Origin of the sequence: Streptosporangium sp. CA-115845 (assembly GCF_050943795.1) — a bacterium.
Lineage (GTDB): Bacteria > Actinomycetota > Actinomycetes > Streptosporangiales > Streptosporangiaceae > Streptosporangium.
This window is the reverse complement of sequence record NZ_CP191988.1, coordinates 8,321,980-8,437,322: the sequence shown is the minus strand read 5'-3', so window position 1 is coordinate 8,437,322 and position 115,343 is coordinate 8,321,980. Positions and strand designations below refer to the sequence as shown.

Below are 115,343 nucleotides of genomic sequence, written 5' to 3'. Positions count from 1 at the left end.
GATATCGGTAACGGTCGTACGGATTGATTCCCCGGTGCAGCACGTGAAGGTTGTGCAGTGAGACGCCGAGTTCTTCGCGGGTCTCCCGGTGTGCGGCCTCGTGAGGGGTTTCTCCGGAGACCACCGCACCGCAGACATGGTCGATGTCCCCCGGATTCACATCCTTGGTCAGAGAGCGTCGATGAATGAGTATCTGGCCGATTCCGTTGAATATGACCACGATGACAATCGACAGATAAAGACCTTCGTAACGACCGGCGTCCTGGCGCGGAACTGCTCGCTTGACCACGTGCCCTTCGCCATTTACAAGATCAACCGTTTCGGTCATCGGCCGATGATACATCATGGCCTCGTTGTGCGGAGTCAAACGCTGTCGCATTTATTGCTTGATAGGTACTTATGTGGCTATCGGTATTCGTACGCCTCTCCGCCCAGGCGTACGTGACCGCAATCGGCCCCAGCGGGCCGCGGCCGGGCGGGCTCGGGGCTGCGGTCTCAGCGGTTGCCGATGGAGAGACGCCAGCGGGCCCAGACGGTTTTGCCGGGGTGGTGGGGGAGGGGGGTTACGCCGGTGTCGTGGGCGAGGGCACTGACGATGGTCAGTCCGCGGCCATGCAGGGACTCGGGGTCGAGGGTGAGGTGGCGGGGTTGTCCGGGGCCCCGGTCGGTGACCTGGATCTGGAACTCGTCGGCGTCGGCCCACAGGGAGAGCCTGACCACGGGCTCGCCGTGGATGATCGCGTTGGCGAGCAGCTCTCCGGTCACCAGGACGGCGTCGTCGACGAGGTGGTGCAGCGCCCAGGCGACGAGGGTCTCGCGCACCATGGCGCGGGCCTTGCCGACGATCGGCAGGTCGTGCGGCAGGTCCCAGCAGACGGTGCGCGGGTCGTCCGGGAGTTGCTGATCGGCTGACGCCTGCGGTTCGTACGGGGCATGCGGGCGGTCCACAGCCTGGAGATGGTCCAAGGTCTGTGTGTGGTCCACGGTCTGCGGGGGGTTCGGGGGGTGTGGTGTGTCCGGGGTCTCGGGCATGGTCCCTCCTTGGGGTGGTGGTGTGCTGTGTTCGGCCTCGCGCATCAGGGTGCGTAGTTCGTCGGCGGTGCGGGCTCGCACGGTCAGGGGTTCGGGGGCGGTCCAGCCGGCGACGGCGTGGAAGTGCCGGGTGCCGGGGCCGTACCAGACGGTCCAGGCGGGCTCGATCTGGTCGAGTTGCTCGGCGGCGGCCCGTTCGGCCGGGTCCCAGGGCTGGGAGCCGACCTGCTCGGTGACGGTCCCGCGCCGATGCCTCCCGCTCTGCCGGGGGCGGGGCTGGGGCTCGCGTCCGTTCATACCGTCGCCCCCTGCCGGTATGGGGTGTGCTTGCCGGAGGGGGGACGGGGACCCGGCGGCCGTCCTCGCCGGTACGGCACGGCGGCCGTAACCACGGGCTGCTCCGGCCGCCGGTGTCGGCCGGGGGAGACCTCCGGGAGTCGCACCGGGGAAACGACGGGAGCTGTGGGACCGGGGATCGAACGGATGGGGGTCGCGACCGGCGGGTGGCCGGAGAGGTTGAGGCGGCGGCGGACGGTCATCCGGGCGTGGACCTGGGCGGGGGTGGGCTGCTCCCAGTGGTGGTGGGCGCGGTGCGGCAGGCTGGCGGCCTCGTGTGCGTACGGGGGATGACCGCACCAGCGACAGCCGAGCGGCATCGGCGGCTGGTCGGCATGCCAACGGACCCGAATCGGCCGGGGGATTCCTCTAGGGTGGTGCATCAGGTCGGACCTCCACTGTCCGGTCGAGGGGCTCGTCCCGGCCTGTGATGCCGTGACGGGTCCCGCTTTCGTTTCTGGGGCGAGGACTGTGTTTTCGGGGCCGGAGCGGTGTTGCCCCGGCGTTCATCCCTGCGTCAGGTGACTTCCGTCTGTCCGGCCAGGGCTTGCCGGGTGGTGACAGGTCTGTATCCGGTGGATGCGTGAACTACCTGTCGATGTCGCATGTTCCGGCACCTCGGCGTCATTTCCCTCCCTCTTTTCCGGACATAGCCAATTATTTTGGCGACAGGTTTGCCGAGGTCTTTTGTTGCATGTGGTAAGAGGGCTTATCCGATGGTTTTCTCGCGCCATCCGGTCTCTTCACAGGGTGCCCTCGACCGGCTACGTTGGGTATCGAAACTCCCCGCACACCACCAGGACACTTTGTAGTGGACTGTGTTTTTCTGTGTTGCCGGAGTAGCGCCCCCACAGGACGGAGCTGAAATGTCCGTTTTCCAGGAACCCGATCCTTCTGTGAAGCCTCTAGTCCTTTTGGGGGCCGAACTTCGCAAACATCGAAAAAGAACTGGTATCTCCATAGAGCGCCTGGCGGAGGTCATCCAGTTCAGCGCGAGCCTGATCGGCTTCATCGAGCGAGGGCAGCGCAGGGCCAGCCGGAACTTCATGGAGCGCTACGACGAGGCCATGGACGCGGGCGGGGAGCTCGTCCGGTTCTGGGAACACCTCACCCGCTCGGCAAGCCCCCGGTGGTTCCGTGGGTGGCTGGACATCGAGCAGGAAGCACACACGCTGCACACTTGGGAGCCGCTCGTCATACCCGGCCTTCTCCAGATAGAGGGATACGCGCGGGCGGTTATCCACGGAGAGCCCGGCATAGCCGACAGGCAGGCAGAAAAGGCTGTCGCTGCTCGGGTAGAGCGCCAGATGATTTTCGACCGTGCGAACCCGCCTCTATTCCGGGCGGTGATTGACGAAGGCGTTCTGTACCGTCCCATCGGCGGCAAGGAGATCATGCGTCAACAACTCGAACGTCTCGCGCAGGCGATAGAGTCCCCACGAATCGGTATCCAGATCATTCCCATGGAACTGGGAGTAACGACGGGAATTCTCGGCGGATTCATGATCGCACAGCTTCCAGGGAACTCGGATATGGTGTATATCGAATCCGCAACCAATGGATATGTGTCGAGTCGTTCGGAGGATGTGGAAGCCATCCACGCCAGATACGACGCCCTGCGCGCGGAGGCGCAGCCTCAGCGTGCATCCATCGAGTTGATCAGAAAGGCAGAGAAACTGTGGATCTGAGCGATGAGCTGAAGACTGCAGCCTGGCGCAAGGCCACCAAGAGCGGATCTAACCAGGGCAACTGCCTGGAGGTGGCTCCGCTGTCGGGTGGTCGGGTGGGCCTGCGGGACACCGAGGCTCCGGGGCAGGCGCCGTTCGTGGTGAGCGCGAGTGTGTGGGACGCCTTCGTGGACGGGGCCAAGAAGGGCGAGTTCGACTTCTAACTACACCTGCGAAACATGGGAGGACTCTCGGCCGTGGCCGGCGGCCGAGAGGCACCGATGTCTCATTTCCCGTGAGCCTGGTCAGGGCTGCTTGCGAGGGCGGGTCGTCTTCGGGGGGCGCCAGGTGGTGAGGTCGTCGTCGCCGAGGTGCAGGCGGTCGCGGGTCTGGGTGAGGAAGCCTTCGTAGATGTCGGCCGGGCCGGCGCCGTAGACGTAGTCGAACTCGTCGTGCCACTGGCGGACCCAGGGCAGGATCTCGCGGAGCCCGGCGAGCAGCGGGGTCAGCCGGTCGGCGTCCCAGCCGTGGTTCTGCTCCCGGTCGACGATGACGGTGGCCAGTGCCTGAGCCTGCTCCTTGTGGTCCCAGCCGGCCCAGCCGAGCAGCAGCGCCGGGTCACCGTCGCGGCCCGCATGCGGGTAGGAGATGAACCGCTCCTTCGGTACGTCGAGCTTGCCGCGGTTACGCCAGTACGACACCTTGAGGAAGTCACCCGAACCGTACTTCGGCGGCACCGGGATCGCGTCCCGGATCCTCTTCACCTCCGCCTCGGCCCTGGCCTGCTCAGCCTTGAGCCTGGCCCACTCGGCGGCGGCCTGCTCCCGCTCCGCCGTGTTGATGGCTTGCTCCTGCTCCGCCATGTTCGTGGCGGCGGCCCGCTCCCGCTCCGCCTCGCTCGCGGCCCCGCCCGCCTCGCGCTCCGCTAGCTCGCCCGCTCCCTCGTCCGCTGTCCGCTCACGCTCGGCTTTCTCGATCTCGTCGATGACCTTGCGCTGCTCCTCGGCAGCCTGCCTGGCCGCGTCCGCGACGGCCTGGGCCGCGTCCTCCCGGCGCTGCCGGTCCCAGACGTCCTCCCAGTCGGCGCGCTTACCCAGGCCGGAGTCCTTGTAACGGAGCTGCGAGAGGTAGGGAACGTGCTCGTCGGCGACCAGCTCGGCGACCACCTTCTCCAGGTCCTTGCCGGGGGCGTACAGCTCGGCGACCGAGACGAAGTCCTCATCGGGCCTGAGCAGATCGGCGAGCTGCGCGGTACTGAGCATCCGGGGCTGCTCCATCCCGTCCAGATAATGGAACCAGAGCTCTCGCGCCTCACACCGGTCCAGCAGCCAGTTGCGCAGGGCCTTCGCCTGGAGGGAGTCCCATCCCTCGGTGGCCCAGCGGCGCTTGCACTCGGGCCGCTCGATCAGCCCGATGTTCCGATCCGTCTCGATCAGCGCGATCCGCTTCTCCACCACGGCCTTGTACTCGGCCGACCAGTGCTCGGGCAACTCGGTGATCGGCGTCGAACCATGCCGCACGAACCACTGCGTCTCCGCTTCCCCCCGCGCCACCTTCCGAGCCAGCACGATCTCAAAGGCCCGCTCCCCAAGCTTCAACTCCGGCACGACCTCCGCCGGAGCGGTCATCTCATCATCCAGCAACCCGTAGAGCGAGTAGACCTCCCAGTCCAACTCCTCCTGGGAAGCGATCATCTGCGCTCGTGTTGAATGCCACGCGGCCTGGGCAAGTTTCAATCGTTCTCGACTTGGTGCATCTTCGGCTGCTGTACTGCTTGGTTTTACTGAAGAAAGTCGCTGTGCTAGCGCATCCAATTTTCGCCCAGACTCTAACGGAAGCTTGGTCGGAATTGGAAAATCATTTAGCTTCGTTCCTGTGAATTCGTATCGGTGTTCCCATGGCTCATCGGAGATGCCTCCTCCAATGCCTCCATTTCCCTTACTTTGGCTAACCTGCTTAAGCCAGAAGCACGCTGTTGAGCTGTTTAAGACTCCGAGTAGTTCGAAATGCTCTGCATCTGAAGCTTTTGTTGGTAACTTAATTACGGGCGCGGTCCGATTGAAAAGTCGACCTAATCGATCAAAGATGAAATGGTTATGGGTGGAAACAAAAGCGAAGGTGATCCCGTGGGGCGTTGTCAGCTTGCTGGAGTAGTTTTCCAGATGGCTTGTCCAGGGGCGTCCCTGGTCATGCATTGACTTACCGAAGATAACTCGCCTCGCCAAGAGCGTGCGAGCTGGCCAGAGGCTGCGTGTGCTAAGGGGGTGAGAGGCAGGGATGCTGATCCTGTTGGCCGAGTCGAGATAGGGGTTTCGGACCTTGACCACGTCGAAGATGACGAAGTCGCGGACGGTGTCTCCTACAACAAGGTCTCTGACATAGTCGCTCTCGCCAAGTCTTCGGGCAGTGGCTTCGTCACGGAGAAAATAAAGTTCGTCTTCGCCGGTTGCGGTTGAACGGCCTACGCTTGTCGCTACGTCGGAGATTTTTCGTCTACCGGCAGATTCGATCAATTCCTGAAGTTCGACTGCGCCGCCTCCCCCCAGATTCCAGGGGTATCGAGCGAGGTCTTTTCTGTTCGTATCTGTAGTGCTTAGCCACTTTGACTCTGATTTAGGGTTGCCGATTTGAGTGATGATGGCTTGCCACACTCTGCCTTCGGCAGGAATTGGAGGGGGGCCGGGTTCCCCGCTGATTCCCATGACCATATGGATGGTTTCAGAGCGCTTCCGCCTTCGGCTGCGGCCGAATAGAATTACGGTTGGGGTGCCATGGCCAGGGATGTACGCCCCTGACGTGTCGATGACATGGGTAAGTTCAACCTGGTGGGCAAAAAACTCTTCGATTAGTTTACGGCCAAATTCTCGCTTCATGAATGAGTTGGCTGTTATCTGGCCGGTGTAACCGGCACCTCTGCCGTCGTTTTCCGCAGACATCGCCAACTCGAAGAAGCGTTGAGCGAACGGCACCGAGAGTGCATACTGGCCTGCGCAGGCTTTATAGAGTTCGCGGTACAACTCGTTGAGCTTTTTGTCCTTGACCGTGATGTAAGGCGGATTGCCCACGACCACGTGGTAACTGCCCGGCCTCAAGATGCCCGGGAAATTCTGGACATCCTCGGTGGCATAGGCGAAGCCGGCCAGTTCGTCTCTCGGGAGGTCAGCGGCCTCTTCCTCGTAGGTCTGCGAGAAGAGGTCGCCCTGTTCGTTGGCGGCGGCGAAGAGCCTGCCCTGTTCGCTGACCCCGTGCAGGATCGCGGCGTCGGACTCCATGGTGGGCAGCGCGAGCTGGCGGGCCTTGATCAACGAGTCGCCGATGGCCAGGTTCAGCGGGAACTCGTAGTTTCTCGCCTCGGCCAAAGTGGTGAAGCCCGAGGCCCGCAGCGCCGCGATGAGGAGCCGGAAGCGGGCCACCGCGATGGCGAACGGGTTGAGGTCCACCCCGTGGACCGAGGTCAGCGCCAGCCGTACCAGCTCGCGCCGGTCCCGCATCGGCGCGCGCCGGGTCCACTCGTCCAGCAGCCGGTGGAAGGCACCCAGCACGAAGTGGCCGGACCCGCAGGTGGGGTCGATCATCCGGAGCCCGTCGTGGCCGAACTCGGCGATCGCGGGGGTGAGCGTGTAGTCGAGGATGAACTCCTCGACGAACTCCGGGGTCTGCAGCAGCGCGTACGTCTTGCGGGCTGCCTCGGACAGGTCCTGGTAGAGGTCGCCGAGGAAGCGGGTGTCCCAGTCCTCGGAGGCGAGGGAGTGGACGAGCACCCCGTCCTCACCGCGCCGCCGCCAGAAGCCGATCAGCTCCTTGGCCGCGTCGTGCGAGATCGGGATCTGGTAGAGCGGGTTGTGCCTGCGGTCGAAGAGCAGCGCGCCCGCCTGGGAGCCCGCGATCTCGGCGAACGCGGCGAGCAGCCAGCCCCGGTCGGTCTCGGCCGGGTTGACCCGGAAGAACTCCTCCTGCGCCTCCTCGGCGAGCACCATCCGCTCGGGTGCGGGACCGGCGAGGTAGGGGGCGGTCAGCAGCCCGTTGTCCTCACAGAACCGGACGAAGACCGTACCGAGCACCCAGGCCGCCGCGGCCTGGGTGACCCGCTCGTCCCGCCACGCGGCCCAGGTCGCCGCCGTACGACCCAGCCGGAACGCCAGCCGGTACTCGGCGTCCAGCCGGTCGCGGACCTTCCTCGCCGTGCGGCCCCCGTCCGAACCGCCGCCGACGTGCCGGGCGCCCCCGCCGACGGCACCTCCGTGGTCGGCCCCCCTGTGGTCGGCACCGCTGCCGGGATGCCCGGTGCCGTCGGTGCGGACGATCTCCGAGGCGGTCTCCACCTGGTCCCGCAGGTCCTTCTCCAGCGTCCTGACCTGCTTCTGGAGGTCGGCCAGCAGTGCCTTGCGGTCGATCACGACGCTCTCGCTCCACTTCGGTGCTGGTTGGCCACCCAGGCGTCGGGCAGCTTGATCCACTCGTTCGGCAGCTGGGCCGGGGTCAGCGCCCCGTCCAGGTTCGGCGAGCGGTTCGGGTCGGTCATCGGGCAGAGCAGCCAGACCGGCGGCCCGCCGGCCCGCGCCCGGTCGGCGAGGCGCCGGATCACCCCCAGCCCGTCGTACCGGGCGGCGGCCGCGGCGTCGTGCAGCAACAGCGGACCCGCGGCGCGCCCGGAGCCAGAGTGCCCAGGACCGGCGTGCCCGGTCTCCTGGCACCCGGAATCCGGATTCGGGGTCTGCGGATGTGGGGTGTCCAGTAACAGCGCGTCCAGGCGCGGGGCGACCAGTGCCCAGGCGTCGCGGGCGTACTCGGCGAGCTTGAGCGCGCCCCTGCTGCCCGGCTCGGCCAGGTCGGCACCGAGCACGGTCTGCCAGGTCGGCAGCGGCCGGGGATCGATCAGCTCGTGCAGCGCCGCGACGAAGAGGCCGGTCACGTTCACCGGCCGGGCCGCGAAGCGGCCGATCAGCTCACGGCGGCCCCGCTCGTACCCGGTCAGGCCCACGGTCAGCGCGCGGAAGCCGCCCTGCCCGGCCGAGATGAGCCGCTCCTCGGTACGGAGCGCCTCGGCCAGCTCGGGGGTGGCCGCCGTCCAGCGGGACGCCCCGCTGCGGGTGGACCGGCGCCGGATGACCGTGCCGGAGACCGAGTCCGGCGACTGCGGCGGGACGTACCGGCCGTCCCGCCAGCGGACGTCGAAACCGGCGTCGCGGAGCAGTGTGTCCAGGCGCGGATGGCCGGGAAGCGGGGCGAGTGCGGGGAAACGGGCCCGCACCCGTTCGCGTACCTGCTCGGGTCTGAGCCCCGTGGGATGCCCGTCGCCCCCGCCGAGCGGTACCACGCCCGCCTGGGTGAGCCGGAGCGCCCGCACCGGGTCGAGGTCGCGCGGATAGATCTCCAGCCGGGAGGTGGCCGCGGCCCGCAGCGAGGCCGCGGCGGCGAGCTGGACCAGGCGGCGGTCCTCCAGCACCGGGGCCTGCCCGGGAACGGGTATCGCCCGCAGCTCGCGAAGGACCACCGCCGAGGTCGGCAGCACCTCCTGGACGGCCAGCCGGTCGGCCGCCTCGCCCAGCGCGTCGGCGTAGTCGAGCAGTGCCGTGGCCGCCGGGGTGTCGGGGGAGTCGTCCGCCCCGACCTCCAGCGCCACCATCAGCCGGTCGCCCGCCCGTTCGCCGTGCCGGTCGTCGTGGCGGCGGAGCAGCAGCCGGGGCTCCTCGGGCTCCTCCACGACCGGGTCGATCTCCACCGCCGCCCGTACGGCGGCCAGGGCCAGCGCCCGGCGCAGCGCCGGGTCGGTGCGGCTGGAACCCCGGGCGGCGAGGACCGCCTCGGCCAGCTCGGCCACCGCCATCACCCGGCCACTCTGGGCGAGAAGCTCCAGCAGTTCGTCCCGGACGCTGCGGATCACCGGTTCCGTGTGCCACCGTCCGCGCTGCCGGGTGAGCATCTGGGCGACCCGGCCCCTGGTCACCGTGACCGCCGTGGCCACCGCCTCCTGACGCGGCCACGGCGGAAGGCCGGGCAGCGCACCGGCGGAGTCGGGAAGCCCCAGCAGCAGCCGGACGGCCTCCACCTCGCCTGCGTTGCGGCCGTTTTTGTGCCGTTCGGGGACCAGCAGCGCGGCGACGGTGTCCAGGCCGATCCGGCTGAGCAGCACCTCGTCGTCGCCGTCCAGCGCGGCGGCCTCCTCGCGGGCGGCGACCCGCTCGCCGGTGGTGATCGGCTCGCTCTCGTCGAGCCGAGTTCGCCAGTCACGGATCCGGCGCTGGAGCTCCTGGCGGGTCTTGGCACCGAGGCCGGGGAGGGTGAAGAGCGTCTTGGACGGGAGGTTCAGCAGGTCGCCGACCGTGGTGGCGCCCAGCCGGTGCGCCGTCGACACCGCGCGGGAGGTCAGCCCGGCGGCCTCCAGCACGGTCGCGCGGGTGGCGGCCAGCGCGGCGGCGTCCCGCGCCTCCTCGGCGGTGACCTCCTCGGCGGGCAGGTCGCCCGGGTGCCCGGAGGTCACCGGGGGCACCGCGTCCGAGCGCCGGAACACCTGGAACCAGGCGTTGCGCATGTCCTTCAGCGACTCGAACCGCTGCCGGGCCTCGCGGTGCAGTGCCCGCAGGAAGAACTCGACCAGCCCCTCCCGGACGGACGGGTCGAACGCCTCGGCGGCCAGGGTGGGCGGGCCCTCGGTGTAGCGGGGCTCGGTCGCGTTGTCGCCCCAGGCCGGTAGCTCGCCGGAGGCCATCTGGTGCAGGGTCACCGCGAGGGCGTACCGCTCGGCGTGCGCGTCGTAGACGGTCCGCTTCGCCGTACCGAGGAAGGGATCGAGGTAGTACGGGGTGCCCGCCTCGATCTCCCTGACCGAGATGCCGGCCAGCGAGAAGTCGAAGAGGACGAGCTGGCGGGTACGGTTCGGGCGGACCCTGATCGCGATGTTGTCCGGCTTGATGTCGCGGTGGGTGACGCCCTCGCCCTCCAGGAAGTCCAGCGCGCCGAACAGGTAGTCGCTGTAGGTCTCCAGTTCGTCGGGGGTCAGTGCGCCCTGCTCGCGGATCTTGCGGGCGACGGTGTGCTCGCCCGCGTGCTCCAGCACGATGCAGGTACGGTCGCCGATCCGGATCGGCTCGGGGCGGACCAGCTTGATGACGCGCGAGTCGTCGCGCAGGTCGCGCAGCACCGATGCCTCGTGGTCGAGCCTGGCCGCCTTCTCGTCCGACAGGGCGACCTTGAGCACCTCCGGCCTCTCGCTCCGCAGGTTCGTCACCAGCAGGGCGCGGGAGGTGGAGCCGGTGCCGAGCCGCTTCTCCACCCGCCACTCGCCGCCGATCACGTCGCCCTGCCTGGCCTCCAGCGGATCGAGGTCGTCTCCCGGCTGCTCGTCGGCGGGGTGGACCGACTCGGGGGCGGTCGCCTCGTCCTCGACGGCCTCCAGCATCTCCAGGAACTCGGCCACGCTGGTCAGCCGCTGTACGGGCACCGGCGCGGTGGCGGCCTGGACCAGCTCGTCCATGAACCCGGTCACCGAGTCGTCGACCGTCGAGGGACGCAGGCCGTTCTCCTTCGACAGGCGGGCGAGGAGGTCGGCCCGCCGGTCGCTCGGGGGCAGGCCGGTGAGCAGCAGGTAGGACAGGGTGCCCAGGCCGAACACGTCGAGCGCCACCGGGTCGGGGCTCGGCGTGTTCAGCTCAGGGGCCAGGTACGCCTGGGCGGACGCCTCCATGTGCTGGCCGACGTGGCTGCTGGAACTCATCCCCGGGGTCGTGCCGTCGGTGCCCTCGCCTCGGGTGGCGGTCTGCCAGTCGCTGATCTGGAGCTGCGGGTTGAGCCAGCCCTGCTCCCGCGCGTCCTTGGCAGCGCGGCCCGGCGTGACCAGCACGCTGCGCGCCGACAGCGCCCGGTGGTGCAGGTGCCGCCCGTGGGCGTACGACACCGCCTCGACGAGCTGGCGGATCAGGTTGAGCCGGGTGAGCAGGTCGAGACGCGGGCCGTACTCGCCGATGTAGTGGTCCAGGCGCATGGCGCGCGGGTCGTGCCGGAAGATGAGCGCCGGGCCCATCTCGTGCTGCTCCAGGGTGTCGACCCGCACGATGCCCGGGTGGCTGATGCCGTGCAGGGCCAGCACCTCGCGGCGGGCCGCCCGGCCCATGCTGGCCCGCATGTCCTCGTCGGCGTTGCGCTCGACCAGGTAGATGCGGATGCGGCGTTTCTCGGTGTCGATGTCGCGGTGCGTGGCCAGGTGGTCTTCCCAGGTGGGCCCGGCGTCGAACGGGCGCGGCTCCAGCTCCCAGGCACCCACCTGCAGGTGGGCGTGGCTCTTGGCGATCCCCACCTTGTGCAGCCAGCCGCCGAGTGGCCGGGAGATCTCCGGGGTGATGCGGCGGCGCTGGTCGCGGGGTGCCACCGTGAGCAGCTCCGACAGGATCTTCGGTAGCCGGCCGTTCTCCGGCCCGTAGACCCCGGTGAGGTGCCGGCCGGGCAGCTCCACCTGCAGCGAGGGCACGGAGAGGAAGACCGCGGCGTGGATGTAGGGGATCCGCACCCGGGGCCCGGCGGCCTGCTGCAGCAGCGACTTGAGCTGCTTGGCCTTGGAATCGGCCAGGTGCAGCGGGTTGTCGAAATAGCGGGTGCGGTTGCCGGTCGTCTGCACCCAGTTGGCGCCGCTCGCGCCGAGCCGCCCGTGCAGGCTCTTGATCTCGATGAGGAAGAGCCCGGCGGGCGCGGCCACGAACAGGTCGACCTCGCGGACGTGCCCGGTGTTGGCGGTGAAGGTGAAGTTCGACCAGGCACGGTACGGCTCCGCGTCGGGCAGTCCCGAGCGGACGTGTTCCAGGGCCTCGCGCTCGTGCTGGTACTGGGAAGGCGTGATCGTGGTCCAACGGCCTTCTAGCACGTTAAGGATCTCCAAGGCAGTGGGGGTCTGCGTGGCTGTGCATCAGGGTAGATCACGGACGTTCCGGTCTCAGGAACTCTTATAACGGGCTGCTCACAATGGGCAATTGCAAAACGGACCAACTAGCCCTGTGGGCTAGCCGAGAGCACAATTCGACCTGCCCAAATGCGATGGACAGACGATCCATGGTCCGGGAGGCTCGCCGGCCACCGCGGGCCGCCGTCGTCTTCGGGGGGTCGGTTGCCGAGGTGTTCGGCCCTGGGACGACGGTGTCATGTTCGGTGAATTTCGGGGAGTGGAAGCGTGACAATCGGCGCTTTAAGCTGAATTATCTACTCGTACGCGAAGCGGACAAAGTTCCGTCGCGGCGGGCTGGATTCTTCTCTGAATACCACTTGTTTGCTGACTCGAAAATGGCTGTCGCGTTTTTCTCTTTGGCGGATGGGTATTTCCGATTTGGATCATTGGCAATGATAAAAAATCGGATTCTCGCTACAAAGGGATATAAGTTGACTCCTTATAGGAACGGAATAATTGGGAGACTTGTCGGTCGTCGCTTCTTGACGTGTGCGGTGGTCCTGGCCACGGTGGGGGCGGTGCTGCCGGGCCAGGCATCGGCGAGTGCGGAGATCGGGTCCGCGCCGGGGACGTATGCCGGAGTGGTGGTGGAGGGGACCGCTTCCTTCGGGACCGCCCGGCGGGAGGAGTGCCGCCGCGGACCGTGCCGTCGCTGTGGCCGTTCGTGCCACCGGTGCCGCGGATTCTGCGAGCGCGGACGGAGGGGCCCCAGAGGGAGACAGGGTATTCCGGGACGCCGAGGCCCGGAAGGCCTGGAGGGGCCGGAGGGGGAGCAGGGCCCGATGGGTTTTCCGGGACCGCGTGGCAAACCTGGGCCTCAGGGCGAGAAGGGTGCTCAGGGTGGCCTGGGTCCGGCGGGTCCTCAGGGCGAGAAGGGTGCTCAGGGTGGCCTGGGTCCGGCGGGTCCTCAGGGCGAGAAGGGTGCTCAGGGTGGCCTGGGTCCCACGGGTCCTCAGGGCGAGAAGGGGGAGTCGGGTTCGGCGGGTCTGCAGGGTGCTCAGGGTGTTCCAGGTCCGGCGGGTCCCCAGGGTGAGAAGGGTGCTCAAGGCGGCCTGGGTCCCGTAGGTCCTCAGGGTGAGAAGGGCGATCCCGGTCTGCAGGGGCTGCCGGGTGAGAAGGGTGCCCACGGTGATTCAGGTCCGGCGGGTCCTCAAGGTGAGAAGGGTGATCTGGGACCGGCGGGTCCCCAGGGTGAGAGGGGTGTCCGGGGGCCGGCGGGTGCGGGGGGGCCGAGAGTCGGGGTCGCCTCGGTCTTCCGGGATAATACGCAATACATCGCGTATGTCCTCTGCGACGGCCGTACCTTCATCAGGGATCCGGCAACCACTCCGCGCTGGCACAATCTCTCGTCCGTGGCCGGTTATCCCGGCCGGGCGGTGAGTACCACCCTGTCGACGCTGGGAAGTCGCCTGTACATCACCGTGGTGAGCATCGCCGAGAGGGTGGCGCAGGCCTCGTGCAAGGTCAGCCCGACCCCCGGTAGCGGGGGTAACCCGGCGTGGCCCGGCAATTGCGATGACTTCGTCGATCTGACGCCGTCCTCCGGGCAGAGCGCCAGCTCGGGGATCATCTGGGACGTCAACGGTGAGAACGGGGCCGGGGTGCAGCCGAACGCGTGCGCGATACGGATTCCCTGACCTCGTGGGCGGATGATCACGAATGATCATCCGCCCTTCCGGTCAACGGGACGAGAGGTCCCAAGGCCACCGAGAACGGGCGGGGCCCACGTACTTCCAGGGCTCGTGGTCGGCGTCGGCCGCGGCGGGGGTTTACCACTTGGCCTTCCGGACCTCGCCGTTGTACTTCGCCGTGGTCGCCTCCACGGTCTGGCCGGGAGGGCCTCAGTCGTGCTCTCGGCGGTGTCGCAGCAGGTGCCGGACGAGAAGTGCGAGGGCCGACACGACCAGGGCGATGACCAGGTAGGTGAAGTAGCGGGCGATCTCGTCGTACACCTCGCCGATGTAGGTGCCCACGGTGTATCCCAGCACCGTCCACGCCGTGACCCACAGCGCCGCGCCGAGGGTGTTGAACGCCAGGAAACGGAGCCAGGGCATGCCGATGGTGCCTGCGACGATGCCGTTGACCTCGCGCAGTCCCGCGATGAAGCGGGCGACGACGACGACCTTGCCGCCGTGCTGTTCGAAGAACCGCTCCGCCTTCTGGAAGCGTTCCGGGGGCAGCAGGACGTAGTGGCCCCAGCGGCGGATGAAGGCGCGACCGCCGGTGCGGCCGATCAGATAGCCGAGGTTGTCCCCGGCCACCGCGGCCAGCACCGCGATCGGCACGATGGCGGCGAGGTGCAGTTGCCCGGCCCCGGCGTAGATCGCGGCGGTGAGCAGGATCGTCTCCCCGGGAACGGGAATGCCGAAATCCTCCATGAAGATCAGCGTGCCGACGGCCAGGTAGCCGTAGTGGTCCAGCAGTGGTGCCAGGTGGGCCAGCGGGCCGGGTAGCGGTGGAGCCATGTTGTCACTCTATGAGATTGTTTGATTACTCTGTGCCCCGATTCGGTGTGGGGGTGACCTGGGGTGCCGTCTTACTGGTGAACATTCTGATCTGTTTTAGGCATTTAATGGCTATATGTCCGATAGATGGCTATTTGGGGGGAAGGTGGTCAGTGAGCAGGCGGCATGAGCCGCCGGGACGTCCCGGCGGCTCATGCATCCGAATCAGGAGGTCCCATGAAGAAGGAACTTCTCGTCTCCGGGCTGAGCGTGCTGATGTTGAGCGCGCTCCCTGTCGCCGCGGGGGCGGCCACCCACTCCGCGCCCACTCCGACGCCGTCGGCGTCGGCCCCAGGCCACACGTCATCGCCTTCGGCCGGCGTGAGCGGCAAGCCGGTCGGCCCCGGCTGCTCGGCCCTGCCGGCCACCGGCAAGGGCAGCCTTGGTAACGCGGCCAGGGAGCGGGTCACCACCGCGGTGGCCGAGAACCCGGAGCTGTCCACCCTGAGCACCGCCATCAAGGACGCGGGTCTGACCAACAAGCTCTACACGGCCAAGGGCATCACGATCTTCGCCCCCAGCAACGCGGCCTTCGACCAGCTGCCGCCCGGCACGCTCAAGAAGCTGATGGCCGACAAGCCGCAACTGGCCAAGCTGCTGACCTACCACGTGGTCGAGGGCAAGAAGAGCCCGTCCCAGCTGGTCGGCGCCCCGCTGAAGACCATGCAGGGCGGCCAGATCACCGTCAGGGGCTCGGGCCAGAACTTCATCGTCTCCGGCAGGGCCAAGGTGGTCTGTGGCGACATCGCCACCAAGAACGCCACCGTCTACATCATCGACAAGGTGCTGATACCCCGCTCGAAGTGAACCCGTGGGCGCTCGCGGTGACCATGAATCCTCGCCGGGTCTCCGAGGTGGCATGCCGGTGAACGTGGCTCACCGCGTCGGCGCGGACACTCCGTGAGCCGGGGCCGAGTCTGGAAACCGTCCGGAGGATCCCGTGCGGGCGGGGTGCCGCCGGTCGGAGCGCCCGCCGACGCCCTGGGCGCGGAGATCCGCGTCCGGTGGCGGGCCGTGCTGCGGCCGGTCACCCGGCGAGAAGGCAGCGGCGGGGGCAGGATTGCCCTCAAATCGCCTTAAAGGCGACAAATTAGATTATATCCGGCAAAACTTGAGGTTGAGGGCTACGGCGACTACATCTCAAAGCATGTACCTTGTGTATAAATTTCATATAAATTTTACCCTAAAGTTGTTAGGTGCGTAGAATGCATTGATTTGAGGCCTTGACGAAGATCTATCCTCTGGTGAAGATTCTTGCCAATTGCGTACTTTCTGCCGTGGTGACCCACTACCCGGAGACGTGCGCCAACTGGAGGCATCTCTCATGAGGAGTTCCCTCAATGGCAGGAGGCTCGGCCGTGTCGCGGTCGTGCTCGCCCTTCCCATTGCCCTGAGCCTCAGCTCGTTCCCTGTTCTCGCCGAGCCGTCCCCGCCGGTCGGCGAGGTTGTTCCCGACCGTCAGCCCAGCACCGAACAGAACGGCGTGGCGCTGCTGCGCGTCATCGTCCCCGACGAGGCCGGCGTCGACCGGCTCAACTCCCTGGGCGTCGACCTCGCGGAGTACAAGAAGCCCGTCGAAGGCGGGTTCGAGATGCACGCGGTACTGAGCCCGGAGGAGGCTCAGAACCTCCGCGATCTCGGATTCAACATAGTCGGTAAGATCTCCGACCAGATGGACGTCGCCGATAACCTGGCCCAGCGGCGGGGCGCCGTCGCGGCCGAGGCCCAGGCGGCGTCGGAGGTCGACACGCTGACCCCGCTCCGTGCCGAGTGGTTCACCAGCCTCGACAACCAGAACTTCCTGTCGGTCGAGGTGAAGTCGAGCGCCACCGACGCGGAGACGGTGCTCACCGTCGCCTGGGACAGTGGGAAGAAGACGGCCCCCGGCTCGGGCGGCACCGCGACGATGTCGCGCTTCACCGACGCCGGTCAGTACATGTACCACCGGTTCAACACGCCGGTGCCCATCGACAAGGTCCCCACCAAGGCCACGATCACCAGCAGCCGCGGTGGTACGGTCACGGTCCCGGTGACCAAGTGGCTGGGGGAGAGGCGCAAGGCGCCGAGCAAGCACTATGTCGCGGACTTCGTCGACCGCTACATGGACCCGACCGAGGTGACCAGCCGGATCTCCGGCCTGGCCCAGGAGTTCCCGAAGATCTCGCAGATCGTCAATCTGCCGTACAAGACGAACGGCTACCGCCGGGCGGCGCAGGCGCAGTTCGGCACGGTCGCGGCGAGCACGTTCTACGTGACCTCCAAGGCGTACGGGCACCAGGGCGGCAACGACATCAGCGTCGCGCTGGTGAAGCCGGACGCCGCCTCGGCCGCGCCGAGCGTGTCGGTGAGCGGCAAGGACGTCGTGGTCAACCTCGGCACCGACGCGTCCGGTGCGATCAACAGCACCGCCGTCCAGGTGGTCACGGCGCTCAACGGCGACGCCGCGGCGTCGGCGCTGCTGACCGCCGCCACCTACCGGGGCAACGCCGGTGCCGGTCTCGTCGCCGCCGCGGCGGCGGTGAAGCTGACCGACAACCTCAAGGCGCCGGAGGCCGTCTCGCGTGACCCGTTCCAGGTGAAGGCGCTGCGCATCGGCAAGCAGCGGGACGGTTCGAAGGTCGGCGTGTTCCTCTACTGCCAGGAGCACGCCCGCGAGTGGGTGACCCCGCTGACCTGTGTGGAGACCGCCGAGCGGCTGCTGCGCAACTACGCCGGTGACGGGCAGACCAGGAAGCTGGTCGACGACCTCGACATCTTCATCATGCCCACGGTCAACCCCGACGGCGGGCACTACAGCGTGTACGACTACAACATGCAGCGCAAGAGCATGATCAACCACTGCCCGGCCAACGCGGCCGACCCCGCGAACCGCAACTCCTGGGGCGTGGACCTGAACCGCAACTTCTCGGTCGGTTCGGTGTTCGACGGCTACAGCGGCGCCTCGACGAGCTGCACCAGTGGCAGCTTCGCGGGTCCGGCCGAGCTGTCCGAGCCGGAGGCGCGCAACGAGGTCTGGATCACCGAGCACTACCCGAACATCAAGTTCGCGATGAACACGCACTCCTACGGCGGCTACTTCATGTGGGCTCCGGGCTCCTACAAGCTGGCCGGCCGTGAGACGCTGCCGAGGCCCGACTTCGGCACGGAGAACTTCTTCTGGAAGGCCTCCAGCCACATCCTCAACAGCGTCCAGTCCTGGCGCGGCAACGGTATCTGGCCGGGCCGTACCGGTCCGGTGCCGGACGTGCTGTACTCCGCGGGCGGTAACAGCGCCGACGAGCACTGGTACAACCGGGGCATCATCGGCTGGAGCTTCGAGGTCGGCGCGGACGTCTACAACCCGGAGACCAAGCAGTTCCAGGGCGTCGGCTTCCAGCCGCCGTTCACCGAGGGTCACGAGGAGGCGATGGAGTTCGCGTCCGGCCAGATCGGCATCCTGGAGGTGGCCCGTGAGTACGCCGAGGACAGGAAGAACCCCGACTCCAAGGTGCGGGTGACCGGCCTGACCGACACGGCGACCACGTTCACCTTCGAGGTCGACGAGCCCGCCAACGTCTACTACACCCTGGACGGCAGCCGGCCGACGCTGAACTCGCCCAAGCTCCTCGCCGCGGGAATGCGCGAGGGCTCCCAGCAGATCACGCTCGACAAGACCACCAAGGTCCACTGGTTCGCCGTGGACATCGCGGGCAACGTCGAGAGCAACTACAAGCCGAGCGGCAAGGGCAACAACTACCGCAAGGAGAAGGTGGAGGTCCGCAAGCTCCGCTGACCTCTTGAGATGTTCGTGCGGCCGCCGGTCCACCGACCGGCGGCCGTCCCGATGAGGGGCGACGCCGGCGATCTCCGCGCACCGCGGGCGGGCGCCTAACGGCCGGTTTCGAAGGCGGCCATCGGGATGTGCAGCCAGGCCGGGCGGTTGCGAGCCTCGTAGACGACCTCGTAGGCGGCCTTGTCGAGTTCCAGGGCGCGGAGCAGGACGGCGTCCTCGGCGCGCAGGTGGCCGCCTCCGGCGGAGTAGCCGGCCAGGAAGGAGGAGCGGTTGAGCTCGGCCCACTCGACCGCGCGGGGGCGCAGCTCGTCGGCGTCGACGTGGTCGGCCAGCAGGTGGCGGGCCGCGTAGTCGAAGGAGCGGAGCATCCCGGCCACGTCGCGCAGCGGTGAGGCCAGGGCCCGGCGCTGGGCGATGGGCTGTCCAGGCTCGCCCTCGAAGTCGAGGATGATCCAGTCTGTGGGGGTCCGCATCACCTGGCCGAGGTGGTAGTCGCCGTGGACGCGCTGGACCGGCATCTCCCTGGCCACCTCGGAGACCCGCTGGTACGCCTCCTCGGCGACATGGGCGTGCCGGCGGAGCTCGGGTGCCTCGGCGACCGCGACGGCCAGGCGGTGGCCGAACTCCTCGACCATCCGCTTGACCTCCTGCGACTCGATCACGTCGGCGGGGAAGGCGGCGGCCAGCTCGTGGTGGACCTGGGAGGTGGCCACGCCGAGCCGGAAGGACTCGGCGCTGAAGTCGCCGCCCGCCTCCGAGGCCGAGGATTCCAGGGCGCCGTAGAGGTCGCGGACGCTGGCCAGCGCCAGCGCCCAGCCGTCGTTGGAGTTCGACAGGAACTCCTGGGTCATCGCCAGCGTGGTGGGCTCGCCGTCGAGGTCGGTCTCGATCCAGCCGTACGGCCGCGCGATGTGGGTGCCGTCACGGAGGGCCAGGGCGGTGACGATCTCCAGTTCCGGGTTGACCCCGGGGGTCAGGCGGCGGAACAGCTTGCAGATGTAGGTGCCGCCGTACACCAGGGAGGTGTTGGACTGCTCGGCGTTGAGCACCAGGCTTCGCAGGGAGGTGTTGATCTCCACCCCGTCGAGGTGGCGGAAGCGGAGCGGGCCCAGATCGCGGTTCTCCGCCATGCCTGTCAGCAGGACGCAGGTGAGGTCGGCGTCATAGGCGGCGTCGTAGTAGTCCTCGCCGATGTGGGCGGGCTTGAAGCGGTACTCGTCGGGCGCGTCGGTGCCGAGCAGCAGCTGGTACCGGTCGCGTGCCCCGGCCTGGTGAACCGAGATGACCAGGTGGCGCAGGCGTGGTGCGAGTTGCACGTCCGAGTCGACGACGAGATTGTCGATCGGACGCCCCTTACCGGCGAACCATCGTTGATGGGTGATCCAACCGGTAAGGAGCTCCGTCAACACGGCTTTACGCCTCCTGGGATACGGGCGGCAGGGTGAACCAGTAGAACCCATGCCCAGGGAGCGTCAAAAGATACGGAAGTTCGCCAATCGGCGGGAAAGGAACTCCGCCCATCGTCTCCACCGGAATCGATCCCTCGAAGCGGCGGAGGTCCAGCTCCACCGGTTGAGGGAATCTGGAGAGGTTGTTGACGCACAGGATCCGGTCGTCGCCGAGCTCCCGCACGTAGGCCAGGACGCTCGGATTGGAGGAGTTCAGCTCGGTGAACGCGCCGAGGCCGAAGACCGGGTGGCGCTTGCGGATGTCGATCATCCGCTTGGTCCAGTGCAGCAGCGAGCCCGCGCTCCGCTGCTGGGCCTCGACGTTGAGCGCCTGGTAGCCGTAGATCGGATCCATGATGACCGGGAGATACAGGCGGCCGGGGTCGCAGTCGGAGAATCCCGCGTTGCGGTCGGGGCTCCACTGCATCGGGGTACGGACCCCGTCGCGGTCGCCCAGCCAGATGTTGTCCCCCATGCCGATCTCGTCGCCGTAGTACAGCACGGGAGAACCGGGCAGGGAGAGCAGCAACGCCGTGAACAGCTCGATCTGGTTGCGGTCGTTCTCCAGCAGCGGCGCCAGCCGCCGCCGGATGCCGACGTTGGCCCGCATCCGGGGATCCTTGGCGTACTCCGAGTACATGTAGTCGCGCTCGTCGTCCGTCACCATCTCAAGCGTGAGCTCATCGTGGTTGCGGAGGAAGATGCCCCACTGGCAGTTCTCCGGGATCTTCGGCGTCTGGGCCATGATCTCCGAGATCGGGTAACGCGACTCCCTCCTGACCGCCATGAAGATGCGCGGCATCAGCGGGAAGTGGAACGCCATGTGGCACTCGTCGCCACCGGTGGCGGGGTCGCCGAAGTACTCGACCACGTCGGCGGGCCACTGGTTGGCCTCGGCCAGCAGCACCCGGTCGGGGTAGAGCCGGTCGACCTCCGCCCTGACCCGCTTCAGGTACTCATGGGTCCTGGGCAGGTTCTCGCAGTTGGTGCCGTCCTGCTCGAACAGGTACGGGATGGCGTCCATCCGGAACCCGTCGATGCCGAGGTCCAGCCAGAAGCGGAGCACCTCCAGCATCGCGTCCTGCACGTCGGGGTTCTCGTAGTTGAGGTCCGGCTGGTGCGAGAAGAAGCGGTGCCAGTAGTACTGCCCCCGGACCGGGTCGTGCGACCAGTTGGACGTCTCGGTGTCCACGAAGATGATCCGGGCGTCCTGGTAGAGCTCGTCGTGGTCGTTCCAGACGTAGAAGTCGCCGAAAGGACCCTCGGGGTCGTGCCGGGAGGCCTGGAACCACGGGTGCTGGTCGCTGGTGTGGTTCATCACCAGGTCGGCGATGACCCGCATGCCGCGCTTGTGCGCCTCGTCGACCAGCTTCACGAAATCTCCGAGATCCCCGAAGTCGGGAAGGATCTTCATGAAGTCGGCGATGTCGTACCCGCCGTCGCGCAGCGGTGACTCGTACAGCGGCAGCAGCCAGAGGCAGTCGACGCCGAGCCACTGGAGGTAGTCCAGTTTCTGGATGAGACCGCGGATGTCTCCGGTGCCGTCGCCGTTGGAGTCGGCGAAGCCCCGGATGAGAACCTCGTAGAAGACGGCGCGCTTGAACCAGTAGGGGTCGCGCGGTTCTTCCTCGTCGAAGGTGTTCGGAATTGGCTCAGGTAGCTGACTCACCAGTGGACTCCCCGCTGTTCTGCCGGTATACGCGTACCCGGCCGGCTCACCGCTGGCTCGCCGCCGCTGCACGCAGAGTGAAGACGTGCGCTGGGTGGATGTGGGGATCGAGGCGCACGTAGTTGTCCTGCCGCCACCGATACGACTCGCCCGACAGTTCGTCGTCCACGACGAACTCGGCTTGCCAGTCGAGACCGAGGGCGGGCATGTCCAGCGACACCGTCGCCTCGTGGGTGTTGTGCGGATCCAGATTCACGACCACGAGGACCACGTCGCCCAGGCCGTGCCGTCGTGTGGCCGTGTCGTAGGCACCGGGCAGCCGCTTGGAGAAGCAGACCATGTCCGGATGGTTAACGCTGTGAAACCGTAGATTACGCAGTTCCTGGAGCGCCGGGTGTGCTCTTCGGAACAAATTGAGTTGCGTGATGAACGGAGCAAGGCTACGACCTTCCCGCTCAGCCCCTACCCAATCACGGGGTTTGTATTGATATTTCTCACTATCTAGGTATTCCTCGCTGCCTGGTCTAACCGGTACATTCTCCGCAAGTTCATAACCCGCATAGACACCCCAGGTCGGCATCGCCGTCGCCGCAAGTACCGCTCTGATAATGAATGCCGGGACTCCCCCATGTTGAAGGTACTCGTGGAGAATGTCCGGAGTGTTAACAAACACGTTCGGCCGCATGTACGACGACGTCTCGTGGGAGAGTTCGCTCAGGTACTCCTCGACGTCCGAGCGCGAGTTCTTCCAGGTGAAGTACGTGTACGACTGATGGAAACCGACCTTGGCCAGCGCCCGCATCATCGCCGGCCGGGTGAACGCCTCGGCCAGGAACAGCACGTCCGGGTCCGTGGCGTTGATGTCGGCCAGCAGCCTCTCCCAGAAGGCCACCGGCTTGGTGTGCGGGTTGTCCACCCGGAAGATCCGCACGCCGTGGTCCATCCAGAGCCGCACCACCCGCCTGATCTCCTCGTAGATCCCCTGGGGATCCTTGTCGAAGTTCAGCGGGTAGATGTCCTGGTACTTCTTCGGCGGGTTCTCCGCGTAGGCGATCGAGCCGTCGGCGCGGATGTTGAACCACTCCGGATGCTCGGTGACCCACGGGTGGTCGGGCGCGCACTGCAGGGCCAGGTCGATGGCGACCTCCATGCCCAGCTCGCGGGTCTTCGCCACGAAGGCGTCGAAGTCCTCGAAGGTGCCCAGGTCGGGGTGGATGGCGTCGTGACCGCCCTGCTGCGAGCCGATCGCCCAGGGCGATCCGGGGTCGTACGGTTCGGGGGTCAGGGTGTTGTTGCGCCCCTTGCGGAAGCTCTGCCCGATCGGGTGGATCGGCGGCAGGTAGACGACGTCGAAGCCCATCTTCGCGACGGCCGGCAGCCGCTTCGCGGCAGTCTGGAAATTTCCGGACTTGGGGGCTGCGTCCCGCTCGATGATCGCGCCCTCGGAGCGCGGGAAGAACTCGTACCACGACCCGAACAGCGCCCTGCGGCGGTGGACCACCACCGAGCGCGGGGACGACCTCGTGATCAGCGCGCGCAGGGGGTGCGCGTGCAGCAGCGCGGCCGTCTCCGGAAGCTGGGCGACGGTGAACCGGGCACGCGGGTCGATCCGGGTGTCACGGAGCCTGGCGGCCACCGCCTGGAGCGCGGCGCGGTGCCCGCACGCGTGTGCCTGCGTGACCTTGCCCCGCCTCGCGGTCCTCGCCGCGGGGGTCCTGCCGCTCACCGGCCTGCCGGTCGCGACACTGCCGGTCGCCGGTCCGCAGTCGGCGGCCCGTACGGCTCTCGCCGCGCGGTCGAAGAGCCGGGCGCCCTCCTCGCACATCAGGTCGGCGTCCAGGTCGCGCGGGATCTTGATGCTCGCGTCGTGCAGCCAGGTGGCCAGGGGGTCGCCCCAGGCCTCCACCCGGAAGCGCCACTCGCCCTCGGTGGGCAGCGTCACCTCCACGCCCCAGCGGTCGGTGCCGGGCCCGAGCTCGCCCATGGGCAGCAGCGGCCCGCGCACGCCGTCGGGGCCGGTGAACACGACCCCTGCGGCGACCGCGTCGTGTCCCTCGCGGAACACGGTCGCGGAGATCTCGAAGGTCTCACCCGCGGCGGCCTTCGCGGGATAACGCCCGCATTCGACCGTGGGGTGGATGTCCAGGATTGGGATTCGTCCGATCATCGCGTCTCAAGGTAGCGGCGGCACGCCCGGTACCGCCGGGGAAGTCGGCAAGGAAGGATCTTCGATTTTCAAGCGTCCCCGGTGGCCGCTCTCGGGGCAAGGCGGAGCCCTGCCCTGCCGGGATGGCCGGTTCCGAGGGCAGTGCGTTCTGGCTCGTATGTCCGGTGCCCTAATAGTCCATCTTCATGCGTGCCGGTGGATAGAGTGCGGGACCTCTTACTCTTCGGCGAGTTGTCCTAACAGTCGATCACCTGCCTTTGATGTGTTTGAGGGTGATTGATAACGGTGAGAGGGAGACGGGTGAGTGTTTGAGTCGCCCTCGTGGCGCTGAGTAACTAGGGTCTGGCACCGTGAGAGCTATTCGCAGATTTACCGTCCGCACCGTCCTGCCCCCCGAGCTGGCCTCCCTCGGGGAGCTCGTGCTGAATTTGCGCTGGTCGTGGCACCCGGAGACATTGGACCTGTTCGGCGAGGTCGATCCGGCGATCTGGGGGCGGGTCGGGTACGACCCCGTCGCCCTGCTGGGCGCGGTGGAGGCCGAAAGGCTCCGCGAGCTCGCCGCCGACCGCCGCTTCCTGCGGCGGCTGGCCGACGCGGCCGACGATCTCCGCGAATACATGACCGCTCCCCGCTGGTACCAGACCATCTCCGACGCTCCCCGGAGCATCGCCTACTTCTCGCCCGAGTACGGCATCGCCGCAGCACTGCCGCAGTACTCCGGCGGCCTCGGCATTCTCGCCGGCGACCACCTCAAGGCGGCCAGCGACCTCGGCGTGCCCATCCTGGCCGTCGGCCTGCTCTACCGGCACGGCTACTTCACCCAGTCCCTCTCACCCGAGGGCTGGCAGCTTGAGCACTACCCCTCCCTCGATCCGGGCGGCCTGCCGCTGACCCTGCTGAAGGAGCAGGACGGCACCCCGATACGGATCAAGCTCAGCCTTCCCGAGCAGCGCACCCTGCACGCCCAGGTCTGGGTGCTCCAGGTCGGCAGGGTGCCGCTGCTGCTGCTCGACTCCGACGTGGCCGAGAACGACACCGCGGCCCGCGACGTCACCGACCGCCTGTACGGCGGCGGCACCGACCACCGCCTGCTCCAGGAGTTGCTGCTCGGCGTCGGCGGCGTCCGCGCCATCCGGGCCTACTGCCGGGTCACCGGTCACGCCGAGCCCGAGGTGTTCCACACCAACGAGGGGCACGCCGGCTTCCTCGGCCTGGAGCGCATCCGCGAGCTCACCGAGGCCAGGCTCTCCTTCGACGAGGCGCTGGAGGCGGTGCGGGCCGGCACCGTCTTCACCACGCACACCCCGGTGCCCGCCGGGATCGACCGCTTCCCCGCGGAGATGATCGCCCGCCAGTTCGGCGGCGACAACGCGTGGCCCACGGTCCCGGTCGACCGCATCCTCGCGCTCGGCGCCGAGGACGAGCCGGGCAAGTTCAACATGGCCGCGATGGGCATGCGGCTGGCCCAGCGCGTCAACGGCGTCTCCGAGCTGCACGGCGCCGTGAGCCGGGAGATGTTCCAGTGGCTCTGGCCCGGCTTCGACGCCGACGAGGTCCCGATCGGGTTCATCACCAACGGCGTGCACGCGCCCACCTGGGTGGGCCGCGAGATCATGGAGCTGGCCGGCCAGGAGCTGCCCACGCTGGTCGAGCGGGCCCAGGGCTGGGAGAGCATCACCAAGATCTCCGACGGCGACGTCTGGGGCATCCGGGGGAGGCTGCGCGAGAAGCTGGTCAGGGCGGCTCGGGCCCGGCTCCGCCAGTCGTGGCTCAACCGGGGCGCCTCCCCGCCCGAGCTCGGCTGGATCGACGAAGCCCTCGACCCCGAGGTGCTGACCATCGGCTTCGCCCGCCGGGTGCCCTCGTACAAGCGGCTCACCCTGATGCTGTCCGACCCCGAAAGGCTCCGGGCGCTGCTGCTCGACCCGGTCAAGCCGGTCCAGATCGTGATCGCGGGCAAGGCGCACCCGGCCGACGAGGGCGGCAAGAAGCTCATCCAGCAGATCGTGAAGTTCGCCGACTCCGAGGACGTGCGGCACCGCATCGTCTTCCTGCCCGACTACGACATGGCCCTGGGCCAGCTGCTCGTCCAGGGCTGCGACGTGTGGATGAACAACCCGCTCCGCCCGCTGGAGGCGTGCGGCACGTCCGGCATGAAGGCGGCGCTCAACGGCGGGCTCAACCTGTCCATCCGCGACGGCTGGTGGGACGAGTGGTACGACGGCACCAACGGCTGGGCCATCCCCACCGCCGACGGCGTCGCCGACCCCGACCGCCGCGACGAGCTGGAGGCCACCGCCCTCTACGACCTGATCGAGCACGAGGTGGCCGACCGGTTCTACGACCGCGCGGACGGCCTGCCCCGGCGCTGGCTGGAAATGGTCAGGCACACCCTGACCTCGCTCGGCCCCAAGGTGCTCGCCGGGCGGATGCTCCGCGACTACGTGGTCGGTCTCTACGCCCCCGCGGCCTCCTCCGCGCGCGCCCTGTCCGGCGACGGGTACGAGCAGGCCAGGAGCTTCGCGGCGTGGAGGCTCAGGGTCGGCAGGGCCTGGCCGGGCGTGCGGGTCGAGCACGTGGAGGCCTCGGGTCTCGGCGACACCCCCGAGCTCGGATCGTCCCTGGGGCTGAAGGCCACCATCGCCCTCGGCGAGCTGGAGCCCGGTGACATCCGGGTCCAGGCGGCCTATGGGCGGGTCGGGGACCACGACGACCTGGTCGCCCCCGCCTACGCCGACCTGACGGTGGAGAACGTGGGTGACGACGGCAGGGCCGTCTTCGGCGGGACCATTCCGCTGGAGCGCACCGGCCCCTTCGGCTACACGGTCCGGGTCGTTCCCGACCACACCCTGGTGGCGTCGCCCGCGGAGCTCGGCCTGGTCACGGTGCCGGAGGAGCCGGTGGGCATGACCAACGGCACCCTCCGCTGAGCGCGCGTCCACCCGGCGCGCGCGCCGGGTGGACGGCGCCGTCAGGCGTTGGCCTCCAGAGCCGTACGGACGGCCGACTCCAGGGCACCCTCGATCCAGGAGTGCTTGAGCGAGGTGTGCTCGCCCGCGAAGTGCAGCCGCCCGACGGGTGCGGTGATGGCGGGGTGGATCTCGGTCATCTGGCCCGGGGTGAAGACCGCGGCCTCGCCGAAGGCGTAGCGGTTGCGCAGCCAGCTCTGGGTCTGGCCATGGCCGGTGTAGAAGTCGGCGATGCGCTCCCCGTGCACCTCCTGCAGTCCGCGCAGCGCGTGGCCGTAGCGCTCGGCGTCGTCCATGGAGTCCCACCGGGAGGCGTCGTCGGCCCATGCGTAGCAGGCCAGCACGACGCCGCCCTCGCTGCCGCGCACCGGATGTGAGGGGAAGTAGACGAACCTGTTGGCGTTGTCGGTGACCGAGCCGCCGCCCGTCACGTGGCTCGCGGGCCCAGGGCGGTAGCGGGGGCCCAGCTCGCGCTTCCAGTCTCGCTCGTCGAACTCCCACCAGCGCCTGCGGAACTCCAGCAGCACCTTGGTCGCGGAGTCGTAGTGCAGCTCGATCACCGCGCGCCGCTTCGGGTACGGCAGAGCCGGGGTGATCTCCACGTGGCGCAGCGCGGAGAACGGGATCGTGATGATCGCGAGATCTCCCTCGAAGGTCTCGCCCCTGCCCTGGGGCCGGGAGACGGACTCGGTGCTGCCCGTCTCGGTGACCGTCTCGACGCGCACCCCCCGGGCGGTGTGCTGGATCCGCACGGCCCGGCGGTCCATCCGGATGTCCCCGCGCAGCCCGGGCTCCAGCCGGTAGGGCAGCTCCCGGCTGCCTCCGGCCATCTCCCAGTAGGTCGCCGACGGGTTGACCAGGCTCCGGGTGAGGAAGGTGTGCATGAACGACAGCGGCAGCCGGGAGGTCAGGTTCTCGATGGTGCCGATGGCGTCGACGGCCGCGTCGCTCAGCCTGGCGTGCTCCCGGAGGAAGCGGTTCATGGAGTGGTCGTCGAAGTCGTACAGCACGCGGGCCCAGCCCTCGATCAGTTCGGGCAGCGGCTTGTCGACCCGCTCGGAGCCGCGGACGACGGAGAAGTAGTCCCTGACCGGATCCAGCGCCTCGTCCAGGATCCGTCCCGCGGTCCTGTCGTCCCTGAGCCCGAACGAGGCGTTGATCTTTCGCGGGTCCCTGGCGTACTCGTCGCGCCGTTGCGAGATGCCGTTGACCCGAATCAAGGTGTGGTTCGCCCGCCGCGGTGCGGTGAACTCCCCGCGGGACGGCCCGGAGCGCCAGACCTGCCCGCGGCGCGAGGTGTAGACGACCGGCGGGGTCGGTCCGCTCGCCGCGTCGCCGGGCCGCACGTCGACGTTGTAGAACAGGCGGCGGGAGATGCCGAGTTTGTCGATCAGCGCGAGGGTGAGCGGGTGGAAGTCGGGGATGCGCATCGCCCCCGCCTCGGCGTACTGCCGCCGGTCGGCGAAACCGGTCCGGAAGGTCTTGATCCGGCCACCGATCCGGTTGCCGTTGGCCTCGATGACGGTGACCCGGTGCCCGGCCCGCTTCAGCAGCGTGGCGGCCACCAGTCCGGAGATCCCGGCGCCGACGACCAGGATCCTCTTGGGGCTGCGGGTCCTGGGCAGGCCCTTGTCGATCAGCACCCTGAGGTATTCGAGTTTGAGGTCCGCGCCGTTCTCGTCGATCAGCAGCAGATCCCGTGCCACCTTCAGGCAGGTGTCCCAGCGCTCTCCGTCGCGCGGCTCCCGCCGGGTGCCGGTGGGGGGCGGATCGGTGAGCGAGACGGCGGCCGAGGCCGTGGGGGCCATGGGTGCCACGGCGGAGCCCACGGCCCCCACCGCGCCCAGCCCTGCCAGCCTGGCGAATCCTCGCCGGTCGATACCTGTCACGGCATCCTCCTGTCGTTGGTCACTCTAAGTAATGAGATGACTACTATCGGTTTGCCGTCCGGTGTGCCAGGATCTTCCCGGCTGTGACTCCAACCGATGGGACGGGGTCTGTTTTTTGCGGTTTTTGTCGCAACGGACGGGCGGAGGGCCGGCGGGTGGGTGATGGCGCCCGGGGGTGGAATATCAAGCCGAGTCGGACAAAAGCTCTTTTATCGGGCAAAACGTAATAATGGACCTCTTTTGCGTAGTTCTCTCTCCTTTTATGTGGGAATAGCTAGATAGCCGACATATCGCACAGGCTGGAGTGAGCATTGAACGCATGGACGTTCGAGGGTCAACCGGGTCCGCTGGGCGACACCACGGTCACCCTGGTCGAGGGGGGCTCCTTCTGCGTGTGCGCGCGCAACGGCGACATCCGGCCCGGCGGGGCGCAGGGCGTCTACCACGCCGACACCCGGCTGCTCTCGCGCTGGGAGCTCAGGGTGGACGAGACGGCGGTGGAGCCCCTCAGGGTGCTGCCGGCCGAGCCGTACCACGTGACGTTCCTCGGCAGGGCCGGCCCCCGCCCGGGGCGGGCCGAGAGCAGTCTGCTCGTGATCAGGGACCGCTACGTCGGCGGCGGCCTCCGTGAGGACGTGACCCTGCGCAACCTGGCCGACGAGCCCGCCGGATGCGTCGTCGACATCCACGTGGCCTCCGATGTGGCGGACCTGTTCGAGGTGAAGGCGGGCCGGGTCAGGCACGTGGCCGACGTGGAGATGACGGCTGACAGATCGGGGCTGCTGATCATCTCCGCCTGCCGCTCGCGCGGCACCAGGGTGGTGGCGGAGCCGGCGCCGTTCGCCGTGCCGGGCATGCTCATCTTCAGGGTCGTGGTGCCCGCCCGGGGCGAGTGGACCGTCAGCCTGCAGGTCAACCCGATCCTGGAGGGCGAGGAGTCGCCGGCCTGGTTCTCCACGCGCTATCCCCTGGAGCACGCGGAGCCCGCCAGGCGCCGGGCCGACTGGGAGCGCCTCAGCCCGGTCGTCGTCACCTCCGACCGCCTCCTGTCAAAGGTGCTGGAACGCTCCAAGGAGGATCTCGGCGCGCTCCGGCTCTTCGAATCCGACAGGCCGGAGGAACCGCCGACCATCGCCGCGGGCGCGCCGTGGTTCATGACCCTGTTCGGCCGAGACTCGCTGCTGACCTCGTGGATGGCGCTCCAGATGGACCAGTGCCTGGCGCTGGGCACCCTGCGCCGCCTGGCCAGGCTCCAGGGCACCGTCAACGACCCGCTCACCGAGGAGGAGCCGGGCAAGATCCTGCACGAGCTCCGCTTCGGGGCCCAGGTCGGCGCCTCGCCGCAGGCCGGTCGCGCCTACTACGGCTCGGTGGACTCGACCCCGCTGTTCGTGATGGTCCTGGGTGAGCTGCGCCGATGGGGCATGCACAGGGAGGCCGTCGAGGAACTCATGCCGCACGCCGACGCCGCCCTCGACTGGATCAACAGGTGCGCCGACCCGTTCCTGTCCTACCGGCGCAAGACCGACCACGGACTGATCAACCAGGGATGGAAGGACTCCTTTGACGGCATCAACTTCGCCGACGGCAGCCTCGCCCGCCCGCCCATCGCCCTGGCGGAGGTCCAGGGCTACGTCTACGCCGCCTACATCGCCCGTGCCCACTTCGCCCACGAGGTCGGCGACACGGCTCTGGAGGAGCAGTGGACGGCCCGCGCGAGCCGGATCAGGGACGCCTTCAACGAGCGCTTCTGGCTGCCGGACCGGGGCTACTACGCCGTCGGTCTCGACGGCGCCGGGCGCGCCATCGACAGTCTCGCCTCCAACATGGGGCACTGCCTGTGGGCCGGCATCGTCGACGAGGACCGGGCCGCACAGGTCGCCGAGCGACTGCTCTCGCCGGAGATGTTCACCGGGTACGGGGTGCGGACCCTCGCCTCCACCATGGGCGCCTACAACCCGATGAGCTACCACAACGGCTCGGTCTGGCCGCACGACAACGCCCTGATCGCGTCCGGGCTGATGCGCTACGGCTTCACCCGGGACGCGCAGCGGATCGCCTACGGCCTGCTGGACGCGGCCGAGGCCTTCGGCTGGCGGCTGCCCGAGCTGTTCTGCGGGTTCGACCGGGCCGAGTTCACCTGGCCCGTGCCGTACCCCACCTCCTGCTCCCCGCAGGCGTGGGCCGCGGCGAGCCCCATCCAGCTGGTCAGGAGCCTGCTGCGGTTCGAGCCGTGGATTCCCTACGGACGGGTGTGGCTGGATCCGGTCGGGCTGGAGGGCCTGCGGATCCAGGGGCTGCCGCTCGCGGGTTCCAGGGTCACGATCGACGTCGGCGCGTCCGGCGCGGCCATCAGCGGGCTGCCGGACGGGATCACCCTGATCAACGCGCCGCGCAGCCCGCTGACCGCCGCCCTGAGGCAGGTGCACTGACCGTTTCCTTCGTCTCTCTCCAGGTGAGGTCGCCATGGTTTCTTCCAGAGCTGTCCCGGGGTGGTCCAACGGCATGCGCATCCTGATGGTCGCGCCGCCCTGGTACGACGTACCGCCCCACGGCTACGGGGGCATCGAGTCGATGGTGGCGGGCCTCGTCGCCGGGCTGACCCGGCGCGGGCACGACGTCACGATGATCGGGGCGGGCACGACGGGGACGTCGGCGCGCTTCCTGGCCACCTACGGGCGGGCGCCGTCCGAGCGGATCGGCGAGGCGCTGCCCGAGGTCCTGCACGCCGCCAGGGCGTACGCGATGAGCTCGAAGCTCGCCGTGGACGTGATCCACGACCACTCCCTGGCCGGTCCGCTGACCGCGCCCGCGCAGGCCGTGCCGACCGTGATCACCTGCCACGGCGAGGTGGGGGGCGAGTACGGCGAGTACTACCGGGTGCTCGGCGCGGGCATGTCCATGGTCGCCATCTCCGAGGCCCAGCGGCGCATCGCCCCCGACCTGAACTGGGCGGGGGTCGTCCACAACGCCGTCGACGTCGAGGCCTTCCCCTTCAGGGAGCGCAAGGAGGACTGGACGCTCTGGCTGGGCAGGTTCAGCGAGGACAAGGGCGCCCACCTGGCCATCGACGCCGCCCGTGCGGCCGGGCGGCGCATCCTGCTGGCCGGCAAGCTCACCGAGAAGACCGAGCACGACTACTTCGACGCCTACGTCAGGCCACGTCTGGGTCCCGACGCCGAATACGTCGGCGAGGCCGACACCGCCCGCAAACGCGAGCTGCTGGCCGCGGCCAGATGCCTGGTCTTCCCGGTCCTCTGGGAGGAGCCGTTCGGGATGGTGATGATCGAGGCCATGGCCTGCGGCACGCCCGTGGTCGCCCTGGGCAGGGGCGCGGTGCCCGAGGTGGTCGTGGACGGGGTCACCGGATTCATCCGGAGCGCCCCCGCGGAGCTCTCCGCCGCCATCGAGGCGGCCGGCGTGCTCGCCCCGCACGCCTGCCGCTCCCGGGCGGAGCGTTTCTTCGGGGTGGAGACGATGGCCCGCGCGTACGAGGCGATCTACCGCAGGGTGATCGCCGGGCCGTCGAGGCGGGCAGGAGAGCGCGTCGCGGCGAGCGCGACGGAGAGCGCGACGGAGAGTGCGGCGGAGAGTGTGGCGGGGAGCAGGGACCTGGCCATGCCCGTCAACTGAGCGGCGCTCTATGTTGGATCACGGCGCGACCGGCACCGGACCGATCGCGTTGTGAATCGTGACGGAGGGACGTCCATGGGTGAGTTCGTGCGGGTGGAGAAGGCTGACGGGGTCGCGACGATCAGGCTCGACCGGCCGAAGATGAACGCGCTCAACCGGCAGGTCCAGTTGGAGATCGCCGAGTGCGCCCGGCAGGTGGACGCCGACGGGGACGTGAGCGCCGTGGTCGTCTACGGGGGACGGGTCTTCGCGGCCGGTGCCGACATCAAGGAGATGGCCGACATGTCGTACGCGGACATGGCGGTCCACTCGCAGACCCTGCAGGACTGCTTCACCGCCGTCGCGAGGATCGGCAAGCCCGTCGTCGCGGCCGTGACCGGCTACGCGCTCGGCGGCGGCTGCGAGCTGGCCCTGTGCGCGGACATCAGGATCGCGGGGGAGTCGGCCAAGCTGGGCCAGCCCGAGGTGCTGCTCGGCCTCATCCCCGGCGCGGGGGGCACCCAGCGGCTGCCCAGGCTCATCGGCCCGGCCAAGGCCAAGGACCTCATCTTCACCGGACGCCACGTGGCCGCCGACGAGGCGCTGGCCATCGGCCTGGTGGACCGGGTGGTCCCCGACGACGACGTGTACACCGAGGCCCTCGCGTACGCGGCCCAGTTCGCCGGGGGGCCGGCCCTGGCGCTGCGCGCCGCCAAGCAGGCGGTCGACCACGGTCTGGAGACCGACCTGGACACCGGCCTGGAGATCGAGCGCCTGCAGTTCTCCGGCATGTTCGCCACCGCCGACGCCGGGATCGGCATGCGCGCCTTCTCGGAGAGGTCGAAGGCCGAGTTCACCGGCCGCTGAGGTGTTCACCCGGCGTGCCGGGATCAGTCTTGGGTGATTAAAAATTGCCGGTATCGTGCCGGATTATGGTGCGGTTGGTGAAGCGTGCGCTGGTGCCTGCTCCGCTGCGGCGGGCGGTCCTCGGCTGGTTCGATTCCCGGTACATCTCCAGGGCGGATCACCGGCAGGACGTCAAGGACGCGCTCTGGGAGGTCCAGACGCTGGCCAGGGAGGTCACCTCGCTGCGCGCGGAGGTCGTCGAGCTCCGCGCGCGGGTGGCCGGGGTCGCTCTCGACCCCGCGCGGGCCGGGCGCTGGGACGACGCCCACCGGCTGGCCCAGGAGACCGCGGTCGCGCTGGACGGGGTCCTGCAGAACGAGGTGCTGCTCTGGCAGGCCGTGGACCGCGCCACGGGTTCCGGGGAACGCGGGAACGTTCCGGACAGGACCGCCGGGGGCGCCGCGTGAGAGTGACCTGGAGTGCGGACGGCGGCACCTGGCACCTGGCGTTCCGGCTGGACCCCGAGGACGACGTCGCCGGCCTCTGCGCCGACGGCCAGCCGCTGAAGCTGGCCACGAACTCGTTCCGGGTCGAACTGCCGCGAGCCCCACGTGACATCCATCCCGACCTGCTCGCCCTCGCCGCGTGGACCGTGGTCGCGCCGTGGACCCGGCGCCGTGTCGCCTTCGACCGGCCGATCTCACCGGAGCTCGCGGGGGCGATCGGCGACGGCTGGGGGATCGAGGCCGGTCCCGAAGGCGGACGGGCGCGGTCGGGTGACAGGCTGGCGATCTCCTACAGCGGCGGGGCGGACTCGGTCGCGGTGGCCGCGATGCTGCCCGACGCGCCCTTCGTGCACTTCCAGCGGGTCTCCCACCCGCGCGTGCCCAACCGGTGGACCCACTACCGCTCCGATGTGCTGGCCTCGCTGGCCGCCAGGACCGGGCGCGAGCTGACCGTCGTCCGCTCCGACCTGGAGTTCACGCTCGCCGAGCCGCGCCCCGGCTACCCCGAGCACCACGCGGTCGCCGCCGGCGCGCTGCTGCTGGCGGACGAGCTCGACCTGGGGGGCCTGGCCTTCGGCTACGAGCTGGGCTCGCGCTGGCTGGGAGGCGACCGCTACCTGCTCCGCTACACACCCGACAACCCGATGTGGGCGCCGCACGGTGCCTGGGGGCGGGCGTTCGCCGCGGCCGGTCTGCACATCGTGCTCCCGGTGGGCGGGGTCAGCGAGGCCGTCACGATGCGGCTCGCCCTCGGCTCCGAGCTGCGCGGGCAGGTCCGCTGGTGCCTGCGCGGGGTGAGCGGCCCCTGCGGGACCTGCGGCAAGTGCCTGTACAAGGAGCTCATCCAGGCCGCCGTCGAGCGCCGCCCGCTCCGCACCACGATCACCGCGGGCCGCCCGGTCGCCCGCAGGTGGCAGCAGCCGCCGCCGTACGGCGGCCAGGAGATGATCGAGTACGGCTGCGCCAGGGTGCCCGGCATCGAGGACACCGTCTTCGGCGCGGCGGCCGGGTACCTGCGCGCGAGCGAGTCCTCCACCGCCTGGCTGGACCGCTGCTACCGGCCCGCGATCGCGGAGATCCCCGAACCGTGGCGCAAGCAGGTTCACGACTTCATGGATGGGGAGATCGGTTTCATGAACGAGGATGAGGCGCGGCGCGTCGAGACGTGGGGGACGGCGTGAAGGTGTACGTATCGGTCGACATGGAGGGGGTCACCGGTCTGACCGACCCCGAGGAGATGCATGCCGGAGGGCGGGGCTACGAGCGCGGCTGCGAGCTGATGACCGGCGACGCCAACGCGGTCATCGAGGGGGCGTTCGACGCGGGCGCCACCGCGGTACGCGTCAACGACGCGCACGGCTCGACCAAGAACCTCAGGATCGACCTGCTCGACGAGCGGGCGACCCTGCTCCGTGGTCCCGGCAAGCCGATGCGGATGGGGCAGGGACTCGACGCGAGCCACCGGGCGGCCTGCTTCGTCGGCTACCACGCGCGGGCCGGTGTCCAGCACGGCGTCCTCAACCACACCTGGATGGGCAGGGAGATCCAGAACGTCTACCTCAACGACGAGGTCTGCGGCGAGACCCGTCTCGTCGCCTCCTTCGCCGGGGCGCTCGGCGTGCCGGTGGCCCTGGTGACCGGGGACGAGGCGGTCTGCGAGGAGGCCAGGGAACTGCTCGGCGACGTGGAGACCGTCGCGGTCAAGAAGGGGATCGACAGGTTCGCCGCCGAGCTCCTGCCGCCCGCCGTCGCCCGGGCCCGCATCCGCGAGGCCGCCGCCCGCGCGCTTGACCGGGTGGCCGACTTCCGTCTCTGCGCCCCCGAGCCGCCGTTCACCCTCGGCGTCGAGTGGAACTCCACGGCCATCGCGGCCGGATGCGCGATCATTCCCGGTGTGCGGGCGGTGGGCCCCCGGCACACCGAGTTCACCACGGACGACTTCTCGCAGATCATGGCCCTGCTGGGAGTCTTCGCGATGATCGGCGGTCAGGTCGCCTGCGGCAGCGGCATCTACGGCTGATACCTCTTCTGTGTCCCCTTCGAACCGACCCCCGGCGGTGCCCGATGCCCTTGAAGACCTTCGATGAGTGACGAGACGGGGCCTGCCGCCCAGGTCGCCCCCGGCAGAGGCGGAACGCTGACGCGCAGAGCGCTGCTGGTCGGGGTGGGCGCGGCCGGAGGCGCCGGGGCCATGTTCGCGGCCATGGGCGCGCTCGGCCTCGCCCCGGAGTCCCAGGAAAAAGCGTTCACCCCCCCGCAGCCCTCCGACTTCTCCCTCAGCGGCAGAGCGGCGGCCAAGGTGGTCGTCCTCGGCGCTAGCATCGCCGGGCTGACCTGCGCCTACGAGCTGGGCAAGGCCGGATACGACTGCACGGTCCTGGAGGCCTCCGACCGGGTGGGCGGCAGGACCATCACGCTGCGCGCGGGCGACCGGCTGGACGAGCTGAACGGTGAGACGCAGACGGCCGCGTTCGCGGAGGGCACCTACTTCAACGCGGGGGCCGGACGGATCGCACCGTGGATGGTCACCATGGACTACTGCCGCGAGCTGGGCGTCCCCATCGAGACGTTCGTCAACAACAACGCCTCGGCGTACGTCTACAACGAGGGCATGAGCGCCCCGGTCCGGGCGCGTACGGCCCGCGCGGACCTGTACGGCTACGTCGCGGAGCTGCTGGCCAAGGCGAGCAGCGCCGGCGCGCTGAACCGCAGGCTCACCGCGGACGACCGTGAGCGGCTGGCGGAGTTCCTGCGGCGCTTCGGCGACCTGGGGCCCGACCTCGGCTACCGGGGGTCGGACCGGCGGGGCTTCGAGACCTATCCGGGAGTGGACCAGGGCGTTCCCCTGGGCGCGGCGCCCTCGCTGCGGGACGTGCTCGCCGCGGGCACCGGCAGGGCCGTCACCATGGATTTCGGCTACGACCAGGCGACGCCCATGTTCCAGCCGGTGGGCGGCATGGACGCGATCGCCGGCGCGCTCGCCGACGCGGTCGGCCGCGACCGGATCAGGATGGGCACCCCGGTCACCGGGATAAAGAACCTGCCCGACGGGGTGGAGGTGACCCACCGGGGTGGCACGGTCCGCGCCGACTACTGCATCGCCTCCCTGCCGCCCCACCTGCTCGCGCGCCTGCCGCACAACCTCGGCACCCCGGTCACCGCCGCGCTCCGCACCCCCGTGCCGGTCTCCGCGGGCAAGATCGGGCTGGAGTACGGCAGGCGCTGGTGGGAGATCGACGACCGCATCTACGGCGGTGTCACCGAGACCGACCTGGACATCACCCACATCTGGTACCCCTCCCACGGCTACCACTCCCGCGGCGGTTTGGTGGTCGGCTACTACAACGTCGGGCCGAACGCCGACCTCTACGATGCGCTCTCCCACAATGATCGTCGAAACCGGGCGCTCACCCAGGGCAAGAAGATCCACGGTGAGAAGTACCGCGCCGAGTTGCGCTCCAGCATCTCGATCGCCTGGCGGCGCAGGCCGCACATCGAGGGCGGCTGGGTGGGCTGGCCCTCCTACGAGGGTGCTTTCGCCCTCCTCCAGCGCCCGGCGGGGCGGGTCTACTTCGCCGGGGACTGGCTCACCCACCTGATCGCCTGGCAGGCCGGCGCGATGGAGTCGGCGAGGCGGACGGTCACCGAACTGCACCGCCGGGTGCTGAGCGCGACCTCCTGAGTTCTCCGGCGCGGCCGTAAGGTTCTCGGTGCGAAGGAAATCCGAGGGAGATGAGACGGCGATGGCGATCGGAACACTGGGCTGGGCGAGTGCCACCGAGCGGCTGGACCTGCTGGCCGAGCCGGTGGCGCGGGCGGTCGAGGGGTTCGACGGGGTCCTCGGCGAGATCAAGGCCGCCGAGATCGACCCGGAACTGGCCGACACGGCGGCCTTCTGCGAGCGCTACGGCGTGGACCTGGGCGAGTCGGCCAACTGCGTGATCGTGGCGGCCAGGCGCGCGGGGGAGGTCCGTTACGCGGCGTGCATGGTGCTCGCCACCATGAGGGCCGACGTCAACGGCGTGGTCCGGCGTCACCTGGACGCACGGAAGATCTCGTTCGCGTCGATGGACGACGCGGTCACGCTGACCGGCATGGAGTACGGCGGGATCACCCCGCTCGGGCTGCCCGAGGAGTGGCCGGTACTCGTCGACGAGGCGGTGGCGGCCCATCCGGAGGTGGTGATCGGCAGCGGGGTCCGCCGCTCCAAACTGGCGGTGTCGGGCTCCCTGCTGGCCGGGTTGAAAACGGCGCAGGTTCTCCGCCTGGCGAACTGAAGCGAAAATGAGATTAAGTGAGAGCGGGAATCGGGAAACCGTCGGGGTTCTGTGAACGTTATTCAGTCGGAAAATGTGGCCCGATGGTTCATCTCATGGGCGGGGTCTAAGCCGATATGGTGCTTCATGCCATGAATCAGGACGACCGATTGGGCCCTTACCGGCTGCTGCGGCGGCTCGGCGAGGGCGGTATGGGTGTGGTGCACCTCGCGGTCGACCCACAGGGCCGACAGGTCGCGGTGAAGGTGCTCCGCGCCGAGGTGGCGGGCGACGACGTCGCCCGTCGCCGCCTTTCGCGTGAGGTCGAGACGATGCGGCGGGTGCGCAGCGAGCACATCGCCGAGGTCATCGACGCCGATGTGACCGGCCATCGCCCCTATATCGTGACGCGATATGTCGCCGGCCGGCCGCTGGACGAGGTGATCAAGCAGGACGGCCCCATGGAGCTGCCCGCGCTGCTGAGGGTCGCGCACGGTGTGGCGTCGGCGCTGGCCGCCGTGCACTCGGTCGGCGTGATCCACCGCGACCTCAAGCCCGGCAACGTCCTCATCCTGGACGGCCAGCCGGTCCTCATCGACTTCGGCATCGCCCAGGCCGTCGACGCGACCAGGCTCACCCAGACCGGCATGTTCATCGGCACGCCCGGTTACCTCGCCCCCGAGATCATCGAGGGACACGAGGCCGGCCCCGAGGTCGACGTGCACGCCTGGGCGGGCACCCTGGTCTTCGCCGCCACCGGCCAGCCGCCCTTCGGCAAGGGCACGCTGGAGATGATCTTCTACAACATCACCGCGGGCAAGGCGAACGTCGAGGCCGTCCCGGGTGAGCTCCAGCCGGTGCTGCGGGCCGCGCTTCAGCGCGACCCGGCCAGGCGACCTTCGGCCGCCGACCTGGCGGCGCAGGTGGGGCGCCTGCTGCCGGACACCGGCCGGTCCCGGGTGCCGGACGAGATCACCACGGTCGCGGAGTTCGACGACCCCGCTCCCGGCTTTCGCGGCGCCCCCGACCCGGGTTTTCGTGGCGACCCCGGTTTCCGTGGCGACCCCGGTTTCCGCGGCGCCCCGGGTTTCCGTGGCGACCCCGGCGACGTGCCGACCCCGGTGGCGTCCCGCCCGGCGGTCCCATCCACCCCCTGGCCTCCCACCCCCGTGGCCCAGCCCCACGAGTACGTCTCGCTGCTCGGCGAGGAGCAGCCCGACCCGTGGCCGACCCGCCGGGTGACCCCCGAGGAACTGCGCCAGGCGGCGGCCCAGCAGTCCGCGCACGACCTGCCCACCGGCATGCTCGCCCCGGAGGACGTGCCCACCCGCACCCCCGGCGCGGTCCAGGGATCCCCGCCCGTCACGGGTTCCGCGCCCATCCCCGCCGTCCGTGACCAGCCGGGGGCGAGGGCCGACGACCAGGGCTTCACCGCGCCGGTCCCCGACGGGGACATCCCCACCCAGCGGGTCCGCCCGCAGGACCTGCAGGAATACATCCGTCAGTACACCAACCAGCCGGGCCGGCCGGGCCAGCCGGGCCAGCAGAACCAGCCGGGCCGGCCTGGTGGCTACCAGGGGCAGCCGGGTCAGCAGGGCCGGTCGCCGCAGGCGGCCACCCCGCAGCCCTACCCGCAGCGGCAGGCCCCGTTCGATCAGCAGCAGACCCCGCACGTCCGCACCCCCACACCCCCGCCCTACCCCTACTCACACCCGCAGCCCCCCGCGCAGGCCCAGCAGCCCCCTCAGCAGTACCCCCAGCAGCACTCCGCGCCGTCGCCGCTCCACCCCGGGCAGCGGCCAGGGCACGCATTGCAGCGTTCCAGGGCGTACGGGGTGGTGAGCGTGCTGATGCTGGTCATCATGACGGTCGCGGCGGTCATCGCCCCGCTGATCGTCGCCGCGGTGGCCATCCCGGTGGCGATCCTGCTTCGCGCCGCCGACATCGCCCAACCTGCCCTGAACGCCCGCAGGACCGCCGGCGAGGCGGCCACCGACGTCTTCCGGGTGCTCGGCCGGCCGGCCGCGCTCCTGAAGTCGATCGGCATCACCGTCGCCCTGGTGCCGTACGCGCTGATCCTCGGTCTGCCGGTGACGCTCCTGCTCGCCGTGCTGGTCGGGAGCATGCCCATCACCAACACACTGAGCTGGGGCGCGGCCGTCGCGCTCTGGACCGTCTGCGCCGGACCCGGTGTGGAGGGCCCCAGCCGCCAGATGCGACGTACGCTGGCATCACTGCTGCCGTCACGCGGCGCGGCCATGATCGCCGCCGCGGTGCTGGGCGCGGTGGCGGCGCTGATGGTCTTCCTGGCGATCGGCACCGTGGGAGACAGGGCACGGCCGGCGGTGTGGACGCCGGTCGACGTCGGAACGGTGGTGGACGAACTGAGCGACCTACGAAAGAAGGCGGCGTGATGACGGGGGACACGCGGGCGCCCGAGAGGCTGGGCCCGTACCGGCTGCTCAGAAAGATCGGCGAGGGCGGCATGGGCGTCGTCCACCTCGGGGTCGACGAGGACGGGCGCGAGGTGGCCGTCAAGGTCCTGCACCCGCACGTGGCGGCCGACCTCAAGGCCCGCGACCGGCTCACCCGCGAGGTGGAGACCATGCGGCGGGTGCGCAGCCCGCACGTCGCCGAGGTGCTCGACGCCGAACTGACGGCCAGGCAGCCCTACATCGTGACCCGGTTCGCCCCCGGGCGCACGCTGGAGGAGACCGTCCTGCAGGACGGCCCGCTCCCCGCGGACCAGGTCATCCGGCTGGCGCAGGGCATGTGCGCGGCGCTGGTGGCCATTCACGCCGCCGACGTCATCCACCGCGACTTCAAGCCGTCCAACGTGATGATCGTCAACGGTGATCCGCTGGTCATCGACTTCGGTATCGCGCACCTGGTCAACGCGACCAGGCTGACCCAGACCGGCATGTTCGTCGGCACCCCCGGCTACCTCGCCCCGGAGATCATCCGCGACTCCGAGATCACCCAGGCGGCCGACGTGCACGCGCTGGCCTCGACGGTCTTCTTCGGCGCGACCGGCCAGCCCCCGTTCGGCACGGGTAGTTTCGAGATCGTCTGCTTCAACATCATGGAGGGCCGGGCAAACGTCGACAGGGCCCCGGTGTGGCTGAGGGGCTGGCTCAAGCGGGCACTGGCCGTCGACCCCGCCACCCGGCCGTCCGCGACGGAGCTGCACCGGATGGCCCGCGCCCTCGACCCGACGGTGACGACCTTCCACGAGACGCCGCCCACCGCCGTCCTCGACGGCGGGACGAAGGTCCTCAACACCGACGGCACCAGGATCCTGGACGGCCAGAGCCCACCGCCCCCGCCGCCCCCGCCGAACGGCACCCGGGTCCTGCCGCAGGACGACGGCTACGCCGACCTGCTCCCGCCGGTCGAGTACGCCAAGCCGGAGCGGCGCGAGCGCAGGCCGAGGCAGGAGTCCGGCCAGGCGTCCGGCGCGGGGACCGCCCCGCCGCCGTACGTCCCGGCCCCCCAGCCGCCGCCCTATGTCCCCGCGCCGCCCGCGGCGCAGGCCAGGGGTGCGGCACCGCCGCCCTACCCCGACCAGCGGGTGGCCGGATACCCGGCGCCGCCGCCGACCGGCCCGTCGAGGCACTACCCGCCGCCGGTCCAGGCACGGCCGCACACCCCGCCGCAGGAGCGGCCCGCGCCCAGAACCCCGCCGCAGGAGCGTTACCGCGCCAGCCACCCGCTGGCGGCGTTCCTGCTGCTGACGATCCTGGTGGCGGTGGCCTGCGTGCTGCCGGTGGTGGTGAGCATGTTCGCGCTGGCCGCCGCGCTCTGCCTGCGGGTGGGGGAGTACCTGTTCGGGGACCTGGTCCAGCGCCGCTCCATCAGGGGCAGCAGCGCCACCGACCCCCTGCTCGCGGTGCTCGGCACCCCGTGGGCGCTGATCAAGGCCGCGTTCGCGACGCTGGTCACCTCAATGCTCTCCGCCATGTTCGGCATGTGCGTGTGGGGGTTCCTGGTCTACGCGGGCGACATGAACAAGAACCACGCGGCCGCCTACGCGGCCGGCGCCTTCGCGGCCGGGCTGTTCGTCCTTCCCGGCGGCGGCAAGCCGCGCAAGGCCGTCGCCCGCGCGCTGAGCGGGATCATCCGGAGCCCCGGCGCGGGCATGGTGACCACGATCATTCTGGGCACGCTGGCGTTCTTCGCGGTGATGGCCGCGGTGAGCGTGGTGCCCTCCTTCCTCCCGTGGCAGCAGCCGACCGATGTCGTCGACAACCTCACGGCGCAGTGGCGGCAGTCGGCGAACGAGGGCGCGATGGGCGTGCTCGATCTCATCGGCGGCCTCCTCGACGACCTGATGACAAGCCTCGGCCTCGGGTTCCTGACGTTCTGGAAGTGACGATCCCGCCGGCGGAGGCGAGGCCGCCTCAGCCCCACAGGTAGGCCATGCGCCGCCGGTGGCGGCGGCCGGCCGGCCTGCGGAGCAGCGGCAGATCCTGGGAGAGTGCCGGCGCAGGTGCTCCTCGACATGTGGCCGAGGGGAAACGTCCAGCTTGCGTCTCGTGCCCGCCCGTGGAGGTTTCCTGGTCTCCGGTTGATGCGGGATCGACCTCTCTGCGGCACGATGGAGGAGACCCGCCGGAAGGAGTCGCATGGTCGCACCGGACGGTGAACGTCTCGGCCCCTACCGCCTGCTGTCGAGACTGGGGGCCGGAGGTTTCGGCGAGGTCCACCTGGCGCTGGACCCCGAGGGGCGTACGGTGGCGGTCAAGATCCTGCATCCCCACGTCGCGGCCGACACGACGGCGCTGACCAGGCTGGCCCGCGAGGTGGAGACCATGCGGCTGGTCCGGGGCCCGCACGTCGCCGAGGTCCTGGACGCCTCCCTTGATGACGGGGCACGCCCCTACCTGGTCACCCGCTACGTGCAGGGGCGCCCGCTCAGCGAGGTGGTCGGCGCGGACAGGCCGGTCGCGGGCGACGATCTCGTACGGCTGGCGCGCGGTCTGGCCGAGGCCGTGGCGGCCGTGCACGCCGCGGGGGTGGTGCACCGCGACCTCAAACCCGCGAACGTGATCCTGGTCGACGGCGAGCCGGTCGTCATCGACTTCGGCATCGCCTGCGCGCTCGACTCGCCCTCGGTCACCGCCTCGGGGGCGGTGCTCGGCACGCCCGGCTACCTGGCGCCCGAGGTGCTGGAGGGCGCCGGGTCCGGTGCCGAGGCCGACGTCTTCGCCTTTGGGGCGACGCTGGCGTACGCCTCCACGGCGCGGCACCCCTACGGCACGGGCCCGGCGTCGGCGATCGGCTACCGCGTCGTGCACCACCCTCCCGACCTCGAAGGCGTTCCCGGCTGGCTGGAGCCGCTGCTGCGGGAGTGCCTGCTGCGCGACCCCGCCGCCCGGCCTGACGCGGCAGCGCTGTCGGCACGGCTGGGTGCGGCCCCCGTGGTGGGGCCGCCGCGGCCCCGTGCCGTGGTGGAGAGCGGGATGCACGGCCTCACCACCCGGGAGTGGCGGCCGGGCGATCGCCCCCGCCCGCAGCAGGGCAGGCCCACGCTGGAGGAGGCCCGCGAGCGTCGCAGAGTCGTGCTGCACCGCCGCTGGGTCGTCGGCACCGGCCTGCTCGTCTCGCTGATGGCCGCGACCGCCAGGGAACCGCTGCCCGAGGTGGCGCTGCTGCTGCTGACCGGGTACGGCTCGGCGATGCTCATCGACGCGGGCATCGCCCTGTTCGCCCGCAGGGACCGCGGGCGCACGATCCTCGCTCTGTCCGCGGGAGCCGGAGCCGTCGCGCTGTGGGCGGCCCTCAGCGCGTTCTTCAGCACGATCACCCTGGCACTCGCGCTGGGCACCGTCGTCTTCGTCCTGGTCGGGATCCTGGTGGCCGGCTGAGCGGGCAGGGCTCCTCAGGCCGGTTCCCGGGTACGTTTCCGAAGTGAGGGGCCGGCGCACAGGTACCGGAATATAGTTCGGTATGGTGGTCCGGGGTTCCCCTGGGGACTCCGGGGTCCCGGTCGCGAGCCGTCCGGCCCGGCGGTTCGCGGCCAAGCTACTGGAAAGTAACATAGGCTCGGGGCGGGGACGGGCGTGTCCCAACCGGGCCACCCGCTGCCACACCGCTCTCGGGCACCTGGCAGTCTTGGCAACAGTGTGCACGTGCCCCGCGTGTACGCACCGAGTATCCGGCGCCAACCGCAGTGACGCGGTGGCGTAAGCGACCACGGGAGGTCGGCCACCAGCCATGAACATCGTCGTCTGCGTGAAGCAGGTCCCCGACACGGCGACCGAGCGCAAGTTGAAGTCCGATGACAAGACGCTCGATCGCGACGCCGCCGACGGCGTCATCAACGAGTTGTGCGAATACGCGGTCGAGGAGGCGCTGCGCCTGAAAGAGGCTCACGGCGGTGAGGTGACCGTTCTCACCATGGGTCCCGGCAAGGCGAGCGACACCATCCGCAAGGCCCTGGCCATGGGCGCGGACAAGGCTGTCCATCTGGTGGACGACGCGCTGCACGGCTCGGACGCGCTGGGCACCTCGCACGCCCTGGCACAGACTCTCAAGAAGATCGGTTTTGATCTGGTCGTACTCGGCTCGGAGTCGACGGACGCCCGCACCGGCGTTCTCGCCGCCATGCTGGCCGAGCGCCTCGGCGTGCCGCAGCTCACCTTCGCCAACCAGGTCCAGATCGACAAGGGCGCCATCTCCATCCAGCGCGTCACCGACTACGGCTACGACAGGGTCGAGGCCTCGCTGCCCGCCGTCGTCTCCGTGGTGGAGAAGATCAACGAGCCGCGCTACCCGTCTTTCAAGGGCATCATGGCCGCCAAGAAGAAGCCGGTCGAGAAGCTCGGCGTCGCCGAGGCCGAGATCGACGCCTCCCAGGTGGGTCTGACCGGCTCCTGGAGCGAGGTCGTCGACTTCGCGGCCGCTCCGCCGCGCGCGGCGGGCACGGTGGTCAAGGACGAGGGCGACGGTGGCGTGAAGGCCGCCGACTTCCTCGCGTCGAAGAAGTTCGTCTGAGAGCGGGGGTAGCTGGAAATGTCTGAGATTCTCGTTCTGGTCGAGCACGTCGAGGGCCAGGTCAAAAAGGTCACCCTTGAGCTGCTGACGCTCGCCAGGAAGCTGGGCGCTCCGTCGGCGGTCTGGACCGGCGCGGGCTACTCGCCCGAGGCCGCGGCCAAGCTGGCCGAGTACGGCGCGGAGAAGATCTATGTGGCCGCCTCCGCCGAGGTCAGCGACTACGTCGTCGCCCCCAAGGCCGAGCTGCTCGCCCACCTCGTGGCCGAGAAGTCGCCGAGCGCGGTGCTCGTGGCCGCGACCGCCGAGGCCAAGGAGATCGCCGGCCGCCTCGCTATCAAGATCGACTCTGGTGTGCTGACCGACGTCGTGGGCATCGAGGACGGCCTGGTCGCCGACCAGTCCATCTTCGGCGGCGGCGTCAACGTCAGGTCGCGCGTGACCAAGGGCACCCCGATCATCGCGGTCCGCCCCAACTCGACGCCGGTCGAGGCCGCCGCGGGTGCGGGCACCGAGGAGCAGGTCTCCTTCACCGTGTCCGAAGCCGCCAAGGGCGCCAGGATCGTGGAGCGGGTCAAGCAGGAGAAGGGCGCGCGCCCGGAGCTCACCGAGGCCGCGATCGTGGTCTCCGGGGGCCGGGGTGTCGGCTCGGCCGACAAGTTCTCGATCATCGAGGAACTGGCCGACTCGCTCGGCGCGGCCGTCGGCGCGTCCCGCGCCGCCACCGACGCCGGCTGGTACCCGCACCAGTTCCAGGTCGGCCAGACCGGCAAGACCGTCTCGCCGCAGCTCTACATCGCGGCGGGCATCTCCGGTGCCATCCAGCACCGGGCCGGCATGCAGACCGCCAAGACGATCGTCGCGATCAACAAGGACCCCGAGGCGCCGATCTTCGAGCTCGCCGACTTCGGCGTCGTGGGCGACCTGCACGAGGTGGTCCCGCAGCTGACCCAGGAGGTCGTCAAGCGCAAGTGATCCGGCAGGGGTACGGGGTACGCGCGGGGTGATGCGAACGCGAGACGGCACCGCACGACATGTGCGGTGCCGTCTCGCGTTCCCAGGTCAGGCCGCCATCGAGAGCTCTCGCCTGGCGGTCTCCGCGGGGCCGGCCGCCGCGCGGTGGCGGGGCAGGAACCACGCGACCGCGGCGATCAGGACACCGAGCAGCACGGCGATGCCGAGGCTCGTCCTGAGCGTGGCCAGATCGGAGAGGAAACCGATGATCACCGGGCCCAGCAGCAGTCCCGCGTAGCCCATCGCACCGGTCTGGGCGATGGCGGGTCCGGGGGTGCCGGTCGCCTCGCCCGCCAGGGACATGGCCATCGGCGAGACCGTCGCCACGGCGACGCCCACGAACAGCATGGCCGCGAGGGCGACCGGTGCGCTGGGGGCCGTGATGACCACGCCGAAGGTCGCGGCGGTGGCCAGGCCCGAGGCGACCATCATGCCGCGGGCGCCGAAGCGGGCCCGGACCCGGTCGCCGGCCAGCCGCCCGGCCAGCATGCCCGCCTCGAAGATCGGGTAACCCAGGGCGGCCACCGCCTCCGGGGCACCCAGCGCGTCCCGCAGGTACAGGCCGTTCCAGTCGGCGACCGTGCCCTCCACCATGAACGCGCAGAAGGCGATCACGCCGAGCAGGTAGATCACCGGAGGCATCCGGCGGCGGGGCGCGGCGGTGGCGGTGCCGGAGACCACCGCCGGGTCGGGCAGGTAGGTGCGGCTGATCAGGACCGCCGCGGGGAGCGCGAGCAGGGCGACCAGCAGCAGGTGGGCGGTGATCGAGAGTCCCGCCGCGATCGCCGCGGTGCCCAGCAGGCCCGCGCCGATCGCTCCGGCGCACCAGCCGGCGTGCATGCCGTTCATCAGCGGGCGGCCGTAGGCGCGCTCGACCACCGATCCCTGCGCGTTCATCGCGACGTCCACCGCGCCGAACGCCATGCCGAACAGGCCGCTCGCGGCCACGGCCAGGGGGAACGACGGCGCCACCGCCAGCAGGGCCAGGGTGATCGCGGTGAGGGGGGCTGCGACCCGGAGGATGCTCCGGCTGCCGAAGCGCGCCATCACGGCGCGCATCGACTGCATGGTGATGAGCGCTCCCAGCCCCCATACGAGGAGGGTGACGCCGACCGATGCCTCGGACAGGCCGAGCTTGTCGGAGAGCGCCGGAATGCGCACGGTCATCGATCCACACATCAGACCGGCCAGCACGAATGTGAGAACCGCCCCGGTTCGAGCCGTTCTCAGGTCGCGGGTCATGCTCAATCCCTTCAATAAATGTTTTGACAAACCGGTGAACGGGCACACCAAAGACGGTCGCTTTCGCGCGTGCGGAAGCGACCACCAATCTGTGTGATGGGTTTTCCCCGGCCGGGCCCGCGATCAGGCGCGCGGGCGAGTGAGGGGTGCCGGGGGAACCAGGAGAAAAGGTGTCAGGGGCCTGTCAGGGTCAGGCGGGCAGCATGGCCAGCAGACGCCGTTTCAGCCTCTCATAGCGCTCGTCGTCATAGAGATCGGGGTCGTGGCTCGCCACGTCCCACAGTCCCTCACAGGCGAGGCGCACGATCTGCGCCGCCTCCGGGTCGGGCTCGCTGTCGAGCCCCTCGCGATGCCATCGGGCCATCGCCACCCGCAGCGGTGCCAGCAGATAGAGGTTGCCGGAGGCTCCGGTCACCACGGCCCAGCGCCGCAGCCTGCCGCTCCGCACGGCGGCGAACGTGGCCGCCAGGTAGTTCTTGGTGTAGGTGTCGTGGCCCTGGGCGGCGACGAGCTCGTCGAACTCCTCGATCAGCCGCTCGACCATGCCCTTGATCAGGGCTTCCTTGGTGCTGAAATGGTAGAGCAGGCCGCCTTTACTGCATCCGGCGCGCTCGGCGACGGCCGCCAGGGTGAGCGCCTGGGCGCCCTGGTCGGAGAGCAGATCCTCTGCCGCGTCCAACAGTTCACCCCGTCTCATGGCCGCTACTGTACCGTCTGGACGGTTTAGTGGTCAACTCCGGGGATGAGGCCCTTCTCCGGCACGGATACCCTTGGAAGGTTGACAGCGATGTGGGGGAGGGGATGCGGCCGTGCAGTCCGCCTATCTCGATCATGCGGCGACCACGCCGATGCTTCCCGAGGCGATCGAGGCGATGACAGCCCAACTGGGCCAGGTCGGCAACGCGTCCTCCCTGCACGCCGCCGGCCGCCGCACCCGCCAGGTCGTGGAGGAGTCGCGGGAGACCATCGCCGCCGCGCTCGGCGCCCGTCCCAGCGAGGTCGTCTTCACCGCGGGCGGCACCGAGGCCGACAATCTCGCCATCAAGGGCCTGTACTGGGCCCGTCGCGCCAATGGCGCGGACCGGATCCTGATCAGCGCCGTCGAGCACCACGCCGCCCTGGACCCCGCGCACTGGCTGAGTGATCACCAGGGTGCGACCGTCGAGCTGCTCGACGTCGACGAGTTCGGCCGGGTGCATCCGCAGACCCTGCGCGAGGCCATCGAGCGCGACCCGGGCAGCGTCGCGCTGGCCAGCGTCATGTGGGCCAACAACGAGGTCGGCACCGTCCAGCCCGTTCACGCGCTCGCCGAGGTGGCCCACGAGTACGGCGTCCCCTTTCACACCGACGCGGTCCAGGCGGTCGGTCAGCTCCCGGTGGTCTTCGCCGACTCGGGGATCGACGCGCTGACGCTCTCCGGTCACAAGGTCGGCGGCCCGATGGGCGTCGGCGCGCTGCTGCTCGCCCGGGGCGTCGACCCGGTGCCGGTGCTGCACGGTGGCGGTCAGGAGCGAGATGTCCGCTCCGGCACGCTCGACGCCCCCGCCATCGCCGGTTTCGCCACGGCCGTGCGGACCGCGGTGGCCCGGCAGGCCGAGACCTCGGCCCGGCTGGCCGCGCTCCGCGACGACCTGATCCGCCGGGTCCGTGAGGCGGTGCCCGATGTGATCCTCAACGGCGACCCGGCGAACCGTCTCCCGGGCAACGCCCACTTCTCCTTCCCCGGCTGCGAGGGCGACGCGCTGCTCATGCTGCTGGACGCCAAGGGCGTGGAGTGCTCGACGGGCTCGGCCTGCTCCGCAGGGGTCGCCCAGCCGTCCCACGTGCTGCTCGCGATGGGCGCCGACGGGTTCCGGGCGCGCGGCTCGCTGCGCTTCTCCCTCGGCCACACCTCGACCGAGGCCGATGTGGACCGGCTGGCCGAGATCATCGGCCTCGCCGTCGAGCGTGCCCGCCGCGCGGGGCTGAGCTGACCCGTACGGCTCTGAGTGATCCCATACGGTGCCCGATAACCCCGGTGCCTCCTGAGGTCCGTGTCGGGGATTCCTAGGTCAGGAAGGGCGAGATGGCGATCCAGCCGGGGTCGCCGACCACGTCGACCCGGGGCCGCCCCTCCTCCCAGCTCACGATGAGCTCCTTGGCGTGGATGGACGTCTCGCTCACCGGGTCGGCGTAGACGTGCAGCACCCGCTGCCCCTCGGCGCTCATGTGCGCGGCGAGCAGGGCCTGGCCGTTCAGCCTGCTGATCCGCCCGGCGAGACGCTCCTCGAAGTCGCGCAGCGCCTCCAGCGAGGGGCCGGTGGGCAGCCCTTCGGCGTCGCGGTGCGCGTACGGCAGCGTGATGGCGATGTGCTGGTCGAACAGCGGGTGGTCGACCGGGCGGAGCGGGTATCGGGCGGTGGCGATCAGGCGGGCGCCGGTGGCGGTCTCACCCTCCAGCAGCGCCCACTGCTCGTCCCGGTAGCCGGAGGCCAGGTCGGAGACCACGCTCGGCAGGTGCACGGCGGGCACCGCGTCGATCGGCTCGAAGGCCGCGGCGGAGATGTCACCCACCCAGCGGGCCACGTCGTCCTCGCCGAGCAGCCAGTCGAGGGCGAGCAGCGCCGCCTCGGTGCGCGTCTCGTCGTCCAGGATGGTGAAGATCGGATGGTAGGCGACCACGTCGACCCGGGGGTTGCCGTGCGGGGCGCGCAGGCCGAGCACGAGCTTGTCGAGCGCGAACTCGTAGCCGCCCACGTCGAGCGTGAGGTCCATCGCGTGCGGGTTGGCCCGCCGGGACGGGTGGAACTCCCACAGGCCGTCGGCGGGCGGCGCGGCGGCGGCCCAGCGGTGCGCGATGGGGCGCAGTTCGGGGTCGCCGGCCGAGGTGACCACGAGGGCCTGGTCGGCGCCCCGGCCGGGGGCGATCTCCCACACCAGCGACGGGTGGACGACCAGCACCGCGGGACCGATCCACTCGGCCAGCCGCTCGGCCTCGCCGGCGGCGACCATCGCGTCCAGTTCCGGTCTCGCCTCCGCCCACCACGCCCAGAACTCGCCGATACCGTCAGCAGGGTCGGCGGCGGGCTCGTTCTTCCGCCCGAACAGTCGCATGACCCCGGATTCTCCCAGCCCGACGGGGCGCCCGCCAACGCGGGTACGCTCAAGGGGTTATGAGTCTTCGTGTGCTTGCCGCCATGTCCGGCGGCGTCGACTCCGCCGTGGCGGCCGCCCGCATCGCCGAGGCGGGCCATGACGTCACCGGTGTCCACCTCGCCCTCTCGGCCAACCCTCAGTCCTATCGGACCGGCGCCCGCGGGTGCTGCACGGTCGAGGACTCGCGAGACGCCCGCAGGGCCGCCGACGTGATCGGCATCCCCTTCTACGTCTGGGACATGGCCGAGCGGTTCCACCGCGACGTGGTCGAGGACTTCGTCAGCGAGTACGCCGCCGGCCGCACGCCCAACCCGTGCCTGCGCTGCAACGAGAAGATCAAGTTCGAGGCGGTGCTCGACCGCGCCCTCGCGCTGGGCTTCGACGCGGTGGCCACCGGGCACCACGCGCGCGTCACCGACGGCGTGCTGAGCCGCAGCCCCGACGAGGGCAAGGACCAGTCATACGTGCTGGGCGTGCTCACCAGGGAGCAACTCGGTCACGCGATCTTCCCGCTGGGCGACTCCACCAAGGCTCAGGTCCGCGAGGAGGCCGCGCGGCGCGGGCTCATGGTGGCCGACAAACCCGACAGCCACGACATCTGCTTCATCGCCGACGGCGACACCAGGGGCTTCCTCGCCGACCGTCTCGGCACGGCGCCGGGTCCGATCGTCGACGAGTCCGGCGAGGTCGTGGGCGGCCACGAGGGCGCCTACGGCTTCACGGTCGGCCAGCGCAAGGGCCTGCGCATCGACCGCCCGGCCCCCGACGGCCGCCCGCGCTACGTGCTGTCCATCGAGCCGGTCTCCAACACGGTCACGATCGGTCCGCGCTCGTCCCTGGCGGTCACGGAGATCGTCGCGGAGCGCCCGGTCTGGAACGGCCCGACCGGCGAGCCGCGCGAGCCGCTGACCTGCACGGTCCAGCTCCGCGCGCACGGCGAGGTGTACGGCTGCCGTGCCCGGCTCTCCGGCGGGGAGGTGCACCTCACGCTGGACGCCCCGGCCACCGGGGTCGCGGCGGGCCAGGCCGCGGTGCTCTACCTCGGCGACACCGTGATCGGCTCGGCCACCATCGCCTCGGCCTGCTGAGCCCGCCCCCTGAGCCCGCCCTGCCGCCGGGCGAACACAGCCGCGTCGCCGTGCGGGGGCGCGTTCGACGAGCGTGGACGAGCCGGCGTCGCGCGTCCCCGCGCCCGGTTCCCGGACCGGCTCGCCCGGTTCCCGGACCGGGCGAGCCGGTCCGGATCAGGGCAGGGTGACCGACTCACCGGGCTTGAGGCGGCGCATCTCGGCCTTCTGCCTCTCCGACTCCATCTCCAGCCACCTGTCGACCAGGCCGAGCCCGATGTCGTTGAGCAGGCCGTCGTGGGTGGAGAAGGCCCGGTCCGGGCGGACCTGGCGCAGGTACTCGACCATCTCCGACGCCTTCATCCACGGCGCGTTGGTCGGCACCAGGAGCGTGGGCACCTCGACGCCCGGCGGGGTGAACGCGTCCCCCGGGTAGAAGACCTCTTCGTCCACCAGGAAACCGACATTGCGCACGATCGGCTGGTCCGGGTGGTTGGGGGCGTGCCACTCGCCGACGACCCTCACCCCGAAGCCGGCCGTGTCGAACGCGTCGCCGTGCCGTACCACCTGGATCTTCGCGGGGACGTCGGTCAGCGTGGCGGCCACGCCCTCGTTGGTCCAGATCTCCAGGGACGGGTCGGCCTCGGCCGCCCGGCGCAGCCGGTCCGCATCCACGTGGTCGAAGTGCTCGTGGGTGATGAGAACCGTCCGTGCCCCTTCCAGAGCGGACTCCTCGCTGAGGGAGCCCGGATCGATCACCAGGATCGAGTCGCCCTTCTCCAGGCGGACGCACGCGTGTCCAAGTTTCGTGAGTTTCACGATCACAGCGTAACGGGGGTCGGCGGCCGGACCTTTCCGGCCGTCAGTACGGCTTGTACCCGCCGCCCCTTTCAAGGGAGGCGATGCCCGGATGCCCGGCCAGGGATCCGTAGCGTGAGTAGGTGTACAGGACTCCGGCGATGATGTTGTCGACCGGCTCCAGGATCTTCCCGTGGCCGGGGAGACTGTGCGCGTTGAAGGTGGGCGGGATCGTCTGCATCAACCCCTGGGACGGGACGCCGTTCCGCGCGTTGATGTCCCAGTTGTTGATCGCGCTGGGATTACCGCCCGACTCATGGTGGATGATCGTCCAGATCCGCTCGATGTCCTGCGGATCGTTCGGGTCAAGATCGCTGACGTCGATTCCCCGCTTTCGCATGATGCCGGCCATCTCGTCCGACCTGATGATCGTGAGTGCTTCCTTGATCCACTCCACGATCTCCTGCTTCGGCGCGGGGACGTTCCCGGCCGACGACGTGCCACCGGAGGCGTATCCGCCAGAGCCGCCGGAGCCGGAGCCGCCGCTCGCGCCGCTGAGGGTCGTTCCCCGCTGGTCGGACAGGGGGGTCTGCTGCCAGTCGAAGACATGGCCGGGCTTCGGGACGAAACTCCCCTCGCTGGGCGCCGGAATACCGGCGAAGGTGATCGCCCGCTCGCCGATGTGCTTCCTGAGGTCGGACACCGCCTGGGTGACGGCCTTGCCGGCGCTGTCGAGATGGGCGAGAGCCTCGTTGATGGCCTGGTCGACCGACGGCTTGATCCCCGCCGCGAGCTCCGTCTCGGTCTTGCCGGGGTTTTCGGCGCGATAGGTGTTCCATCGGGTGACGAGACCCTCGGCGATGGCGTTCACCTTGGACTCGGCGGTGCCGAGTGCCTCCGCGGCGGTGTCGAGGGCTTTCGCGGAGTTCGTCAGCGTCTGGCGCAGCGCCTCGCCGGCCTCGTGGTACTTACGCATGTAGGTGGCGAACGCGTCCGCCGACGCGCCCTGCCAGGCGGCGTTCACCAGGCCCACCGCACGGTTGAGCTCGCCGACACGCTCGTTCAATGTGCCCGCCGTGGACCGCCACCGGGTGGCGATCGCCTTGATCGAGTCCTGGTCGCCGTTGACTTTCACCACGATGTCGATCAGGTCCGCGCTGCCCGGGACGGTGGGGGCGAGCGGATCTCTGGGGCCGTCCCTGTCGGTCATGAGGTGGCTCCGTTGGCACTCTTGACGTTCTTCCGTACGTCCTCCAGCGCGTCCCCGACGCCCTTGAGCTTGGTCACGACCTGGTTCAGTTCGCCGTCGACGGCGTTCTCGATCTCGTTGACGAGGCCGGTGAGCGCGCCGGAGTCCGTCAGCCCCCCGAAGATGGAGGTGGTCGTCTCGGTCGGGTGGGCGTCGCCGAGGTCGCCGATCCTTCCGGCCAGCTTTCGCGCGGCCGTCTGGCACTGTTCGAGCGCGTCGTAGTGGAGATAGAGGTTGGCCATCCGATCGACCCCTTCCATATGACTCTCTTCTCCTCGGCGCCACCTCCGGACCGATCAAGATCGAGCATAGCGGAGACGGGCCTGCGCGAAAGGGCTACGTGACCTACACCTCCGACGGCGTGCTGAGCCGCAGCCCCGACGCGGGCAAGGACCAGTCGTACGTGCTGGGCGTGCTCACCAGGGAGCAGCTCGGTCACGCGATCTTCCCGCTGGGCGACTCCACCAAGGCCCAAGGTCCGCGAGGAGGTCGCGTGGTGCGGGCTCATGGTGGCCGACAAACCCGACAGTCACGACATCTGCTTCATCGCCGACGGCGACACCAGGGGCTTCCTCGCCGACCGTCTCGGCACGGCGCCGGGTCCGATCGTCCGTGGCCTGGACAGGGTGTCCGGCCACGTTCACCCTGTCCTCCTCTCAGCGTAGAGACGGGTTGGAATCCCCCGCCTTCAGGCGGGGGAGGATGTCAACAGGTTCGATAAATAGTGGGCGACATATCTGGGATTCTGGGTAGAAATAATCTCATGATGGACGAGTTCCGGCTCGTGATGGACGGGCTCACCAAGGAGTACAACCAGCAGGCCGAGCAGCTACGCGACATGTATGGCCGGCTCGATGAGCTGGCGGCGACCGCGTGCTCGGAGGACCGGATGGTGACCGTGACGGTGGGGCCGCGCGGCCAGGTGCGGGACATCGAACTCGATCCCCGGGTCTATCGCAGGCTGTCACCGCCGGAGCTGTCACGGTCGGTCATGGAGCAGATCGGTGTGGCGACGGCGGAGATCATGGAGCGGGCCCGGGAGTTGATGGCCCCTTTCGCGCCGGAGGGCCTGCCCTATGAGGAGATATTCGGGGAGGGAATGAGCTTCGAGTCGTTCCTCCCCCGGCCGGTGGATCCGCCGTCGAAGGAGCACGGATGACGGGGTGGTGACTGCCACCACGCGGACACGTCGGCACCGTGTGCACCTTGTTCCCGCAGCCGTCAATCGGGATTTATCGCCGGGGGAGGGGAACGATCCGAAGCGCTTAAGACTGTTTTCCGGATAAAGAGGGGGGATGTCTGGGATGGTGAATCCCTGTGGTTCATGCGGCTTGCGGGGAGTGACCGTCGGTGATGGATAAATTTCGCGTCGCGTTCGAAGAGCTTGCCGAGGAGTACGCCCGGCAGGCCGAACAGCTTCGGGAGATGTACGCCAAACTGGGTGAACTAACGGCAACCGCGCAGTCGAACGACCACATGGTGACTGTGACGGTGGGCTTGAACGGCCAGATACGGAGCATCGAGTTCGATCCCCGCGTTTACCGGAAGCTGTCGCCCTCCGAGCTGTCACAGTCGATCATTGAGCAGATCGGACTGGCCGTCGGCGAGGTCTCGGAGCGGACGCGGGAGCTGATGGAGCCATTCGCGCCGGAGGGCCTGCCGTACGACGAACTGTTCGGAGAGCAGGCGAGTTTTGAATCGTTCCTTCCCGCGAACCTGCCGTCGGAGGAGCGTAGGTGACGGCTGATACGGGGCAGGTCGAGATCAGTCCTCGACAGGGACGACCTTGACATAGCCGTTGCTCCAGAAGGTTAGGCCCTCGAACGCCTCCTGCGGGCCTGCCCGCCTGCTGCGCGCCATGGTGTCGATCATGTCCTGGACGTCGGGCGAGCTACCCGCCAACTCGCCTGCCTCCGTTAGTTCGATCGTTCCCAGGACCGCGTCGGTGCTTACCGCCACGACTTTCAGCATCCGTCTGGTCATAGTCGAAGTATCCGTTCCTTGGTTGATGTTGCTCTCTGGGGTTGTGATCTGGATCACTCATCAAAGGTGAGAGGGTTTCTCTCGGTGCGTGTGATCACCTTGGGTACTTCTGGTACGGGCATCGGCATCCTTGGGGTCGTTCCGATCGCATTACGCTCGACCATATGGAATTGGGAGAGCATGTTGTTGTACCAGTCCATCCGCCCTAATTGTCCAAAGTGCGCTTTCATCCTGGGACTTTGGAGAACCTTCCTGATGCCCTGGACGTCCTCCGGGCTGAGCATGTTGGGCTTCCAGAAGTATCCCGGGCCAGTGGCGGATGTGTTCTCAGTGACGAACTGAGTTCCGAAGTCCGCTCTGGGAACCCAGTCTCGGGGGGGTACGAACGCGAGGCCATGGTCGATGCCGATGATCCCGATCTTCTGGCCCGTGGGCGTGACCAGTTTCGGATCAGGGCTCACCAACCAGTTCATGGAGTGACGGTCCGGATTGGTGATCAGCACGTCGAGCAGGCTGATGCGCATGCCGCTCCGCGTCAACTCAGGTCTCAGCGGCAATTCTTCCGGTGCTAACTCTGATCTGTGCTGCCCCTCTTTGAACTCCATATAGACGACTGTGTCGCCGGCCCGGTAAACCTGGGGGACGTCCGCCCCCAAGGAGGTCCCCACTATCGAAGCCAGCACCTCGGCGTCCGCCTCACTCAGGTCCCTCGTGACCTTGCGGATCATTTGGGAACCATCGTTGAACGTCCATTTCTCCACCATCTCGGACCAGGTTCCCTTTACGCCGTCCACCCCTCTGGCGTTCAACAGCTGGGGCTCTTCGGCGATGCCGGAACGGATTCCAGCCCCCAGCCACTCCGGTACGGGGTGCCCTCGCCCCTGCGCCGCTGCCACCTCGGCGAGCAGAACAGGTACTCGGGACGTTGAGGGGGTGTGCGCCTCGGGGCGAAGGCCCGCCGTCCCCGTCACAGCGGAGGCGTCGTCGTCCCGGGGGCGCAGTCCTGCGGTCTCATTTGGAGGCCGCAGATGTGCGGTCTCATTCGGAGGCCGTAGGTGTGCGGTCTCATTTGGAGGCCGCAACTGTGCGGTCTCATTTGGAGGCCGTAGGTGTGCTGTCCTGTCGTTCGGAGGAACGCCGTGACCCGAACCCGAGGATCGGGGAGGGTCCGCCGGGGGAGGTGCCCCGTCCCCAGGCCTTCGTGGTGGGACGGCGCCGGACGCGGCGGGATCGGGCGGGGGGGCCGCATCGCGAGGCGCTGAGGCAGGGGCCTCGTGGGGCTTTGCGGAGACCAAGGGATCGCTTGCCAGGTGCGACGGCCCGGAAGGTGAATCCGGGTTGAGCATCCGATCGATGTAACTCGGCACAGGGCGCTCCCCGGCCGACGAGGGCGTCTCCGGGCGGGCGGCGACGAGGGTGTCTGGGCGGGCGGCGTTGGGGTGGGCGGTGGTGGGGGTGTCTGGGCGGGCGGCGACGAGGGTGTCTGGGCGGGCGGCGTTGGGGTGGGCGGTGGTGGGGGTGTCTGGGCGGGCGGCGACGAGGGTGTCTGGGCGGGCGGCGTTGGGGTGGGCGGTGGTGGGGGTGTCTGGGCGGGCGGCGTTGGGGTGGGCGGTGGTGGGGGTGTCTGGGCGGGCGGCGTTGGGGTGGGCGGTGGTGGGGGTGTCTGGGCGGGCGGCGTTGGGGTGGACAGCGGGAGCCGCCGGTACCTCCGTGCCTCCGGGCGGGCGGGCGATCATACCCGTTTCATCGTGTGCCAGCCGGCCCTGTGGAGGTCCAGGCCTGTCTGCGGGCGGCACCGGATCGGGTCTCGCGATGCCCTGGAGTGTGGAGCCGCCCGCCGTCGAGTCGGCCGCGTCGGGATGGGGGAGGGTCCCTGCGGCGGCATCACCCTGACGGGGCGCGCCGGCAATCGGGTCGTTCCCGGCAAGGGCGGTTGCCAGGGGTGTGTCACCACCGGCGCCGTGACGATCACCAAGCGAGGTGAGGATCCCGTTCTCCGGGAAGCGGCCGGTCAGGGGGGCGAGGGGGTCTGCGCCCCGGTGACCGGTCGGGGCGATGAGGTGGGCGTCGGCGCCTCCGAGGAAGCCCGCGCTGGCGCTCTTGGCAAGAGTCTCCCAGCTCAGCTGGCCGCTCGCGGCCAGCATCGGCATGCTGGCGAAGGTGTTGGCCGTCATGCTCTGCGTCGCCATGCCCAGCGCCGACCGGTCCAGGAGGGCGGCGGCCTTCTCCCTCCACGTCATCGCGATGCGCTGCACCGTCTCGCTCGCGATGCGTGATCCGCCCAGCTTGCTGATCGCCACACCGAACCCGGTGAACGCCAACCCCGCCAGCGCGCCACCCGCCAGCGACATGCCCGTCTTCATCCAGTCCCAGTCCTCCCGCCGCCCGCCGACCACCTGCACGGTCTGGATGAGCCCGTCCATCCCGACCATCACCCCGCCGAACAGCGCGATGTTGCGCAGCAATCTCATGGCGATCTGCCGCACGGTCATCTGCGTCAACCTGCACGCCATGGGGATGAGGCTCAGCGATCGCCCGAACGACGGTGCGGCCAGGTAGACGAAGTAGGTGATCTGCGCCGCCAGCAGGAACAGGGACAGCAGGATCATGTACTTCGCGTACTCGATCTCCAGGCCTACCGCGTTGAGTTGCTTACCGGCTTTCTCGCAGGCCTCTTTCAGCTGGGGCAGTGTGAACGGCTCGGTCGTGGTGAACGTCTTCCAGTATTCTTCGAAGGCGTCGGAAGCCGATCCGTCCATGTACATGCGTATGTCGCGGCAGGTGGTGTTGCCGTCCTCGATCAGGACCGTGATCGTCGCGGCGATCTTCCGATAGGCATCGGACAGGCGGAAACAGCCTTCCTCATCGCCTTTCGGCCAGTCCAATCCGACGATCCAGCCCACGTAGGGCCGCACGATCGGAGGAACCAGTGCCTCAAGGTGGCGGTCCATCTCGGGTCACGGCCTTATCGTGCTCTGCCGCTCGGCTTCCTCGTATCGTGTCGCCACCAGGTCGAGTCCGGTCCTGAGCTCGTACAACGCCTTGGCCGCCTCGTCCAGTCGTTTGAGGACGGCTTCCATGAGCGGCAGATACCCTTTCTCGAACTGTTTGCCGAAGTGGTCGTCGCCCCAAGGTGAGCCTGCGGCGGCCAGTGCGGTTTTAAGCGAGCCTCTGGCGTCTTCGAGTGTCTTGCCGTGAGCGGTGAAGTTGGGGGATCTCAGCCGGATGGCCTGCGGGTACACCTCGTAGCCGTTGTAGGTCGCCATCCAGCTCCGTTCACGTACTTAGCCTGATTCATCGGATTTCGCATGATATGTCTGCGAATGAGGGGACTTCAGGCAGGGATGGCGCCGTTCGCCCAAAACATGATCTATGAAGCTGGGCTCTATGTCATCATGAAAGATCATATTTTAAAATAAATGCATACCTGTGGTGCGGTGATCAGTCTGCCACGGACCGAGGCCGGCTCGTGAGCCGGCCTCGGTCCGTCAGCCGGTTTCCGGAGGCGCCTGAGGCGGCATGAAGGCGGTCTGCGTGAGGCGTGCGCCGAACTTCCTGTCGACGAGGTAGCCCCGGCCCGGCGGAAGCGGATGCGGCCGTACGTTGCCGAACAGGAAGCCCTCGTCCTTGTTGCCCGACAGGATCACGGCGGGGCTGGCCATGTCCTTCATCCGCTGGATGATCGGGTCGTACATCGCCCGGCCGATGCCGCCCATGGCCCGCGACATGACCAGGTGCAGCCCGATGTCGCGAGCCTGCGGCAGCAGTTCCGCCAGCGGCAGCAGTGGGTTCGACGAGGTGGCGACGAGGTCGTAGTCGTCGACGACGATGTACAGGTCCGAGCCCTGCCACCAGTTCCTCGCCCGGAGTTGCTCGGGCGTGAGGTCGGCCGGAGGCAGCCGCTTGAGCAGCGCGCTCCGCGCGTCGTTGATCAGCTCCTGGGCCGCCGAGCCGGAGGCGGCGTAGCCGATGCGGTGCTCGGTGGCGGCGGAGTCCAGCAGCGACCGCCGGTAGTCGATCACGATCATTCTGGCCTCGTACGGTGTGTGCCGGGCGACCAGGCCCTCGGTGATGAGGCGGAGCAGGTTGGACTTCCCGCTCTCGGTGTCGCCCACCACGATGAAGTGCGGATCGACCTCGAAGTCGAGGACGACGGGCGTCAGGGTGGCCTCGTCGATGCCGACCGGGATCCGGTTCGGCCCCGTCTGTGCCGCATCGGGCAGCGTCTCCGCGGGCAGCACCGGCGGCAGCAGCCGCACGCCGGGGGCAGCTGGTCCCTGCCAGGCGTCCTTGACCGCCTGAACGAGCGAACGCACACCGACGGACAGATCGTCGCTCTTCCGGGTGCCGTCGATCCTGGGGAGCGCGGCCAGGAAGTGCAGGCCCTCCCTGGTGAGCCCCCGGCCCGGCACGCCCTCGGGCACGGCCAGCGCCGACTTGCGGTTGACCTCCGATTCGTAGGCGTCACCGAGCTTGAGCTCCACCCGGGTGCCGAACAGGTCGCGGATGCCCGGGCGGAACTCCGACCACTTGTTGGTGGCGGCCACGACATGGATGCCGTAACCGAGGCCCCGCGCGGCCAGATCGGTGATGACGGGTTCGAGCGACTCGAAGTCCTGCCTGACGGTCAGCCAGCCGTCGACCACCAGGAAGACGTCGCCGTACCTGTCACCCTCGATCGTCTTGTCGGCGAGCTGCCTGCGGTATGTGCTGATCGAGTCGATCCCCTGCTCGGTGAAGTCGCGTTCCCGCTGTTCGAGGAGGGTGGAGATCTCGGCGACCGTGCGGCGGACGCGATCGCCGTCGAGACGGCTGGCGACCCCGCCCACGTGGGGGAGCCCTTCCAGCGAGGCGAGGGAGCCGCCGCCGAAGTCCAGACAGTAGAACTGCACCTCGCGTGGGGTGTGCATGAGCGCCATGCTGATGACCAGAGTGCGCAGCACCGTACTCTTGCCGCTCTGCGGCCCCCCGGCTATGCCGACGTGGCCGGCCGCTCCCGACACGTCCAGCCAGTACGGATCACTACGCTGCTCGAACGGCTTGTCGATGAGGCCCACGACGGCGTGCAGCCGACCTCGTCCGCCCCACCCGGTCGTGCTGAGACCGAGCTCCGGGGTGACCGACAGCGGCGGGAGCAGGTGGGCGAGGGTCGGCGGTTCGCCCAGCGGAGGCAGCCAGATCCGGTGGGCGGGCGGCCCCTGGCCGTTGAGTCTGTCCACCACGACGTCCAGCAGGCTGGCCGAGCTTTGCTCGGCCGGCCCGTCCGCCACCGGCGCCTGCACCGGCTCTTCCACGACGGGGACCGGAACGAACTCCGGACCGTACTCCACGACCTGCCGCTGGGGCCCCCGCCCGTCCGGTGCCACCGCGTTCCGGGGGTCCGCCTGGTAGATCCCGGACACGTAGGCGGCCTTGAACCGGGTCATTCCGGTGGTGTCGAACTTGAGATAGCCGTTGCCCGGAGCGGAAGGCAGCTCGTAGGCGTCGGCGACGCCGAGCACGACCCGGCTCTCCATCGCGGAGAAGGTGCGCAGGCCGACCCGGTAGGACAGATGGGTGTCCAGGCCGCGCAACCGGCCCTCCTCCAGGCGTTGGGAGGCCAGCAGCAGGTGGACCCCGAGGGAACGGCCGAGCCGTCCGATCATCACAAAGAGTTCGATGAACTCGGGCTTGGCCGAGAGCAGCTCGCTGAACTCGTCGATCACGACGAACAGGGTGGGCATCGGCTTCAGGTCGACGCCCTGCTCGCGGGCGCGCTCGTAGTCGCGCAGGGAGGCGTAGTTGCCGGCGGCGCGCAGCAGTTCCTGGCGGCGGACCATCTCTCCGTGCAGGGCGTCGTACATGCGGTCGACGAGAGGCAGCTCGTCCTCAAGGTTGGTGATGACCGCCGAGACGTGCGACAGGGTGTCGAGACCCAGGAAGGTGGCGCCGCCCTTGAAGTCGACCAGGACGAAGTTCAGGATCTCCGACGAGTGGGTGATGGCCAGGCCGAGCACCAGGGTTCGCAGCAGCTCGCTCTTGCCCGATCCGGTGGCACCGATGACCAGGCCGTGCGGTCCCATGCCACCCTGAGCCGACTCCTTGATGTCGAGTTCGACCAGGCGTCCGTCCATGCCCAGACCGATCGGCACCCGCAGCCGGTTGCGCCCTGCTCTGGATCGCCAGGTCAGCGACGGATCGATGCGGATCGGATCGCCGACGCCGAGCAGGTCGGTCAGGGACGTGTTGATCGCCAGCACGTCCTGTGCCTCCTCTCCCCTGGCGGTCGACGCGCGCAGCGGAGCAAGCTGCCGGGCCAGGCTCTCCGCCCGCAGGAAGTCCAGCCCGTCGGGCTCGCCCAGGCGGGAGGAGCTCTCCTTGCCCGTGTGATCGATCTTGACCATGAGGAAGTCCTCCGGCTGGACGTTCAGCCGGAGGGTGTTCTTCTCCTCGATCGATCCCGCCGAGCCGGACAGGTCGATCACGGTGACGCCCTGAATGGCGTCGGTGCCGAGCTGGGAGTCGTGCGGCACGTGGCCACCGTCGATGATCAGCACGTGGTACGGCAGGGCGTCGGAGGAGGCGCCGGGCTTGAATCGTGCGCGCTCCTTCAGTTCCGAGCCGAGCAACTGGTCCAGCTGGGAGAGGCTCTCGGTCATCAGCCGCACCTGGCCGGCGGCGTCGGTCTCCTCCGGGTGCAGCGCGTGGGGCAGCCACTTGACCCAGTCCCACTGGGGCATCCACTCCTTGCTCGCGCACACCATGATCCGCATGTCGTCGGGGGAGTGGAACACGGTCATCTGGGCGATCATCGACCGTACGAGTTCGCGCATGGCCACCGGGTCGCCGGTCAGATTGATCCGCGCGAAGGAGTGCAGGGCCACGGCCACCGGTAGCCCGGCCACCGTCGAGTGCGCCCGGACGAACCTCCGCAGCGCGCCGGCCGACAGGGCGTCCAGGTCCTCGACCGGTTTGGAGTCGGGGGGGATCAGCTGCACGGCGAGTTTCTGCACACCGGTGCCGAGCCGTACCGTGCCGAAGTCGTCGTCGCGGGGCCGCCGTTCCCACAGGCGCGGGCCCATGGCCACCCACCACAGCGAATCGGGGGCGGGGCCGCTCCATTCGAGAGCCTCGCGCTGCTGGGCGGTCGCCCGCCGTACCTTCCGGCGGACCTGGGAGAGATAACGGAAGTAGTCGCGGCGCAGGCCGTTCAGCCGCTGCTTGCGTTCGCCGCTCTGGCGGCCGACCTGGCCCAGACTCATGCCCATCATGGACACGGCGAACAGGCCGCTGGCCACGTACATGAGCGGGCTGGAGTTGCCGCTCGCGGTGAACATCAGGCCCATCGCGGCGCCGCCCGCGATCATCGGCAGATAGGTGAGGAGCGCGGTGAAGCCCTGCGGCTGGACCTCTGGCACCTCCGGCGGCGACTCCAGCAGAATCTCGCCCCGAGGCGGCTTGGGCGGCGGTCGACGCTCTGGACGCCGTACAACGACGATGCTCACCGTGGAATCGCTCCCTGATCGTTTGCGCTACTTTCCTACCAGAAAATGTTTCTGTGTAGCTGTCACGCGCGACCCCGTTCACCTCGATACCGTATTCGTGATCTAGGTGATATTCGTGATGTACGTGGTGAGATGAGGTACGACGGTGAAGGCGCTGACTCAACCGCCAGATCAGGGGCCGACATCGCAGAGCACACCGGCCCGGTTCGTCGCGCCGCTGCCGTCGCTGTGCCACGTCACGATCGTGGCTCCCCGCCGGAAGGCCGACCTGGCGGTGCCCGCGGACATTCCGCTGTCCCATGTGCTGCCCGACCTGCTGCGTACCGCGGGCGAGGCCGGGGGCGACTCGGCGGCGGCTCCCGGATGGGTGCTCCAGCGACTCGGCGGCCATCCGCTGGACATCGGCCAGAATCTCGGGGCACTGGGTGTGCTCGACGGCGAGGTGCTCTACCTCCGGCCGAGTGAGTCCGTGCTGCCTCCTGCCATGTTCGACGACGTGGCCGACGTGGTCGCCACGGGTGTGACGGAGGGCAACGGCAGATGGGCCGACCGCCACACTCGTCTGATGGGTGTGGGGGGTGCGACGGCGGTCCTCACCGCCGGGTCCGTGACGCTGACGACGATGGGACCGCCGTGGACGGTCTCCGTGGTGCTCGCCTCGGTTTTCGCGGGCCTGCTGATCGCCGTGGGCACCGCGTTGTCCCGGGCCGTGGGCGACTCGTCCGCGGGCGCGCTGATCGGCTACGCGGCTCTGCCGTACGGCTTCTTCGCCGGGCTCATGGCGCCCGCGAGCGCCGAGGGAGCGTTCGGCTTCGGCGCGCCGAACATGCTCGCCGCCTTCGCCTCCGTCGCCCTGGTGGCCACCGTCGGCGTGGTGGCGATCGCCGACGGTGCGCCGGGTTTCCTGGGCGCCGCGATCGCCTCGACGGCCGGAGCACTGGGCGCCGCCGTGGTGATGGTCTTCGGGGCCGCTCCCACGGGAGTCGCCACGGTGACCCTCACGGTCCTGCTGGCGTTCAGCCCGCTGATCCCGATGCTGTCTTTCAAACTCGCGCGTCTGCCGATGCCCGTGCTGCCGACCAGCGCCGAGGAACTGCGCAACGACAACGAGCAGATCGACGGCGAGACCATTCGCGAGCGCACCGTTCACGCGCAGCGCTACGCGACCGGACTGGTCGCCGGGATGGGCATGGTGGCGCTGGTCACCCTGCTGTATCTCGCGATGGACGACGGCTGGCTGACCGCGACCACCGCGCTGACGATGTCGCTGACGCTCGTCATGCGGGCCCGTGTCTTCCAGGGGCTCGGCCAGCGGCTCTGGCTGGTGATCCCCGGGCTCGCGGGGGTCGTCGCCCTCTTGGTCCTGCAGGTCGCCGGTGCGGGCGGTGTCGCGGCGATCGCCGCGGTGATGGCACTGCTGTGCGTCGCGGGGATCTCGGCGGGCGTCGGCCTGTGGCTGCCGTCGGGGAGACCCTCTCCGTTCTGGGGGCGTGCGGGGGACATCCTGGAGGTTCTGTTGATCGTCGCGCTGTTCCCGCTCGCCCTCGGCATACTGGACGTCTACTCCTGGGTGCGCGGTCTGGCCGGCTGAGGTGTCGCTCCCCGCGGGACCGGGGAAGGGAATCCGGCTGGTATCCCGGGAGCATGCGGATCGGTTAGGTTGGTGCGCAAGTAGCCGGATGTGCCTTTTGGTGCGTATACGGCGGTCATCCTGATCGGGATGGAGACGGAGCAGCGGATGGCGGAACTCGGAGATTTCGCGAACGTCGACGTCCACAGGTTCCTGAGGGATACCCAAAGGCACGTCGCCCAGATCGAGGAGGTCCAGAAGGTCACCGCCACGGTGGTCGGGCGCGCGCGGGACGAGGACGGGCTGATCACCGCGGAGTACGCGAGCGACGGGCTGCGCGAGCTGGAACTCAACCCCAAGGCGATGCGCCTGAGTTCGGGCGAGCTCGCCGAGAAGGTCAAGGAGACCGTTCGCGCCGCGGCCCAGGATTTTCAGGAGCGGATCGGCCAGATCATGGAGACGGCGTTCGGGGAGGAGGCCAACCCCATGAGATACCTCAACGACCCCGACGCGGTGCTGAGTCAGGTCAGGGAGGCGGAGGCGGTCTACAACCGGACCTTCGAGGACGCGATGGGCGAGCTCGACCGTATCGGCCGCCGCCTCGACCTGTGAGCCCGTGAACCGCCGGGACGCCGTGACCTGGCCCGCTCCTTCGTGAGCTCGGGCTTGGGAGGCGGAGTCACCGCCTGTCTTTCGAGGCCCCGTTGATCAGGGGCGACGTCACGGGCCTGTCGCTCATGAAAAGGTCCTCGTCCTCCAGCAGCCAGGTACTCCGCGAGTGCTCCTCATTGCCCTCGTTCGCGGAGCCTCCACCGTACGGGAGGAAGGGCATCATCGATCCCGAGGTGCCGGGACCACGCGCGGCGCTCATCCCTCTGGAGTCGGCTCCCGGTCCGCCGCCTCCGTGGCCGAAGGTGCTCCCCGGCAGGGGAGAGGCGCTCCCGGGCAGCAGGGGAGAGGCGGTGCCCGCGGTGGCGTTCCCCGGACCGATTCCTGCGGGGCCTCGCAGGTTGGCGTTGTCCGGGAGGTGCTGCCCGCCGGCGAGGTTGTTCAGCTGCGTGTTGTAGCCGGCCAGTTCGGTGTCGCCTCCGGAATTTCCGGCCGGATCTGGGATGTTTCCCCTCGAACCATCGGCGCCCGCGCCGCCGGGATACCCGCCGCCCACTCCGGATCCGTACTGGCCTGATCCGTTCTGGCCGGATCCGTCCGTTCCGGATCCGTCTGTTCCGGATCCGCTCTGGCCTGATCCGTTCTGGCCGGATCCGTCCGTTCCGGATCCGTCTGTTCCGGATCCGCTCTGGCCGGCCCCGGCCCCGGGCACGCCGCCGTTCGGATCTTCAAAACCCCTCAGGTCGTCCGGCCCCCCCTGCCCGAAGCTCGGTGTGAAGCCGTTCATGGCGAGGGCCGGGGTGTAGGGCTGTCCTCCGCCCGGGGGGTACACGCCGGCGCCGGGCCTGGGGCCCCCCGGGGGCGTGTCGGTGGTGGGGATGACGATGCCGGGCGGGGTGAACTCCGGGATGTCGGTGCGGACCGACTGCGGAAAGGCCTCGTTCACCTGGGCCGTGGCCGCGGTCAGCGCCTTCAGGTGCTTTTGGGCGGCTTTCATGTCCCGCTCCTCTTTCGAGTCGCCGAACATGTTCTGGAAAGGCCCGTCCGTGAACAGTGACGTGGCGCCCCCGATGACCGTGCCGGTGACGGCTCCGATGACGGCCCCTGGCGCGGCGCCGACCCCACCGAAGAAGACGCCCACTCCCCCGCCGGCCGCGGCGCCGGTCACCCCGCCCTGGAAGGCCCCTTCCAGGAAGGAGACATCTCGGTCCGCGTTCTGCGGCACGTGATCTCCCCTGAACGCCTTCAAGGTGGTGCTGTACATCTCCAGGGCGGGAGCGACCCCCGTGGGGTTGGTTCCGGAGGGAGCGGGCGCCACGATCGTGTCGACCAGGCTCTGCGCCGACACGCGGATCCGCTGGAGCTGCTCCTTGACGATCTTGGCGTCTTCGCCGACGGTCCAGTGCTTGTTGAAGGCGTCGAGGTGGTGGTCGAGGGTGACGATCAGAGCCTTCAGGTTGGCCATCGCCGACCTGAACTCCGCCGCGGCGTTCTCGACCAGCTCCGGTTTGGTATTGCCCAGTGAGGTCCTCAACAGATCCAGCGTGATGCCGCCGAACTCGGATGTGTCGATCTGCTGCCTGATCGGCATCTCTCTGGCGACCACGGCCCCTCACCCATCCCTTCGAGCCGACATGCGGCCTGTCCCGTCGCGCATACGTGTCCCGTGCCTGTCAGACCTGCGCCTGTTCGGCGTGCGTCGTTCCCTCGCGCTCGGCGTTCTCCAGGCGGGTGATCGCCGCCTGGAGCAGTCCGACGGCGTTCGTGACCTGTCTTGCGATCTCCGTGTAGGAGCCGCCGACCGCGCTCTCCGCGCTGCGGACGCTCGCCTGGAAACCCTGCGCGGCGGGCCAGAAACCGCCGATCGCCGCAGGGTCCTGGAGCAGCTGCTGGATGGCGCCGTTCGAGGCGAAGACGGGAGTCGCCCTCCGGTCGGTCGGAGCGGGGCTCAACAACCCGAGGATTCCTTCAAGGTCTTTCTTGGCGTCCTTGACGACCTTGTGAGTGACCTCGATCCCACCGTCGCCCATGTCGACCTCTCCGTTCACGGTCACGTCTCATGCCCCTTCGGCCTTCGGTGGCCGAGAGGGGCCGTACAGATGTACCTTCGATCATCTGCCGTCGAACATGGAGGCGTTGATCCGCTCAACGTCCTGCATGTTCATCCGGGTGATGCTGATGTTCTTGGCCAGCAGCGCCACGATGTCGGACAGGCCCTTCGCCTCGGTCTGCCAGGTCGCCCGGGTGATGGTGTAGGCCTCCTGAGCGGAGCCCTGCCAGATCGCGGTCTTCTGGTTGAGCTTCGTCTCCAGGTCCCCCAACTCGCCGACGAGGTTGTTGAAGGCCGACTGGAAGGCGCCCTCTCCGACCTCCATGCCGCCGAAGTTGACCTTGGTAACGTCGAAACTGTCAGTCATTACGGTCTCCGTTCGTTCTTGAAGAGCAGGTCAGGGCGGCTTATCTGCCGGAGCCGGCGGGAGCCGCGGCGTTGATGAGGCCCTCGATCTGGTTGATCGAGGCGGTCGCCTGCTCGTTGAACGCCCGGTAGTTCTGGTTGTTCATCTGAATGCTCTTCGCGAGTTCCTGGAGGCTCAACAGGATGACGTCGATGCGCTCGTGCCAGAGCCGGTGAATCTTGGCGAACGCGTGATGCGACTGGCCCGCCCAGTTGACATGGAGCTCGGCTCCCGCCGTGTCCAGGTTCCGCTGGATGGTACGGATTCGTTCTGCAGAGTCCCCGATCCAGTTGATGGCTTCCTGTAGATCGTGCTCGCTTACCTGTGCCTGCTGCGCCACGGTCACCTCCACATGATCTGTTCGCGCTCGCCCGCTCCCGTACGGCCGGACAGAAGCGACGAAAACCACAGTAGTGATCAAGTGTCACAGTAGCGCCGGGTGACCAAATTAATATTCGACTACAATTATGTATATATTTTATATATGCGTGTTGCGGCCTTCGTGGGCTCGCATGAGTTGTGTCGGCGACGACTCCCGGTATGCCCGCCTCGACGTGATGGGCCTCTCGGGAGCCCAGTGGTTGGCAATATGACTATATATTCCCTTTTGTAGGGCTATGTCTTTTTTGGTGGCGGCGAGTAGGGGATCGCCCTGTACGGCTTCCGAAGGGTTGACGTAATCTGCGTGATCGACGCGATTGGTTTTCGCGAGGTTCGTCCCCATGCTGGAGGGCACTGTGACCGACTCCTCAGGATCCAACCCTTATGGCCCCTACGGTCTGCCGAATCCGAACATGAAGCCGGGCGTCGTGGACCCGCGTCTCACGGACCCCGCGTTCAAGATGGACCACGGCAAGGTCACCGCTCTCGGCGAGAACGTGGGAAAACGCGCTTCCGTGATGACGGAACTCGGCAACAGGACCAAGGCCATCGATATGCACACGCTCACCTTCGGCGTCATCGGCGGAGGTCTGAACGTGGTGCATCGCCAGGTGCGTGACAGCGCCGCCGAGGCCCTGGTGAAGGCCAGAGAGGTTCTGGAGTCCTGGAACGAGGCGCTTTCCGGCGCCGCGAAGAACGCGAAGGAGGCGGAGGCCGCCGGAACCGGCAACGGCCCTCCGGACTCCGGCGGAGGCGGAGGCGCAGGCGCAGGCGCAGGCGCAGGCATTGATCCTTCGGACTTCGGTGAAGGGATCGATCCTTCGGACTTCGGTGGAGGGGCGGGCGAAATGCCTCCGTTCGACCCCGATGCGGGGGGCATCGGCACGCAGGGCCCTGGTGACCTGCCCGGCGTTCCCGGTGCCGGCGACATGCCCACTGTCCCCGGTGCCGACGACCTGCCCGGCGTCCCCGGTTCCGGTGACCTGCCCGGCGTTCCCGGTTCCGGTGACCTGCCCACTGTCCCCGGTGCCGACGACCTCCCGCGGCTCCCCGACCTCGATCGGGGCCAGAACGGTCCGGGCGACATCGGTTCGCCGGATCTGGGCGGTCTCAACGCCGGTACGCCGGGCGAGAACACGCTCAACACCCAGCTCGCCGGATACGACCCGAAGACGGCTGTGCCGGATGCCCTGGCCAACCTGCCGAGAACGCCGGGAGTCCCGGATCTGCGGACACCGGGGATGGACGGCTCGGCCATGGACCGGGCACTGAGCGCGGGGTACGGCACCGGAACCACCACCGGCACCGGAACCGGAGGCGGAATCGGAGGCGGAGGCGCCTTCTCCGGTGGAACGGGCTCGGGTGCGCTCGGCCAGGGCACGGGGGTGGGACGTGGTCTGGGAACAGGCGGTATGCCTATGATGCCGATGGCCCCCATGGGCGGCGGAATGGGCGGCGAGGGGGAGGGGGACCGTGAACGCTCCACCTGGCTCTCGGAGGAGGAGAGCGTCTGGGGCGGCGACGGAGATGTGGCGCCTGCGGTGATCGGGTAGGGAAGAGGTATCCGCGATGTTGTTCACATCTGATCGGGCTCTGTACCTGGAGGCACTCGCCCTGTCCGGGATGGCGGCGATCGTCATGCCGTACGCGCGGCCCATCTCGTTCGCGATCGGATTGCTGGTCTCCGACCCGGGCGAGATGCGGAGTGCCGCGGCACGGTGGAACGACACGTCACCCGCCGGTGCCGCGCCGGCCTCCGGGAGCGGTGACATCGCCCGTCTCCGGCAGGAGCTGGGGCAGCTGGTGCGGGAGATCGGGGCCAACGGGCAATGGACGGGCGTCGCCTACCAGACGTTCAGCAAGAACTTCACCGACTTCGACAAAAGCCTCGCGCAGCTTGAGCGTCTCCGTAAGGGAGTGGGAGACACCCTCGACGTGTCGGCGGAGATCTACCACGTGGGTGCCCAGGTCTGCATGGGCATAGCGACGACTCTGACCGGACTGACGGGGTTCGTCTACTGGGCTCGCCGCTCCGGCGTATACGCGCTGAGCGCGGAAGGCATGGCGATGAATATCGTGGCCAAGCTCGCGCACATCGTGCAGAAGATCGTGACCGCGCACACGAAGGGGGTCTGGAAGATAACCGGGATCGTCAGCGCCGTGGCCGTCTACTATAACCAGGAGGCCCAGAGACTGCCCGGTGTGAAGGCCGTCACGAAGAAGACCCCCGAGTTCGCCCAAGCCCTCAACTACGATTCGTCCAGCGGAGGGCTGAACGTTCCCCCGCCCAAGATGCCCGAGGTGGAGACACCGTCGATGCTTCCGGATTTCGGCTGGTAGCGGTAGGTCCGTTTCCCCGCCTCGGTGACGTCCGCGGCAGCCGGAGGATTCCGGGGCCGGGAACGCGCCGGTCAGCCGCCGGCGACCGGCACCGGCTTCCTGGCGGACACCGGGTCGAGCGCCGGGCCCTCGGCGATCAGGAGCATGATCTGCGCGGGCACCGGGGCGACGTCCTTCTCCGTGTAGCCGAGGCTCCGCAGCGCCTCCACGGACCGGACGGAGTGCCGCCGCCCCTGGTCGCCGATCAGGTAGACCGACCGGACGGCCTCCAGCCTGCCGTTGCTCGGCAACACCCCCACCAGGGCGCCGGCGCCGGGCGGGAGCACCACCTGGTCGACCGTGTCCTGATCGAACCGGCCTGCCGGCGGCGCGGGAATCCGTACCGTGCTCTCGATCGTCAGTGTCGCCCGGGTCGAGCCGCGTTCGCTGTCGGAGTAGACGGAGCAGAGCGGGTCCGTCGGACTCGGTACGACGATCTTCGGCATGGCCGGGGGAAGCCCGCGAGAGTCCAGACGGGTGGCCGAGACGTTCATCCCGTTCGCGCTGGCGGCGTCCGTCTCGATCGCCCGTACCCGCGCCCGTCCGTACGCCTTCTTGCTGGCGGGGTTCTGCAGCAGCAGGTCGGCCTGGACGGGGGTGAGGGCCGCCAGTCCGTCGGAGAGCAGGACGTACCACTTCGCGGGACCGCCGACCGCCGCGGGCACGGTGTACACCCGGCCCACCGCGGACTTCTCCCCGCCGGGTCCGCGGGCCGCACGGCCGAGGTCCGGGATCGCCGGGCCGCGGAAGTCGGGCCCGGTGGGCAGCGCGTTGAGCCAGGCCGCGGGGACCTGGCGGCGCTGCCCGTCGGGGAGCGCCCGCGCGCTCTCGGCGGGTACGAGCATCCGCTGGTCCGACCAGAGCAGCCAGGTCTGGCCCCCCTCCTCGACGACCATGGCGCTGTCGGAGCCGATCGGGCGGCCGCCGACGTTCAGGCCGCCGACCAGCGAGGTGTGCGGCCTGCGCTCGCCGCGGGCGTCCTCGGCCTCCACCACGCAGACCGACCAGGGGGTGCGGACCAGCCTGTCGTGGGCGGGCAGTGACTCGGGAGCACCGGGAATGCCCACCAGCGTGCCACGCCGGAAGCCCGAGAGGGAGGCCGAGGTGACCGTGCGCACCTTCACCTCCTGAGCGCCCAGCAGCAGCCGGGCGGAGGTGACGTTGGCGACCGGGAGCATCTCCCCGCGCGGCGCGCTGTAGACGAAGGTCGCGCCCGACTCCTCCTCCACGATCACCAGACCCGGGTCGGTGAGCGAGGTCGCGCCCCCGGGAAAGATCAGCCCGACGATGCCGAAGCCGGCCGTCACCAGCACCGCGATCAGCACGCCGCAGAACATGGCCACGTTGAGCCTGCGCATCGGCGACTCGGACAGGTCCGGTTCCCCTTGGAGCAGGGCCATGTTCAGGCGCTGGGTCATCAGCTTGTGCGCCTGGTAAAGGTCGCGCCGAGTCTGCATCTCACCTCCGCCTCGCAGGGTGTGGCCGTCGACAGCATAGAAGCGTGATCTTCTTTCTGTCGCATCCGGCCGCGAGGTGAATGCCGCCCGACGGCGGGGTTTCCGGTCGGCGGCGGGGTGGTGAAGAGATCCCGCGGGACTCGGGGGCGGCCCGGACGAGGCCCGTTCCCACTATCCCCCAGGGATATTTGTGATCGTCTTAATGGCGCGGTCGACCTGGGGGTCCGGTTCCTCGATGATGGGGGCACCGACCTCACGCTTGGGGGCCACCCACGCCGAGGGGGGCGCTGTGGAGATCTCAATGCTCCGGAAGTCGATCTTCAGGTTCTCGGTCGGCATGACGTGGTTCAGGCTGGACATCTCCGCTACGAGAGAGGTCATGGTGGTGCCCATCAGAGTCAGAAAGCCCCCGAGAAGCATCGTCATCTGGGCGGCACGGCTGTTGACGAGGACGCTGAGCCGTTGTAACTGCAGCTCCGCCGCCGCAGCCGTGGCCGGTGTGCGCCTCAATCGTTGGGCGGCCACAATGTATGCCAGGACTGCCGCGGCGAGCGTGCCTATCCCCGTCCAGTAGGTGACGTACGCGGTGCGTACGTCGTTGACACTGCCCTCCATGTTGTAGCAGACACCGCTGAGTTTCTGCAGTTGGCCGCCGAGCTCCGCGGCCGCGTGCAGGAACGCTTCCCGGTCGTCGGCCTGCCAGTTGCCGCGGGACAGGAAGACCGTGTTGCCGATGACACCGGGAAGTGCGACTTCGAGCTCTTTGGCGAGGGCGTTCCAGTTGGCCCTGGCGTCGCTCATCCCCACGACGTTCGCCACGGCGGTGCCGACGATGGTCACCGCCACCATCAGTGAGGGCACCAGTCTGGAGCTCAGCTTGAGGTTTTCGAACGCCTTCGCGGAGGCGGCCGCCATCTCGCTGCTCGCCGACCGGAGCGCGGCCGTCTCGGCGCGATTCGCGGCGCGCGCCAACTGGGCCGGGGCCGCCTTGGGGTCGCGTGGTGTGGCACGGTTCAGGTCCACCGGGGGCGTCATGAGTACTTCACCGTGCTGGCCTCTTCGGCGGCCTTCCAGTTTTTTTCGATGGTCTCCAGTGACGTGACCCAGCCCCTCAGGGCGGTGATGCAGTCACCGGTGGCCTTCTTGACCCCGCCCTGGGCGTCCCCGTACTGGTTGCCGAGGAGAAGGCCGATCGTGCCGAACCCCGGGAAGCTGACATCGGTGTCGTCGATGCTCGTCTGGAACGCCTCGAAGCGAGGTATCGCGTACTCACCGAGGTTGCGCTGGATGTTCGCAATACAGGAGGAGGTGACGTACTTGTCCTGAGCCATGAGTCATCTCCCTGTTCGTGGATGTCTGTAACTCATTTTCTGAATCCATACTGTTGGGGCGATATTTAGGCGATCTTGACAGTACCCTGTGTTCTGTTCCGTGTCAGGAGTGATCTGGATCGCCTTGGGGCACCTGATGTTCAGAAGGGGCGCGTGGTGTTCGATTCCACCGGTTTTGGGCTGGAAGACCTGGAGCGGATCGGCCGGGAGACGGAGGAGACGATCCAGCGCCTCGCCGATCTCCAGGAGGAGCTCGACGGTGTGCGCGGCACCGGAACGGGCGCCGACGGGCTGATCGGTGTGACCGCCAACGGAGGGGGGCAGGTGGAGAGGATCGAGCTCAACCCCCGGGTGATGCGCCTGGAGAGCCAGACCCTGGCAGAGGAGCTCATGAAGGCGATCGACGAGGCCAGGGCGGACGGGGAGCGCAGGACCCGGGAACTCCTGGAGGCCGCGGGACTCACGGCGGACCCGCCGGACTTCGACAAGGTGCAGGAGCAGATGACGATGTCCTATGAGGAGTTCGCCCGCTCCCTGGAGAACATCCAGGTGCGGAAGCCGGGCGGCCACTGAGGGAGCCGGGGTGGGGGAACGCGCCGGTGCTCTTCTGCCCCGGCGGTTCCTCCCGTGCCCTTCACCCGCCGGTCCCTCGAACCCTCATCCGCCGCTTCCAACCCGGCCCGGTCGCCATCCCCGGCGCCGGCCCAGCGGGATCACCACTCTGACCAGAACCGCCAGGATCGCCGCGACGGTCGAGACCAGGGCGATCCAGGTCGCGATCGCGACCGCGCGGGCGTCCTCCACGGGGGCGGGCAGGATCGCCTCCGCCGGTAGCGGGACGGGCTCGTCCGGTGCGATCGCCACCGACTCCGAGGGCAGGATCGCCGACACGGCCAGCAGCGGATTGATCATCCCGGCCCCGGTCCCGGTTCCGGCGCCGCCGTCGGCGGTCAGCCTGATGCGCCGTCGCACGGCGCTCTGGTCCAGTGCGGGATGGCGGGCGCGCACCAGCGCCACCACCCCGGTGACGTACGGTGCGGCGAAGCTGGTTCCCTCCAGGTTCTCGCGGTAGGCCCTGCCCGGGGAGGTGGAGGTGACTCCGACGCCGGGAGCGAGTACGGAGACCGGGGTGGCGGTGCTGGAGGATTCGGCCCTGGCGTCGTCCGGCCCGGCCGCGCCGACGGAGAGGACACCGGGGTAGGCGGCCGGATAGGCGGGCGCTGAGGTGCCGTCGTCCTTGGTGACGTTGCCGGCGGCGGCCACCACCACCACGTCCTGGGCGAGGGCGTAGGCGACCACCGCCTTCAGTTCGGGCCGGTCGGGGGCACGGACCGACACGTTGATCACGTCGGCGCCGAGCTGGACGGCCCGCAGGATTCCGTGGGCCAGCAGTCTCACCTCCCCGTTCTCCTCATTGGTCTGTTTGATGGATATCAGCGTGGCCTCCGGCGCCACCCCGGCGAAGGGCACTCCCCGGTTCTCGGTGCCCACGATGATGCCCGCCACCGCCGTACCATGCCCGACGCAGTCGCCCGCGCCCGTGTCGGTGAGGTCGATCCGCCTGCGCACCTTCGTCAGCTGCGGGTGGGTGGTGTCCACCCCGCTGTCGACGATCGCGACCTTCACCCCCGATCCCCTGGTCAGCCGCCACACCTCGGGGAGGTTGAGGCGCCGCTGTGCCCAGCTCTCCCCGATGCTCATCGTCCCGCGTGGCGGGGAGCAGTCGGCTGTCCTTCCGGCCCACCCGGTGGGAAGCGGGGTCGCGACGGCCAGCGCGACCGTAGCCGCGACGAGTTTCCCGCTGATCATTCGAATGGCTCCCAGAGCGTGAACGGTGTCCCTTCCCCCGGAACGGGCCGGGGGAAGGGATCCCTCATGTCATCGCGGTGTCATCCGCAGTTCGCCCAGTCCTGGCTGGTGCTGCCACCGGGCCCGCCGCCGGAGAAGCGCACGCACTTGCCCCTGGCGGGGAGGTAGACCGGGCCCGCGTAGTACTCGTAGTTGCCGCGGTCGGTGTGGCTGCCACCGTTCTGGACCTCCAGGGTCGCCCAGATCTGCGTCGAGACGCCGACGTCGGCGCTCTTTATCGTGACCACGCAGTTGGAGCCGGTCGAGGTGTTGTAGAGCTGGTAGGTGGTCCCGCCGCCGAACGAGGAGGACCGCTGCACGTAGTAACCCGCCCCACAGACCTGCTGGGCGCTGTAGGGGTTGGAACGTGAGGCCGCCTGCGGTGCCGCCTTCGGGGGCGCGGTCGTCGGCTTGGCCGCCGGCGGTGCCGCGGCCGGTTGTTCGGCCGTCGGCCTGGCCGCGGGCGGTGCCGTCGTCTTCGTGGGCTTGGGCGCGGGCGGTGCCGTCGTCTTCGTGGGCCTGGGGGCCGCGGTGGTCGGCTTCGTGGTCGGTTTCGGGGCCCGAGTCTCCTTGGGCTCCTCCTGCGTCGTGGTCGGCTGCGCCGTCGGCTTGGGCGCGGGCCTCTCGGGAGTCGGAGTGGCGGACGGTCTGGAGGTCCGCCCGGGCTTGGAAGCCTGGGCCGTCGGCGTCTTCCGGGTGTCGGCCTTCTTCGTCGGGGAGGGCGTCGTGCTGGGCGCCGCGGGTGTCGTGCTGGGCGCCGCGGGCGGCGCGGTGGGCACGGCGGTCGGGATCGCCGGCACCGAAGCCGGCGGTGAGATGAGCGGGCTCAGCATCGGTTCCGTGGGAGTGTCGGTGGGCAGCCGCAGCGGTCCGACGTCTCCCGTGTCTCCCACCTCGGGCTCCGGCGTGGTACCCCACGGCACGGTCACTCGGTTCGTCGGATCGCCTCCGGCGCCCTGTCCTTGTTCCTGGCCCTGCCACTGGCCGGCCAGGGCCAGTGGGGAGCCGGCGTTTCTCGCGTCGGCGGCCCGTCCCGCGTCGCCGAGCGAGGCGTAGTTCCCGGCGGCCCAGATTCCGGTGCCGGACAGCAGCGCGACCACACCGACGCCGGCCACCAGCATGAGAGGCAGGCCGCCGGTCTTGCGCTTCTCCCCTACGGGAGAGGTGATCACGGCCCCGGCCACCGGGGGTGGGCCTCCTGGCAGGGGCGGTGCGTTCCAGAGCCGGGTCGCGGGCGGATGCGTGGCTCCGTCCCCCGGCCCGGGGTTCGTGTCGGGGACGCCGGTGCCGTCCTCGGAGGGATGCCGGGGAATCGGCATGACCTGGTCCGCGGCCTGGTCGCCGAGCAGCCGCATCATGGCCACCTTGGCGTCGGGCCGAGCCTCCGGGCTCTTGTCCAGGCAGGCGGCGATGAGAGGGCGCAGTTGGGACGGGACACCGGTCAGGTTCGCCGGGGCCTCCAGCACCGCCTCCGGCCGTCCGCCGAAGGGCGGTTGCCCGGTGGCCGCGTGGACGATCGTCGAGGCCCAGGAGAACAGGTCCGCGGGCCTGCCCGCGGAGGACGGGACCCGGATGGGAACGGTGCCCGAGGCCTGCGCCGCCTCACCACCGGAGGCCAGCTCCGCGCGGATGCGCTCGGGGGCGAGATAGTCCGGCTCCACGCCGGTACCGCCGAGGCCGATGTCGCAGATGCGGGGACCGTCGGGACCGAGGAGCACGGTGTCGGGGGTGAGCCCGCCGTGGACGAGGCCGATCAGGTGGACGGAGGTGAGCGCGGTGAGCGTGCTGACGGCGAGCCGTTCCAGGGCGTCTTCGGAGAGCGGGCCGTCGGCGGCCACCGCCTCGCGCAGAGTGCGGCCCTCGACGTGCTCGCGGACCACGTAGGGGGAGTCGTCGAACCAGCCGACCTCAAGCAGCCGGACGGTGTGCGCCCCGGGCACGCGCTTGGCGGCGTACAGCTCGTGCGTGATCCTTTCGCGGGTCTGCGGGTCCGCGTCCGGGTAGGGCTCCAGCATGCGGATCACGCGCAGAGTGTCGTCGTCGAGCGGATGGCCCAGGTAGACGGCATGCTTCGGATCCGACAGGAGGCGGCCGACCAGGACGTGGACGCCGATGCGCTCCGGATCTTCCGCTAGTAATGGGTGAAAATCCCCCATGGAGTTCCTTCCGACCCAGCTAATCGAGACATACGTCTCTGTATTGATCAAGAGCTATCAAAGCAAGTCTGACCGCTCTAGTTCATTGGTTTCGTGTGCTTTTTGGCATCAATTCCTTTTTGGAGGTGATAACCGTTCTTCTGGGGCATGCGGGGAGTTCCGGGTTCGCCGGGGGTCTTGCTCCAGCCGGGAGTCGCTCGGGGGGGTCCTAAGCTGGCCTTCTGCACGGGAGAAGGGCCGGGCCGCGTCGGTCGGCGCCCGTGTCGCGACGCGTGAAACCAGGAGCAGTGATGAACAGCCAGTACCCATGGGGCGTGGCGACCGCCACCGGCGTCGGGTCGCATCCGGGGGAGGACCACGCCGAGGCGGTCAGGGTGGTCCTCGGCGAGTCGCCCGCGCTGCCGTACCTGCCGGAGCTGCCCGCCCGGGGCGTCGGCGCCGACATGGTCGGGCGCACCGCGTCGCTCCTGCTGGAGATGCCCGTGGAGGTACAGCCGTCGGGCTGGCGGTTCGCCGACCGGCCGGGCCGTGACCTCAAACGCGCCCGCGACCATCTCATCCGCGACCTCGACGCCCTGGAGGAGGCGGCCCAGGGGTACGAGGGGCCCTTCAAGATCCAGGTGTGCGGGCCGTGGACGCTGGCCGGAGCGGTCGAGCTCAGGCACGGCGACAAGACGCTCGCCGACCCGGGGGCGGTGCGCGATCTGGTGGAGTCCCTGGCCGAGGGGCTCGCGGCGCACGTCGCCGACGTGCGCCGCCGGGTGCCGGGAGCCTCGCAGATCGTGGTGCAGATCGACGAGCCGGGGTTGCCGGGTGTCCTCGCGGGCACGGTGCCGACCGCCTCGGGCTTCGGGCGGCTGGCCGCGGTCGACCGCCAGGTCGCCGCGGACCGGCTCGGCGCGGTGTTCCCCGCGGGGACGTTCGCCGTCGTGCACTGCTGCGCCCCCGCCGTGCCCTTCCGCGTGCTGCGCGCGGCGGGCGCGGCGGGTGTCTCGCTCGACGCCCACCTGCTGAACAGGCGCGACGAGGACGCGATCGGCGAGACCGTCGAGGCGGGGACGGCTCTCTTCCTCGGTGTCGTGCCGGGGGTGGACGCGAGGCTCCCCGACGTCGGCGTGGTCGCCGGACCGGCCGTCGAGCTCTGGCGCCGTCTCGGCTTCCCCGCCGCGACGCTGGCCTCGCAGGTGGTGCTCACCCCGGCCTGCGGCCTGGCCGGGGCCTCACCCGCCTACGCCAGGGCGGCCCTGGCCACCTGCCGCAAGGCCGCCCGGGTGCTGCAGGACGACCCCGGCGAGTGATCCCGGCCGCCGGGGCTTCAACTCGGGGTAAGGACGGACGCGGACCGTCGGTGCTCAAGGGTACGTTTGGCGTGGCCGACGACGAGGGGAGAAGCGGCGATGGGTGCTGAGGTCGAGGGCGTGCCGGTGCGGGCGTTGGAGCGGCACGCGGAGCTGACCGAGCTGGTCGAGGAGGCCAACTGGCGCTACCACGTGCTCGACTCGCCCACCGTGAGCGACGCCCGGTACGACGGGTGGATGCGCGAGCTGCGCGAGCTGGAGGAGGAGAGCCCGACCCTCCGCACGCCCGACTCCCCCACCCAGAAGATCGGCGCGCCGATCTCCAGCGACTTCAATCCCGTCGAGCACCTGCAGCGGATGGAGAGCCTCGACAACGCCTTCAACGCCGAGGATCTCGCCGCCTGGCGGGCAAGGGCCGAGCGGCTGGCCGAGCGCGACCCCGCGCCCTACCTGTGCGAGCTGAAGATCGACGGTCTGGCGATCGCACTGGTCTACGAGAAGGGCCGCCTGACCAGGGGGGCCACCAGGGGCGACGGCCGCGTCGGTGACGACGTGACGGCCAACGTCCGCACGATCGCCAACGTGCCGCACCGCCTGACCGGCGACGACGTGCCCGACCTGGTGGAGGTCAGGGGCGAGGTCTACATCCCGGTCGAGGAGTTCAGGAAGCTCAACGAGCAGCTGGTCGAGACGGGCAAGGCGCCGTTCGCCAACCCGCGCAACTCCGCGGCGGGTTCCCTGCGGCAGAAGGATCCGCGCATCACCGCGCAGCGCCCGCTGCACATGATCGTCCACGGGATCGGCAAGTGGGAGGGGACCGCCCCGCCCCGCACCCAGTCGGAGATCTACGACCGGCTCGCGGCGTTCGGCCTGCCGGTCAGCGACCTCTACCGGGTCGTCGACGACCTTGCGGGCATCAACGCCTTCATCGACTTCTACAACGAGCACCGTCACGACCCGGCCTACGAGATCGACGGCGTCGTGGTCAAGGTCAACCGCATCGAGCTCCAGCACAACCTGGGCTCCACCAGCCGGGCCCCCCGCTGGGCGATCGCCTACAAGTATCCTCCCGAGGAGGTCAACACCAGGCTCCTCGACATCCAGGTCGCGGTGGGCCGCACCGGCAGGGTCACGCCGTACGGGGTCATGGAGCCGATCGTGGTGGCCGGCTCCACCGTCGAGCGGGCCACGCTGCACAACGCCTCCGAGGTCGCGCGCAAGGGTGTGCTGATCGGCGACACCGTGGTGCTGCGCAAGGCGGGCGACGTCATCCCCGAGATCGTCGGTCCGGTCGTCGACCTGCGCGACGGCACCGAGCGGGCGTTCGTGATGCCGGAGCGCTGCCCGGAGTGCGACACCGAGCTGGCGTACGAGAGCGAGGGCGACGCCGACCTGCGCTGCCCCAACAGCAGGGCGTGTCCCGCCCAGCTCCGCGAGCGCGTCTTCTTCGCGGCCGGCCGCAGGGCCTTCGACATCGAGGGGCTGGGCTACGTGGCGGCCACCGCGCTGACCCAGCCGCTGCCGCCGCAGGAGCCGCCGGTCCGCACCGAGGCGGACCTGTTCGATCTGACGATCGAGCAGTTGCTGCCGATCAGGTCGGTGGTCCGCGATCCCGACACCAAGTTGCCCAAGACCGATCCGGAGAGCGGCGAGCAGAAGATCGTCACCTTCTTCGCCAACCAGAGCGGCGAGCCGAGCAAGAACGCCGAGAAGATGCTGGAGCAGCTGGAGAAGGCCAAGAGCCAGCCGGTCTGGCGGGTGCTCGTCGCGCTCTCCATCCGGCATGTCGGCCCCCCGACCGCCCAGGCGATCGCCGCGGAGTTCGGTTCCATCCACACGATCGCGAAGGCCTCCGAGGAGGAGCTCGCCGCGGTCGAGGGCGTCGGCTCACAGGTGGCCGCGGCGATCCGCGACTGGTTCGAGGTCGACTGGCACCGGGAGATCGTCAAGCGCTGGGCGGACGCCGGGGTCCGGATGGTCGACGACCCGCCGGCCGAGCAGCTCCCGCAGACCCTGGCCGGGCTGACCTTCGTGGTGACCGGCACGCTCGCCGACTTCACCCGCGACGAGGCCGGTGAGGCCCTGGCCGCCCGAGGTGGCAAGGTCGCGGCGTCGGTGTCGAAGAAGACCTCCTTCGTGGTGGTCGGAGAGAACGCGGGTTCCAAGTTCGACAAGGCCGTGAAGCTCGGCGTGCCGATCCTCGACGAGGCCGGTCTGCGAGTCCTGCTGGCCGAGGGGCCCGAGGCGGCGGCGGAGGTGACGGTGCGGCCCGAGGAGTGACCGGACCGCCCCGCCGCGGTGTGCAAGAACGCGTGAATTTTCAGTGACGGACCGTGCGCAATCGGTTCCGCGAAGTGGCCCGTAGGCCGTACTCTCCCAGAGTGAACTAATGGGGGTTTTGTTACTCATGGCCGACCCAACCGACACTCGCGATACCGGACCGCGTCTGGGATCGCCCCTCTGGGCCTATCTCGCCGCCGTCATCGCGGTCGGGTTCGTCGTCCTTGTCGTGTCCCAGCTGCGCATGGACACGACCGAGATCGTGGAACTCGCCCGAAGCCCGCTGTTCTGGATGCTCATGGTCCTGGTCGTGCTGGGCGAGTTGCGGCCGGTGGTCCTGTCGTCGTCGCTGACCGTGGGCGGCACCTATCCGTCGACCATGTTCACCTTCGCCGCGCTGCTCCACTACGGCCTGCCGATCGCGGTGCTGTTGCAGGCGGTCGCCATGGTCGTCAACGGGGCGGTCACCCGTAAGGCGTGCCACCGGGTCATGTTCAACATCGCCCAGGTGACACTGGCCTGCACCGCCGCCGGGGTGGTGCTCGGCCTCTTCGGCGACCAGCCCGTCACGGTGGGCGCCGGGGTGCCCGACGGCGCCGACCTGCTGGCGATCGGGCTGGCCGGGCTGGCCTACTTCGTGGTCCGGGCCGCGCTGGTCTCCGGGGCGGTGGCGCTGCACGAGCGCAGGTCGATCCACCGGGTGATCAAGACCACGATCGGTCACCAGAGCCTCGTCTACGCCGGGCTGCTCGGCCTGGCCCCGCTCGTCGTGGTGGTGATGAACCACTCGCCGGCCCTGGTGCCGCTCTTCCTGGCGCCCATGCTGGCCGTCTACTTCACGGCCAGCATGTCGGTCCGCCGCGACCACCAGGCGATGCACGACGGCCTGACCGGGCTGCCCAACCGCAAGATGCTCGTGCTCAACACGGAGGAGGCGCTCGCCGAGGCGCGGGAGGGTGAGCGGGTCGGCCTGTTCCTGCTCGACCTCGACCGGTTCAAGGAGATCAACGACACCCTCGGGCACCCGGTCGGCGACCGGCTCCTGCAGATGGTCGCGCACCGGCTCACCCACAGCGTCCGTCCTGGCGACGTGGTGGCCCGGCTCGGCGGCGACGAGTTCGCCGTGCTGCTGCCCTCGATCAGGGACGCCGCGGCGGCCAGGGAGGTGGCGGCGCGCCTGCGGGTGGCGATCACCGAGCCGGTACGGCTGGAGGGCATGAGCTTCGACCTGGACGCCTCGTTCGGCATCGCCATCTACCCCGACCACGCACCGGACTTCGAGATGCTCCTGCAACGCTCCGACGTGGCGATGTACCTGGCGAAGGAGAGCAGGACCGGGGTCGAGATCTACGCCGCCGACAAGGACCGCAACAGTCCCGAGCGGCTCACCCTCCTCGGTGACCTGCGCAGGGCCATCGACCGCTCCGAGCTGCGGCTGCACTACCAGCCCAAGCTCGACCTGTCGGGAGGGCAGGTGCGGGGCGTGGAGGCGCTGCTGCGATGGCGTCACCCGGAGCGGGGGATGATCTCCCCGGGAGAGTTCGTGCCGATGGCCGAGCAGTCGTATCTGATGCGCCACCTCACCGGATACGTCATCGACGCGGCCCTGGAGCAGGCCGCGCACTGGTGGCACACCGGCCTGCACGAGCAGATCTCCGTCAACGTCTCGGCCCGCGACCTTCTCGACTCGGCGCTCTCCGACCAGCTGGGAGCGGGCCTGGCGCGATACCGGCTGCCGCCCAAGGCGATCCAGCTGGAGGTCACCGAGCGCATCCTGATGACCGACCAGGCGTACACCGCCGACGCGGTCCGCGCCCTGGCCTCGCTGGGCGTGCCGCTCGCGCTCGACGACTTCGGCACCGGCTACTCCTCGCTGGTCCGCCTGCAGCGCCTGCCGGTGGCCGAGGTCAAGATCGACTCCTCGTTCGTCCGCCGGATCGGCGAGTCCAAGGACGACGAGCGGATCGTCCGCTCGATCGTCGACCTGGTCCGCTCCCTCGGCCTGCGTTCGGTCGCCGAGGGCGTCGAGTCGGCCGAGGTGGCCGAGCGCCTGGCGGACATGGGGTGCGATCTGGGCCAGGGCTGGCTGTTCGCCAAGCCCATGTCGGCCGCTGACACGACAGTATGGTTGCGCAAGCATCGAGGGCTCGCCCCGCACGACTTCGGCTTCCTGCGCCCCACCGAGATCCTCGACCCCCAGCGGGCCTGATCCGCTCTGTCGCCATGATCTTGCGTACGCCTTTCCGGGGACGCGCGAAGCAGCGTTCACGATCGATTCGGCGGGAGCGGCGCCCATGTGGTCAACGTTTCGTAACCTTCCTGGGGCGGGGCCGGGGTGCGGCGATCTCGGTGGGCGGTGGCAACCGGCTCAGGGACTCCCGGATCGGTGCGCACCGGACAGGCCGGGCGCCGATTTCTCCGGCCTGGCGGGCCGGGGGCGGTCTGACCGCTTCGAGTAAGAGATCTTCGGTTGGTTGCGACGGTGTTAATGAGTCGGGACCCTCAGGTCGCGAGCCATAGGATGACAGTGTCCAATTGCCATTCCACGAAACGGGTTCAACGACTCATGTCCGCCATAACCCGCGACGAGGTCGCTCACCTCGCCCGGCTGTCCCGGCTGGCGCTGGCCGACGAGGAGCTCGACCACTTCGCCGCCCAGCTCGATGTGATCATCGGTGCGGTCGCCCGCGTCGCCGAGGTGGCGGCCGACGACATCCCGCCGTCCTCGCACGCGTTGCCGCTCACCAACGTCTACCGCCCCGACGAGGTGCGGCCAGGACTGACGCCGGAACAGGCGCTGTCAGGCGCCCCGGCAGTCGAGGACGACCGCTTCCGCGTGCCGCGCATCCTTGGGGAGGAAGCATGAGCCTCATCCACAAGACCGCCGCGGATCTGGGCGCGCTGATCGCCGCCGGAGAGGTCTCCGCCGTCGAGGTCGCCCAGGCCCATCTCGACCGGATCGCCGCCGTCGAGCCGCAGGTCAACGCCTTCCTCCACGTCAACGCCGAGACGACCCTGGAGCAGGCGCGGGCCGTCGACGCCCGCCGGGCCGCCGGCGAGGAGCTCGGCCCGCTGGCCGGCGTGCCGATCGCGCACAAGGACGTCTTCACCACCGTCGACATGCCGACCACGGCCGGCTCCAAGATCCTTGAGGGCTATCGCCCGCCGTACGACGCCACCGTGACCCGCCGTCTGCGCGAGGCCGGCCTGGTGATCCTCGGCAAGACCAACCTGGATGAGTTCGCGATGGGCTCCTCCACCGAGAACTCCGCCTACGGCCCCACCCGCAACCCGTGGGACCTGTCCCGCATCCCCGGCGGCTCCTCCGGCGGCTCGTCCGCCGCGGTCGCCGCCTACGAGGCCCCGCTGTCCACCGGCACCGACACCGGCGGCTCGATCCGCCAGCCCGCCGCGGTCACCGGCATCGTGGGCATGAAGCCGACCTACGGCGGCTCGTCCCGCTACGGCCTGATCGCCTTCGCCAGTTCGCTCGACACGCCGGGCCCCTTCGCCCGCAACGTGCTGGACGCCGCGCTGCTGCACGAGGCGTTCTCCGGCCACGACGTGATGGACGCGACCTCCGTCGACGCCCCGGTGCCCTCGGTCGTGGCGGCGGCGCGCAACGGCGACGTGGCCGGGCTGCGCATCGGCGTGGTCAAGGAGTTCGGCGGCGACGGCTACCAGGCGGGTGTGCTCGCGCGCTTCCACGAGACCGTGGAACTGCTGGAGTCGCTGGGCGCGAAGGTCTTCGAGGTCTCCTGTCCCTCGTTCACCACCGCCCTCCCGGCGTACTACCTCATCGCCCCCTCGGAGTGCTCCTCCAACCTGGCCCGCTTCGACGCCATGAGGTACGGCCTGCGCGTCGGCGACGACGGCACGCGCAGCGCCGAGGAGGTCATGGCCCTGACCCGGGCCCAGGGCTTCGGCCCCGAGGTCAAGCGCCGCATCATCCTCGGCACGTACGCGCTGTCCAGCGGTTACTACGACGCCTACTACGGCCAGGCGCAGAAGGTCCGCACGCTCATCGCGCGCGACTTCGAGGCCGCCTTCCAGCAGGTGGACGTGCTCATCTCGCCGACGACGCCCACCACGGCGTTCCCGATCGGCGAGCGCGCCGACGACCCCATGGCGATGTACCTGGCCGACCTGTGCACCATCCCGACCAACCTGGCGGGCAACGCGGCCATCTCCGTGCCGTGCGGCCTGGCGGACGAGGACGGCCTGCCGGTCGGTCTGCAGATCATGGCTCCGGTGCTCGGCGACGACCGCTGCTACCGGGTCGGTGCCGCGGTCGAGCAGGCCCTCCAGGCACGGTGGGGCGGCGACCTGCTGTCCAGGGCCCCGGAGCTATAAGGGTTTTCTGGATTTCGGGGCGAGGGGGCGACAGGTGACAGGGAGAACGGCGGCATGATCACTCGGATCGAGATCGACGGGTTCAAGTCCTTCTTGAGCTTCGATCTCGATGTGCCGCCCTTCCTCGCGCTGGTCGGGCCCAATGCGAGCGGCAAGTCGAACCTCTTCGACGCCGTGGGATTCGTGGCGGCTGAGATCGAGGGGCCCGGCGGGCTGCTGGGCGCGACCCGCGGGCTGCCGGGTGAGCAGTTCCACCGGGTCGCCCACGGTTCCGCCGTGGGCGGGTTCGTCGTCTCGGTGGAGGCGCTGGTCACCCCGGAGCCCGGCTCCGTGGTGCCGGTCAGGTTCGACGTGGGTGCGGAGATGGTGCTGAAGATCCCCAGATCCAGCGGGGCCGTCGTCAGCCATGTGGCCCAGCGGATCCCGGACGAGCTGCTGGATCTCCTGGTCGAGGACCCGGATCCGGAGGGCACGCCCCGCCGTACGGTCTCCTCGTGGCGCCGCTATTCGCCGTCCCCGGCGGCGATGCGCCGCCGCTGTCCCTCGGCCGGCCGGGGGCCGCTCGTGGCCGACGGCGCGAACCTGGCCGCGGTGCTCGGGCGGATGGCCGGTACGGAGGCGCTGGCCGACCTCGTGGTCGACCTCGCGGGGGTGCTCCCCGACGTCACCGGGCTGGTGCCGCGCACCGACCGGAGGGAATGCTCTTTCGACCTGCTCGTCGACGGCCAGGGAGCGGTGCCGGCCACGCTGCTCTCCGACGGCACCCTGCGGGTCCTCGGCCTGCTGACCGCCCTGCACGACCCCGACCACCCGGGCACGCTGCTGGTGGAGGAGATCGAGAGCGGCGTCCATCCGGGGCGCCTCGGCGAGCTGCTGCGGCGGGTGCGCCAGCGGACCTCCGGGCCGGGGGGTGCCGAGCCATCGCGGCAGGTGATCCTCACCAGCCAGTCCCCGATCGTCGTCGCGGAGGTCTACCGGACCGAGCCGGACGCGCTGACGTTCCTCGACACCGCGGTCCGCGTCGACCCCGACAACGACCGGGTGTCGCGGGTGACCGTGGCCAAGCCGATCCAGCCGGACGGTGAGCCGGGCACGTTCGTCTCACCCCGGCAGGTCCGCAAGTACCTGGGCGCGGCCGCATGAGCCGCCCGCTGGTTCCCGGACTCATCGCGGAGGGGGAGACCGACGAGGGCTTCCTCAGCATCGTGATCGCCAGGCAGCTGCGCGAGCTCACCTGGATGTCACCGTACGCGGTGGACGTCAAGGAGACCGAGGTCGTCTCCCACGATCGGGAGCACATGGTCACCGCGCTGGAGGAGCTCGCGGCCGACTGCCACCTGCTCTTCACCCACGACGACGGGCGGGAGCGCCGCCGTAGCGACGGCGTCCGCTACCACTCGCACTACCTGGTGCCGGTGATCGGGCTTGGCGACACCGAGGCCTGGCTGCTCGCCGACCGCGCGGTGTGGGCGGGGCTGGCGGGCAGTGACCTCGGCGGGCTGCCCGTGCGGCCCCGCGACGTCGAGAGGATCGCCGACCCCGCGGGGGTGCTGGCCGCGACCGTCCCCCGGCGTGGCAGGCCGGTCCGCGACTACTTCGAATACATAGGACGCAACATCGATCTCGCCGTCCTGGCCCAGGTGCCCGCCTACGCGAACTGGGTGGCCGAGACGAGGAACGCTTTGAAGGGACTTGGTTACCTATGACGCGGAAAACGGGAGTGGTGAACGACAATGAGCGCTGAGAGAGTCCGACGCAGTGAGCGTAGTGGCGCGCGAGGGACGAGCGCTCCGCGTAGCGAGGGAGGAGTGGTGAACGACAATGAGCGCTGAGAGAGTCCGACGCAGTGAGCGTAGTGGCGCGCGAGGGACGAGCGCTCCGCGTAGCGAGGGAGGAGTGGTGAACGACAATGAGCGCTGAGACGTTGATGCCGTACGACGAGGCGCTGGAGCGCTTCGAGCCGGTGCTGGGCCTGGAGACGCATGTCGAACTGGGCACGGCGTCGAAGATGTTCTGCGGCTGCCCGACCACGTTCGGCGCCCCGCCGAACACGCACGTCTGCCCGGTCTGCCTGGCGCTGCCCGGTTCGCTGCCCACGACCAACGCCGCCGCGATCGAGTCGACGATCCGTATCGGCCTCGCGCTCAACTGCTCCATCGCCGAGTGGTGTCGGTTCGCCCGGAAGAACTACTTCTATCCGGACATGCCGAAGAACTACCAGATCAGCCAGTACGACGAGCCGCTCTGCTTCGACGGCTACCTCGACGTCGAGGTCGACGGCAGGACGGTGCGGATCGAGATCGAGCGCGTCCACCTGGAGGAGGACACCGGCAAGTCCACCCATGTGGGCGGCGCGACCGGCCGCATCCACGGGGCCGACTACTCGATCGTCGACTACAACCGGGCAGGCATCCCGCTGGTGGAGATCGTCACCAAGCCGATCCCGGGGACCGACAGGCTCGCTCCCGAGGTCGCCCGCGCCTACGGCACCGAGCTGCGCGAGCTGGTGCGCGGCCTCGGCGTCTCGGACGTACGCATGGAGGAGGGCTCCATGCGCTTTGACGTCAACGTCTCGCTCATGCCGCGTGGCTCCTCGGAGTGGGGTACCCGCACCGAGACCAAGAACGTCAACTCGCTGCGCAGCGTCGAGCGCTCCGTGCGGGGTGAGATCGAGCGCCAGGCCGCGATCCTGGCCGACGGCGGCCGGATCATCCAGGAGACCCGCCACTTCCACGAGAACACCGGCACCACCACCTCGGGACGGTCCAAGGAGGAGGCACAGGACTACCGCTACTTCCCCGAGCCCGACCTGGTGCCGATCGCCCCCGCCCCCGCCTGGGTCGCCGAGCTCAAGGCGACCCTGCCGGAGCTGCCGAGCGTGCGGCGCAAGCGGCTCCAGCAGGAGTGGGGCGTGTCGGACCTGGACATGACGTCCATGCACAACGCCGACGCCATCGGCCTGGTCGAGGCGACGGTCGCCGCCGGGGCCCCGCCCGCGGACGCCCGCAAGTGGTGGATGGGCGAGCTGGCCCGCCGTGCCAACGAGGCGGGGCTCTCGCTGAGCGCGCTGCGGATCACCCCGGACCAGATCGCCAGGGTGTGCGCGATGGTCGCCGGGGGAGCGCTGAACGACAAGCTGGCCCGCCAGGTGCTGGAGGGCGTGCTGAACGGTGAGGGCTCCCCGGACGAGGTGGTGGCCGCCCGCGGCCTGCAGATCGTCAACGACGAGGGCGAGCTGATGGAGATCATCGACCAGGTCCTGGCCGGCAACGCCGACGCGGCGGACAAGGTCCGCAACGGCAAGGTCGCCGCCGTCGGCGCCCTGGTCGGCGGCGTCATGAAGGCCAGCCGGGGCAAGGCCGACGCGGGCCGGGCCAGGGAGCTCATCCTGGAGCGCCTCGGCGTCTCCGGGTAATCGGCGTCTCCGGGCAACCCGCGCGTAGGGTTTCCCGGGAGCTCAAGCGAAGGGTCTGCGAGTGGCCCGCGTGTAAGGTTTCCGGGGAACTCACGCTGAAGGTTTTACGGGGAGCCCGTGCGAAGGGTCTCCGGGAGTCCGCGTGAAAACCCCGCGATGGTCACGAGCGGCGGGGCACCTGGGGACGAGGTTCGCCAAAGGTCGAGTTCCACCTGTTGCATGCGATCCCACAGCTCGGCGGCGCTGTCCGCGTAGACGGCGCGGAAACACGCCGCGTCCCGGCAGTCCCAGGCTTCGAACCGCCGGTATCTCAGGCTCCACCAGACCAGCCACCCGTACGCGTACGCCTGCACCTGCTCGGCGGCCGGCACCGCGTCGGCGTCAGCACGGGTCGACATGCTCTGCCAGGATCACGTCGGCCGGCAGCGGCAACTCGCAGGAAGGGAGACCGCCGCGCCTGCTCACGGAAGCGTCGCTGCGCTTCGGGGCCGCGTTCATGTCGCGACCCCTCGCCGGTACGGCTCACGCCGCCGGGGCGGGGAGGTGGTGTCCGGCGAGCGGCCCCCGCCATAGGCGTCGGTGACCGCCACCGGCCGCGCGTGACGTCCGGGACGAACCTGGGACGGAGTGGCTGGCGGGTGAACCTTCGGCGGGCGCGTGTGGTGATAACACCCCGCTGACCAGCTGATCAGCGTCAGCGTCGAAGGAAATCGATCATCTCGGTTCTGGTCTCCTCGTGCGGTTCGACCGATGCCGCCTGCCGCATCCAGTGCCTTGCCTCGTCCGGTACGGCTGAGGCCGGCCAGGTGGTCAACGCGGCCAGGGCGGCGCGCCGGATCCGAGTGACCCGGTTGCGCAGTGCCACGTCGATCAGCGCCAGCCCGATGCCGGGGAATGCCTCCAGCCCGCCCACGATGGACTCCAGCGCTCGATCCGGCCCGTACTCCTCGCCGATGTCGTGGCTGTCCTCTGGCCCGTTGGCCAGATCGGCCAGGGGAAGAAGTCGTTCGGCCAGGTGGCTGAGCTGCTCGGCTTCCTCGGCGGTGGCGAGCCGGATGGCGTGGTGCCAGGCGAACTCATCCAGCGGATCAATCTTCAGGCGGGCGATGATCTGCTCGACCACCTGTAGACGAAGTTCGTCGGCAGCCCACATCGCATGGCTGAAATCGACATGGTGTGGATCGGCCAGGCACCCCAGCACGAGGTCGTTCCACCGAGGTTGGGTGGTGAGTTCCTCGTAGCGGCGGCGGAGCTGCGCGATCATGTCGGGTGGCCAGGGCGAATCGTCGTCGGACCCGCGCAGGAAGGCCAGGATTCTCAGCACGGCGTGCAACCTGTCGAGCGTGGCCTGCCGGTCGGCGAGGAGGTCGGCGAAGCGATGCATGGCCGGTACGGCGTCGGCGTAGTCGCCCATGTCTTCGGCCGGACCACCCAGCGCCAGGGCGGCCAGGATGTCCGCGGCGCCGTCGAGCAGGGTGTCGTCGATGTCCGGCTCCAGCAGGGCCGAGTACAGGTCGCCGGTCGTGGCCGCGAGGTGGGCCAGGTATTCGTTCATGATCCCGTTGCGGAAACCATCCCTCAGCAACCAGGCCTTGATCTGTGGATCGTCGCATCCCTTGAGCCGTTCCACCGCGTGGATACGGCCCCAGTCCCGCACTCGGCGGGCCAGTTCGTAGGCGGCACGTTGGCGGTCGGGCTGAGTGCGCTGCAGGGCCACCACCGCGTACAGGGTGAGCTCCTCCAGCGTGCCGAGCAGGAGCAGCAGCTCCCTGTCCCGCTCGTCTCCACAGACGCCGAGCAGCACAATGCCGATCTTGACAGCGCCGCGCCGGGTACCGTGCTCGGCCAGATGCCGTCCGACTTCGCCGATTCGATTACGGGGGAGCCGCCGTCGCCGGATCTGGTCGACGAGGTCGTCGGCGATGCCGAGTGCTGATACGGTGCCGAGCCGATCATGTAGCCGCAGAAGATCTTCACGGGCGGGGTCGCCGGTGACGAGCCTGCTGATCAGGTCGGCGATTTCGATGACGGCGTTGTTGTCGGGCTCGATACCAAAGTGGTGGCTCTGGATGCCGTCCATGACGACGCTGGTGATGAACGGCTCATGGTCACGGCGGGGCGGGTCATCTGGGAGCCGGTAGGCGTCCTCGGGCCACGGGCCGACCCCGTAGCGCAGGGACATCGCGAGTGCGTGAGCGAGGAAGGTGGGGCGATCGTCGAGGGGATCGTCACCCAGCTTCCACGTGCCGGGGTTCACCGGCTGGGGCGGTGGCCGCCCTTCCCGTAGGTCATGCCCGTCATGATGGGCCATCGGGCGTCCGGATGGCAACCACGGGCCGCTCCCCTTGACTGCGCCACCTCGAGATTTTGATCAATTTACGCCGGCCTCATATCGTGTGGAGTGAGTGAGGTCAGGCGGGGGTGGCCTGGGCGGCGATGAGTTGTGCGTATTTGCCGCCGGTGGCCATCAGCTCGTCGTGGGTGCCGCGTTCCACGATGCGGCCGGAGTCGACCACCAGGATCAGGTCGGCGTCCCGGATGGTGCTCAACCGGTGGGCGATGACGATCCGGGTCTGGGTGAGCCAGAACAGGTTGGACTCGATGGTCGCCTCGGTGGTGCTGTCCAGGTTGCTGGTGGCCTCGTCGAGCAGCAGGATCTTCGGCCGGGGCAGGATGGCGCGGGCCAGGGAGAGCCGCTGGAGCTGGCCGCCGGAGAGACCGCCGCCGTCGGTCAGCACCGTCTCGTACCCCATCGGCATCGCCATGATCTCCTCGTGCAGTGCCGCCACCTCGGCCGCGGCGACCACCTGTTCCAGGGACGCGTCGGGAAGGTTCAGCGCGATGTTCTCCCGGATCGAGCCGTTGAACAGGGAGGTGCTCTGGCCGACCACGCCGAACTGGCGGCGCAGGGTGCGCAGGTTGAGCTCGGAGGCCGGGACGCCGTCGTAGCGGATCTCGCCCTCCACCGGGGTGTGCAGCGTCAGGAGCAGCCTGGCCAGCGTGCTCTTGCCCGAGCCCGAGGCGCCCACCAGCGCGACCTTCTGCCCCGGCCGGATGGAGACAGAGACGTTCCGCACCACCCACGGGCTGCGGGGGTCGTGCCGGAAGCCCACACCGCGCAGCTCCACCGCGCCGCGCAGCCGCAGCACCTCGATGCCCTCGCTGGGCTCGGGCTCGGAGGCCAGGATGTCGGACAGGCGGTCGAAGTGCGCACCCACCTGCTGCAGGTTCTGCAGGCCGGTCATCAGCGAGCCGAGTGGGGTCAGGGCGCCGAGTGCGATGGCGTTGAGCGCGATCAGCGCGCCCACGGTCAGCTGCCCGTCGAGGACCCGCCACGCGCCGAGCCAGAGCAGCCCGAGCGGGGCGATCACCCGGCTCGCGGACAGCGCGGCCTCCACCAGGCCCTGGGTGAGGCCGCTGCGCACGTCGGCGTTGAGCTGCTGGGCGAATTGGGCCGACCACTGCTCCACCGCCCGGTTCTCGGCCCCGGACGCCTTCAGCGTCTCGATGCCGGTGATGGCCTGGATGAGGCTGCTCTGCGACGCGGAGAAGGCGGTCAGTTCCTGCTGGGTGAGCAGGTTGATCCGGCGGGTGGTGGCCAGCACCAGCAACCCCTGGAAGGCGACCACACCGGTCAGCGCCAGCCCGAAGACGGGATCCCAGACGTACACGAGCACGAGGTAGCCGACGGCGAGCGGGCCGTCCAGCAGCGCCGCCACGATCTGGCCGGTGAGGATGTTGCGCAGCGTGGAGACGCTGGCGGCCCGGGTCAGCAGGTCGCCCTTGCCGCGCTGCGCGAAGTAGCGGTACGGCAGCGTCACCAGGTGGCCGATCACCCCCTCGGTGAGCTCCTGGTCGGCGCGGGCCCGTACCGCCACCAGCAGCGCCGTCCGCAGGTAGCCGATCACGAACTGAGCCAGCCCGGCCAGCAGCACGGCCCCGCCCAGCAGGGGCAGCAGGTCCGTGCCCTGGGACGGGATGATCCTGTCGATCAGCAGCTGGGAGAAGAAGGGCAGGGCCAGCCCCAGCAGCTGCAGCAGCAGCGAGGCCGCGACGACCTGGGCGAGCAGGCCACGCCGGCGCCGGAACAGGGTCCGGACGAACTCGCGCCGCCAGGCGCTCGCCATCGAGGACGTGCCGCGGTGGAACCCCTCGCTGGGTTCGAAGATCAGCAGCACGCCGGTGAACCCGGCGCTGAACTCCTCTGCGGTCAGCCTGCGGCGGCCCTGCCCGGGATCGACGAGGTCCACCCGGTCGGGCGACCAGCGCTCGACCACCACGAAGTGGTTGAACTCCCAGTGCGCGACCGCGGGGAGCGGAACGCGCGCCAGGTCCTCGGGCTCTAGCGAGAAGGCGCGCGCCTTCAGGCCGTGCTCGCGGGCGCCGTCCACGATGGCCTTGGCGCTCAGGCCGTCCCTGCCGACCTGGAGCCGTTCGGACACCTGGTGCAGGGTGGTGCGCTGGCCGTGGTGGCAGAGCACCATGGCCAGGCACGCGGCGCCGCACTCGGTGACGGCGCTCTGCAGCAGGACCGGTACGCGACTCCTCATTCGCCGGCTCCCAGCGCGAGCGCGATCAGGGTGGCGCCGGCCGCCAGGACGGCGGCCACCAGGATCCACAGCAGCAGGAACGACGGGCCGCTGATCACCAGCGGCATCCGGGCGACGGAGCGGGCCTCGGCATGCCGGCGCAGCGCCTCCGCCCGGTAGATGGGCCGTCCCGGCGGGCCGCCGCCAGGAGGGGACCCCGCCGGCCGCCCTCCCGGAGGCGCCGGCGGGGAATCCGGCCGGTGGCCGGACGGGGGCGTCGGCGGGGCCGCCGCCGGGGGGTGCTGCGGAGGGGCCGGAGGTGAGTACGGTGCCCGGGGGCGGTACCCCTCGGTGTCCTCCCAGTGGCCGGCCCTGTGCCGGCCGGGCGCGGGGACGGCCTGGGTGCGGTCCGGGTCGATCACGACCAGTGCCATTCGACCGTGGCCGCGGCGCGGCGCTCCGCCAGCCAGCCGGCGAACGCGGCGCGCCCGGCGGCGGCCAGCGTCTCCCGGTCGTCGGTGGCCGGGCTCCTGCGCAGGACGGCGCCGGTCAGGAAGCCGCCGTCCGGCAGCTCCACCGGGCCGACGATCCCGCCGGGCGGCGTACCGCGCAGGGGCGCGGGCAGATCCGCCTCCCAGCGGGTCGCGAAGGTCACCGTGGCCTCTCCGGTGTCTCCCAGCGAGGCCAGACCGGTCAGGAGGTCGGACACGGTGCCGGCGGTCACCTGCTCCTCGCCGGTGACCCACACGGCCCTGACCCGGGCGAAGTCGCCGGGGTTCGCGGCCAGGTGCCCCGGGGCCAGTTCCGCCGCCCTGTCCCGGCGGAACCGGCGGCGCCGGGCGATCTCGGTGATGTACGCCTCGAACTGTTCGCCCGACATGCCCGCCTCGGTCATCCAGGCGAGCGTCGACGCGCGGTCGTGCAGTCCCCGGCCCCGCCGGAACTCGTCGGCCGTCGCCTGGAGGTCGGCGGCGGTGAGCGAATCGGTGGATGACCCGGTGTCGCCGGTGGCCTCGGCGAGCAGGCACTGGTCGACGATCTCCCGGTACGGTGACGAGTCCCCTCGGGAGAGCGTGCGCAGCATGGTCAGCGCCTGGGGGACCGTCACGTCCACGTCGTTGACGCTGACCAGGTACCCGGCCGCCCAGTGCGTCGAGTGGTCGATCAGCCAGGGCACCCCGTCCTCCGGCGGGGCGGTCAGCGCGACCGTGCCGCCATCGGGATGGTCGAGGAGCAGGTCGTAGTCGACCACCGGGGTCCCGGGGCGCCGGTCGACGACGAGCTGTGCCCGGATCGCCGGGTGCCGCGCCGCCCACTCGCCGGCCGTGCGCCGGGCGTCGGCGACGCCTACGCCGCGGCGGGGGAGCGCGCGCAGCAGGGAGACCCCTGACTCCAGGGCCTTGGCGAAATCGGTCACGGTGTTCCTCCGTCCATGAGCCAGCCCGCGATCGCGTCGCTGACGGGCAGCCCGGTCCACAGCTCGACGAACCCCCACGCACCGTTGGAGTTCAGCTCCAGGAAGACGTACTCGCCGCCGGGGGTGACGATGAAGTCCAGCGCCGCGTAGGTAAGCCCGACGTCGGCGACCAGCCGGGCGCAGCGCAGCGACACCTCGGCGGGCAACTCGTGTACGCCGTACCTGACCCGGTCGTTGTCGTAGTGCCGCCAGTCGTCCCTGGCCGCCCGGGAGCCCGACACGTCGATCTCCGCCGCGAACACCCGCGCCCCCACGACGATCACCCGCAGCTCGACCGCCTTGGGGACGTAGGGCTGCAGGATGACCGGCTCGTGCTGGATCCGGTGCCGGGAGGTCAGGTGGCGGCGGGTGACCACGGTCGTGTACGCGCGGTGCTCGGCGCCGTCGACCTGGAACGGTTCGGCGGTGATCTGCTTGGCGACCAGCCGTCCCTCCGCCGACTCGTACGCGCCCGCCAGCTCCGCGGGATCGTTGGTGTAGACCGTGTCGGGTACGGAGAAGCCCAGCTCGATCGCCCGCGCCATGTGGAAGATCTTGTTGTGCGCGCGGCGCTCGTCCGCTCGGCGGCCGGGGAGCCAGCGCGCGGTCAGCAGGCTCCACACTCCGTCCAGCATGAACTCCGCCTGCTCGTCGACGTGCGCGCGGTGGCTCGGCTCGGTCACGGTGCCGGCGGCCGAGGGCCTGCCCGGCCGGCTGCGCCACACCGCGGTGACCCGGGACAGGTCGACCGTCTCCGTGCCGGTGTCCAGCATCAGCCGCCGCTCCCCGCCGGTGAACGACGCGGTGATCCGGCTGCGTCCCGGGAAGTCGCCGGTGTCCCACCAGAGCACCGGCGTCCCGGTGCTCCTCGTGGCACCGTCCGTGACGCCGTCCGTGACACCGTCCGGCCTGACGCCGCCCGTGGCGGTGTCCGCGTCGCCGTCCGCTCCCACCAGCCGGGCGCCGCGGCGCCGGAGCGCGGCCAGCACCAGCTCGGCGGCTCCGCCCCCGCGCTCGCTGATGATCAGAATCACTACCGGGTCCCGTCTCGAAGGCGCGGCGGAACGGATCTCCCGCTCCGCCGCGCCGTGTTCATCCGACGTGCCGTTCCCTGGGGACCGGCCCGCTTCGCGGCGGGTGGGTCATCCGTGCCGCGGCGTTCGGGCTAGTACTGCCACCACTCGCAGGGCAGGTCCTTCTTCCAGGCGCTGACCGACCACTTGCCGCCGGACACCTCGCCGAGCTCGGCCTCGGCCAGTTCGGCGCCCTCGAAGGGCAGGTCGTCGATCGTGATCTTCGACATGGTCACTCCTCTCGGCCGCGTCGTCGCGACCCCCGCTGGTCTTTCGCTCCCGGGATTGGGAGCCGGTCACCGGGGCCTCGTTCTTGGCCCCGGCCGTGCGGAGAAATCTAGGAATGAACACTTGCGGGTCACTTGTGCCCTGGTTGTGTCCGGGATCGAAGGTTCCTGGCCGCCTCCGGACGACCCGCGGGACCGGGCGGCCTCCCCACGCGGCCCGGCCCGTCGAAGCGGTCCCCGTCCCCCTGAATCCAGGAAACGCGAAGAAAAGCGCCCGGTGATCGGCGGGGCTTTTTCATGTGGTAATTCATATTTCTGAAATTCAACAGGTATTGACGAAATTCTTGATGGCTTGCAAAGTGATCACTGCAGTCCCACCATTCACTCTGGTATGACCTGACCTCACATTCGGAGAGCGCGAAAAATGAGAAGGTTCCTGGCATTCACCGCCGCGACGTTGACGGCCGCGGCGGGAATGGCCGTCGCGGCGGTTCCCGCCCAGGCAGCCCCTGTGAACAGGCTTTCCGTCCTGTCGGCGCTCCCGGCGGTGGACGCCGTGGTCGTCGCCGACGGGGTGCGCCTGCGGACCAGCGCCGGAGGGTCGACGATTATCGGCTATCTCTATTACGGCGATTACGGGCAGGTGCTGAATCCGAACTCGACGAGCGGCTGGTGCAACTTCCGGCTGGGCGGAAGATCGGCCTCGGGACTGGCGGCGGGCACCACGGGATGGGTCTCGTGCAGCTACCTGGCCAGGGAGGACGGTCTGGGCGTCGACGGCTCGGACGTCGACACCCTGCGGGGATAGACCCGGCCGCCCGGCTCCCCACGGCCGGGCGGCCGTCATCCCGTCAGGCACCGCGGCGGGCGGCCACCTTCCTGATGAGGGGCGTGAACAGCGCCAGGAGCGAGATGACCAGCAGCGTCGCCGCGATCGGGCTTTTGACCAGGACCGTCACGTCACCCGCGCCGATGGCCAGGGCCCGGCGGAGCTGGATCTCGGCCATCGGGCCGAGGATCAGGCCGATCACCGCGGGGGCGACCGGCAGGCCGAACCGGCGCATCGCGAAACCGAGCAGGCCCAGGAGATAGAGGATGACCAGCTCCACCCAGGAGGAGTTCAGCGCGTAGACGCCGAGCGCCGCGAACAGCGTGATCCCCGAGTAGAGGTAGGGGCGGGGGATGTGCAGTACCCGGGCCCAGAGCGGGGCCAGCGGCAGGTTGAGCACCAGCAGCATGGTGTTGCCCACGAACAGCGAGGCGATCATGCCCCAGACCAGTGCCGGGTTGTGGTCGAACAGTTGCGGCCCCGGCTGCAGCCCGTACTGCTGGAAGGCCGCCAGCAGGATCGCGGCCGTCGCGGAGGTGGGCAGGCCCAGGGTGAGCAGCGGGACCAGCGTGCCCGCCGCCGAGGCGTTGTTGGCGGCCTCGGGACCCGCGACGCCCTCGATGGCGCCCTTGCCGTACTCCTCGCGGGCGATCCCGCGCGCCAGGCGCTTCTCGATCGAGTACGACAGGAACGTCGGGATCTCCGCTCCGCCACCGGGCAGCGCGCCGAAGGGGAAGCCGAGCGCGGTGCCGCGTAGCCAGGGCCGCCAGGAACGCGACCAGTCGGAGCGGCCGAGGAACGCCCGGCCGACCGGGATCACCTCCGGCGGGCCGTGCCGCAGCCGGGAGGCGACGTAGAGCACCTCGCCCACGGCGAACAGACCGACCGCGACGATCACTACGTCGACGCCGTCGAGCAGTTGCGGCACGCCCAGCGTCAGCCGGGCCTGGCCGGTCTGCTGGTCGATGCCGATGAGCCCGATGACCAGGCCGAGCCCCAGGGACGCCAGCCCCCGTACCACGGAGCGGGACAGCACGGACGAGACGGCCGTGAAGGCCAGAACGGCCAGTGCGAAGTAGTCCTCGGGGCCGAAGGAGATGGCGAAGTCCACCACCAGGGGCGCCGCGACGACCAGCAGCGCGGTGGCGATGGTGCCCGCGACGAACGAGCCGATCGCGGCGGTCGCCAGAGCCTGGGCGGCCCGGCCCCGCTTGGCCATCTTGTTGCCCTCCAGCGCGGTGATCATCGAGGAGCTCTCGCCGGGCGTGTTGAGCAGGATCGAGGTGGTCGACCCGCCGTACATGCCGCCGTAGTAGATGCCCGCGAACATGATGAACGCGCTGGCCGGAGGGACGGTGAAGGTGATCGGCAGCAGCAGCGCCACGGTCATGGCCGGGCCGATGCCGGGCAGCACGCCCACCAGCGTGCCCAGCGTGACGCCCACCAGCGCGTACAGCAGGTTGACCGGGGTGAGGGCGGTCGCGAAGCCCTCCAGCAGCAACTGGAACGAGTCCACTCAGATCACCCCGGACAGCAGCCCGGCCGGCAGCGTCACGCCGAGCCCTTTGACGAAGGCCAGGTAGGTGGCGGTGGACAGCAGGATCGCGATGACGCCCGCGCGCAGCCGGTGGGGGGCGCCGAGCGTCACGGACAGGCCGAAGAAGAGCAGCGCGCCCGCGATGATCCAGCCGAGCAGGTCGAGCAGTCCGGCGAAGGCCAGGAAGATCACGCTGACCAGCGCGACGGTGCGCCAGTCCGCCCGCGCGCCGGAGTCGGCGTCCTCGGCGTCCTCGGGATCGCCGTGGCCTCCCCTGAGCACGTCGATCACGTAGCACAGCCCGATCAGCAGCATCGCCGCCCCGACCAGGGCGGGGAAGAACCGGGGGCCGAGACCGAAGGAGGAACCCGGGGCGGCCACGTCCGCGGTGCCGACGATCACGAACGCCCCCAGCGCGAGGACCAGCACCGCCAGCCCCAGCTCGGGCCGCCGCCACGACCAGCCGGCACCGGTCTCGGAAGCCGGACGGGGATACACGCCGGTCTCATGGTCGGTACCGCCGTCGCCGGCGCGGGCGACGGCGACGGGTTCGCGTCCGGTGCCGGACGGGTCTTTCGCGGACGACATCAGGAGACGAGGCCCATCTCCGCGATGACCGCCTTGACCTTGGTCTGCTCCGCGGTGAGGAAGTCGGCGAACGGCTGCCCGGTCTGGAAGACGTCGGTCCAGCCGTTCTTGGTCACCGCGTCCTTCCACGCCGGCGAGTCGTGCATCTTGGTGACCAGCTCGGTGAGCTCCTTCTTGGCCTCGTCGTCCAGCCCGCCGGGCGCGACGAAGCCTCGCCAGTTGGCCAGCTCCACGTCCAGGCCGCCCTCCTTGAGGGTCGGGGCGTCCACGTTGTCGAGCCGGGCGGGCGAGCTGACACCGAGGGCGCGTAGCTTGCCGGACTTCACGTGCTCGGCGAACTCGCCGATACCGGAGATCCCGGCCGCGACCTTCTCGCCGAGCAGCGCGTTGAGCGCCTCGCCGCCGCCGGAGTGGGCGATGTAGTTGACCTGCTTGGGGTCGATGCCCGCGGCCTTGGCCATCAGGCCCGCCACGATGTGGTCGGTACCCCCGGCGGAGCCACCCGCGATGGCGATCTTCGCGGGGTCCGCCTTCCACGCCGCCGTCAGGTCGGCCAGCGTCTGGTAGGGCGACCCCGCGGGAACCACGACGATCTCGTACTCCTCGGTCAGCTTCGCGATGGGCGTGGTGTCGGCCAGGGTGACCTTCGACTTGTTCTGCTCCACCGCGCCGACCATCACCAGGCCCATGGTCATCAGCAGGTTGCCGTTGCCCTTCTCACCCGCGAGCTGGGCGAGGCCGATGGTGCCTCCCGCGCCTGGCACGTTGTAGATCTCGACCGTGCGGGACGGGTCGGCGGACTTCAACGCCTCTCCCGCGACGCGGGAGGTCTGGTCCCAGCCGCCTCCCGGTGAGGCCGGAGCCATGATTCTCAGCGCGCTGGTCCCTGAGCCTTCACCGGAACCGCAGGCGGTGAGGGTGGCGAGGGACAACACCGCGAGGGTGGCGAGTCTCCGAAGACGCATGGTCGAACTCCCAACAACATGGACAGAGCGTGGTGAGGATGGTGACCTCAGCCGGTCGCCGTGTCGATCCTTTGCGTGTTTGCCGTCGTATCGGTCATATTGGTCACGCGTCCCCGCGACCTCGTCGTTATCTCGGGCTGCTTTCATCGACCTTCCCTGACCAGGGAGTCAACTCGTGCGACGCTTAGTCAACGCCTCGCTCGGCACCCAGCTTTTCGTGTTGCAGACAGTGATCGTGTTTCTCGCGGTCGGCGGTACGGCGGGCGTCTGGATGGAGCACACCCGTGAGCTGCTGGACCGGCAGTACCAGCAGCGCGCCCTGGCGATCGCCGAATCCGTGGCGGGGCTTCCCCAGGTGCGGGAGGCGTTCACCAGGGCGCGGCCCGAACTGAGCCTGCAGCCGATCGCGGCCGGGGTGCAGGCGGCCACCGGCGCCGACTACGTGGTGATCGCCAACCGGAACCAGATCCGCTACGCCCACCCCAACACGGCCCTGATCGGCAAGCGGCTGTCCACCGACGGCTCGCAGGTCATGACGGACGGGCACCCCTGGACCGGCATCCAGACGGGAACGCTCGGCCGCTCGGTGCGCGGCAAGGCGCCGATCTTCGACTCCTCGGGGAAGGTCATCGGCCTGGCCTCGGTCGGGATCCTGGAGGAGACCGTCGACGACCAGCTCGGCGCGGCGCTCCCGCCGCTGTTCTGGACCGTGCTCGCGGTCCTGGCCGCCGGGTCGGCCGCCGCCGCGCTGATCGTCCGGAGGGTTCGCCGTCAGACGTTCGGCCTGGAACCGGCGGAGATCGCGGCGCTGCTCGAACAGCGTGAGGGCGTGCTGCACGGCGTCAAGGAGGGGGTCCTCGCCCTTGATCTGGCGGGCCGGGTGACGCTGGTCAACGACGCGGCACGCGACCTGCTCGGACTCTCCCAGCACGACGTCGGCCGGAGCCTGGGGGAGATGCCGCTCTCCGGCCGGATGCGGGACGTGCTGGACGGTGTGGACCCCGGTGACGACCGGGTGGTGCTCCACCGTGACCGGGTGCTGGTGCTCAACCGGACCCCGGTGGCGGTACGGGAGCGGCAGAGCGGCTGGGTGGTCACCCTGCGGGATCGGACCGAGCTGGTGCGACTGGCACGCGAGCTCGACCGGGCCAGCACCACGACCGGCGCGCTGCGCGCGCAGGCCCACGAGTTCGCCAACCGGATGCACACCGTGGTCGGCCTGCTGGAGCTCGGCGAGTACGAGACGGCCGTCAGTTACATCACCCAGACCACCGAGGCGTACAGCAGGCACGCCTCGGGCGTCCGGGAGAAGATCGCCGACCCGACGCTGGCCGCGCTGCTGCTGGCGAAGTCGGCAGAGGCGGCCGAGCGGGGCGCCACCCTGGTGCTGTCCGACGACTCCCGGGTGGAGGAGGGCATGCTCGGTGACCCGCACGACGCGGTCCTGGTCGTCGGCAACCTGGTCGCCAACGCCCTCGACGCGTTGCAGGAGAGTGGGGGAACGGTGGAGGTCTCGGTCCGTACCGAGGCGGACGGGCTGCACATCCGGGTCGGCGACTCCGGTCCGGGGATCACCCCGGGCCTGGTCCACGAGGTGTTCCTGGAGGGCTTCACCACCAAGGTGGCCCACGCCGGGCCACGGGGCCTGGGGCTGGCACTGACCCGCCAGACGTGCTCGCGCCGGGGCGGCTGGGTACGGGTGCACAACGCGGGCGGCGCCGTCTTCACCGCGCTCCTCCCCACGGGTGGGCCCGCACCGTCTCCCGAGGGGGAGCCCGCCGGCCCCGGGGAGCTCACGGAACGGCAGGTGCGGAGATGACCGGGGACGGACACGCGGGGGAGATCCGGGTACTGGTGGTGGACGACGACTTCATGGTGGCCAGGATCCACGGCGGCTACGTCGCCAGGGTGCCCGGCTTCACGGTCGCCGACGTCGTGCATACCGGGAGCGCCGCCATCGAGTCGGTCACGACGCACCGGCCCGACCTGGTACTGCTCGACATCTATCTGCCGGACATGTCGGGACTGGACGTACTCATGGCGCTCAGGGGAGCCTCGCACCCGGTGGACATCCTGATGATCACCGCCGCGCGTGACGTGACCACGGTCCGGGCGGCCATGCGCGGCGGCGCGGTCAACTACCTGATCAAACCTTTCACCGCCCGCGCCCTCACCGCCCGCCTCGAACAGTACGCCGAGATGCGCCGGAGGCTCGCCACCCTCGGGGACGAGGCGCGCCAGGACGAGGTCGACCAGCTCTTCGGCACGGTCAAGGGGGTCCCACTGCCGCTGCCCAAGGGGTTGTCGGTCACCACGTGCACCCTGGTGGCCACCGCGCTCAGGAAGAGCGACACCGACATGTCGGCGGCCGAGGCGGCGGTGATCACCGGTCTCTCCAGAGTCAGCGCCCGCCGGTACCTGGAGCACCTGTGCGCGGCGGGCCAGGCGGAGCTCCGTCCGAAGTACGGCACCGCCGGTCGGCCCGAGCACCGCTACCGCTGGACTGGTTGATTTGTTATTTATTTTTGGGTGTTGGTTGACCGGTGTGGTTTAGGGTTGCGGGAGGTGGAAGCTGCGAAGCAGGAGGAGACGGAGGCCGTGCGGAACGCCGGAGCGTCTGTGGACCCGCCGACGGATCCCTTTGAGGCGATACCGCTTCCCTCACGTCCTGTCCCGCCCGGCGCCCGCGATCCACGCCTTCCTCCCGGAGCACCGGGTGGCCGATCCAAGGACGGCTCGCGCCTCCCCCCGGGAGTCTCGCCCGACATCTTCGGTCCCACCGGCCTTGGCGGTCCCGCCGCACCGGCCCGCGGGGCGGCGGCGCTTCCGCCCGCGGCACAGCCTCCGCAGCCCTGGCAGATGGCGGCCCCGCCCGAGCCCTCGTTCCGGCGAGACGAGCCCTCGCTCGTCCCCGGCGGCGACGGGGGGTTCCCGCAGTCCAGCGGCCTCCGCTACGAGGAGCCCTCCCCGAACCGGCGCAAGGGCCGCAGGATCGTCCTGATCATCCTCGCCGTGCTGTTCGTCGCCGCTCTCGCCTACGCGGTGCCCGCGGTCGTCATGTCCGGCAAGATGCTGCCGGGCACCGTGGTGCGGGGTGTCGAGATCGGCGGCCTGACCGCGACCGAGGCGGCCGACAAGCTCAGAGAGCGTCTGGGGGGTAAGGCGTCGGAGGAGATGGTCCTCCTGGCCGCGGGCAAGCGCCACGAATTCGACCCGGGCAAGGCGGGTCTGGAGTTCAACGTGGTCGCCACCATCGACCAGGCGCCCAGCGACTTCCCCACTCCCCCCGAGGTGTGGCGGGCCTTCACCGGCACCACCGAGCTGGAGCCCAAGGTCTCCACCGACGCCGAGGCCATGAAGACCGCGGTCGCGAGCCTGGCCAAGAAGATCGATCTCAAGGTCCGCGAGGGCTCGGTCACGTTCGAGGGCGTCAAACCCGTCGTCGTGACGCCCCGCGACGGCAGGGAACTGGAGAGGGAGGCCGCGGTCGCCGCGATCACGGACGCCTTCCTCGGTCCGGCGAAGGAGGTCAGGCTCCCGGTCTCGGTGATCAAGCCCAAGGTCGGCGCGGAGACGGTCAAGAAGGCCGCGAAGGACGCGGTCAAGGCTCTGTCCGGGCCGGTCACCCTGACCTTCTCCGGCAAGCAGGTCCAGTTGCCGGTGGAGACCCTCGCCGCGCACCTGTCCTTCGAGCCGGACGGCTCCGGCGGCATGCGCCCGGTGTTCGACGCCAGGAGCGCGGTGGCCTCCGTGGAGGACAAGCTCGTCGACCCGGCCCTGGCCCCGCGCGATCCCACGTTCCAGATCGTCGCGGGCAAGCCGAAACTGGTGCCCGGCCGCAAGGGGAAGGGCGTCGACGACGAGCGGCTCGCGGCCGACGTGGCCGAGATGGTCTCCCGCAACGGAGAGCGGACGATCCCGGTGGCCATGGCCACGGTCCGGCCGCGGATGTCCGACGCCGAGGCGCGCAAGCTCGGCATCAAGGAGCGGATCAGCCAGTTCACCACGCCCTACGAGTGCTGCCCGCCACGGGTGACCAACATCAGGGCGCTCGCCAAGCTGCTGGACGGTTACCTGGTCAAGCCGGGCGAGACCTTCTCGCTCAACGGCGTCATCGGCCAGCGCGACACCGCCCGCGGCTTCGTCCCCGCTCCCATGATCCAGGGCGGCAGGCTGGTCGACTCGGTCGGCGGTGGAATCTCCCAGTTCGTAACCACGATGTACAACGCGGTGTTCTTCGGCGGCCTTGAGGACGTCCAGCACATGGCACACGAGTTCTACATCTCCCGCTACCCCGCCGGACGGGAGTCCACGGTCTCCTGGCCCGAGCCCGACTTCCGCTGGAAGAACGACTCGCCGTACGGGGTGCTGGTGAAGACCTCCTTCGACAACAACGGGGTCACCGTCGCCTTCTGGAGCACCAAGCGGTACGAGATCGAGTCGATCTCGTCCGAGCGCTACAACATCACCCCGTTCAAGAGCGCGACCGACAGCGGCCCCAAGTGCATCCCGATGGTCGGCCAGCAGGGGTTCACGATCGATGTCTGGCGCGTCTTCAAGCAGAACGGCAAGGAGATCAGGCGCGTCAAGGAGACCACGGTCTACCGCCCCGAACTCGACCTGAAGTGCGTGAGTGAGGGAAGCGCAGACGAGTAGTGGCTCACGGGCGTCGCGGTTGGATAATGCGGGGATGAAGATCTGGGTCCCCTCGAAAGCCGCCGCCGACGTTCTGTGTGATCTGCCCGAAGTGGAGTGCGTCGTCTATGACGGCACGGAGCCGGTGCCGGAGGGGGCGGAGCAGGTCGAGGTCTGGATCCCGCCGCTGACGCCGGTGGCGGGTCTCCCCGATCTGCTCGCCCGGATGACCGGCCTGCGGTTGCTGCAGACCGTCACGGCGGGTGTCGACGCCTACCGGCCGCACCTGGCGGAGGGGGTGACGCTGTGCAACGCCCGGGGCGTGCACGACGCGGGTACCGCCGAGTGGGTGCTGGGAGCCATGATCGCCGTGCTCCGGGAGTTCCCCGGGTTCGTCCACGCACAGCGGAGGGGCGAGTGGACCTACCACCACACCGGGGTGCTGGCCGACTCCACGGTCCTGATCGTCGGCTACGGCTCGATCGGTGAGGCGCTGGAGCGACGGCTCGACGGTTTCGAGGTGGACGTCGTCCGGGTGGCCAGGACCGCCAGGCCCGGCGTGCACGGCATGGACGAGCTGCCCGCCCTGCTGCCCGCGGCGGATGTGGTGGTGCTGCTCGTACCGTCCACCCCTGAGACCGCGGGCATGGTGGACGCCGGGTTCCTGGCGGCGATGAAGGACGGCGGCGTCCTGGTGAACGCGGCCAGGGGCCCGGTGGTCGACACCGCCGCTCTCGTCGCCGAGCTGGGCGGCGGCCGGATCCTGGCCGCGCTCGACGTCACCGATCCCGAACCGCTGCCCGCGGGACACCCGCTGTGGAGCGCGCCGGGAGTCTTCATCACCCCGCACGTCGCGGGCAGCAGCCCGGCGTCCGTACGGCGCACGCTGAAGCTGCTCCGCTCCCAGCTGCTGCGCTACCTCGCGGGGGAGCCGCTCAAAAATGTGATCACGGGTTCCTACTGACCGGCAAAGGAATCCGGACCGTGGCTACCTCGTGACCTGCGGTGCGTAGCGTCGACGAAAGCGATGTCCATCGCCCGCGCGGTTATCAGATCGGTGACGACTACGGCGTTGTCACCCCTCGCGCGGGCCGGACGGCCCACACTGGCCGTGTGTCGGTACGAGCGCCGAGGACGAAGGACGACGCGCTCGCGCCGGTGACACGAGCGCAGCGAGCAGGAGATGCTGCGGGAGCAGAACACACTGAAACGACACCGATAGGCAGACGACATTGATCCGCTGGCGTGACCCCCGGGTACCGCTGACCGCCGCCGCCGTCGGCGTGGTGGGGCTCGTTGCCGCTCTTGTCAGCGGCGCTCCCGCCGTGGTCGTCGAGGCGGTGGCAGGTGTCGTCACCGCGGCGGCCGCCGCGGGTTCACTGTTCGCCGCGGCCTCCAGGGTGGTCGGCCGGCGCAGGGCGCTGGCCTGGCGCTGGCTGGCGGGCGGCTCGGTCACCTGGCTGGCCGGGGTGGGGGTGCGGCCGATCGCGGACGGCGCGCCGTTCGTGGTGACCTTCGCCGACCTGGTGCTCCTGGCCGGTACGGCCATGATCGCCGTCGGTACCACGCTGTCGGCGGCCAGGCCCGCCCGAGGGCATGCCCTGCTGCGCGATCTCGCCGACTCCTACGTGTGCGCCGCCTCCATTCTGGTGATCATCTGGGTGACGCTGGTGGGGCCGGTCTACCGCGACGTCGGCGACGCGGGCAACGCCGCGGTCACCTTCGCCTCACCCCTGTTCTGCCTGATCCTCGCCTGCGTCGTGGGCCCCGCCGTGGTGCCGATCAGGCGGTCGGCCTGGCCGGTCGGCCTGGCGGCGCTGGCCGTGCTGGCCGCCGTCGCGACCTCCGAGACGATCACCGCGCTGGCCCGGGTGAGCGGCGACACGCCGTCGCTCACCTGGGTGTGGCTGGCCCCCGCCGCGTTCCTGGTGCTCGCCGTGGTCCCGTGGAGCGGGCGCGCGACGCGATCGCCGGATCTCGAGGACGACGAGCCGTTCCTCCGCGAGAGCACGTCCTCGCTGATCGCGGCGGTGCCGCTGTTCCTCGTCGCGGCGGCCGCCGTCGTCGTGCTGCTGAAGGTGATCGGGGGCGGGGTACAGGGGCCGCCGGTGGTTCTGGCCTCGGTGTGCGCGTCGATCGTCGCGGTCCTGCTGGTACACATGTTCGTGATGCTGCTGGAGACCGGGCGGCTGCGGAGCCTGCTCCATCTCGGTGAGCGGCAGCTGCACGACCTGGCCGAGAGCGCCGGTGACGTGGTCCTGCTCTGCGACTACGACGGCGTGGTGCGACAGATCGGCGAGGGTGTCGAGATCACGTACGGGTACCGCCCCGAGGAGCTGGTCGGCGGGAAGATCTTCGACTACATCCACCCCGAGGACGTGCCGGGAATCCAGGGGGCGCTGAGCGCGATGAGCCTGGAGGAGGAGGCCGAGGAGGGGCCTGGCGCGTGCATGGTCGTCTGCCGGGTCCGAGCCTCCGACGGTACCTGGCGCCCCGCCGAGTCGGTCGCCACCCGGCACGTGCGCGGCGAGGGCCTGCTGCTCGTCACCACCCGTGACATCAGCGATCAGGAGGCCCTGCGCAGCCAGGTCGCCCACCTGACCTTCCATGACGGCGTCACGGGCCTGCCCAACCGGGCCTACTTCGAGGAGCGCACCCGCGAGGTGCTCGGCCGTCCCGGCGCGAGCAGCGTCGCCGTGGTCTTCCTGGACCTGGACGGCTTCACCGCGGTGAACGACTCGGTCGGCCACGCCAGCGGCGACTACCTGCTCGGCCAGGCGGCCCGCAGGCTGCGCGCCGCCGTACGGACCGACGACACCCTGGCGCGCTGGGGCGGAGACGAGTTCGCGGTGCTGCTTGAGGCGGTCGACGCCCAGACGGCGGTGGACCTGGCCGAGCGACTGGTCCGTACGGTCTCGTCCGAGCCGTTCCGGGTGGCCGACCGCGACATCGCGCTGACCGCGAGCGTCGGGGTGGCCTTCGCGGCCGACGACGTCTCCTCCGCCGACCTGATCCGCAACGCCGACGTGGCGATGGCCAGGGCCAAGGAACTGGGCGGGCGCAGGGTCGAGGTGTTCGCCGCGCACATGCACGCCGACGTGGTACGGCGCCTGGAACTCGCCGCCGACCTGCAGCGGGCGCTGCTGGAAGACCAGTTCGTGATCGAGTATCAGCCGGTGGTCGACCTGGCCACCTCGCGCGTCACCGCCGTCGAGGCACTGGTGCGCTGGTGCCAGGGGGGCGAGTTCGTACCGCCCGAGCAGTTTCTCGGCCCGGCGGAGGACACCGGCCTGATCGTGCCGCTGAGCGAGTGGATCCTGCGCGAGGCATGCCGGGAGGTGGCCACCTGGCGCGCCTCCGCGTGGGAGATCGGGCTCTCGCTCAACCTGTCCGCCCGGCAGATCATGGCGCCGCGTTTCGTGGAGACCGTCGAGTCCGCCCTGGTCGAGAGCGGGCTGCCGCCCAGCGCGCTGACCCTGGAGGTCATCGAGGAGATGCTGGTCGAGGACGCCGAGCAGACCATCACCCGGCTCTCCGAGTTGCGCACCCTCGGGGTCCGGCTGGCCATCGACGACTTCGGCACCGGTTACGCCTCGCTGGCGCTGCTGCGGCAGCTCCCGGTCGACATGATCAAGATCGACCCCTCCTTCGTGTCCGGACTCGGTTGCGACGAGACGCTGACCCTGCTGACCCGTACGATCGTGCGGCTCGGTCACGACCTGGGGCTGATCGTGGTCGCCGAGGGCATCGAGCGGCCCGAGCAACTGGAGTTGCTGCGTGAGATGGGCTGTACCCGAGGCCAGGGATTCCTGGTGGCGCGCCCGATGGCCGCGCGCGGCGTCGACTCGCTGATGCGCACCAGCCTCTCCAGCCTGGGGACTCACGCCTGACCTCACATCTCGGACTCTGAGATATCTGTCCCATGAATTTGACGTGGGGCCACTCCGTCGGCCAAGGTGGAGGCATGCAGATTGACCGTGGGATCCTCGTAGTACTTCACCGGCGCGCAGGTCGCTGAGCGAAGTACTCCGACCTGCGCGCCGCCCCAGCTCCGCCGATCAAGCGGAATGGGGCATTTTTTATGCCATTAAGCATGTTCAGCCACAAGGAACGAGCCGATGACCGAACAGATGACAGGAGCCCAGGCCCTCGTTAGGGCGCTGGAGCACGTCGGAGTCGACACTGTGTTCGGGATCCCGGGCGGCGCGATTCTCCCCGCCTATGATCCGCTCTACGACTCGACCAAGGTCCGGCACGTGCTTGTACGGCACGAGCAGGGTGCGGGGCATGCAGCCCAGGGGTATGCGCAGGCCACCGGCAAGGTCGGAGTCTGCATGGCCACCAGCGGTCCCGGTGCGACCAACCTGGTCACCCCGATCGCCGACGCCTACATGGACTCGGTCCCGATGGTCGCGATCACCGGTCAGGTGGCCAGCCACGCCATCGGCACCGACGCCTTCCAGGAAGCCGACATCTCCGGCATCACCATGCCGATCACGAAGCACAACTTCCTGGTCACCAACCCGAACGACATCCCCAGGACGATCGTGGAGGCGTTCCACATCGCCTCGACCGGGCGTCCGGGGCCGGTGCTGGTCGACATCGCCAAGGACGCGCTCCAGGCGAAGATGACCTTCGAGTGGCCGGTCGTCATGCAGCTGCCCGGCTACCGGCCGGTGACCCGGCCGCACTCCAAGCAGATCCGCGAGGCGGCCAAGCTCATCGTCGAGGCCAGAAGGCCGGTGCTCTACGTGGGCGGTGGCGTGCACAGGGCGGGGGCGTCGGCGCAGCTGCTGGAGTTCGCCGAGCTGACCGGCATCCCGGTGGTCACCACCCTGATGGCGCGGGGCACCTTCCCCGACAGCCATCCGCAGCACATGGGCATGCCCGGCATGCACGGCTCGGTGTCGGCGGTCGGCGCGCTGCAGAAGTCCGACCTGATCATCGGACTCGGTGTCCGCTTCGACGACCGTGTCACCGGCGACCTGTCGACCTTCGCGCCGTACGCGAAGATCGTCCATGCGGACATCGACCCGGCGGAGATCTCCAAGAACCGGCACGCGGACGTCCCGATCGTGGGTGACTGCAAGGAGGTCATCTCCGACCTGATCGCCGCGGTGCGCGGTGAGGGGCGCAAGGGCGACTACGCCGAGTGGTGGACGGCGCTCAACACCTACAAGGCGACCTACCCGCTGGGTTACACCGAGTTCGAGGACGGCTCCCTCGCCCCGCAGTACGTGATGGAGCGGCTGGGAGCGATCGTCGGCCCGGACGCGATCTACACCGCGGGGGTCGGCCAGCACCAGATGTGGGCCGCGCAGTTCATCGGTTACGAGAACCCCGGCACGTTCATCAACTCCGGCGGCGCGGGCACGATGGGCTTCTCGCTGCCGGCGGCGATGGGTGCCAAGATGGGCCGGCCCGACACCACGGTCTGGGCCATCGACGGTGACGGCTGCTTCCAGATGACCAATCAGGAGCTCGCCACCTGCACGATCGAGGGCGTGCCGATCAAGGTCGCGATCATCAACAACGGTAACCTGGGCATGGTCCGGCAGTGGCAGACGTTGTTCTACAACGAGCGTTACTCCAACACCGACCTGCAGACGGTCCGCCGCATCCCCGACTTCGTCAAGCTCGCCGAGGCCTACGGTTGCGTGGGCCTGCGGTGCGAGCGCCCCGAGGACGTGGACGCGACGATCAAGAAGGCCATGGAGATCAACGACGTGCCGGTGGTCGTCGACTTCGTGGTGCACCAGGACGCCATGGTGTGGCCGATGGTCGCGGCCGGGACCAGCAACGATGACATCAAGTTCGCGCGCGACATGGCGCCGGTCTGGGACAGCGAGGACTAGGCATGAGCAGGCACACGCTCTCCGTGCTGGTGGAGAACAAGCCCGGCGTGCTCGCGCGCGTCGCGTCGCTGTTCAGCCGCCGGGGGTTCAACATCGACTCGCTGGCGGTCGGGCCGACCGAGCACGCGGACATCTCCCGGATGACCATCGTGGTCAGCGTCGCCGACCTGCCGCTGGAGCAGGTCACCAAGCAGCTGAACAAGCTCGTCAACGTGCTGAAGATCGTGGAGCTCGACCCGGCGCAGTCGGTGCAGCGCGAGCTCACACTGATCAAGGTGCGGGCCGACGCGGACAACCGCTCCAGCGTGCTGGAGCTGGTCAACCTGTTCCGGGCGCGCTGCGTCGACGTCTCCTCGGACGCGGTGACCATCGAGGTCACCGGCACGCCGGACAAGCTACAGGCCTTCATCAAGGTCCTTGAGCCGTTCGGCATCAAGGAGCTCGTCCAGTCGGGCATGGTGGCCATCGGCCGCGGCGCCCGTTCCATCACCGACCGTTCTCTCCGGGCCCTGGACCGGACCGCGTAACGCACCCGAGAAATCCGAAAGGTTAAGCAAGTGACTGAGATCTTCTACGACGACCAGGCCGACCTGTCGATCATCCAGGGCCGGCACGTCGCCGTTCTGGGATACGGCAGCCAGGGCCACGCCCACGCGCTCTCGCTGCGCGACTCCGGGGTGGACGTCCGGGTCGGTCTGCCCGAGGGTTCCAAGAGCCGGGAGAAGGCCGAAGCCGACGGCCTGCGGGTGCTCACGCCCTCGGAGGCCGTCGAAGAGGCCGACCTGACCATGATCCTCGCGCCGGACCACATCCAGCGCCACCTGTACGCCGACCACGTGGCCCCGAACCTGGTCGAGGGCGACGCGCTCTTCTTCGGGCACGGCCTGAACATCCGCTACGGCCTCATCGAGGCGCCGGAGGGCGTGGACGTGGCCATGGTCGCCCCCAAGGGCCCCGGTCACCTTGTGCGCCGCCAGTACATCGCGGGCCGCGGCGTGCCGTGCCTCGTCGCGGTGGAGAAGGACGCCAGCGGGAACGCCCTGGACCTCGCCCTGTCGTACGCCAAGGGCATCGGCGGCACCCGCGCCGGCGCGCTGAAGACGACCTTCAAGGAGGAGACCGAGACCGACCTGTTCGGTGAGCAGGCCGTACTCTGCGGCGGCGTGTCCGAGCTGATCAAGGCCGGTTTCGAGACCCTGATCGAGGCGGGCTACCAGCCCGAGGTCGCCTACTTCGAGTGCCTGCACGAGATGAAGCTGATCGTCGACCTGATGTACGAGGGCGGCATCCACAAGATGTACTGGTCGGTCTCCGACACCGCCGAGTACGGCGGCTACTCCCGTGGTCCGCGCGTGGTGACGCAGGAGACCAAGAAGGAGATGCAGCGCATCCTCGCCGAGATCCAGTCCGGCGAGTTCGCCAGGGAACTGGTGGAGGAGTTCGACAGCGGCCAGAAGAGGTTCACCGCCTACCGCGAGGAGCTCGCCGAGCACCCGATCGAGAAGACCGGTGCCAAGCTCCGCCCGATGATGAGCTGGCTCAAGTAGAGCCTGTACGGCCCGCGCCCCCGCGACGAGTTCACGTCGCGGGGGCGCGGGCCGTTCCGGTGAGAATGGCCGACCGGCTCTCCCACCCTGGCCGGGGCGGGAGAGCCGGTCGGACGCCGGGTCCGGCCGGGCTGAGCGCCCGCCCGGATCCGGTGCCCGGTGCTGCTCAGTGCTTGGCGAAGACCTGGGTCCAGTAGATGCTCTTGGAGTTGTTGGCCACGCCCACTCCGAGGTGTGTGTAGGCGCAGTTCATGATGTTGGCCCGGTGACCGGAGCTCTTCATCCAGCCCTTCAGCACCTCGGCAGGGGTGCGATAGTCGATCGCGATCTTCTCCGCCCAGGCGCGCATCGGGCTGAACCCGCTCGCCTTGATGCGGGCGGTCAGATCCCTGCCGTCCGGCGAGATGTGGCTGAAGTAGTTCCTGGCGGCCATGTCGGCGGAGTGGCCCTGCGCGGCCGAGCGCAGCCGGGGGTCGGAGACGAGGGGAGCGCAGCCGCCCTTCTGCCGCTCGGCGTTGGTCAGGCGCACCACCTCCTCGGAGACGGCGGACCCTCCTCCCGGTGCGGGGGTGGGCGCGGTGGTGGTGGGGGCCGGGGCGGTGGAGGTCGGGGTCGGGGTGGCCGCGGGGGAGCAGGCGAGCCTGACGGCCTTGGAACGGCCGACGTTGCCCCGGTAGTCGGTGACGACGGAGTAGTAGACGCCGGGGGCGCACGCCAGTCTCACGGTCACCCGCCCGTTGGTCCCGCGCAGGGAGGCGCTCTTGACGACCGGGTCGGCGCCGGCCACGGCGCGCTTGACGCGGATGCGGACCAGCGCGGTGTCGTCGCAGCCCAGCCGTGCGGCGGAGGCCTGGATCCGTCCCACCGCGGTGACGTACGGCTTGGCGGCGTACACGCGGCACTCGGCGAAGGGGGCGGCCGCGGCGTGCGCGGTGGCGATCGGCGTGCTGAGGGCCGCCAGGCTCCCGAGGCACAGCAGTACCCCTAGCGGTCTGCGCATGTCGGTTCCTCCAGTTGGTGAGACGCTGGACGGTTCCGCATTCTGTCGGGGACGGATCGGCCTTGTCAGCAAATTACCGACATTAATTATGGGCTCCAGGTAAACCGGAGTGATCACATAGGCGTCTGGGGCCGCTGATGCACCGGTCCATATCGGGGGCGATCTACCCCGGGAAGTCCCTTTGTAGCCTGCATGGGCTGGATATTCATGACATCGGCCGGTATGGAGATCGGCTGGGCCGGGTGGGATGAAAGGGGCGCCTCGAAAGCGGGAGGGAAAAATATTCACGTTCTCTGGGCCTACCAAGCGGTCACTCGCTGCGATTGAATATGGCATGATCTCCCCGGCACCCACCCCCGCCCTCGTCACCGTGCCGCGCGGCGTGCGCATCGGCTACGGTGTCGGCTCAATCTGCACCGCGACCTTCTCCACCGTCCCCGGGCTGCTGCTGCTCTTCTACATGACGAACGTGCTGGCGGTTCCCGCCTGGATCGCCGGGCTGGTGGCCTTCCTCCCCAAGCTCTGGGACATGTTCATCAACCCCTGGGTGGGCCAGCGCTCCGACCGGACGGTCTCCCGCTTCGGGGCCCGCCGCCCGTGGATGCTGCTGGGCGCGCTCATCCTGCCGGTGACCTTCGCGCTCACCTTCGCGGGACCTCCGCTCACCGGCCTGTCCGCCGCGCTGTACGTCGGCCTCTGCTACTTCCTCACCGCGACGGCCTACGCCTTCTACGAGGTGCCGTACAAGGCGATGCCGGCGGAGATGACCGACGACTACCACGAGCGCTCCTCCCTGCTGCAGTGGAAGATGGTCTTCGTCGGTCTGGGGATCCTGCTCTCCGGGGCCGTCGCGCCGGTGATCGCGGGCACCGAGGTCTCCGGCTACCGGACCATGGGGCTGGTCGTCGGCGCGGTGCTGCTGCTGTCGATGCTCGCCGCCTTCTTCGGCACGGCCCGCGCCCCGATGGTCGCGCGGGCCGAGGCGGAGCCGTCGCTCGGCGCCCAGTTCACCGCCGCCCGCTCGAACAGGACGTTCATGGTGCTGCTCGGGCTGAGCTGCGCCCAGATGCTCGCGGCCGGGATCATGCTGGCCGGCGCGCCGTACTTCGCCACCTACACGCTGGGTGATCCGGCGGCGACCACCACGCTCTTCGTGAGCCTCGTCGGCCCGCTGCTGGTCACCATGCCGCTCTGGGTCTGGCTGTCCAAGCGTTACGACAAGCGTGGGGCGATGATCCTGTCGTCGGCGCTGTTCACGACGGGCACCGTCGGGATGGCCTTCTCGGGGCCGCTCGGTTCGGCGTACGCGCACGCCTGCGTGCTTCTCGTCGGCATCGGTTACGCGGGTTTCCAGCTGCTGCAGTTCTCGATGCTCTCGGACGTGATCGTCCATGACACGCTGGTCACCGGAAAGCGGCGTGCGGGGGTGTTCACCGGGCTCTGGACCGCCGCCGAGACCGTGGTCTTCGCGTTCGGCGCGTTCATCCTCGGCTGGCTGCTCGGCGCGACCGGATTCGTGGAGTCCGACCCCGCCACACCGGTCGCGCAGCCCGAGTCGGCGACCACGGCCGTGCTGTACGGTGCGACGCTGCTGCCCGCGCTGCTGATGGTGGTCGGCATCCTGCTGACCATGCGCTACACCCTGACCGCGGAGAAGCTCAGGGAGGCCGGGGCCGGGGTGACCGAGGTGGCGGAGACCGAGGCCGGAGCGGCGGAGAACCAGGCCGACTGAGGAGGATGACCGGGTCCGGTTCGGGGTGATCGCGGCCCGGACCCGGGAGGGCCGGGCGGTGGGGTCATGACAACAGCTGAGGCGTGATCATCAGGAAGCCGCAGTCGCCGAAGGAGACGACGTCGCCCGGCCGGACCTTCGCCGGGCCGACCAGGCGCCAGTCGTTCAGCCGAGTGCCGTTCAACGAGCCGAGGTCGACGAGGACCCAGCCGTCCTCGTCGCGGCGGAGCTCGGCGTGCACCCGGGAGACGGTCAGGTCGGCGAGGACCAGGTCGCAGGCGGAGCCCCGGCCCACCACGTAGCGGGTCCGGTCGTCGGCGGGCAGCGCCAGCCTGGGCAGCCTGGGACGCCGCCAGGCCGACTCCACCCGCTTGGTGAAGTCGGAGGCCGAGGCGACGACCTCGGTGACCATGCGGCGGAACCGGCCGCGTTGCGGCAGGTCGGCGACGAGATTGTCGAGTTCGCCCTGGTTGCGTGCGCGCAGGGCCATATCGACGCGGCCGAGGAACGTTTCGTGCGACAGATGCCCCTCGACAGCACGGTCACGGAGCTCGTTGATCGCACGATCGCGATCCCCGTCGGAGGCGCGGGACGGGGGATGCGTCGAGCTCATCCTCCGAGTATCGGCCCCAAGGGCGGAACCTGTCCAGAATATGCAGATCTCTTGCAACTGGCATACTGGGTATGCATACTCAGTATGCATGGCGATCCGACAAGGGCTCCTCGCCCTGCTGAGCCAGGGACCTCGCTACGGCTACCAGTTGCGCACCGAGTTCGAGGCGTCGACGGGGGCGACCTGGCCGCTCAACATCGGCCAGGTCTACACGACGCTCTCCCGGATGGAACGTGACGGCCTGGTGAGTCCCGGCGAGCAGGACGAGCAGGGCCGGGTCGTCTACTCGATCACCGAGGCCGGTCGGGCCGAGATGGAGCGATGGTTCGGCACCCCCGTCGTCCAGTCGGACCGGCCTCGGGACGAGTTGGTCATCAAGCTCGCGATGGCGGTCACCGCCGCCGCGGACGTACGGCCGATCATCCAGGCCCAGCGCACCGCGACCATGCGCACATTGCAGGAGTTCGTCCGCGCCAGGCGCGCGAACGTCGAGAGCTCCGCCCAGCGGCTGGTGCTCGACTCGATGATCTTCCAGGCCGAGGCCGAACAGCGCTGGCTCGATCACTGCGAGGCCGTGCTCACGGCCTCTCCCGAGCCGCGGACTCCCTGACCGCGGCTCCCCAGGACACAAGCCTCGAACGCGGATCCCGGACA

The 115,343-nt window shown here is 69.5% G+C and carries 87 protein-coding genes and 1 pseudogene (1 of these 88 running past the window's edge); 48 read left to right on the top strand and 40 right to left on the bottom strand.

Annotated elements, in window-relative coordinates; translation table 11 throughout:
• Both ACQP0P_RS40190 and ACQP0P_RS40185 read right to left on the bottom strand, forming a co-directional pair.
• Window positions 1-328 carry the 5' portion of an NUDIX domain-containing protein gene (locus ACQP0P_RS40190; RefSeq protein WP_433366142.1) on the bottom strand. Its footprint begins 338 nt before the window's first position, so the window shows 328 of its 666 coding nt (coding positions 1-328); its start codon is at window positions 326-328; its stop codon lies off the left edge, out of view.
• A gap of 167 nt (window positions 329-495) precedes the next feature.
• Entirely contained in the window at window positions 496-1,329 is an 834-nt protein-coding gene (locus ACQP0P_RS40185) for an ATP-binding protein (protein WP_433366140.1), read from the bottom strand.
• Between the two features lie 905 nt (window positions 1,330-2,234).
• Here ACQP0P_RS40185 and ACQP0P_RS40180 point away from each other — a divergent pair.
• Together ACQP0P_RS40180 and ACQP0P_RS40175 are read left to right on the top strand one after the other, a co-directional pair.
• Window positions 2,235-3,056, top strand: coding sequence for a helix-turn-helix domain-containing protein (locus tag ACQP0P_RS40180; protein WP_433366137.1), 822 nt, complete (start codon window positions 2,235-2,237; stop codon window positions 3,054-3,056).
• Entirely contained in the window at window positions 3,047-3,259 is a 213-nt protein-coding gene (locus ACQP0P_RS40175) for a DUF397 domain-containing protein (RefSeq protein ID WP_433366134.1), read from the top strand. Before ACQP0P_RS40180 ends, ACQP0P_RS40175 begins: the two co-directional genes overlap by 10 nt.
• Window positions 3,260-3,340: 81 nt before the next feature.
• Here the strand turns inward: ACQP0P_RS40175 and pglX are convergent, their stop codons facing one another.
• Window positions 3,341-7,432: a BREX-2 system adenine-specific DNA-methyltransferase PglX gene (gene pglX, locus ACQP0P_RS40170; protein ID WP_433366131.1), complete on the bottom strand. Its 4,092-nt coding sequence runs from the start codon at window positions 7,430-7,432 to the stop codon at window positions 3,341-3,343.
• The gene (gene pglW, locus ACQP0P_RS40165) at window positions 7,429-11,889 is read right to left on the bottom strand and encodes a BREX system serine/threonine kinase PglW (protein WP_433366128.1); all 4,461 of its coding nucleotides are present in this window, start codon (window positions 11,887-11,889) and stop codon (window positions 7,429-7,431) included. Before pglW ends, pglX begins: the two co-directional genes overlap by 4 nt.
• Window positions 11,890-13,343: 1,454 nt before the next feature.
• Here pglW and ACQP0P_RS40160 point away from each other — a divergent pair.
• Window positions 13,344-13,604: a hypothetical protein gene (locus tag ACQP0P_RS40160; RefSeq protein WP_433366125.1), complete on the top strand. Its 261-nt coding sequence runs from the start codon at window positions 13,344-13,346 to the stop codon at window positions 13,602-13,604.
• 204 nt (window positions 13,605-13,808) lie between these two features.
• On the opposite strand, the gene ACQP0P_RS40155 is transcribed toward ACQP0P_RS40160, so the two are convergent.
• Window positions 13,809-14,432, bottom strand: a complete 624-nt coding sequence (locus ACQP0P_RS40155) for a DedA family protein (protein WP_433366122.1) — start codon at window positions 14,430-14,432, stop codon at window positions 13,809-13,811.
• 216 nt (window positions 14,433-14,648) lie between these two features.
• Here ACQP0P_RS40155 and ACQP0P_RS40150 point away from each other — a divergent pair, with 216 nt between their 5' ends.
• Together ACQP0P_RS40150 and ACQP0P_RS40145 are read left to right on the top strand one after the other, a co-directional pair.
• Window positions 14,649-15,278, top strand: coding sequence for a fasciclin domain-containing protein (locus ACQP0P_RS40150; protein ID WP_433366119.1), 630 nt, complete (start codon window positions 14,649-14,651; stop codon window positions 15,276-15,278).
• Window positions 15,279-15,795: 517 nt separating this feature from the next.
• Window positions 15,796-18,243, top strand: coding sequence for a M14 family metallopeptidase (locus tag ACQP0P_RS40145; RefSeq protein WP_433366116.1), 2,448 nt, complete (start codon window positions 15,796-15,798; stop codon window positions 18,241-18,243).
• Between the two features lie 95 nt (window positions 18,244-18,338).
• On the opposite strand, the gene ACQP0P_RS40140 is transcribed toward ACQP0P_RS40145, so the two are convergent.
• The 3 genes from ACQP0P_RS40140 to ACQP0P_RS40130 are packed head-to-tail and all read right to left on the bottom strand — an operon-like array spanning window position 18,339 to window position 23,527.
• Window positions 18,339-19,652, bottom strand: a complete 1,314-nt coding sequence (locus tag ACQP0P_RS40140) for a maltokinase N-terminal cap-like domain-containing protein (RefSeq protein ID WP_433366113.1) — start codon at window positions 19,650-19,652, stop codon at window positions 18,339-18,341.
• 4 nt (window positions 19,653-19,656) lie between these two features.
• Window positions 19,657-21,360, bottom strand: a complete 1,704-nt coding sequence (treS, locus tag ACQP0P_RS40135) for a maltose alpha-D-glucosyltransferase (protein ID WP_433366111.1) — start codon at window positions 21,358-21,360, stop codon at window positions 19,657-19,659.
• Between the two features lie 46 nt (window positions 21,361-21,406).
• Entirely contained in the window at window positions 21,407-23,527 is a 2,121-nt protein-coding gene (locus ACQP0P_RS40130) for an alpha-1,4-glucan--maltose-1-phosphate maltosyltransferase (protein ID WP_433366108.1), read from the bottom strand.
• Between the two features lie 350 nt (window positions 23,528-23,877).
• Here ACQP0P_RS40130 and glgP point away from each other — a divergent pair, with 350 nt between their 5' ends.
• Window positions 23,878-26,457, top strand: coding sequence for an alpha-glucan family phosphorylase (glgP, locus tag ACQP0P_RS40125; protein WP_433366105.1), 2,580 nt, complete (start codon window positions 23,878-23,880; stop codon window positions 26,455-26,457).
• Between the two features lie 41 nt (window positions 26,458-26,498).
• On the opposite strand, the gene ACQP0P_RS40120 is transcribed toward glgP, so the two are convergent.
• The gene (locus ACQP0P_RS40120) at window positions 26,499-28,385 is read right to left on the bottom strand and encodes an FAD-dependent oxidoreductase (RefSeq protein WP_433366102.1); all 1,887 of its coding nucleotides are present in this window, start codon (window positions 28,383-28,385) and stop codon (window positions 26,499-26,501) included.
• A 311-nt stretch (window positions 28,386-28,696) separates the two neighbouring features.
• Here ACQP0P_RS40120 and ACQP0P_RS40115 point away from each other — a divergent pair, with 311 nt between their 5' ends.
• The 13 genes from ACQP0P_RS40115 (at window position 28,697) to ACQP0P_RS40055 (ending at window position 45,573) form a co-directional block, all read left to right on the top strand.
• Window positions 28,697-30,817 (top strand): amylo-alpha-1,6-glucosidase, encoded by a 2,121-nt coding sequence (locus ACQP0P_RS40115; protein WP_433366100.1) that lies wholly within the window; start codon window positions 28,697-28,699, stop codon window positions 30,815-30,817.
• A gap of 34 nt (window positions 30,818-30,851) precedes the next feature.
• The gene (locus ACQP0P_RS40110; protein ID WP_433366097.1) at window positions 30,852-32,018 is read left to right on the top strand and encodes a glycosyltransferase family 4 protein; all 1,167 of its coding nucleotides are present in this window, start codon (window positions 30,852-30,854) and stop codon (window positions 32,016-32,018) included.
• Window positions 32,019-32,093: 75 nt separating this feature from the next.
• Complete coding sequence (locus ACQP0P_RS40105; RefSeq protein ID WP_433366094.1) at window positions 32,094-32,864, top strand: enoyl-CoA hydratase/isomerase family protein; 771 nt, start codon at window positions 32,094-32,096, stop codon at window positions 32,862-32,864.
• Between the two features lie 77 nt (window positions 32,865-32,941).
• On the top strand, window positions 32,942-33,310 hold the full coding sequence (locus ACQP0P_RS40100) for a hypothetical protein (RefSeq protein WP_433366091.1): 369 nt from the start codon (window positions 32,942-32,944) through the stop codon (window positions 33,308-33,310).
• Window positions 33,307-34,530 (top strand): DUF6395 domain-containing protein, encoded by a 1,224-nt coding sequence (locus ACQP0P_RS40095; RefSeq protein ID WP_433366088.1) that lies wholly within the window; start codon window positions 33,307-33,309, stop codon window positions 34,528-34,530. Before ACQP0P_RS40100 ends, ACQP0P_RS40095 begins: the two co-directional genes overlap by 4 nt.
• The gene (locus ACQP0P_RS40090) at window positions 34,527-35,369 is read left to right on the top strand and encodes a M55 family metallopeptidase (protein ID WP_433366085.1); all 843 of its coding nucleotides are present in this window, start codon (window positions 34,527-34,529) and stop codon (window positions 35,367-35,369) included. Before ACQP0P_RS40095 ends, ACQP0P_RS40090 begins: the two co-directional genes overlap by 4 nt.
• A 63-nt stretch (window positions 35,370-35,432) precedes the next feature.
• Window positions 35,433-37,031, top strand: a complete 1,599-nt coding sequence (locus ACQP0P_RS40085; protein ID WP_433366082.1) for a flavin monoamine oxidase family protein — start codon at window positions 35,433-35,435, stop codon at window positions 37,029-37,031.
• A gap of 61 nt (window positions 37,032-37,092) precedes the next feature.
• The gene (locus ACQP0P_RS40080; protein ID WP_433366079.1) at window positions 37,093-37,626 is read left to right on the top strand and encodes a YbaK/EbsC family protein; all 534 of its coding nucleotides are present in this window, start codon (window positions 37,093-37,095) and stop codon (window positions 37,624-37,626) included.
• 131 nt (window positions 37,627-37,757) lie between these two features.
• Window positions 37,758-40,019, top strand: a complete 2,262-nt coding sequence (locus tag ACQP0P_RS40075) for a protein kinase domain-containing protein (RefSeq protein ID WP_433366076.1) — start codon at window positions 37,758-37,760, stop codon at window positions 40,017-40,019.
• Window positions 40,019-41,977: a protein kinase domain-containing protein gene (locus ACQP0P_RS40070; protein ID WP_433366073.1), complete on the top strand. Its 1,959-nt coding sequence runs from the start codon at window positions 40,019-40,021 to the stop codon at window positions 41,975-41,977. Before ACQP0P_RS40075 ends, ACQP0P_RS40070 begins: the two co-directional genes overlap by 1 nt.
• A 253-nt stretch (window positions 41,978-42,230) precedes the next feature.
• On the top strand, window positions 42,231-43,472 hold the full coding sequence (locus ACQP0P_RS40065) for a serine/threonine-protein kinase (protein WP_433366070.1): 1,242 nt from the start codon (window positions 42,231-42,233) through the stop codon (window positions 43,470-43,472).
• A 349-nt stretch (window positions 43,473-43,821) separates the two neighbouring features.
• Window positions 43,822-44,601, top strand: coding sequence for an electron transfer flavoprotein subunit beta/FixA family protein (locus ACQP0P_RS40060; protein ID WP_433366068.1), 780 nt, complete (start codon window positions 43,822-43,824; stop codon window positions 44,599-44,601).
• Between the two features lie 18 nt (window positions 44,602-44,619).
• A complete protein-coding gene (locus tag ACQP0P_RS40055; protein WP_433366065.1) occupies window positions 44,620-45,573 on the top strand; it encodes an electron transfer flavoprotein subunit alpha/FixB family protein in 954 nt (317 codons plus the stop codon).
• 87 nt (window positions 45,574-45,660) lie between these two features.
• On the opposite strand, the gene ACQP0P_RS40050 is transcribed toward ACQP0P_RS40055, so the two are convergent.
• Window positions 45,661-46,779 carry an MFS transporter gene (locus ACQP0P_RS40050; protein WP_433366062.1) on the bottom strand — a complete coding sequence of 373 codons (1,119 nt, stop codon included), beginning with the start codon at window positions 46,777-46,779 and terminating at the stop codon, window positions 45,661-45,663.
• 265 nt (window positions 46,780-47,044) lie between these two features.
• Window positions 47,045-47,551 (bottom strand): TetR/AcrR family transcriptional regulator, encoded by a 507-nt coding sequence (locus ACQP0P_RS40045; RefSeq protein ID WP_433366059.1) that lies wholly within the window; start codon window positions 47,549-47,551, stop codon window positions 47,045-47,047.
• A 112-nt stretch (window positions 47,552-47,663) separates the two neighbouring features.
• Here ACQP0P_RS40045 and ACQP0P_RS40040 point away from each other — a divergent pair, with 112 nt between their 5' ends.
• A complete protein-coding gene (locus ACQP0P_RS40040; RefSeq protein WP_433366056.1) occupies window positions 47,664-48,827 on the top strand; it encodes a cysteine desulfurase family protein in 1,164 nt (387 codons plus the stop codon).
• Between the two features lie 73 nt (window positions 48,828-48,900).
• Here ACQP0P_RS40040 and ACQP0P_RS40035 read toward each other — a convergent pair whose 3' ends face one another.
• A complete protein-coding gene (locus ACQP0P_RS40035) occupies window positions 48,901-49,947 on the bottom strand; it encodes a DUF695 domain-containing protein (RefSeq protein WP_433366053.1) in 1,047 nt (348 codons plus the stop codon).
• Between the two features lie 59 nt (window positions 49,948-50,006).
• On the opposite strand from ACQP0P_RS40035, the gene mnmA reads away from it, so the two are divergent.
• Window positions 50,007-51,077: a tRNA 2-thiouridine(34) synthase MnmA gene (mnmA, locus tag ACQP0P_RS40030; RefSeq protein ID WP_433366051.1), complete on the top strand. Its 1,071-nt coding sequence runs from the start codon at window positions 50,007-50,009 to the stop codon at window positions 51,075-51,077.
• A 156-nt stretch (window positions 51,078-51,233) separates the two neighbouring features.
• On the opposite strand, the gene ACQP0P_RS40025 is transcribed toward mnmA, so the two are convergent.
• The 3 genes from ACQP0P_RS40025 to ACQP0P_RS40015 are packed head-to-tail and all read right to left on the bottom strand — an operon-like array spanning window position 51,234 to window position 53,363.
• Window positions 51,234-51,875 (bottom strand): MBL fold metallo-hydrolase, encoded by a 642-nt coding sequence (locus ACQP0P_RS40025; RefSeq protein WP_433366048.1) that lies wholly within the window; start codon window positions 51,873-51,875, stop codon window positions 51,234-51,236.
• 43 nt (window positions 51,876-51,918) lie between these two features.
• Window positions 51,919-53,064, bottom strand: a complete 1,146-nt coding sequence (locus ACQP0P_RS40020; RefSeq protein ID WP_433366045.1) for a WXG100 family type VII secretion target — start codon at window positions 53,062-53,064, stop codon at window positions 51,919-51,921.
• Window positions 53,061-53,363: a hypothetical protein gene (locus tag ACQP0P_RS40015; protein ID WP_433366042.1), complete on the bottom strand. Its 303-nt coding sequence runs from the start codon at window positions 53,361-53,363 to the stop codon at window positions 53,061-53,063. The genes ACQP0P_RS40020 and ACQP0P_RS40015 overlap by 4 nt, the downstream gene beginning before the upstream one ends.
• A gap of 95 nt (window positions 53,364-53,458) precedes the next feature.
• Here ACQP0P_RS40015 and ACQP0P_RS40010 point away from each other — a divergent pair.
• From ACQP0P_RS40010 to ACQP0P_RS40000, 3 genes and pseudogenes are all read left to right on the top strand, one after another.
• Window positions 53,459-53,711 (top strand): annotated as a pseudogene (locus ACQP0P_RS40010) (tRNA 2-thiouridine(34) synthase MnmA); the annotation flags it as partial.
• 155 nt (window positions 53,712-53,866) lie between these two features.
• Window positions 53,867-54,262: a YbaB/EbfC family nucleoid-associated protein gene (locus ACQP0P_RS40005; protein WP_433366039.1), complete on the top strand. Its 396-nt coding sequence runs from the start codon at window positions 53,867-53,869 to the stop codon at window positions 54,260-54,262.
• A gap of 194 nt (window positions 54,263-54,456) precedes the next feature.
• On the top strand, window positions 54,457-54,843 hold the full coding sequence (locus tag ACQP0P_RS40000) for a YbaB/EbfC family nucleoid-associated protein (RefSeq protein ID WP_433382336.1): 387 nt from the start codon (window positions 54,457-54,459) through the stop codon (window positions 54,841-54,843).
• A gap of 24 nt (window positions 54,844-54,867) precedes the next feature.
• Here ACQP0P_RS40000 and ACQP0P_RS39995 read toward each other — a convergent pair whose 3' ends face one another.
• The 4 genes from ACQP0P_RS39995 to eccCa all read right to left on the bottom strand — a co-directional run bounded on the left by ACQP0P_RS39995 (window position 54,868) and on the right by eccCa (window position 62,570).
• Entirely contained in the window at window positions 54,868-55,086 is a 219-nt protein-coding gene (locus ACQP0P_RS39995) for a hypothetical protein (protein ID WP_433366036.1), read from the bottom strand.
• Between the two features lie 53 nt (window positions 55,087-55,139).
• Window positions 55,140-58,037, bottom strand: coding sequence for a hypothetical protein (locus ACQP0P_RS39990; protein WP_433366033.1), 2,898 nt, complete (start codon window positions 58,035-58,037; stop codon window positions 55,140-55,142).
• A 6-nt stretch (window positions 58,038-58,043) separates the two neighbouring features.
• Window positions 58,044-58,352, bottom strand: a complete 309-nt coding sequence (locus ACQP0P_RS39985; protein ID WP_433366030.1) for a hypothetical protein — start codon at window positions 58,350-58,352, stop codon at window positions 58,044-58,046.
• A gap of 222 nt (window positions 58,353-58,574) precedes the next feature.
• Entirely contained in the window at window positions 58,575-62,570 is a 3,996-nt protein-coding gene (gene eccCa, locus ACQP0P_RS39980; protein WP_433366027.1) for a type VII secretion protein EccCa, read from the bottom strand.
• 145 nt (window positions 62,571-62,715) lie between these two features.
• On the opposite strand from eccCa, the gene eccD reads away from it, so the two are divergent.
• Complete coding sequence (gene eccD, locus ACQP0P_RS39975) at window positions 62,716-64,161, top strand: type VII secretion integral membrane protein EccD (protein WP_433366024.1); 1,446 nt, start codon at window positions 62,716-62,718, stop codon at window positions 64,159-64,161.
• 129 nt (window positions 64,162-64,290) lie between these two features.
• A complete protein-coding gene (locus tag ACQP0P_RS39970; RefSeq protein WP_433366021.1) occupies window positions 64,291-64,752 on the top strand; it encodes a YbaB/EbfC family DNA-binding protein in 462 nt (153 codons plus the stop codon).
• Window positions 64,753-64,819: 67 nt separating this feature from the next.
• Here the strand turns inward: ACQP0P_RS39970 and ACQP0P_RS39965 are convergent, their stop codons facing one another.
• The 4 genes from ACQP0P_RS39965 to ACQP0P_RS39950 all read right to left on the bottom strand — a co-directional run bounded on the left by ACQP0P_RS39965 (window position 64,820) and on the right by ACQP0P_RS39950 (window position 67,551).
• Window positions 64,820-66,355: a hypothetical protein gene (locus ACQP0P_RS39965; RefSeq protein WP_433366019.1), complete on the bottom strand. Its 1,536-nt coding sequence runs from the start codon at window positions 66,353-66,355 to the stop codon at window positions 64,820-64,822.
• A gap of 67 nt (window positions 66,356-66,422) precedes the next feature.
• Complete coding sequence (locus tag ACQP0P_RS39960; protein WP_433366016.1) at window positions 66,423-66,803, bottom strand: hypothetical protein; 381 nt, start codon at window positions 66,801-66,803, stop codon at window positions 66,423-66,425.
• A gap of 57 nt (window positions 66,804-66,860) precedes the next feature.
• Window positions 66,861-67,166 carry a WXG100 family type VII secretion target gene (locus ACQP0P_RS39955; protein WP_433366013.1) on the bottom strand — a complete coding sequence of 102 codons (306 nt, stop codon included), beginning with the start codon at window positions 67,164-67,166 and terminating at the stop codon, window positions 66,861-66,863.
• 40 nt (window positions 67,167-67,206) lie between these two features.
• Complete coding sequence (locus ACQP0P_RS39950; protein ID WP_433366010.1) at window positions 67,207-67,551, bottom strand: WXG100 family type VII secretion target; 345 nt, start codon at window positions 67,549-67,551, stop codon at window positions 67,207-67,209.
• A gap of 376 nt (window positions 67,552-67,927) precedes the next feature.
• Between ACQP0P_RS39950 and ACQP0P_RS39945 the strand changes: the two genes are divergently transcribed.
• A complete protein-coding gene (locus ACQP0P_RS39945; protein ID WP_433366007.1) occupies window positions 67,928-69,139 on the top strand; it encodes a hypothetical protein in 1,212 nt (403 codons plus the stop codon).
• A gap of 16 nt (window positions 69,140-69,155) precedes the next feature.
• Window positions 69,156-69,926, top strand: a complete 771-nt coding sequence (locus tag ACQP0P_RS39940; protein ID WP_433366004.1) for a WXG100 family type VII secretion target — start codon at window positions 69,156-69,158, stop codon at window positions 69,924-69,926.
• 71 nt (window positions 69,927-69,997) lie between these two features.
• Here ACQP0P_RS39940 and eccB read toward each other — a convergent pair whose 3' ends face one another.
• The 3 genes from eccB to ACQP0P_RS39925 all read right to left on the bottom strand — a co-directional run bounded on the left by eccB (window position 69,998) and on the right by ACQP0P_RS39925 (window position 72,753).
• Window positions 69,998-71,422: a type VII secretion protein EccB gene (gene eccB / locus ACQP0P_RS39935; RefSeq protein ID WP_433366001.1), complete on the bottom strand. Its 1,425-nt coding sequence runs from the start codon at window positions 71,420-71,422 to the stop codon at window positions 69,998-70,000.
• A gap of 171 nt (window positions 71,423-71,593) precedes the next feature.
• The gene (locus ACQP0P_RS39930; RefSeq protein WP_433365998.1) at window positions 71,594-72,457 is read right to left on the bottom strand and encodes a hypothetical protein; all 864 of its coding nucleotides are present in this window, start codon (window positions 72,455-72,457) and stop codon (window positions 71,594-71,596) included.
• A complete protein-coding gene (locus ACQP0P_RS39925; protein WP_433365995.1) occupies window positions 72,454-72,753 on the bottom strand; it encodes a hypothetical protein in 300 nt (99 codons plus the stop codon). Before ACQP0P_RS39925 ends, ACQP0P_RS39930 begins: the two co-directional genes overlap by 4 nt.
• A gap of 156 nt (window positions 72,754-72,909) precedes the next feature.
• Here ACQP0P_RS39925 and ACQP0P_RS39920 point away from each other — a divergent pair, with 156 nt between their 5' ends.
• Complete coding sequence (locus ACQP0P_RS39920) at window positions 72,910-73,326, top strand: YbaB/EbfC family nucleoid-associated protein (RefSeq protein WP_433365992.1); 417 nt, start codon at window positions 72,910-72,912, stop codon at window positions 73,324-73,326.
• A gap of 84 nt (window positions 73,327-73,410) precedes the next feature.
• Here the strand turns inward: ACQP0P_RS39920 and ACQP0P_RS39915 are convergent, their stop codons facing one another.
• The gene (locus ACQP0P_RS39915; protein ID WP_433365989.1) at window positions 73,411-74,562 is read right to left on the bottom strand and encodes a S8 family serine peptidase; all 1,152 of its coding nucleotides are present in this window, start codon (window positions 74,560-74,562) and stop codon (window positions 73,411-73,413) included.
• Between the two features lie 80 nt (window positions 74,563-74,642).
• Entirely contained in the window at window positions 74,643-76,757 is a 2,115-nt protein-coding gene (locus ACQP0P_RS39910) for a protein kinase domain-containing protein (RefSeq protein WP_433365986.1), read from the bottom strand.
• Window positions 76,758-77,047: 290 nt separating this feature from the next.
• On the opposite strand from ACQP0P_RS39910, the gene ACQP0P_RS39905 reads away from it, so the two are divergent.
• The 8 genes from ACQP0P_RS39905 to gatB all read left to right on the top strand — a co-directional run bounded on the left by ACQP0P_RS39905 (window position 77,048) and on the right by gatB (window position 88,103).
• A complete protein-coding gene (locus ACQP0P_RS39905) occupies window positions 77,048-78,055 on the top strand; it encodes a methionine synthase (protein ID WP_433365984.1) in 1,008 nt (335 codons plus the stop codon).
• 99 nt (window positions 78,056-78,154) lie between these two features.
• Window positions 78,155-80,335, top strand: a complete 2,181-nt coding sequence (gene ligA, locus ACQP0P_RS39900; RefSeq protein WP_433365981.1) for an NAD-dependent DNA ligase LigA — start codon at window positions 78,155-78,157, stop codon at window positions 80,333-80,335.
• A gap of 127 nt (window positions 80,336-80,462) precedes the next feature.
• A complete protein-coding gene (locus ACQP0P_RS39895) occupies window positions 80,463-82,544 on the top strand; it encodes a putative bifunctional diguanylate cyclase/phosphodiesterase (RefSeq protein WP_433365978.1) in 2,082 nt (693 codons plus the stop codon).
• Window positions 82,545-82,901: 357 nt separating this feature from the next.
• Entirely contained in the window at window positions 82,902-83,201 is a 300-nt protein-coding gene (gene gatC, locus ACQP0P_RS39890; protein ID WP_030913706.1) for an Asp-tRNA(Asn)/Glu-tRNA(Gln) amidotransferase subunit GatC, read from the top strand.
• Window positions 83,198-84,688, top strand: a complete 1,491-nt coding sequence (gene gatA, locus ACQP0P_RS39885; protein ID WP_433365975.1) for an Asp-tRNA(Asn)/Glu-tRNA(Gln) amidotransferase subunit GatA — start codon at window positions 83,198-83,200, stop codon at window positions 84,686-84,688. The genes gatC and gatA overlap by 4 nt, the downstream gene beginning before the upstream one ends.
• A 54-nt stretch (window positions 84,689-84,742) precedes the next feature.
• On the top strand, window positions 84,743-85,831 hold the full coding sequence (locus ACQP0P_RS39880) for an AAA family ATPase (protein ID WP_433365972.1): 1,089 nt from the start codon (window positions 84,743-84,745) through the stop codon (window positions 85,829-85,831).
• Window positions 85,828-86,394 carry a hypothetical protein gene (locus tag ACQP0P_RS39875; RefSeq protein WP_433365970.1) on the top strand — a complete coding sequence of 189 codons (567 nt, stop codon included), beginning with the start codon at window positions 85,828-85,830 and terminating at the stop codon, window positions 86,392-86,394. The genes ACQP0P_RS39880 and ACQP0P_RS39875 overlap by 4 nt, the downstream gene beginning before the upstream one ends.
• 203 nt (window positions 86,395-86,597) lie before the next feature.
• On the top strand, window positions 86,598-88,103 hold the full coding sequence (gatB, locus tag ACQP0P_RS39870) for an Asp-tRNA(Asn)/Glu-tRNA(Gln) amidotransferase subunit GatB (protein ID WP_433365967.1): 1,506 nt from the start codon (window positions 86,598-86,600) through the stop codon (window positions 88,101-88,103).
• A 104-nt stretch (window positions 88,104-88,207) separates the two neighbouring features.
• Here the strand turns inward: gatB and ACQP0P_RS39865 are convergent, their stop codons facing one another.
• From ACQP0P_RS39865 to ACQP0P_RS39835, 7 genes are all read right to left on the bottom strand, one after another.
• Window positions 88,208-88,501: a hypothetical protein gene (locus ACQP0P_RS39865; protein WP_433365965.1), complete on the bottom strand. Its 294-nt coding sequence runs from the start codon at window positions 88,499-88,501 to the stop codon at window positions 88,208-88,210.
• A 296-nt stretch (window positions 88,502-88,797) separates the two neighbouring features.
• The gene (locus ACQP0P_RS39860) at window positions 88,798-90,360 is read right to left on the bottom strand and encodes a hypothetical protein (protein ID WP_433365962.1); all 1,563 of its coding nucleotides are present in this window, start codon (window positions 90,358-90,360) and stop codon (window positions 88,798-88,800) included.
• A 154-nt stretch (window positions 90,361-90,514) separates the two neighbouring features.
• Window positions 90,515-92,653, bottom strand: a complete 2,139-nt coding sequence (locus tag ACQP0P_RS39855) for a peptidase domain-containing ABC transporter (RefSeq protein WP_433365959.1) — start codon at window positions 92,651-92,653, stop codon at window positions 90,515-90,517.
• Complete coding sequence (locus ACQP0P_RS39850; protein WP_433365956.1) at window positions 92,650-93,066, bottom strand: hypothetical protein; 417 nt, start codon at window positions 93,064-93,066, stop codon at window positions 92,650-92,652. Before ACQP0P_RS39850 ends, ACQP0P_RS39855 begins: the two co-directional genes overlap by 4 nt.
• On the bottom strand, window positions 93,051-94,049 hold the full coding sequence (locus ACQP0P_RS39845; protein WP_433365954.1) for a TIGR04500 family putative peptide maturation system protein: 999 nt from the start codon (window positions 94,047-94,049) through the stop codon (window positions 93,051-93,053). The genes ACQP0P_RS39850 and ACQP0P_RS39845 overlap by 16 nt, the downstream gene beginning before the upstream one ends.
• On the bottom strand, window positions 94,046-95,122 hold the full coding sequence (locus ACQP0P_RS39840; RefSeq protein WP_433365951.1) for a hypothetical protein: 1,077 nt from the start codon (window positions 95,120-95,122) through the stop codon (window positions 94,046-94,048). The genes ACQP0P_RS39845 and ACQP0P_RS39840 overlap by 4 nt, the downstream gene beginning before the upstream one ends.
• Before the next feature lie 131 nt (window positions 95,123-95,253).
• Entirely contained in the window at window positions 95,254-95,391 is a 138-nt protein-coding gene (locus tag ACQP0P_RS39835; RefSeq protein WP_350947614.1) for a putative ATP-grasp target RiPP, read from the bottom strand.
• Window positions 95,392-95,812: 421 nt separating this feature from the next.
• Here ACQP0P_RS39835 and ACQP0P_RS39830 point away from each other — a divergent pair, with 421 nt between their 5' ends.
• Window positions 95,813-96,196 carry a hypothetical protein gene (locus tag ACQP0P_RS39830; RefSeq protein WP_433365948.1) on the top strand — a complete coding sequence of 128 codons (384 nt, stop codon included), beginning with the start codon at window positions 95,813-95,815 and terminating at the stop codon, window positions 96,194-96,196.
• A gap of 43 nt (window positions 96,197-96,239) precedes the next feature.
• On the opposite strand, the gene ACQP0P_RS39825 is transcribed toward ACQP0P_RS39830, so the two are convergent.
• From ACQP0P_RS39825 to ACQP0P_RS39815, 3 genes are read right to left on the bottom strand one after another with little or no spacing between them, the layout of a single operon-like run.
• The gene (locus ACQP0P_RS39825) at window positions 96,240-97,733 is read right to left on the bottom strand and encodes a tripartite tricarboxylate transporter permease (RefSeq protein WP_433365945.1); all 1,494 of its coding nucleotides are present in this window, start codon (window positions 97,731-97,733) and stop codon (window positions 96,240-96,242) included.
• Window positions 97,734-98,342 (bottom strand): tripartite tricarboxylate transporter TctB family protein, encoded by a 609-nt coding sequence (locus ACQP0P_RS39820; RefSeq protein WP_433365942.1) that lies wholly within the window; start codon window positions 98,340-98,342, stop codon window positions 97,734-97,736.
• Window positions 98,342-99,307, bottom strand: a complete 966-nt coding sequence (locus tag ACQP0P_RS39815; protein ID WP_433365939.1) for a Bug family tripartite tricarboxylate transporter substrate binding protein — start codon at window positions 99,305-99,307, stop codon at window positions 98,342-98,344. Before ACQP0P_RS39815 ends, ACQP0P_RS39820 begins: the two co-directional genes overlap by 1 nt.
• Before the next feature lie 175 nt (window positions 99,308-99,482).
• On the opposite strand from ACQP0P_RS39815, the gene ACQP0P_RS39810 reads away from it, so the two are divergent.
• From ACQP0P_RS39810 to ilvC, 8 genes are all read left to right on the top strand, one after another.
• Window positions 99,483-101,126: an ATP-binding protein gene (locus ACQP0P_RS39810; protein ID WP_433365936.1), complete on the top strand. Its 1,644-nt coding sequence runs from the start codon at window positions 99,483-99,485 to the stop codon at window positions 101,124-101,126.
• Window positions 101,123-101,818, top strand: coding sequence for a response regulator (locus ACQP0P_RS39805; protein ID WP_433365933.1), 696 nt, complete (start codon window positions 101,123-101,125; stop codon window positions 101,816-101,818). Before ACQP0P_RS39810 ends, ACQP0P_RS39805 begins: the two co-directional genes overlap by 4 nt.
• 348 nt (window positions 101,819-102,166) lie before the next feature.
• Window positions 102,167-103,963 carry a VanW family protein gene (locus tag ACQP0P_RS39800; RefSeq protein ID WP_433365930.1) on the top strand — a complete coding sequence of 599 codons (1,797 nt, stop codon included), beginning with the start codon at window positions 102,167-102,169 and terminating at the stop codon, window positions 103,961-103,963.
• Between the two features lie 34 nt (window positions 103,964-103,997).
• Window positions 103,998-104,906, top strand: a complete 909-nt coding sequence (locus tag ACQP0P_RS39795; RefSeq protein WP_433365927.1) for a 2-hydroxyacid dehydrogenase — start codon at window positions 103,998-104,000, stop codon at window positions 104,904-104,906.
• 268 nt (window positions 104,907-105,174) lie between these two features.
• Window positions 105,175-107,832 carry a putative bifunctional diguanylate cyclase/phosphodiesterase gene (locus tag ACQP0P_RS39790; protein ID WP_433365924.1) on the top strand — a complete coding sequence of 886 codons (2,658 nt, stop codon included), beginning with the start codon at window positions 105,175-105,177 and terminating at the stop codon, window positions 107,830-107,832.
• 228 nt (window positions 107,833-108,060) lie between these two features.
• On the top strand, window positions 108,061-109,797 hold the full coding sequence (locus ACQP0P_RS39785) for an acetolactate synthase large subunit (RefSeq protein WP_433365921.1): 1,737 nt from the start codon (window positions 108,061-108,063) through the stop codon (window positions 109,795-109,797).
• Between the two features lie 2 nt (window positions 109,798-109,799).
• Entirely contained in the window at window positions 109,800-110,324 is a 525-nt protein-coding gene (ilvN, locus tag ACQP0P_RS39780; protein ID WP_343969953.1) for an acetolactate synthase small subunit, read from the top strand.
• 39 nt (window positions 110,325-110,363) lie between these two features.
• On the top strand, window positions 110,364-111,344 hold the full coding sequence (gene ilvC, locus ACQP0P_RS39775; RefSeq protein WP_433382333.1) for a ketol-acid reductoisomerase: 981 nt from the start codon (window positions 110,364-110,366) through the stop codon (window positions 111,342-111,344).
• Window positions 111,345-111,510: 166 nt separating this feature from the next.
• Here the strand turns inward: ilvC and ACQP0P_RS39770 are convergent, their stop codons facing one another.
• Complete coding sequence (locus ACQP0P_RS39770; RefSeq protein WP_433365917.1) at window positions 111,511-112,344, bottom strand: CAP domain-containing protein; 834 nt, start codon at window positions 112,342-112,344, stop codon at window positions 111,511-111,513.
• Window positions 112,345-112,678: 334 nt separating this feature from the next.
• Between ACQP0P_RS39770 and ACQP0P_RS39765 the strand changes: the two genes are divergently transcribed.
• Entirely contained in the window at window positions 112,679-114,076 is a 1,398-nt protein-coding gene (locus tag ACQP0P_RS39765; RefSeq protein WP_433365914.1) for an MFS transporter, read from the top strand.
• Between the two features lie 64 nt (window positions 114,077-114,140).
• Here the strand turns inward: ACQP0P_RS39765 and ACQP0P_RS39760 are convergent, their stop codons facing one another.
• Window positions 114,141-114,689: an FHA domain-containing protein gene (locus ACQP0P_RS39760; protein ID WP_433365911.1), complete on the bottom strand. Its 549-nt coding sequence runs from the start codon at window positions 114,687-114,689 to the stop codon at window positions 114,141-114,143.
• A gap of 88 nt (window positions 114,690-114,777) precedes the next feature.
• Between ACQP0P_RS39760 and ACQP0P_RS39755 the strand changes: the two genes are divergently transcribed.
• The gene (locus ACQP0P_RS39755; protein WP_433365909.1) at window positions 114,778-115,299 is read left to right on the top strand and encodes a PadR family transcriptional regulator; all 522 of its coding nucleotides are present in this window, start codon (window positions 114,778-114,780) and stop codon (window positions 115,297-115,299) included.
• The last annotated feature ends 44 nt before the right edge of the window (window positions 115,300-115,343 follow it).

Excerpts from the sequence above, each read along its gene's own strand:
- ACQP0P_RS40185 (WP_433366140.1), bottom strand. The coding sequence starts at position 1,329 with ATGAACGGACGCGAGCCCCAGCCCCGCCCCCGGCAGAGCGGGAGGCAT.
- ACQP0P_RS40180 (WP_433366137.1), top strand. The coding sequence starts at position 2,235 with ATGTCCGTTTTCCAGGAACCCGATCCTTCTGTGAAGCCTCTAGTCCTT.
- ACQP0P_RS40155 (WP_433366122.1), bottom strand. The coding sequence starts at position 14,432 with ATGGCTCCACCGCTACCCGGCCCGCTGGCCCACCTGGCACCACTGCTG.
- ACQP0P_RS40150 (WP_433366119.1), top strand. The coding sequence starts at position 14,649 with ATGAAGAAGGAACTTCTCGTCTCCGGGCTGAGCGTGCTGATGTTGAGC.
- ACQP0P_RS40145 (WP_433366116.1), top strand. The coding sequence starts at position 15,796 with ATGAGGAGTTCCCTCAATGGCAGGAGGCTCGGCCGTGTCGCGGTCGTG.
- ACQP0P_RS40130 (WP_433366108.1), bottom strand. The coding sequence starts at position 23,527 with ATGATCGGACGAATCCCAATCCTGGACATCCACCCCACGGTCGAATGC.
- ACQP0P_RS40110 (WP_433366097.1), top strand. The coding sequence starts at position 30,852 with ATGGTTTCTTCCAGAGCTGTCCCGGGGTGGTCCAACGGCATGCGCATC.
- ACQP0P_RS40105 (WP_433366094.1), top strand. The coding sequence starts at position 32,094 with ATGGGTGAGTTCGTGCGGGTGGAGAAGGCTGACGGGGTCGCGACGATC.
- ACQP0P_RS40085 (WP_433366082.1), top strand. The coding sequence starts at position 35,433 with ATGAGTGACGAGACGGGGCCTGCCGCCCAGGTCGCCCCCGGCAGAGGC.
- ACQP0P_RS40080 (WP_433366079.1), top strand. The coding sequence starts at position 37,093 with ATGGCGATCGGAACACTGGGCTGGGCGAGTGCCACCGAGCGGCTGGAC.
- ACQP0P_RS40075 (WP_433366076.1), top strand. The coding sequence starts at position 37,758 with ATGAATCAGGACGACCGATTGGGCCCTTACCGGCTGCTGCGGCGGCTC.
- ACQP0P_RS40070 (WP_433366073.1), top strand. The coding sequence starts at position 40,019 with ATGACGGGGGACACGCGGGCGCCCGAGAGGCTGGGCCCGTACCGGCTG.
- ACQP0P_RS40065 (WP_433366070.1), top strand. The coding sequence starts at position 42,231 with ATGGTCGCACCGGACGGTGAACGTCTCGGCCCCTACCGCCTGCTGTCG.
- ACQP0P_RS40060 (WP_433366068.1), top strand. The coding sequence starts at position 43,822 with ATGAACATCGTCGTCTGCGTGAAGCAGGTCCCCGACACGGCGACCGAG.
- ACQP0P_RS40055 (WP_433366065.1), top strand. The coding sequence starts at position 44,620 with ATGTCTGAGATTCTCGTTCTGGTCGAGCACGTCGAGGGCCAGGTCAAA.
- ACQP0P_RS40050 (WP_433366062.1), bottom strand. The coding sequence starts at position 46,779 with ATGACCGTGCGCATTCCGGCGCTCTCCGACAAGCTCGGCCTGTCCGAG.
- ACQP0P_RS40045 (WP_433366059.1), bottom strand. The coding sequence starts at position 47,551 with ATGAGACGGGGTGAACTGTTGGACGCGGCAGAGGATCTGCTCTCCGAC.
- ACQP0P_RS40035 (WP_433366053.1), bottom strand. The coding sequence starts at position 49,947 with ATGCGACTGTTCGGGCGGAAGAACGAGCCCGCCGCCGACCCTGCTGAC.
- mnmA (WP_433366051.1), top strand. The coding sequence starts at position 50,007 with ATGAGTCTTCGTGTGCTTGCCGCCATGTCCGGCGGCGTCGACTCCGCC.
- ACQP0P_RS40020 (WP_433366045.1), bottom strand. The coding sequence starts at position 53,064 with ATGACCGACAGGGACGGCCCCAGAGATCCGCTCGCCCCCACCGTCCCG.
- ACQP0P_RS40015 (WP_433366042.1), bottom strand. The coding sequence starts at position 53,363 with ATGGAAGGGGTCGATCGGATGGCCAACCTCTATCTCCACTACGACGCG.
- ACQP0P_RS40005 (WP_433366039.1), top strand. The coding sequence starts at position 53,867 with ATGATGGACGAGTTCCGGCTCGTGATGGACGGGCTCACCAAGGAGTAC.
- ACQP0P_RS40000 (WP_433382336.1), top strand. The coding sequence starts at position 54,457 with ATGGATAAATTTCGCGTCGCGTTCGAAGAGCTTGCCGAGGAGTACGCC.
- ACQP0P_RS39995 (WP_433366036.1), bottom strand. The coding sequence starts at position 55,086 with ATGACCAGACGGATGCTGAAAGTCGTGGCGGTAAGCACCGACGCGGTC.
- ACQP0P_RS39990 (WP_433366033.1), bottom strand. The coding sequence starts at position 58,037 with ATGGACCGCCACCTTGAGGCACTGGTTCCTCCGATCGTGCGGCCCTAC.
- ACQP0P_RS39985 (WP_433366030.1), bottom strand. The coding sequence starts at position 58,352 with ATGGCGACCTACAACGGCTACGAGGTGTACCCGCAGGCCATCCGGCTG.
- ACQP0P_RS39970 (WP_433366021.1), top strand. The coding sequence starts at position 64,291 with ATGGAGACGGAGCAGCGGATGGCGGAACTCGGAGATTTCGCGAACGTC.
- ACQP0P_RS39955 (WP_433366013.1), bottom strand. The coding sequence starts at position 67,166 with ATGACTGACAGTTTCGACGTTACCAAGGTCAACTTCGGCGGCATGGAG.
- ACQP0P_RS39945 (WP_433366007.1), top strand. The coding sequence starts at position 67,928 with ATGCTGGAGGGCACTGTGACCGACTCCTCAGGATCCAACCCTTATGGC.
- ACQP0P_RS39940 (WP_433366004.1), top strand. The coding sequence starts at position 69,156 with ATGTTGTTCACATCTGATCGGGCTCTGTACCTGGAGGCACTCGCCCTG.
- eccB (WP_433366001.1), bottom strand. The coding sequence starts at position 71,422 with ATGCAGACTCGGCGCGACCTTTACCAGGCGCACAAGCTGATGACCCAG.
- ACQP0P_RS39930 (WP_433365998.1), bottom strand. The coding sequence starts at position 72,457 with ATGACGCCCCCGGTGGACCTGAACCGTGCCACACCACGCGACCCCAAG.
- ACQP0P_RS39925 (WP_433365995.1), bottom strand. The coding sequence starts at position 72,753 with ATGGCTCAGGACAAGTACGTCACCTCCTCCTGTATTGCGAACATCCAG.
- ACQP0P_RS39915 (WP_433365989.1), bottom strand. The coding sequence starts at position 74,562 with ATGATCAGCGGGAAACTCGTCGCGGCTACGGTCGCGCTGGCCGTCGCG.
- ACQP0P_RS39910 (WP_433365986.1), bottom strand. The coding sequence starts at position 76,757 with ATGGGGGATTTTCACCCATTACTAGCGGAAGATCCGGAGCGCATCGGC.
- ACQP0P_RS39905 (WP_433365984.1), top strand. The coding sequence starts at position 77,048 with ATGAACAGCCAGTACCCATGGGGCGTGGCGACCGCCACCGGCGTCGGG.
- ligA (WP_433365981.1), top strand. The coding sequence starts at position 78,155 with ATGGGTGCTGAGGTCGAGGGCGTGCCGGTGCGGGCGTTGGAGCGGCAC.
- ACQP0P_RS39895 (WP_433365978.1), top strand. The coding sequence starts at position 80,463 with ATGGCCGACCCAACCGACACTCGCGATACCGGACCGCGTCTGGGATCG.
- gatC (WP_030913706.1), top strand. The coding sequence starts at position 82,902 with ATGTCCGCCATAACCCGCGACGAGGTCGCTCACCTCGCCCGGCTGTCC.
- gatA (WP_433365975.1), top strand. The coding sequence starts at position 83,198 with ATGAGCCTCATCCACAAGACCGCCGCGGATCTGGGCGCGCTGATCGCC.
- ACQP0P_RS39880 (WP_433365972.1), top strand. The coding sequence starts at position 84,743 with ATGATCACTCGGATCGAGATCGACGGGTTCAAGTCCTTCTTGAGCTTC.
- ACQP0P_RS39875 (WP_433365970.1), top strand. The coding sequence starts at position 85,828 with ATGAGCCGCCCGCTGGTTCCCGGACTCATCGCGGAGGGGGAGACCGAC.
- gatB (WP_433365967.1), top strand. The coding sequence starts at position 86,598 with ATGAGCGCTGAGACGTTGATGCCGTACGACGAGGCGCTGGAGCGCTTC.
- ACQP0P_RS39865 (WP_433365965.1), bottom strand. The coding sequence starts at position 88,501 with ATGTCGACCCGTGCTGACGCCGACGCGGTGCCGGCCGCCGAGCAGGTG.
- ACQP0P_RS39855 (WP_433365959.1), bottom strand. The coding sequence starts at position 92,653 with ATGAGGAGTCGCGTACCGGTCCTGCTGCAGAGCGCCGTCACCGAGTGC.
- ACQP0P_RS39850 (WP_433365956.1), bottom strand. The coding sequence starts at position 93,066 with ATGGCACTGGTCGTGATCGACCCGGACCGCACCCAGGCCGTCCCCGCG.
- ACQP0P_RS39835 (WP_350947614.1), bottom strand. The coding sequence starts at position 95,391 with ATGTCGAAGATCACGATCGACGACCTGCCCTTCGAGGGCGCCGAACTG.
- ACQP0P_RS39830 (WP_433365948.1), top strand. The coding sequence starts at position 95,813 with ATGAGAAGGTTCCTGGCATTCACCGCCGCGACGTTGACGGCCGCGGCG.
- ACQP0P_RS39820 (WP_433365942.1), bottom strand. The coding sequence starts at position 98,342 with ATGTCGTCCGCGAAAGACCCGTCCGGCACCGGACGCGAACCCGTCGCC.
- ACQP0P_RS39815 (WP_433365939.1), bottom strand. The coding sequence starts at position 99,307 with ATGCGTCTTCGGAGACTCGCCACCCTCGCGGTGTTGTCCCTCGCCACC.
- ACQP0P_RS39805 (WP_433365933.1), top strand. The coding sequence starts at position 101,123 with ATGACCGGGGACGGACACGCGGGGGAGATCCGGGTACTGGTGGTGGAC.
- ACQP0P_RS39800 (WP_433365930.1), top strand. The coding sequence starts at position 102,167 with ATGGCGGCCCCGCCCGAGCCCTCGTTCCGGCGAGACGAGCCCTCGCTC.
- ACQP0P_RS39795 (WP_433365927.1), top strand. The coding sequence starts at position 103,998 with ATGAAGATCTGGGTCCCCTCGAAAGCCGCCGCCGACGTTCTGTGTGAT.
- ACQP0P_RS39785 (WP_433365921.1), top strand. The coding sequence starts at position 108,061 with ATGACCGAACAGATGACAGGAGCCCAGGCCCTCGTTAGGGCGCTGGAG.
- ilvN (WP_343969953.1), top strand. The coding sequence starts at position 109,800 with ATGAGCAGGCACACGCTCTCCGTGCTGGTGGAGAACAAGCCCGGCGTG.
- ACQP0P_RS39770 (WP_433365917.1), bottom strand. The coding sequence starts at position 112,344 with ATGCGCAGACCGCTAGGGGTACTGCTGTGCCTCGGGAGCCTGGCGGCC.
- ACQP0P_RS39765 (WP_433365914.1), top strand. The coding sequence starts at position 112,679 with ATGATCTCCCCGGCACCCACCCCCGCCCTCGTCACCGTGCCGCGCGGC.
- ACQP0P_RS39760 (WP_433365911.1), bottom strand. The coding sequence starts at position 114,689 with ATGAGCTCGACGCATCCCCCGTCCCGCGCCTCCGACGGGGATCGCGAT.
- ACQP0P_RS39755 (WP_433365909.1), top strand. The coding sequence starts at position 114,778 with ATGGCGATCCGACAAGGGCTCCTCGCCCTGCTGAGCCAGGGACCTCGC.